At 73.0% G+C, this 83,889-nt stretch carries 69 protein-coding genes and 2 pseudogenes (1 of these 71 cut by a window edge); 28 read left to right on the forward strand and 43 right to left on the reverse strand.

Features of this window, described 5'->3' with window-relative positions; all coding sequences use genetic code 11:
• Positions 1 to 777 carry the 3' portion of an alkaline phosphatase gene (locus I3F54_RS07485; protein WP_240117824.1) on the forward strand. 891 nt of this gene lie to the left of the window's left edge, so only the last 777 of its 1,668 coding nucleotides appear in the window; its start codon lies off the left edge, out of view; it ends in the stop codon at positions 775 to 777.
• Between the two features lie 240 nt (positions 778 to 1,017).
• On the opposite strand, the gene I3F54_RS07490 is transcribed toward I3F54_RS07485, so the two are convergent.
• Both I3F54_RS07490 and I3F54_RS07495 read right to left on the reverse strand, forming a co-directional pair.
• Entirely contained in the window at positions 1,018 to 1,737 is a 720-nt protein-coding gene (locus tag I3F54_RS07490) for a DUF6445 family protein (protein ID WP_240117825.1), read from the reverse strand.
• Positions 1,738 to 1,973: 236 nt separating this feature from the next.
• A complete protein-coding gene (locus tag I3F54_RS07495; RefSeq protein WP_240117826.1) occupies positions 1,974 to 2,948 on the reverse strand; it encodes a nucleoside hydrolase in 975 nt (324 codons plus the stop codon).
• 298 nt (positions 2,949 to 3,246) lie between these two features.
• Between I3F54_RS07495 and I3F54_RS07500 the strand changes: the two genes are divergently transcribed.
• On the forward strand, positions 3,247 to 4,041 hold the full coding sequence (locus tag I3F54_RS07500; protein ID WP_240117827.1) for a hypothetical protein: 795 nt from the start codon (positions 3,247 to 3,249) through the stop codon (positions 4,039 to 4,041).
• A gap of 60 nt (positions 4,042 to 4,101) precedes the next feature.
• On the opposite strand, the gene I3F54_RS07505 is transcribed toward I3F54_RS07500, so the two are convergent.
• The 6 genes from I3F54_RS07505 to I3F54_RS07530 all read right to left on the reverse strand — a co-directional run bounded on the left by I3F54_RS07505 (position 4,102) and on the right by I3F54_RS07530 (position 12,956).
• Complete coding sequence (locus I3F54_RS07505; RefSeq protein WP_240117828.1) at positions 4,102 to 5,445, reverse strand: helix-turn-helix domain-containing protein; 1,344 nt, start codon at positions 5,443 to 5,445, stop codon at positions 4,102 to 4,104.
• Between the two features lie 467 nt (positions 5,446 to 5,912).
• Positions 5,913 to 7,331 (reverse strand): extracellular solute-binding protein, encoded by a 1,419-nt coding sequence (locus I3F54_RS07510; RefSeq protein ID WP_240117829.1) that lies wholly within the window; start codon positions 7,329 to 7,331, stop codon positions 5,913 to 5,915.
• Between the two features lie 62 nt (positions 7,332 to 7,393).
• Complete coding sequence (locus tag I3F54_RS07515; protein WP_240117830.1) at positions 7,394 to 9,976, reverse strand: substrate-binding domain-containing protein; 2,583 nt, start codon at positions 9,974 to 9,976, stop codon at positions 7,394 to 7,396.
• A gap of 4 nt (positions 9,977 to 9,980) precedes the next feature.
• Positions 9,981 to 10,346: a hypothetical protein gene (locus I3F54_RS07520; RefSeq protein ID WP_240117831.1), complete on the reverse strand. Its 366-nt coding sequence runs from the start codon at positions 10,344 to 10,346 to the stop codon at positions 9,981 to 9,983.
• Positions 10,347 to 10,459: 113 nt separating this feature from the next.
• Positions 10,460 to 11,653, reverse strand: a complete 1,194-nt coding sequence (locus tag I3F54_RS07525; protein WP_240117832.1) for a hypothetical protein — start codon at positions 11,651 to 11,653, stop codon at positions 10,460 to 10,462.
• A 163-nt stretch (positions 11,654 to 11,816) separates the two neighbouring features.
• Positions 11,817 to 12,956 (reverse strand): PP2C family protein-serine/threonine phosphatase, encoded by a 1,140-nt coding sequence (locus I3F54_RS07530; RefSeq protein WP_308373229.1) that lies wholly within the window; start codon positions 12,954 to 12,956, stop codon positions 11,817 to 11,819.
• Between the two features lie 180 nt (positions 12,957 to 13,136).
• On the opposite strand from I3F54_RS07530, the gene I3F54_RS07535 reads away from it, so the two are divergent.
• Positions 13,137 to 13,616 carry a hypothetical protein gene (locus tag I3F54_RS07535; protein WP_240117833.1) on the forward strand — a complete coding sequence of 160 codons (480 nt, stop codon included), beginning with the start codon at positions 13,137 to 13,139 and terminating at the stop codon, positions 13,614 to 13,616.
• Positions 13,617 to 13,800: 184 nt separating this feature from the next.
• Here I3F54_RS07535 and I3F54_RS07540 read toward each other — a convergent pair whose 3' ends face one another.
• Positions 13,801 to 13,944, reverse strand: coding sequence for a hypothetical protein (locus I3F54_RS07540; RefSeq protein ID WP_240117834.1), 144 nt, complete (start codon positions 13,942 to 13,944; stop codon positions 13,801 to 13,803).
• A gap of 284 nt (positions 13,945 to 14,228) precedes the next feature.
• Between I3F54_RS07540 and I3F54_RS07545 the strand changes: the two genes are divergently transcribed.
• The 4 genes from I3F54_RS07545 (at position 14,229) to metG (ending at position 21,463) form a co-directional block, all read left to right on the forward strand.
• Positions 14,229 to 15,134, forward strand: a complete 906-nt coding sequence (locus tag I3F54_RS07545) for a hypothetical protein (RefSeq protein WP_240117835.1) — start codon at positions 14,229 to 14,231, stop codon at positions 15,132 to 15,134.
• Positions 15,135 to 15,300: 166 nt separating this feature from the next.
• On the forward strand, positions 15,301 to 17,253 hold the full coding sequence (locus I3F54_RS07550; protein WP_240117836.1) for an FUSC family protein: 1,953 nt from the start codon (positions 15,301 to 15,303) through the stop codon (positions 17,251 to 17,253).
• A 177-nt stretch (positions 17,254 to 17,430) separates the two neighbouring features.
• Positions 17,431 to 19,584: a VWA domain-containing protein gene (locus tag I3F54_RS07555; protein ID WP_240117837.1), complete on the forward strand. Its 2,154-nt coding sequence runs from the start codon at positions 17,431 to 17,433 to the stop codon at positions 19,582 to 19,584.
• A 145-nt stretch (positions 19,585 to 19,729) separates the two neighbouring features.
• Positions 19,730 to 21,463 (forward strand): methionine--tRNA ligase, encoded by a 1,734-nt coding sequence (gene metG, locus I3F54_RS07560; RefSeq protein WP_240117838.1) that lies wholly within the window; start codon positions 19,730 to 19,732, stop codon positions 21,461 to 21,463.
• Positions 21,464 to 21,582: 119 nt separating this feature from the next.
• On the opposite strand, the gene I3F54_RS07565 is transcribed toward metG, so the two are convergent.
• Entirely contained in the window at positions 21,583 to 21,885 is a 303-nt protein-coding gene (locus tag I3F54_RS07565; protein ID WP_240117839.1) for a hypothetical protein, read from the reverse strand.
• 130 nt (positions 21,886 to 22,015) lie between these two features.
• Here I3F54_RS07565 and I3F54_RS07570 point away from each other — a divergent pair, with 130 nt between their 5' ends.
• Together I3F54_RS07570 and I3F54_RS07575 are read left to right on the forward strand one after the other, a co-directional pair.
• Positions 22,016 to 22,381: a PH domain-containing protein gene (locus tag I3F54_RS07570; protein ID WP_240117840.1), complete on the forward strand. Its 366-nt coding sequence runs from the start codon at positions 22,016 to 22,018 to the stop codon at positions 22,379 to 22,381.
• Positions 22,382 to 22,526: 145 nt separating this feature from the next.
• Positions 22,527 to 23,222: a hypothetical protein gene (locus I3F54_RS07575; protein WP_240117841.1), complete on the forward strand. Its 696-nt coding sequence runs from the start codon at positions 22,527 to 22,529 to the stop codon at positions 23,220 to 23,222.
• 30 nt (positions 23,223 to 23,252) lie between these two features.
• Here I3F54_RS07575 and I3F54_RS07580 read toward each other — a convergent pair whose 3' ends face one another.
• Positions 23,253 to 23,465, reverse strand: coding sequence for a DUF397 domain-containing protein (locus I3F54_RS07580; protein WP_240117842.1), 213 nt, complete (start codon positions 23,463 to 23,465; stop codon positions 23,253 to 23,255).
• Positions 23,462 to 24,337, reverse strand: coding sequence for a helix-turn-helix transcriptional regulator (locus I3F54_RS07585; protein ID WP_240117843.1), 876 nt, complete (start codon positions 24,335 to 24,337; stop codon positions 23,462 to 23,464). The genes I3F54_RS07580 and I3F54_RS07585 overlap by 4 nt, the downstream gene beginning before the upstream one ends.
• A 162-nt stretch (positions 24,338 to 24,499) precedes the next feature.
• On the opposite strand from I3F54_RS07585, the gene I3F54_RS07590 reads away from it, so the two are divergent.
• The gene (locus tag I3F54_RS07590; protein WP_240117844.1) at positions 24,500 to 25,066 is read left to right on the forward strand and encodes an ATP-binding protein; all 567 of its coding nucleotides are present in this window, start codon (positions 24,500 to 24,502) and stop codon (positions 25,064 to 25,066) included.
• Positions 25,067 to 25,205: 139 nt separating this feature from the next.
• Positions 25,206 to 26,057: a helix-turn-helix domain-containing protein gene (locus I3F54_RS07595; protein WP_240117845.1), complete on the forward strand. Its 852-nt coding sequence runs from the start codon at positions 25,206 to 25,208 to the stop codon at positions 26,055 to 26,057.
• 257 nt (positions 26,058 to 26,314) lie between these two features.
• Here I3F54_RS07595 and I3F54_RS07600 read toward each other — a convergent pair whose 3' ends face one another.
• Both I3F54_RS07600 and aspS read right to left on the reverse strand, forming a co-directional pair.
• Entirely contained in the window at positions 26,315 to 27,685 is a 1,371-nt protein-coding gene (locus I3F54_RS07600; protein ID WP_240117846.1) for a thioester domain-containing protein, read from the reverse strand.
• Between the two features lie 393 nt (positions 27,686 to 28,078).
• Positions 28,079 to 29,842 carry an aspartate--tRNA ligase gene (gene aspS, locus I3F54_RS07605; protein WP_240117847.1) on the reverse strand — a complete coding sequence of 588 codons (1,764 nt, stop codon included), beginning with the start codon at positions 29,840 to 29,842 and terminating at the stop codon, positions 28,079 to 28,081.
• 163 nt (positions 29,843 to 30,005) lie between these two features.
• Between aspS and I3F54_RS07610 the strand changes: the two genes are divergently transcribed.
• Positions 30,006 to 32,132 carry a SpoIIE family protein phosphatase gene (locus I3F54_RS07610; protein WP_240117848.1) on the forward strand — a complete coding sequence of 709 codons (2,127 nt, stop codon included), beginning with the start codon at positions 30,006 to 30,008 and terminating at the stop codon, positions 32,130 to 32,132.
• A gap of 131 nt (positions 32,133 to 32,263) precedes the next feature.
• Here I3F54_RS07610 and I3F54_RS07615 read toward each other — a convergent pair whose 3' ends face one another.
• The 3 genes from I3F54_RS07615 to I3F54_RS07625 form a co-directional block, all read right to left on the reverse strand.
• Positions 32,264 to 33,310, reverse strand: coding sequence for an AI-2E family transporter (locus tag I3F54_RS07615; protein WP_240117849.1), 1,047 nt, complete (start codon positions 33,308 to 33,310; stop codon positions 32,264 to 32,266).
• A gap of 100 nt (positions 33,311 to 33,410) precedes the next feature.
• Complete coding sequence (locus I3F54_RS07620) at positions 33,411 to 34,382, reverse strand: pirin family protein (protein WP_240117850.1); 972 nt, start codon at positions 34,380 to 34,382, stop codon at positions 33,411 to 33,413.
• Between the two features lie 228 nt (positions 34,383 to 34,610).
• The gene (locus tag I3F54_RS07625) at positions 34,611 to 35,084 is read right to left on the reverse strand and encodes an SseB family protein (protein ID WP_240117851.1); all 474 of its coding nucleotides are present in this window, start codon (positions 35,082 to 35,084) and stop codon (positions 34,611 to 34,613) included.
• 151 nt (positions 35,085 to 35,235) lie between these two features.
• Here I3F54_RS07625 and I3F54_RS07630 point away from each other — a divergent pair, with 151 nt between their 5' ends.
• Together I3F54_RS07630 and I3F54_RS07635 are read left to right on the forward strand one after the other, a co-directional pair.
• Complete coding sequence (locus tag I3F54_RS07630; RefSeq protein WP_240117852.1) at positions 35,236 to 37,062, forward strand: acyl-CoA dehydrogenase; 1,827 nt, start codon at positions 35,236 to 35,238, stop codon at positions 37,060 to 37,062.
• A gap of 149 nt (positions 37,063 to 37,211) precedes the next feature.
• On the forward strand, positions 37,212 to 38,504 hold the full coding sequence (locus I3F54_RS07635) for a M18 family aminopeptidase (RefSeq protein ID WP_240117853.1): 1,293 nt from the start codon (positions 37,212 to 37,214) through the stop codon (positions 38,502 to 38,504).
• Between the two features lie 287 nt (positions 38,505 to 38,791).
• On the opposite strand, the gene I3F54_RS07640 is transcribed toward I3F54_RS07635, so the two are convergent.
• Positions 38,792 to 39,214, reverse strand: coding sequence for a cupin domain-containing protein (locus I3F54_RS07640; RefSeq protein ID WP_240117854.1), 423 nt, complete (start codon positions 39,212 to 39,214; stop codon positions 38,792 to 38,794).
• 51 nt (positions 39,215 to 39,265) lie between these two features.
• Here I3F54_RS07640 and I3F54_RS07645 point away from each other — a divergent pair, with 51 nt between their 5' ends.
• Complete coding sequence (locus I3F54_RS07645; protein WP_240117855.1) at positions 39,266 to 40,249, forward strand: helix-turn-helix domain-containing protein; 984 nt, start codon at positions 39,266 to 39,268, stop codon at positions 40,247 to 40,249.
• Positions 40,246 to 40,740 (forward strand): LURP-one-related/scramblase family protein, encoded by a 495-nt coding sequence (locus I3F54_RS07650; protein WP_240117856.1) that lies wholly within the window; start codon positions 40,246 to 40,248, stop codon positions 40,738 to 40,740. The genes I3F54_RS07645 and I3F54_RS07650 overlap by 4 nt, the downstream gene beginning before the upstream one ends.
• Before the next feature lie 198 nt (positions 40,741 to 40,938).
• Here the strand turns inward: I3F54_RS07650 and I3F54_RS07655 are convergent, their stop codons facing one another.
• A complete protein-coding gene (locus I3F54_RS07655; protein WP_240117857.1) occupies positions 40,939 to 41,736 on the reverse strand; it encodes a carbon-nitrogen family hydrolase in 798 nt (265 codons plus the stop codon).
• A gap of 243 nt (positions 41,737 to 41,979) precedes the next feature.
• Between I3F54_RS07655 and I3F54_RS07660 the strand changes: the two genes are divergently transcribed.
• Complete coding sequence (locus I3F54_RS07660; protein WP_240117858.1) at positions 41,980 to 42,804, forward strand: maleylpyruvate isomerase family mycothiol-dependent enzyme; 825 nt, start codon at positions 41,980 to 41,982, stop codon at positions 42,802 to 42,804.
• A gap of 319 nt (positions 42,805 to 43,123) precedes the next feature.
• Here the strand turns inward: I3F54_RS07660 and I3F54_RS07665 are convergent, their stop codons facing one another.
• The 5 genes from I3F54_RS07665 to pdhA (I3F54_RS07685) form a co-directional block, all read right to left on the reverse strand.
• A complete protein-coding gene (locus I3F54_RS07665) occupies positions 43,124 to 44,446 on the reverse strand; it encodes a nitrate/nitrite transporter (protein WP_240117859.1) in 1,323 nt (440 codons plus the stop codon).
• Entirely contained in the window at positions 44,443 to 45,105 is a 663-nt protein-coding gene (locus I3F54_RS07670) for a GntR family transcriptional regulator (RefSeq protein WP_240117860.1), read from the reverse strand. Before I3F54_RS07670 ends, I3F54_RS07665 begins: the two co-directional genes overlap by 4 nt.
• Positions 45,106 to 45,512: 407 nt before the next feature.
• Positions 45,513 to 46,913, reverse strand: coding sequence for a dihydrolipoamide acetyltransferase family protein (locus I3F54_RS07675; RefSeq protein ID WP_240117861.1), 1,401 nt, complete (start codon positions 46,911 to 46,913; stop codon positions 45,513 to 45,515).
• Positions 46,914 to 46,923: 10 nt separating this feature from the next.
• Positions 46,924 to 47,904, reverse strand: a complete 981-nt coding sequence (locus tag I3F54_RS07680) for an alpha-ketoacid dehydrogenase subunit beta (RefSeq protein ID WP_240117862.1) — start codon at positions 47,902 to 47,904, stop codon at positions 46,924 to 46,926.
• A 2-nt stretch (positions 47,905 to 47,906) separates the two neighbouring features.
• A complete protein-coding gene (pdhA, locus tag I3F54_RS07685) occupies positions 47,907 to 49,085 on the reverse strand; it encodes a pyruvate dehydrogenase (acetyl-transferring) E1 component subunit alpha (protein WP_240117863.1) in 1,179 nt (392 codons plus the stop codon).
• 868 nt (positions 49,086 to 49,953) lie between these two features.
• Between pdhA (I3F54_RS07685) and I3F54_RS07690 the strand changes: the two genes are divergently transcribed.
• Together I3F54_RS07690 and I3F54_RS07695 are read left to right on the forward strand one after the other, a co-directional pair.
• Entirely contained in the window at positions 49,954 to 50,391 is a 438-nt protein-coding gene (locus tag I3F54_RS07690) for a pyridoxamine 5'-phosphate oxidase family protein (RefSeq protein ID WP_240117864.1), read from the forward strand.
• A gap of 65 nt (positions 50,392 to 50,456) precedes the next feature.
• The gene (locus tag I3F54_RS07695) at positions 50,457 to 51,500 is read left to right on the forward strand and encodes a phosphotransferase (protein ID WP_240117865.1); all 1,044 of its coding nucleotides are present in this window, start codon (positions 50,457 to 50,459) and stop codon (positions 51,498 to 51,500) included.
• 57 nt (positions 51,501 to 51,557) lie between these two features.
• Here I3F54_RS07695 and I3F54_RS07700 read toward each other — a convergent pair whose 3' ends face one another.
• Positions 51,558 to 53,132, reverse strand: coding sequence for a protein kinase (locus I3F54_RS07700; RefSeq protein WP_240117866.1), 1,575 nt, complete (start codon positions 53,130 to 53,132; stop codon positions 51,558 to 51,560).
• Positions 53,133 to 53,682: 550 nt separating this feature from the next.
• On the opposite strand from I3F54_RS07700, the gene I3F54_RS07705 reads away from it, so the two are divergent.
• Positions 53,683 to 55,389, forward strand: coding sequence for a Stk1 family PASTA domain-containing Ser/Thr kinase (locus tag I3F54_RS07705; RefSeq protein ID WP_240117867.1), 1,707 nt, complete (start codon positions 53,683 to 53,685; stop codon positions 55,387 to 55,389).
• 95 nt (positions 55,390 to 55,484) lie between these two features.
• Here I3F54_RS07705 and I3F54_RS07710 read toward each other — a convergent pair whose 3' ends face one another.
• Entirely contained in the window at positions 55,485 to 56,030 is a 546-nt protein-coding gene (locus tag I3F54_RS07710) for a bacterial proteasome activator family protein (protein ID WP_240117868.1), read from the reverse strand.
• Positions 56,031 to 56,202: 172 nt separating this feature from the next.
• On the opposite strand from I3F54_RS07710, the gene I3F54_RS07715 reads away from it, so the two are divergent.
• On the forward strand, positions 56,203 to 56,979 hold the full coding sequence (locus I3F54_RS07715) for a hypothetical protein (protein WP_240117869.1): 777 nt from the start codon (positions 56,203 to 56,205) through the stop codon (positions 56,977 to 56,979).
• A 335-nt stretch (positions 56,980 to 57,314) separates the two neighbouring features.
• On the opposite strand, the gene I3F54_RS07720 is transcribed toward I3F54_RS07715, so the two are convergent.
• Both I3F54_RS07720 and I3F54_RS07725 read right to left on the reverse strand, forming a co-directional pair.
• Positions 57,315 to 58,301 (reverse strand): NAD(P)H-quinone oxidoreductase, encoded by a 987-nt coding sequence (locus tag I3F54_RS07720; RefSeq protein ID WP_240117870.1) that lies wholly within the window; start codon positions 58,299 to 58,301, stop codon positions 57,315 to 57,317.
• 104 nt (positions 58,302 to 58,405) lie between these two features.
• Positions 58,406 to 59,098 (reverse strand): annotated as a pseudogene (locus I3F54_RS07725) (TrkA family potassium uptake protein); the annotation flags it as partial.
• 81 nt (positions 59,099 to 59,179) lie between these two features.
• Between I3F54_RS07725 and I3F54_RS07730 the strand changes: the two are divergent.
• Positions 59,180 to 60,295: a TrkA family potassium uptake protein gene (locus I3F54_RS07730; protein WP_240117871.1), complete on the forward strand. Its 1,116-nt coding sequence runs from the start codon at positions 59,180 to 59,182 to the stop codon at positions 60,293 to 60,295.
• Positions 60,296 to 60,417: 122 nt separating this feature from the next.
• Here I3F54_RS07730 and I3F54_RS07735 read toward each other — a convergent pair whose 3' ends face one another.
• The 5 genes from I3F54_RS07735 to pdhA (I3F54_RS07755) are packed head-to-tail and all read right to left on the reverse strand — an operon-like array spanning position 60,418 to position 66,399.
• The gene (locus tag I3F54_RS07735; protein ID WP_240117872.1) at positions 60,418 to 61,806 is read right to left on the reverse strand and encodes a molybdopterin molybdotransferase MoeA; all 1,389 of its coding nucleotides are present in this window, start codon (positions 61,804 to 61,806) and stop codon (positions 60,418 to 60,420) included.
• Positions 61,803 to 62,759 (reverse strand): NTP transferase domain-containing protein, encoded by a 957-nt coding sequence (locus I3F54_RS07740; RefSeq protein ID WP_240117873.1) that lies wholly within the window; start codon positions 62,757 to 62,759, stop codon positions 61,803 to 61,805. Before I3F54_RS07740 ends, I3F54_RS07735 begins: the two co-directional genes overlap by 4 nt.
• A gap of 51 nt (positions 62,760 to 62,810) precedes the next feature.
• Positions 62,811 to 64,262, reverse strand: a complete 1,452-nt coding sequence (locus I3F54_RS07745; RefSeq protein ID WP_240117874.1) for a dihydrolipoamide acetyltransferase family protein — start codon at positions 64,260 to 64,262, stop codon at positions 62,811 to 62,813.
• Positions 64,262 to 65,266 (reverse strand): alpha-ketoacid dehydrogenase subunit beta, encoded by a 1,005-nt coding sequence (locus I3F54_RS07750; protein WP_240117875.1) that lies wholly within the window; start codon positions 65,264 to 65,266, stop codon positions 64,262 to 64,264. The genes I3F54_RS07745 and I3F54_RS07750 overlap by 1 nt, the downstream gene beginning before the upstream one ends.
• Positions 65,263 to 66,399 carry a pyruvate dehydrogenase (acetyl-transferring) E1 component subunit alpha gene (gene pdhA, locus I3F54_RS07755; RefSeq protein WP_240117876.1) on the reverse strand — a complete coding sequence of 379 codons (1,137 nt, stop codon included), beginning with the start codon at positions 66,397 to 66,399 and terminating at the stop codon, positions 65,263 to 65,265. Before pdhA (I3F54_RS07755) ends, I3F54_RS07750 begins: the two co-directional genes overlap by 4 nt.
• Positions 66,400 to 66,587: 188 nt before the next feature.
• Here pdhA (I3F54_RS07755) and I3F54_RS07760 point away from each other — a divergent pair, with 188 nt between their 5' ends.
• Positions 66,588 to 67,073, forward strand: a complete 486-nt coding sequence (locus I3F54_RS07760; RefSeq protein ID WP_240117896.1) for an Lrp/AsnC family transcriptional regulator — start codon at positions 66,588 to 66,590, stop codon at positions 67,071 to 67,073.
• A 168-nt stretch (positions 67,074 to 67,241) separates the two neighbouring features.
• On the opposite strand, the gene I3F54_RS07765 is transcribed toward I3F54_RS07760, so the two are convergent.
• Positions 67,242 to 67,832: a TetR/AcrR family transcriptional regulator gene (locus I3F54_RS07765; protein WP_240117877.1), complete on the reverse strand. Its 591-nt coding sequence runs from the start codon at positions 67,830 to 67,832 to the stop codon at positions 67,242 to 67,244.
• Positions 67,829 to 69,346, reverse strand: a complete 1,518-nt coding sequence (locus I3F54_RS07770) for a 3-hydroxyacyl-CoA dehydrogenase (RefSeq protein ID WP_240117878.1) — start codon at positions 69,344 to 69,346, stop codon at positions 67,829 to 67,831. Before I3F54_RS07770 ends, I3F54_RS07765 begins: the two co-directional genes overlap by 4 nt.
• Before the next feature lie 159 nt (positions 69,347 to 69,505).
• On the opposite strand from I3F54_RS07770, the gene paaN reads away from it, so the two are divergent.
• Entirely contained in the window at positions 69,506 to 71,197 is a 1,692-nt protein-coding gene (gene paaN / locus I3F54_RS07775) for a phenylacetic acid degradation protein PaaN (protein ID WP_240117879.1), read from the forward strand.
• A gap of 158 nt (positions 71,198 to 71,355) precedes the next feature.
• Here paaN and I3F54_RS07780 read toward each other — a convergent pair.
• The 7 genes and pseudogenes from I3F54_RS07780 to I3F54_RS07810 form a co-directional block, all read right to left on the reverse strand.
• Positions 71,356 to 71,739, reverse strand: a pseudogene (locus I3F54_RS07780) (transposase); the annotation flags it as partial.
• Positions 71,739 to 72,500: an RNA methyltransferase gene (locus I3F54_RS07785; protein WP_240117880.1), complete on the reverse strand. Its 762-nt coding sequence runs from the start codon at positions 72,498 to 72,500 to the stop codon at positions 71,739 to 71,741. The pseudogene I3F54_RS07780 and the gene I3F54_RS07785, both read right to left, overlap by 1 nt.
• 10 nt (positions 72,501 to 72,510) lie before the next feature.
• Positions 72,511 to 73,767 carry an HTTM domain-containing protein gene (locus tag I3F54_RS07790; RefSeq protein WP_240117881.1) on the reverse strand — a complete coding sequence of 419 codons (1,257 nt, stop codon included), beginning with the start codon at positions 73,765 to 73,767 and terminating at the stop codon, positions 72,511 to 72,513.
• Positions 73,764 to 74,585 carry a DUF5819 family protein gene (locus I3F54_RS07795; RefSeq protein WP_240117882.1) on the reverse strand — a complete coding sequence of 274 codons (822 nt, stop codon included), beginning with the start codon at positions 74,583 to 74,585 and terminating at the stop codon, positions 73,764 to 73,766. Before I3F54_RS07795 ends, I3F54_RS07790 begins: the two co-directional genes overlap by 4 nt.
• 368 nt (positions 74,586 to 74,953) lie before the next feature.
• Positions 74,954 to 75,283, reverse strand: a complete 330-nt coding sequence (locus I3F54_RS07800; protein ID WP_240117897.1) for a rhodanese-like domain-containing protein — start codon at positions 75,281 to 75,283, stop codon at positions 74,954 to 74,956.
• A gap of 56 nt (positions 75,284 to 75,339) precedes the next feature.
• A complete protein-coding gene (locus I3F54_RS07805) occupies positions 75,340 to 76,143 on the reverse strand; it encodes a hypothetical protein (protein ID WP_240117883.1) in 804 nt (267 codons plus the stop codon).
• Positions 76,144 to 76,512: 369 nt separating this feature from the next.
• Complete coding sequence (locus I3F54_RS07810; protein WP_240117884.1) at positions 76,513 to 78,060, reverse strand: DUF2252 domain-containing protein; 1,548 nt, start codon at positions 78,058 to 78,060, stop codon at positions 76,513 to 76,515.
• A 567-nt stretch (positions 78,061 to 78,627) separates the two neighbouring features.
• Between I3F54_RS07810 and I3F54_RS32495 the strand changes: the two genes are divergently transcribed.
• The 3 genes from I3F54_RS32495 to I3F54_RS07825 are packed head-to-tail and all read left to right on the forward strand — an operon-like array spanning position 78,628 to position 82,135.
• Positions 78,628 to 79,467 carry a hypothetical protein gene (locus I3F54_RS32495; protein ID WP_374205870.1) on the forward strand — a complete coding sequence of 280 codons (840 nt, stop codon included), beginning with the start codon at positions 78,628 to 78,630 and terminating at the stop codon, positions 79,465 to 79,467.
• 59 nt (positions 79,468 to 79,526) lie between these two features.
• A complete protein-coding gene (locus I3F54_RS07820) occupies positions 79,527 to 80,714 on the forward strand; it encodes a DUF6545 domain-containing protein (RefSeq protein WP_240117885.1) in 1,188 nt (395 codons plus the stop codon).
• Complete coding sequence (locus I3F54_RS07825) at positions 80,711 to 82,135, forward strand: NAD(P)/FAD-dependent oxidoreductase (protein WP_275675808.1); 1,425 nt, start codon at positions 80,711 to 80,713, stop codon at positions 82,133 to 82,135. The genes I3F54_RS07820 and I3F54_RS07825 overlap by 4 nt, the downstream gene beginning before the upstream one ends.
• Before the next feature lie 23 nt (positions 82,136 to 82,158).
• Here I3F54_RS07825 and I3F54_RS07830 read toward each other — a convergent pair whose 3' ends face one another.
• A complete protein-coding gene (locus I3F54_RS07830) occupies positions 82,159 to 82,416 on the reverse strand; it encodes a hypothetical protein (protein WP_240117886.1) in 258 nt (85 codons plus the stop codon).
• A 398-nt stretch (positions 82,417 to 82,814) separates the two neighbouring features.
• Here I3F54_RS07830 and I3F54_RS07835 point away from each other — a divergent pair, with 398 nt between their 5' ends.
• Entirely contained in the window at positions 82,815 to 83,078 is a 264-nt protein-coding gene (locus I3F54_RS07835) for a GntR family transcriptional regulator (protein ID WP_240117887.1), read from the forward strand.
• Positions 83,079 to 83,889 lie beyond the last annotated feature (811 nt).

The following is an 83,889-nucleotide window of genomic DNA, read 5'->3' on the forward strand; positions in this document are numbered from 1 at the left end:
CAGTTCCTCGTGCGGCGCGCCGCTGCCTACCGCGCCTTCTGGGAGAACCAGCCCCTGCGCGCCGCCCAGTTGCCGAGCGGACCCGACGCCCAGCTCTACCGGCGCCTGACCTGGGGCTCCCTCGCCCAGTTCGACATCCTCGACACCCGTCAGTACCGCTCCGACCAGGCGTACGGGGACCGGCCCCACGTACCCGGCCCAGAGAGCACCGCACCCTCCCGCACCATGACCGGCGACGCCCAGGAGCGGTGGCTGATCGACGGCTGGCGGTCGTCCAGCGCCCTGTGGAACGTGATGCCGCAACAGGTCTGCTTCGCCCAGCGCCGGTTCAACCTCGACGCCGTCTCCACGGTCTCCATGGACGCGTGGGACGGCTACCCGGCCTCCCGGCGCAGGGTGATGGACGCGGCGCGGGCCGCCGGTCTCGACAACTGGCTCGTGCTGTCCGGGGACGTGCACGTCGGCTACGCCTTCGACCTCAAGGAGGACTTCGACGACCCCGGCTCGAGGACCGTCGGCACGGAGCTGACGTGCACGTCCATCGCCAGCGGCCGGGACGGCAGCGTCCGGCCCGACAACTGGGACACGCTCATGACCGCCAACCCCCACATGAGGTTCTACAACGGCAAGCGCGGCTACGTCCGCGTGGACCTGGGGCACGACGCGGCCCGGGCCGACTTCCGCACCGTCTCCGCCGTCACGCGGCCCGGCGCACCGGTCACCACGGCCGCGTCCTTCGTGACCGAGGTGGGCGAGCCGGGCCTGAAGCCCGCCTGACCCGTGGGCCGCGCCCCGTACCCGGCCGCGCCGGGTGCCGCCGATGCCGGGGGCGGCGGCACCGCCCGACCGGGTACGGGTGGCCCGGACCTCGAAGCGGACGTGTTCCCCGCTCCGCCCACACGGCGTGGCGGGCCCGGCCGATCGCGGTGCGCCGGGTCCGCTGCCGGGCGGTGCGGTGACGCCGGTCGCCGGTGCGGAACGGGGGCCCGCTCACCTCCTCCCGCGGCGGCCCCGGCGTCACGCCATCCAGAAGAAGACCGCCGTCATCCGCTTCTCCGCCAGCGTGCGGCCGGTGTAACCGGTCGCGCTGTGCACGAGGTTGGCGTGGTAGAGCAGCAGGCGGTTGTACCGGTGCGGGACGTTCACGTCCTCCTCGAAGGCGTCGGGCGCGACGAAGCGCGTGCCGAGCGCCTCGACGAGGTTGGTGTGCGGGGCCTGCACGACGTTGCCGCCGAGTCGGCCGCCCGGCAGTGACTGCCGGTAGAAGCCGGTGCCGCAGCCCTTCGGGACGTCGGGGTTGAGATAGAGCACGGCCGCGTACCGGCACAGGGCGCGCGAGTCGGTGTGCGGGCGGGGCTCGCTCTCGCCCTCGCCGACGACCTGGATGCAGTTGTGGTTGAGGGTGCCGCCGCCGGGCGCCTGCTGCACCCACAGTTCCTTCGCCCCGGTAGCCTTCTTCACCAGCCCTTCCACGCGGGCGAGTTCGCCGGGTTCCAGGCCCGGCATGGTGCGCAGCCCGGGCCAGGTCTCCGCGGTGTGGGGATACCCCTTGACCCAGTCGTCCTCGTCCTTGGCCAGGCAGCGCCGCCGTACGGCGTCGACGTCGGGCAGGACGTCGTCCAGCACCCAGTAGTCGCGGCCCTTGGTCGGCTTGCGGTACGGCAGGACGGGCAGGTCCGCGGCCGGGACACGCGCGGAGCGGGGGGACTGCCGGGACGGTCGGGGCTGCGGGAACATGCGGCCGAATGTAGGACGGGTTCCCGTATCGACTCTCCCGGGAAACGGTCCGGATTCGACCGGGGAACGGTCAATGTTTCGCCAACCCCACCGGGGTGGCACCGGCTTGCAGGCGTTCCGGCGGATGCGCCCCCTACGTCACCGTGATGCGGGTCTGCCCGCCCACCGCCCACTTGTGATCTTTCCTACCCGGCGGACGAGCAGCCCCCGGCGGGGCGGCGCCCGGGCGACAGGCCCTACGGCCCGACCGTCGACAGGTACAGCTTCACGAAACGCCGCACGTCCACGTCGAGCGCCACGTCCACCAGCGCCGTCTCGCGACCCTCGCCGTGGACCTCGGACTCGCCCGGGCGGGCGCGGCGGTCGACGATCGTCTGCCCCCTCGTGGGCCCCGGGGCCAGGGCGACCTCGACCGGGAGGAGGCGGGTGGTGAGGCCGGCCGGGTCGGCGACCGTGCAGACCGCGCCCGCGTCGCCGAGGCCGCCGGCCTCCGAGTCGCCGGGATCGTCGTCCGGGGCGGACGGCCGGTGGGCGAGGAGCTCGCCGGCCAGGCGGGTGCCCGCGTCGGGGTCGGCGCGCAGCCGCCGTACGAGCGGGCCCGGCACCACGACCCGGCGGAACACGTCCAGGCCGTACATGGTGAGGGGGACGCCGGCCGTCAGCAGGATCGCCGCGGCCTCCGGATCGTGCCAGACGTTGAACTCGGCGACCGGGGTGGCGTTCCCGGTCTCCACCGCGCCGCCCATGAAGACGATCCGCTCGATGTTGCGGGTGACCTCAGGGTGTGTGCGCAGCAGCAGGGCGATGTTGGTGAGCGGGGCCGTGGGGACCAGCGTCACCGGGCGCGGCGAGGCGAGGATCTCGCGGCGCAGCAGCGTCACCGCGTCGACGTCGGCGGGGGTGCGGGTGGGCGCGGGCAGACCGAGGTCGCCCATGCCGTCGCCGCCGTGCACGTGCCGGGCCGAGCGGGCCGGCTCGATCAGCGGGCGCTCGGCACCCCGGGCCACGGGGATGTCGGGCGCGCCCGCCTGCTCCAGCACGGTGAGGGTGTTGCGGACCACCCCGTCGACGTCCGTGTTCCCGGCCACGCAGGTGATCGCGCGCAGATCGATGCCGGGGTGGCGTACGGCGAACAGCAGGGCGAGGGCGTCGTCGACGCCCGTGTCGCAGTCGATGATCACGGGCAGGGGCGGCTGCGGACGACCGTTCACGGCGGACTCCTTCCGTCGTCCCGACCCTATGCGCCGGGCCACGGTCCGGTGCCGCGCGCCGCGGCCCGCACTCCGATCCGCCGTCCTCTTCTGCCGCGCCCCTCACCGCCGGACCGGCCCGGCGGCCCCCGCCCCGCACCCCGCACCCTCCCGCCCGGATCCCGCGCCCAGCGGCGCCGCACGGTCCGAGGGGAGGGGCCGCCCGGTGTTTCTCACCCGACAGGCCCACCCCACTGGCACCCCGGCGATCAAGCTGCTGACCTGGTGAAACGCACCCCTCATCCGGCAAGGAGCCCCGATGCACCGCCCCCGCGCCCATGCCCTCCTCGCCTCGGCCGTCCTCTGCACCGGCCTCCTCCTGGCCACCACCGCCTGCTCGGGCACCTACCTGAAGATGGGGCCGCCCGCGGCCGGGGCCACGACGTCCGGCGCGGCACCGGCCTCACCGGCGTCCACCGCACCGCCGTCCCCCGCCGTCTCCGCGCTGACCGCGGCCCAGGCGCAGTCCGCCCTCGTCACCGCCGCCGATCTCGGCGAGCCGTGGGGTCCCACGCAGGGCGCGGCGACCTGGCGGGACACGCTGCTGAAGGCGAGGACGACGAACACCGAGTGCCAGCACCTGCTCGACGTCCTGTACGCCGACGAACTCCTCGGTGCGGGGACCCGCGCGGTGATCGGCCTGGACGACTTCGACACCGGGGCCCAGCTGCGCTACCAGGTCGCCACCCGGCCCCGCGCGGACGTCGACCGCACCGTGGCCTGGCTGCGCACCCTGCCGCTGAAGTGCGCGCGGTTCACCGCCACCACGACCGGCGCCGGCGAGCAGTACGTCCAGGTCCTCGACCGCCCCCTGCCGGAGACCGGCGACGACCGCCAGGGCCTGCGGGTGACCCTGACCGGCCCGGTCACCGAGGACACCGGCGAGGCCACGGTCCTCACCCTGGACGTGGCCGTCGTCCGCGTCGGCGACGACGCCCTCGCCGTCACCGACGGCGCCCTGGGCGAGATCCCCGCCGGCGCCACCGCCGCGGCCGTGCAGTGGGGCGCGCAGCGCCTGGCGGAGGTCCGCAAGCAGGGTCGGGTGCTCGTCTAGGGGGTGGGCCCCCTGCCGGAACGCCCGGGTCGTGCGGCGCCGCGGTGCGGGCCCGGGACCTCACAGCGGCGGCTGGGCCGGGGCCGGGCCGAGGGTCGTGGTGCCGGGCGCGGTGCGGTGGCCGAGGCCGGTGCGGTAGGCGTCCAGAGCCGCCTCCACCCGGCCGGAGCGGCGCAGCAGGTCGCCCAGCAGGCGGCACAGGTCGGCGAGGTCACCGGCCGCACCTGCCCGCTCCAGCAGGCTGAGCGCGCGCACGTAGTGCTCCTCGGCCGCCTCCGAGTCGCGGGCGTCCTCGGCGATGATGCCGAGCAGGCGGTGCGCGGCGGCGGCGTGGACGGCGCCGCGTTCCGACGACAGGTCGCCGAGGACGCCGTGGAGCAGCGCGGACGCCTCCTCGGACCTGCCGCGCCGGTGCAGGACGTCGGCCAGTTCGACCGCGACCTGGCTGCTGTAGAGGCCGGCCCGCTTGGCGGTGAGCATGGCGAGGGCCTGCCGCAGCTCCTGCTCCGCCCGCTCCAGCCGGCCGCCCTGTGCGTACACGTAGCCGCGCATCCAGTGGCAGTTGGCCAGCTCGGTGCGGATCTGGAGCTGGCGGTACAGCTCGGCGGCCTTGGCGAGGGAGGCGTCGGCCTCGGCGAGGCGTCCCTCGGCGAGGAGGGTGCGGGCGACGGAGCGGTGCATGCGGGCGACGAGCGCGGGGTCGGCGACGCTCGGCGCGAGGGCGAGGGCGAACTCGGCGGCCTGCGCCGCACGGGCGTGGGCGCCCATGTCCATGTAGGGGCCGATGACGGAGGCGTAGAGCAGGAGAAGGGCGTCGGGGTCGTGCAGGCCGCCGCGGTTCAGTTCGTCGAGGGCGGACTCCATCAGGTAGACGGCGTACCGCAGCTCACCGGCGAGGTAGTGGGAGACGGCCCGGCCACGCAGCGCGGGGACCCGGGCGGGCAGGGGGAGTCCGTCGAGTGCTTCCTCGGCCCGCTCGAAGCAGCGACGGGCGTCGCTGATGTCGCCGGTGTCCAGGGCGCACTCGCCGAGCCCGAGCAGCGCGGTGGCCAGGACCTCGTCGAGCCCGTGCCCCTCCGCCTCGGCCAGGAGCCGCGCGTACTGCTCCCGCGCGTGCTCGGCGTCGCCGGTGGCGAGGGTGCGCTGCGCCTCGGTCAGCCGCAGCCGCAGATCGGTCACCAGCCGGGCCGGCCGCCCGGTCGCCAGTTCCTCGAAGGCGACGCCGAGCCGTTCGGCGATGTGGCGCAGCGCCACGTCGGAGGGCCGGACCCGGCCCGCCTCCAGCGTGGAGATGTAGGCAGGCGTGTACGTCGGTTCCGCCAGCTGACGCTGCGTCAGTCCGCGTGCGGTGCGCAGCCGCTGCACCCGCCGCCCGATGATCTCGGGCTCATCCCGCTCACCCACTGCGTCCTGCCCCCCAACTCCCCTGGGCCCTCTTGCCGTTGCCCGCTCTGAGCCCCTAGGTTAAACGGCGAATTAAGCCTGCTTAACAGCTTCGGCGAGGGGTGGTCGTACCGCTCCGGACCGTGGCTGTCCGTCGTAGCCCGTTCTTGCCCGTCGTTGACCGTCGTCACCCGTCGTCGCCATGCGAGGTTGCCGTGCTCGGACGTCCCTCCGCACGCCACGGACGCCCTTCCTATCTCAGGGCGCTCGCCGCCGCTGTGCTCGCCGTCGCGGCGCTGGTCGCAGCCGCCAACGCGGGGCCCGCGAGAGCGGCCGAGGGCCGTCCGGCGCCCCCGGTGGCGCAGGCCCGCTGAGCCCCGCGCCACCCGCCGCACCCCGCGGCTCCGGCGGGCCGCCCCGGCCGACGTGCCGGGCGGGCGACGCGCCAGGCGGGCGCCGGCCGGGCCCGTTCGCCGGGGCGTGCCCGCTCAGTGAGGCAGCGCCTGCCGCAGCGCCTGGTCCAGCTGGCCGGCCAGCTGGGCGTCGCTCTCCGATCCGCCGTCGAACAGGGGTTGCAGCGTCGCGGTGAGGATCTGGGTGAAGGTGCCGTACAGGGGGGTGCTGGGGCGTCGCACGGCCCCCTTGAGGGCGGGCAGCAGGACGTCCTGTGCGTACAGGGGGCGTCCGGCCGCGTCGCGCGGCGTGCGGTCGGTGCTCTCCCCGCTCGCGGAAGCCGACGGCGAGGCGGCGGACTGCGAGGCCGACGCGGAGGTGGCCGGCGGTTTGCCGTCCGGGCAGTTCGGGTCGTCGTTGGTGGTGTAGGCGGAGATGCGGGTCGCCGCGAAGCCGGCCTCCAGGAGGCAGCGTTCACTGTCTTGGCCGGTGAGGTACCTGATCAGGTCGGCCGCCTCGTCGGGGTGCGGCGAGGACAGGGTCACCGCCAGGTTCTGCCCGCCGAGCACCGCCGCGCCGGGCAGCGGGACCACACCCAGCTGAGCCTTGGAGAACCTCTGGTACAGCGGGACGTACGCGGACGGCCAGTGGCGCAGGAAAACGGTGCGGCCGTCCTGGAAGTCGCTGAGGGTGTCCTGCTCCGCGGAGCGGTACGCGCGGTCGAGGGTGTACGCCGGGTCCGTGCGCTGCCGCAGCTCACTCACCCCGGATTCCAGGTCCTGCTCGGAGCCGACGTAGCGGCCGTCGGGGTCGGTGAGCGCGAAGTCCTCGACGGCCGACGCGAACGCCTCGATCGCGTTGACGGTACGGCCCTCGTAGCTGTCGAGCTGGGTGGTCCAGCCCGACTCGTACCCCTGGGGCGGATGCCGGTCGAGGTGGTTGATCAGCTTCCGCAGTTGCACCCAGGTGACGTGTCCGGACAGGTCGGGGTCCTGCACCCCGGCGGCGGCGAGGTAGTCGCGCCGGTAGTACAGCAACCCGACATCGCTGTTGAACGGGACCGCGTAGCGCTTGTCCCGCCACTCCGCGGTGGCGGCCACCGACGGGATCAGGTCGCCGGGCTCCTCCACCGCGGTGTCGTCCAGCGGCTGGATCAGCCCGGCCTCGGCGAACTCCGGTATCCAGGTCACGTCCAGGTTCACCACGTCGTACCGGGAGCTGCCCGACTGGAGCGCTCCGAGCATCTGGCTGCGCTGCTCGTCGGCGGATCCGGGCAGTTCCACGAGGCGCGCCTTGGGCTCGGAGTGGCCCCGCCCGGCGTTCCACGCGTCGATGAGCCGCTGGCGGATGCCGTTCTTGCCGGTGACGTCCCTGCCGCTGGCCACCACGATCTCGTCGTCGGCCCCGGGCGCCGGTGACCCGGGCCCTCCGCCGGTACCGCCGGTACCTCCGGTGCAGGCGGCCAGGACCAGCAGCGCGATCGCCACCAGGACCGCCCCGGTCCGCCGGTGCACTCTCACTCGCCCCCCGCGCTGCATGTGTGTCCCCCTCCCGCCACAGGTACGCGTCCGCGTCCTCACTCGTCCCCCGTTCCGGTGCGGGCGACCTCGTCGTGCAGGGCGGGGCCGAGGTCGTCGCCCGTGTCCAGGCAACGCCCGCCGCTGGCCCCGGCTATCAGCGCGTCCACGCGGCCCCCGTCGCAGCCTCCGCCGTCCAGTGACACCACCGCCACCGGAACCCCCGAGGTACGCGCCAGGTCCAGGACGGCGGTGCGGTTCGCACCGGTCAACCGGTTGTTGTCCTCGTCGTCGGTGATCAGGACGATCAGCTGCGGCCGGTCGTCGCCGGTACCGCGGCCCGCCATGTCCTTGAGCGCGGCCAGGAGGGCGCGGTGCGGGTCGGCCTCCGCGTCGTACGCCCTCGTTCGGGAGCCGTCGAGCAGGATCCGCTCGGCGTCGGCTCTCTTGTGCCGTCCGAAGGGCAGCAGTGGGGCGTAGCCCTGGCCGGAGGTGCCGTACATCGCCCACACGCCGTACTCGTCCTGGGTGCCGAGTCCTCCGAGGGACTGCCGGATCAGACCGGGGCCGCCGCTCGCCCCCTTCCACCACGCGCGCATGGACCCGGAGCTGTCCAGCAGGAACAGGACCCGGCCCGGCCCGTTGGCGCTGCGGTACTGCTCCAGCGCCGCGGTCATCGCGAGCTGTTCCGCCGACGGCTGGGAGCGCCCCGGGTCGTCGAGCACGTCCGCGGCGGGCTGCTCGGAAGGCTGCCCGGAGGGCTTCCGGGCAGCCTTCGGAGAGGACTGCCCGGCGACGGGGAGCGGGGGGTGTCCGGCGTCCGCGGAGCGGAAGCCCGCAGCGCCGAGGACGCCCTGGCCTACCTCGCCGTACAGCCAGTCCCGGAACGCCCGCACCGCCGCGTTCCGCGGCTCCTCGTCGTGGTGGGCGTCGTTCCAGCGCACGTGGACGAACGCCGGCTGGAGGGCGGGGACGTCGCGCGGGTACACGGCGACCCGCGGCACCCGACTCACCGCGTTGCACGCGACGCCGCTCCTCAGCAGGAACTCAGGTACGAGGGCCGCCGTGCTCGCGTCCGCCGCGGAGTCCTCGAACAGGTCGCACAGCAGCTTCGCGGCCGTCGGCGCGGGCACCCCGGGCTGGGCGAGTTTCTGCTCGGCGGCCCGCGCCGTGCCGCCGTCGGCGTACAGGCCCATCGTGGCCAGCAGCGCGGCGTCGGTGTGCTCGGGGTCGGGGCGGCTCGTCCCGACCGGCAGCCGCGATTTCTTCAGGACGTCGACCAGTTCCGCCAGCGGGCGGCCGGTGCGTTGGACTCCGCCGGCTGCTGGGTTCTTCGAGGTGTTGGGGACGGCCAGCACGGTGGGCGAGTAGGCCAGCGGATTCTGCTCCTGCTCCAGATCGGCGAACGAGCGCACGGGCCGGTCGAAAGTGACACGGGTGACGTCGGCTCCGGTCGCGGGGATCCACACGTCCGGCTGCGGGCCGATGTCCCGCTGCGGATCGTCGTCCTCCTTCATGGGCTGCTGCCAGGCGTCCGTGCGCTCGCGCAGCGCGGTCACCGTGTCCGCGGCGTCCGCGCTGTAGACGGTGATGCCGGCGCGGCGACAGCCGTGCTCGGTGTTCTCGCCCGAGTTGAGGAAGGTGTCGGCGGCCCTGTCGAGCGTCGGCTCCAGTTCGGGGTCGGTGAGGACACGCAGCTCCAGCGGTGGCGCGCAGGGTCCGGGGTCCCCGGGCACAACGAAGTAAGCGCCGATACCCGCGCCGACGAGGGCCATCGCCAGCAGTAGGCGGAAGCGCAGCGGCAGGCCCCACATCCGGGCGGCGGCGGACCGGCAGGCCTTCATGAGGCGCTCCCACCGCGTGGGTGGGGGAAGGATACAGATAGGGGGAGTCCCACCGCCCCGGATGAGCACGTCCACCCCCGACTCCCACACCCCCTGCGGGTCCTGCGTGTCGCCGAGCGCGGTGCGGTAACGGGCGTCGGCCATGCGCTTCTTGAGCACCGTATACAGCCCGTCGACCGATAGCTCGCCCTTCATTGCGAGGACGTGCACCAGCTCCTTGGTGAACGGCGTCGCGCCGCTGCCGTCACCGGCGTCTATGAGCCGGTGGGACTGCACGCTCATCAGGAGCATCGCCTTGCTCCGTCGGCGGTGGTCGAACCGTTGCCAGTCCGCCGCCGCGTTGCCCGCGTAGCAGCAGTCGAGGACCACGACGACCCGCTCGGCGGGGCTGCCGACCAGCTGGGCCAGGACCTCGGTGAAGGGCACCGCGTTGGGGAAGGCGTCGTGCTCGCCCGCGACCACGCGCGCGTTGCTCGGCTGGAGGAACAGCTGGTCGCCCGACTTGGTGACGATGCCGTGCCCGGTGAAGTAGAAGAGGAGCAGCCCTTCTGTCTCCCGGGCGGCCCGGCGCAGCGCCTCGTTGAAGTCGTCGTGCGACGGCGAGGCGCAGACGGTGATCCGGCCCGTCTCGAACAGGTTGGTCTCGTGCAGCGCCTTGCGCAGCTGGAGGCGGTTGTGCTGGGCGCCGGGAATGTGGCCGGGCACGCCCTCCGGGTCGTCCGGCCGGACATGGTCGTACTCGGACACCCCGACCAGCAGCGCCCTGTTCGTCTTGCCCCGCGGGTCGTAGCGGTCCACGGGGCTAGCTCTCGTCGGAGTCCAGCTCGCTGATGGTGGGCCGGGGCGGCTCGCCCCTCTCCACCTGCCGGCGGTTGACCAGCCAGGCCTTCACCGCCCGTTCGACGTGCTGGATCAGGGACGTGACCGTCACCGTGGCCGTGGATCCGACGATCACCAGCAGAATCTCCGTGCCGAGGCCCATGTACCGGCCGTCGGGCTCGTCGGTGCGGTGCCGCTCCTCGACCGTCAGCCGGTGCGCACGTATCAGCTCCGCCAGCGGCTGCTCCTGCTCCAGCCACGTCTTCAGAGCACTGACGTCGCTGCCGCCGACGCCCCCGTCCAACCGGACCCGTACACCCGGGCCGGCCACTGCTTCCCCCTCAGCCATGGGCCACATCATGGCACCGCACGGGTGCCGCGCGGGAGGGCTTGTACGCGCTCCGTACCGGCGTGGACACCAACCGTCCCACGCCTCACCGCGCCCCCGTGCGCCTCTCAGTGCTACGTCTGCAACTCCCGCAGCTGGCGCCTCACATGGTCCAGCGCGCCGCGGTGCCGGCCGGGTACCCGGCCCCGCAGTTCGGCCAGTGCGAGGCCCAGTTCGCGGGCCCGGGCGGGATCCCTGACCGCGCTCCACTGGTGGTGGGCGCGGTCCACGGCCGCCTCGACCTGCGGCGCGTCCGTGGCCTGCCCGGCGGCCAGCCGCGCCGCGGCGACCGTGAGCCAGGACCGGCAACTGCGGGCGGCGTCCCCCGCGAGCATGGCGAGGTCGGCCCGCACCTCGGCCCAGTGCAGTGCCTGGCCGGAGCCGGGCCCCTGTGCCCGTACGGCCTCTTCCTCCAGGCGTGCCGCGAGGGCGTCGGCGTCGGCGTGCCGTCCCGCCTGCACGGCGGCGGTGAGGGAGGCGTGCGCCTCGGGCGCCGCGGGGGCGGGGCGTGGGCCGGGGACCTCGGGGAAGGCGCGCGGGCCGGAGCCGGTAGGGCCGGGCGGGCCGAAGGCGCCGGGTGCGTCCGGGGCCGCGGGCACACCGGCCGTGCCGGGTGCAGCGGGTGGGGCGGGCGGCCCGCCGGGGTCCGCCAGTACCAGGTCGCCGGCCGTCTCGCCGCCGAGCCGGTCGAGCACCTGCTGGTGCAGTTCGGCGGTCGGAGGCCGCCGCCCGCTCCGGAGCACGGTCGCGGCCGTCCGCATGTACGACGGCGTTCCCAGCGCCCGTCGGCCGGGCGGCGGTGCGATGCGGCCGTGGACGGCGTGGCCCGTGCCGCAGTCGAGCACGGCACCGCCCCGCAGCCACTGCCAGCTCTCCGCGTCGGAGTGCAGGTCGAGGAGCAGGCAGGTCGATCCCACCGGGCGCAGCCGGAGCTCGTCCCGGAACCAGTGCCAGGGGAAGCCGGTGTAGCGCACGGTCGCCGCGGTCGTCCGTGCCAGCGCGAGGTGGGGCAGGCGCTGGCGCCGGTCCAGGTGGAGTTGCCCGGTGACGTACACGGTGAGTGGTCCGGGGGCCGCTGCGGCGGCCCGCAGCCGGGTCAGCACGGCCTGTGGGTCGAGCGGGTCGGCGAGTTCGACGACGTTCGCGGTGTCGGTGCCGGCGAGTACCGCGGGCGGCACGGCGGCGAGCACGGGAAGCACGGACGCCGCGTCCACGAGCCGCCCCCTGCCCGCCGGCGCGGCGGCGAGCAGCAGCACGGTTCCGGTCATCGGCCGCTCCCCCTGGTGGTCCGCTCGACCCTGCGGTCCGCCCGGTCCTGCGGTCCGCCCGGTCCTGCGGCCCGCTCGATCACGTACGGCAGCACCGTAGCCGCTGCGCGTGTACAGCGGGGACGTGACACGGGCCCTCGGCTCCCCGTCCGCCGGGGACGGTTCAGTGCCGCCGCAGCGCGAACACCGTCGTGTCGTCCGCCAGGTGACCGCCGCTGTGCCGCAGTGTGCCGTCCCGTACGAAGGCCACCAGGCGGTGCGGGTCGGCAAGCCCGGGGTCGGCGCCGAGCCCGCGGGCGAGGTCGTCGTCGAGAGGGTAGAACGCGCCGGAGACGTCCCGGGACTCGGTCACGCCGTCGGTCACCAGCAACACCGTCTCGTCGGGCGCCAGCACCTCACGCCGCACCTCGGGTACCCCGTCGCCGAGGTCGGTCAGGCCGAGCGGGAGCCCTCCGCCCCGGGTGAGCGGCCGCAGGCCGGCCGCGCTCACCACCAGCGGGGGTTCGTGGCCGAAGAGGACCACCTCGACGACGTCCGGCTCGTCCGGCGGGAAGCCCAGCAGGACGGCGGTGGCGAACCGGTCGCCGCCCTCGCGGCCCAGGGCGACGAAGTGGCCGCGGTGGCGCACCATCCGTGTCTCCAGGCGTCCGGCGACGGTCGCCAGGTCGGACTCGTGGTAACCGGCCTCGCGGAACGTGCCGAGCAGTGCCGCCGCCGTCTCCACGGCGGCCAGTCCCTTTCCCTGCACGTCGCCCATGAGGACGCGGGTGCCGTGCGGGCCCGGCTGGATGTCGTAGAAGTCGCCGCCGACACGGGCGTCGGTGTCCGCGGCGAGGTACACCTCGGCGTGGTCGAGGCCGCCGAAGCCGGACGGCAGGGAGCGCAGCACGGTGCGGCGGGTCGTCTCCGCGATGTGCATCATGTGCAGCATCCGCTGCTCACCGCGCACCCGTACCGCGCAGGCCAGGGTCGCCAGGCCGCCACCGACGGTGACGAGGACGAAGTCGCTGAGTCCGGCCAGGTGCCGGTCGGGGCCGAAGTCGTCGACGACGACGTACGTGGCGAGCGCGAGCACCGCGAAGATCGCCGTGCCGCGCAGACCGCAGATCGCGGCGGCGATGCCGGGCACCAGCACGATCCAGGAGACGATCCGGAACGACGCCGGGGTGTTCACGTCGGCCACCGCGATGGCACCGAGCAGGAGCAGCGGCGGCAGCCAGGCCACGCTGCGTCCGCGGACGCGCAGCAGTGTGCTGCGCTGCACGACGTCGCGCTGCCCGGGCCCGGGATCCACGTCGAGCACGCGTGGGCGTCCGCCCCGCCCCGTCTCGCGTCCGGCACCGCTCACCGGCCCAGCGAAACACGGGGCCGCGCGGCCCGCATCAGCTGACGGTCCGGGGCGTGCGCCGACTTGCCCGGGGCCCCCGCCAGGTGTGCTCTGGAATCCGGGGGCAATCCGGGGGGAGGAGAGAGGAGTCCTCTCATGGCTCATGCGGCACCCCTTCCCGCCGCCACCGTCCACGGACCGCTCAGCACCCGGCCCAGGACCGGCAGGCGTCCGGCCAAGCGGCTGCCCGGCGTCTTCGGTCCGCGGGTCCACACGATGGCCCGGTTCGGCGTCCCGATCGCCCTCGGGCTCGTCTACGGCTACTGGGCCGCGGCCAACCGGCGCGACGGCGGGCCGATCACCGGCTGGAACGTGCTGTTCGGGTTCGTGACGACGATCGTGTTCATCGTCCTGTGCATCGCCGTGATCCTCTGGGCCCCGAAGCTGAAACGCGAGCTGCACTCGGCGGTGAAGGCCGCGTTCGCCGGTGTGGCCGTCGGCTTCCTCATCAGCCAGAGCGGGGTGTCCGTGCTCACGTGCGCGGGCATCGGCCTGGCATTGAGTGCGGGGATCTTCATCGTGTTCTTCTACCGCTACTACACGCACGAGGACGCCGCGGGACACCGGATCCGCTGAGCCGCCCGGCTCCGGCGCCCGGCTCCCGGCTCCGGCGCCCGCCGGAGGGCGGGGACGATGGAGCCCGGTCGGGCCGGAAGCACAAGCGGGGACGGACCGGGAGCACACACGTGGACCCCGGTGTTGTGCACCGGGGTCCACGTTTCCCTCATCCCTCCACTCACCGGACGACCGGGGGGACCAGTCAGCCCCGGCCGCCCGACGAGGTTCCGGTCGCGGTCCAGGTCCAGGAGCCGCTGACGGTGAAGGAGCCGGAGGCCGTGACGGCGAGGGTGCCATCGGTGCTGAGGGCTGCGCCCATGGCCGGCAGGGCCGGAGTGGTGCGCATTGATCGGCCTCCTTCTCCCCAGCACCAGGAAACACCCGTTCAGGTGAACCCTCCACCGGAGAGCGGAATCACCCCCCGTCCGGCATGGCACGCCTCATCCCCGCATATGCCTCTGGCACACGCCCCTTCACCCGCACGGGTCATCGCCCCGCACCCCGCCGCACCACACCCCCACGTCACCGCGTCCGCTGCCCCCACCCACCACTCACCGGCCACGCCCCCACCGCCACCCGTACGGCGTCCGCCCACTCGCGTGCCCGCCGATCGCCCCGTTGCCTGGAAGGGTGTCCCGACGTCTCAGGGCCGCCGCGTCGGCCGTCCTCATCGCCCTGGCGTGCCTGCTCGTGCCGTTCGGCACGCTGGCGGCCTGGGCGGCGTACGGCCTCGCGGACACCGGGCGGTACGTCACCACGATGGCGCCGCTCGCCGCCGACCCGGACGTGCAGGGGCAGATCGCGGACACCGTGGGCAGCGGAATCCTGCGCCGGGTCGACGGAGGTGCGGCACGCGGCGCGATGGGCCCCTTCGTGCACGACGCGGTGCGTTCCTTCACCCGCACCGAGGCCTTCCGCACCGCCTGGGACACCGCCAACCGGGCCGCCCACGACGCCGTCCTGAGCGCCCTGCGGGAGAAGGGCGACCGCCCGGTCACCGTCGACCTGGCCCCCGTCACCACCCAGGTGAAGCGCCGGCTGGCCGCCGACCACGTGCCGTTGGCCAACCGGATCCCGGTGCGGCACACCGAGGTGGCGCTCCTGCGCACCGGCGAACTGGGCCGCCTCCGGGAGGGATACGAGGTGCTCGAAGTCGCGGGATTCTGGCTGCCCGTGTCGACCGTGACCCTGGCCGTCGCCGGTATCGCGCTGGCCGCATGCCGTCGGCGTGCGGTCACCGCGACCGCCCTCGGCACGGCGCTCGGCGGAGGCCTGCTCGCCCTCGCGGTGGCCGTCGGCCGCCGTCTCACGCTGCGTGACCTACCCGACGAGGTCTCCCACCCGGCTGTCGGCGCCGTCTACGACGCCCTCACCGCCACCCTGCGCACGGCGGCCTGGCTGCTGCTCGCCGTCGGCCTCACCGTCGCCCTGGGCATCTGGCTCTCCGGATGCTGCACCCGCGCGCTGCGACGGCGACGGGCCCGCGCGGCACCCGCGGGCGAGCCCGCTCCGCAGCCGTGGAGGGCCGGGCTCTGACCGCGACCTCCCGCCCGGCCGTCCGTCCCCGGGGGAGTTCGGGGCGGGGCGCCACCGAGCGGGAGGCCGGGACGTGGGCCGGGACGCGAACCGGAACGTGGACACCGTGGCTGCGGGGACGCGGTGATCCGGTCGGGGCCCCAGGCCAGCCGCCCATAATGGGCGCATGTCCCGCGAGTTCCCCATCGGCCTGAACCCTCCCGACTGGCTGATGCGGAATCTCCGCCCCGAGCCGAGCCCCGTCAACCGGCCCGCCGCCGCCCGCGCCGCCGTCGCCATGACCCTCCCCCTGGCGATCGGCCTTGCCACCGGCCACACCGACTACGGCGCGCTCGCCTCCATGGGCGCCCTGTTCGGCGTCATCGGCGACACCGCCGACGCCTACCGCATGCGGCTGCTGAACATCGCCGTGCCGCAGGTCTTCGGCGCCGTCGGCATCACCCTCGGCTCGCTCGTCCACGGCCACGGCTGGACGGCGGTGGCGGTCGTCACCGCCGTGGCCCTGCTCTCCGGCATGATCTCCACCATCGGCGCCGTCGCCTCCGTATCCGGGCTGTTGCTGCTGCTCAACACCGTGCTCGGGGCGGGGCTGCCGATGCCCGACCCCTGGTGGCTGCCGGCGCTGCTGGTCTCCGGAGGCGGTCTGCTCGTCCTGGTGCTGGCACTGCTGGCCTGGCCGCTCAGAGCCGGGGTACCCGAGCGGACGGCCGTCGCGCAGACCTACGACACGGTCGCCGACCTGCTCGCCGCGTGCGGCGACGACACGGCGTACACCGCCGCCCGCTACACCGTCACACAGTCGCTGAACCAGTCCTACGACCTGGTCCTGGCCCGGCGCGCACGCCATCACGGCCGCAGCGGGGAACTGACCCGGCTGCTGGCCCAGTTGAACGCCCTCATCCCGGTCGTGGAGGCCGCCCCGGCCGTCCACCTCGCCGGACGGCCCCTGCCGCACCGGGTCCCCGCCGCCGTGCGCCGGCTCGCCACCGCCGTCGAGACCGGGGACACCGGCCCCCTGACGCTCGACCTGCCCGCCCCGGCCGACGAGACCACCCGCGCCACCGACCACGCCCTCCGGCACGCCGCCGAGGTCGTGACCGCTCCCGACGTGGAGGCCCACGGCATCGACGACCGCCTGGGCCGCCCGGCGGCCCTCCGCATCCGCACCGCCAGGGCGGCGCGGAACGTGATGCTGTCGGCCGCCTCCTGGCGCTACGGGCTGCGGCTGGCCCTGTGCATCGGAATCGCCCAGGTCCTGGTGTCGATCGTCCCGGTGGCGCGCTCGTACTGGGTCGCCCTGACCATCACCTTCGTCCTGAAGCCCGACTTCGGCTCGGTCTTCTCCCGCGCCCTGCTGCGCGCCCTCGGCACGGTGGCGGGCCTGGTCGTCGCCGCGGCGGTGCTGGCGGAGGTGCCGCGCGGCTGGTGGGACGTCGCGGTGATGCTCGTGCTGGCCCCGCTGATCCCGACGCTCACACCGCGCGGGTACGGCTACCAGACGGCCGCCATCACCCCGGTGATCCTGCTCCTGTCCGACGTCCTCAACCACGAGGGGACGGCTCTGCTGCTGCCCCGCCTGGTCGACTCCCTCCTCGGCTGCTGCATCGCCCTCGTCGCCGGCTACCTGCTGTGGCCGGAGAGCTGGCACACCCGGGTCGGCGACCGTCTCGCGGACGCGGTGGCGGACACGGCGCGCTACGTGGACCGCGCCTTCGGCGAGGGCGTGGACCCCGCGGCCCGGGCCCGCATGCGCCGCCGCCTCTACCGCGACCTGTCCGCCATCCGGACGGAGTTCCAGCGTGCCCTGACCGAACCACCGCCGACCGGGCGGCGGGCGGCGGCCTGGTGGCCGCTGGTCGTCGCGGTCGAGCGCATCGTCGACGCGACGACTGCGGCCCGGATCCGCGTGAAGCAGGGCGCCGCACCGCCCTCACGTGCGGAGATCGCCCGGCTGACGCTGCAACTGACGGAGCTGGCGGAGGGCCTGCGCACCACCAAGACCCTCTACCCGGTCCGCACCGACCTGGCCGGCCCGGCGGACAGTGTCCTGGAACCGGTACGGCAGGAGGTGGCCGCGGCGAGAGCCATCGCCTCGCCGCCGAGTCCGGAGGGGCCGTGACGGACCCCGGGGGGCCGTGAGCGACCCCGGGGGGCCGTGAGGGACCCTGGGGCATGGGCCGGGGGCGACTTTCCGCTGGCACATCCCTCCCCAAGATCGCCGGCGGGGACCGCTAACCTTACGTGTCCGTCCTGGCCAGTGATTGACGGGCTACAACTCACGCGAAGGGTTGCGCACATGGGCATTCTCACTCTCCTGCGGAACGCGTTCGGCCGGTCACGCAAGGAGCGGACCGCCGAGGCGGAGAGTGCCGCAGCCACTCACCCGCAGGACTCGCAAGCGACGGTCCCGCCCCAGAAGCCGGCCGGCGACGCGGCCTCGGTCCCGACTCCGCGCGACGAGGAACACGACCTGGTGTCGGCCGCCTTCGACAAGATCGCGGTGCCGAAGCAGACGTCCCCGGCGGAGGAGCCGACCGCGCCGGCGGCGGAGAAGCCGCAGCCCGAGGCGCCTGTTGCGGAGGCGGAGAAGCCCCTGGCAGAGCCCGCGGCCGCGCCGGACGCCGAAGCGGAGACCGAGCAGGAGCCGCAGGCCGAGCAGCCGTCGGCCGAAGCGGACCAGCCGTCGGAGAAGCCGCGGACGGAGCCCACCCGGGCCGCGGAGCCCGAGCCCGGGCCGGAGGCCACCGAGCCCCGGGCCGGGGCCACCGCGGAGCTCCACGCCGAGACCACGCCGGAGGCCGCAGCCGAACCGGAGCCCCAGGCCGAGACCGCCCCCGGACCGGAAGCGGAGACCGCAACGAAGGCCACGGCCGAACCCGAGCCGGAGGCCGCCGAGGCCGAGCCGGAGGCCACCGAGCCCCGGGCCGGGGCCACCGCGGAGCCCCAGGCCGAGACCGCCCCCGGACCGGAAACGGAAGCCACCTCCGAGCCGCAGACCGCAGCCGAGGCAGCTCCGGAGGCGGACGCCACCCCGGAGGCCGCAGCCGCGCCGGAGCCGGCGACCGAGCCGCAGGCCGAGGCCACCCCCGCAGCAGAGGCGGAGGCCCGCTCGGAACCGGAGACCGCAGCCGCGCCGGAGCCCGCGAACGAACCACGGGCCGAGGCCGCCCCCGCAGCGGAAGCGGAAGCCACCCCCGAGCCGCAGACCGCAGCCGCAGCCGCAGCTGCAGCCGCAGCCGCAGCCGAGGCCACCCCAGAACCGCAGACCGCGGCCGAGGCAGCTCCGGAGGCGGACGCCACCCCGGTGACCGAGGCCGAGGACGAGCCGGAGGCGCGGACACAGGCCGCCGCCGAGCCGGTGGAGGCCACGGCGCGGTCGGCGCCCCACGAGCAGGCCGACGAACAGGGCGCCGAGCAGACCGACGCGCCCGCCACCGTGCCGACAGCCGGCCCGGAGCCCGAACCGGCGACCGCTCCGGAGCCGGAACCGACACCGGCCGCGTCCGCCGGGGCCACCTCCGTGGCCGAGGCGGCTGACGAAGCCGCGGGGGCCACTGCCGCCCCCGAGAAGGCCACGGAGCCCGCCGCCGAGGCGACCCCCGAGTCCTCCACACCCGCCGGGGCCGCAGCCGAGCCCGAGCCGGTGGCCACCGGGGCCGAGCCGGAGCAGGCCCCCGGGTCCCGGGCGCCTGCCGCGTCCGACGACGGCGAGCCCGCCCCTGAGCCCGCCCTCGCCAAGGCGGCCGCTGAGTCGGGCACCGCGGCGGACGTCGCGGCGGACGCCGCCCCCGCCGTCTCCCTCGCGGAGCTGACCTCCCGCGCCCCCGGCCTGGTCACCGCCTACCGGGCGGCCGGCGCCGTCCTCGGCGAGCAGGACCTGACCGGCGCCCGCGCCAAGGTCTACCTCGTGCTCGACCGCTCCGCGTCGATGCGGCCGTACTACAAGGACGGCTCAGCACAGGCCCTCGCCGAGCAGACGCTCGCCCTCGCCGCCCAGCTCGACCCCGCGGCCGCGGTCCACGTCACGTTCTTCTCCACGGAGCTGGACGGGACCGGCGAGCTGACCCTCGCCGAGCACGAGAACCGGATCGACGAGCTGCACGCGGGCCTGGGCCGGATGGGCCGGACCAGCTACCACGCGGCCGTCGCCGAGGTGATCGCCCAGCACGAGAAGTCGGCCGACCCCGCGGCCCCGGCCCTGGTGGTCTTCCAGACGGACGGCGCTCCGGACGCGAAGACCCCCGCGACCCAGTCCCTCGCGGACGCGGCGAAGAACCACCCCGTGCTGCACTTCGCCTTCGTCGCCTTCGGCGAGCACGGCAACAAGGCCTTCGACTACCTCCGGAAGCTGAAGACGGGCAACACGTCCTTCTTCCACGCGGGCCCCGCCCCCCGTGAACTCACCGACAAGGAGTTCTACGAGGGCGCCTTGGCGACCTGGCGCCCGTAGGAAGCGTCCGCCCCGGCGCCGCCCGCTGCCCACCACACGAAATGGCCAGCGGGCGGCGCAGTCGTGTCGGCTACGATTTCAAGGTTCGAAGACGACCGAGAACCAGAGATCGTCACCCCGCGTAGCGACTTGGGAGCAGCCCCCGATGGCTCGACACCTCATCACCAGCGCCCTTCCGTACATCAACGGGATCAAGCACCTGGGCAACATGGTGGGGTCCATGCTCCCGGCGGACGTGTACTCCCGGTACCTCCGCCAGCGCGGCCACGACGTGCTGTACATCTGCGCGACCGACGAGCACGGCACCCCCGCCGAGCTGGCCGCGAAGGAGGCGGGGCTGTCCGTCACCGAGTTCTGCGCGCAGGCCCACGACGCCCAGAAGGCGGTCTACGACGGCTTCGCGCTCGCCTTCGACTACTTCGGCCGCAGCTCCAGCCCGCAGAACGTGGAGATCACGCAGCACTTCGCCCGCAGGCTGAACGAGAACGGCTTCATCGAGGAGCGCGCGATCCGGCAGGTGTACTCGCCCGCCGACGGCCGCTTCCTGCCCGACCGCTACGTGGAGGGCACCTGCCCGCACTGCGGTTACGACAAGGCCCGCGGCGACCAGTGCGAGAACTGCACCCGGGTCCTCGACCCGACCGACCTGATCAACCCGCGTTCGGCGATCTCCGGTTCCACGGACCTGGAGGTCCGCGAGACCAAGCACCTCTTCCTCCTGCAGTCCAAGCTGCAGCACGAGGTCGAGGAGTGGGTGGCCCGCCACGAGAACGACTGGCCGCACCTGGCCGCGTCGATCGCCCGCAAGTGGCTGACCGAGGGCCTGCACGACCGTGCGATCACCCGGGACCTGGACTGGGGCGTCCCGGTCCCGGCCGACACCTGGCCGGAGCTCGCGGCCGAGGGCAAGGTGTTCTACGTCTGGTTCGACGCACCGATCGAGTACATCGGTGCGACGAAGGAATGGGCGGACGCGGCGCCCGACGGCGAGACCCGGGACTGGAGGTCCTGGTGGTACGAGGCGGACCTGGGCGACGACCCGGTGCGCTACACCGAGTTCATGGCGAAGGACAACGTCCCCTTCCACACGGTGATGTTCCCGGCCACCGAGCTGGGTGTGCGCGAGCCGTGGAAGAAGGTCGACTACGTCAAGGCGTTCAACTGGCTGACGTACTACGGCGGCAAGTTCTCCACCTCGCAGAAGCGCGGCGTCTTCACCGACCACGCGCTGGAGATCCTCCCGGCGGACTACTGGCGCTACTTCCTCATCGCCAACGCGCCGGAGTCCGACGACTCCTCCTTCACCTGGGAGCACTTCACGGCGACGGTCAACAAGGACCTCGCCGACACCCTCGGCAACTTCGTCAACCGCGTCCTGTCCTTCTCCCGCAAGCGCTTCGGCGACGAGGTCCCGGCGGGCGGCGAGCCGGGCGAGGCGGAGGCGCGGCTGGGGGAGGAGATCGCGGGTCTCCTGTCCGACTACGAGTCGCACATGGAGTCCCTGCAGTTCCGCAAGGCGGCTACCGCCCTGCGTGCCCTGTGGTCCGCGGGCAACTCCTACCTGGAGGAGAAGGCCCCCTGGCTGGAGATCAAGACCGACAAGGACGGCGCGGCGCTGACGCTGCGCACGGCGATGAACCTGATCCACCTGTACGCGGTGGTGTCCGAGCCGTTCATCCCGGCGTCGGCGCGGACGATGCGCGAGGCGTTCGCGCTGCCGGAGGACACGGCGGTCTGGGTGACGCCGGACGAGGCCCGCGCCCTCACGTCCGTGCCCGCCGGCACGCCCTTCACCGTCCCGCCGGTGCTGTTCGCCAAGCTCACGGACGATGACCTGGAGAACTACAAGGAGCGCTTCGGCGGCGAGCCGACGGAGTAGCCGGAGGGGTGAGCGGGACGGAACGCGGGCCGGGTGCCGGTCCCTGCGGCCCCTCCACCCGGCCCGCGGTGGCGGGGCGGGTGCGGCCGGCCGGTCGCACCCGCCCGCTCCGGTTGGTCCTACTCGCCGCGCACGAACCGGCCGACGGCATGCAGGATCCGGTCCAGCAGTTCCCTCAGGAGGACCAGGCCGGCCCCCGCCAGGCACACGCGGGCCGCCCCCCAGCTCCCCGCCGCCGCGGCGCGCGTGTAGGAGGCGACCCACGGGCCGCTGTGCCCCAGGTCCCAGGTCGGCCGGTCCGGCCAGTCGGCGCCGACGGCGCTGCTCACCGTCCAGCAGACCGCCGCGACCACGGTGAGCCAGAACGCCGCGATGACCAGACTCCGCAGCAGCACGTACCGCCGCTCGCCCCCGTATGACATGTCGTCCCCCTCCTCGGACGAACTACTGTACGCATCAACCTCCACCCGTTATACATGTCGCTGTTCGATCTCAGTGATCCACTGGAACGTGAGCGCGCGTCTGCGCCCGTCAAGCGGGGGGTTTCATCTCATGGCACTGTTCGGCAACGCGCATCCCATCGACCCGGCGGAGGCCCAGAAGGACTACGCCCGTCTGCTGGGTCAGGGCGAACAGGTGCAGGCGGCGTTCCTGCTGGTGCGCGACACCATCATCTTCACCGACCGGCGCCTGCTGCTGGTCGACAAGCAGGGCATCACCGGCAAGAAGGTGGAGTACCACTCCATCCCGTACCGCAGCATCACCCACTTCGCGGTGGAGACCGCCGGCACCTTCGACCTCGACGCCGAGCTGAAGATCTGGGTGTCGGGCAACTCGGTCCCGATCGAGAAGACCTTCACCAAGGGCGTCGACATCTACGAGGTGCAGGCGATCCTCACCCAGTTCGTGGCGAAGTAGGCCCGGGACGGGCCCAGGACGGCCCCGGTGCCGCGGCACCGGGGCCCTCGGCCGGGTCGGCATGCGGGACCGCGCGCCTGGCCCGGGCGGCGGCCCGCGTCTGGCAGAGTGCTGCCCGAACCCACCCTTCTCCCCCCTGGGCCCCGTGAACCTCCCCGACCCGCACCGCCGACTCCTCTCGGACGTCGTCACCGCAGACCTCCCCCACACGCTCGTCCTCGCCGGCGGCTACGCCCTCCAGGCGCACGGCCTCGTGGACCGGCCGCACGCCAACGTGGACATGGCGACGGAGAGCCAGGAACCGACGGACCGGCTCGCCGAGGCGGTGGCGACCGCGCTCCGCAGCCGCGCCCGCGACGTCGCACCGGGGTCCGTCACCCCGCTCACGGCACACCTCTCGGTCACGGACCCGCCCACGGGCGAACGGTGCGACCTGATCCTCCACAAGGAGACGCTCTGGCACCCGCCGGTCCTCACGGACCTCGGCCCGACCCTGAGCCTGGAGGACGCGGTCGGTACGAAGATCAGGGCCCTGTACGACCGGGGCGCCGCCGTCGACCTCATCGACGCCCGCGCAGCCGCGGCCCGTTTCACCCTGCCCGACCTGGAGGACCTGGGCCGTCGCCACGCGCACGACCCCTTCGACCTGCCGACTTACCGGTCCCGGCTGGAGGGCAGCGACTGGTACCCGGACGCCGCGTTCACCGCGTACGGCCTGACGGAGGCGGACATCGCCGCCCTCCGCGCCTGGGCCCAGCACTGGTCCGACGACATCGCGGAACGCCTGCTGGAGGACGGCGCCAACCCGGACACGGAGGACGGCTCCGAACCCGACGCGTGAAGCCCGCCCGGCCCACGGGCCGGCGAGAGGTCAGCTCCCGGACGCGTACCCCACGAACTCCGCCCAGGCCTCCGGCGACAGCGCCAGCCGGGGACCGGCGTCACGGTGCTTGGAGTCCCGGACGTGGACGGTGCCGGGGGTGGTGGCGATCTCGACGCAGGACTCGCCGTCGTTGCCGCTGCTGTAGCTGCTCTTGAACCACGCCGGTTCGGCAGTGTCCCCGGCGGAGACCTTGCGGATCATGTTTCTCCCAGCAGTTGCTCGATGAAGGCCAGCGACTCCCACGGCGGGAAGGCCTGCGCCCGGATGGTGCCATAGCGCAGCTCAAGGATGCGGAGCTGCCTCAGGTCGGTCACGGGACGACCGCTGAAGGCTCCGTCGGAACGCCCGACCGCCGAACCGTCCGCGAACTTCAGCAACTCGATCCTGCCGTCCAAGCCGGAATGGACTTCGACGCGTGTCGGCATCACCTGGAGGGTGACGTTGCGCAACCGGCCCACCTCCAACAGGCGTTCGAGCTGCTGACGCCACACCATTGTGCCTCCGAGCGGGCGTCGCAGCGGTGCCTCTTCCAGGACGAAGTGAATCGACGGGGCCGGTTCGCGCGCGAAGACCGACTGCCGCGCCAGGCGAGCGGCCACCATGCGTTCCACGTCGTCCGGTGAGTACGGCGGCTGCGCCGCCTCGATCAGGGCGCGGGCATGCTCCGGAGTCTGCAACAACCCGTGCACACTGTGGCATTCGTACAGGCCGATCTCGACGGCCTTGGCCTCCATCTGCGCCAGATCCCGCACCTTCTTCGGGTACCGGACCTTGTTGACGTCCTCCTTCATCGCCGAGAGCAGGCCGCCCGCGCCCAGCGCCTCGTCCGCCCTGTCCAGATACTCGGGTCGGGGAATCCGCTTCCCGGCCTCGATCTTGTAGACGAGGTCCTCGCCGTATCCGACCGCCCGGCCGAAGTCGGCGGCCCGCATGCCCACGGCCTCCCGCCGCAGCTTCAACTGCCGTCCCACGGTGGCGACGACGGCGACGCCCCACTCGTCGTCCGGATCCACCTCCCATCCCGGCTCGTCCGCCTCGGTCCTGAGCCGCCCTACCTCACCGTCCACCGACATGCGCGCCCCTCCGACGTACCGCCACCGCCTCGTACCGCGACGCCCCTACCCGCGCGCACCGCCCCGACAAGCCCGGACACCACCGGACAAGCGCCGGACAGTCACCGTACGCATCGGCGCCGTCACTCCTCACGGTAGGCGGCTCCGGCCACGCTGAGTGACGTGAATCAGGAAATGACCGCCGCCGCAGAGCGGCTCGCTCAACCCGCCCGTCCCGTCCGCAACTTCAGCGTCCTGCTGTCCCCGACCCCACGCGGCGCCCGGCTTGCGCGGCTCCTCGCCGTCGAGCAACTGCGCACTTGGGAGCTGCCGTTGGATCCCGCGCGGCACGTCGTCGCCGAACTGGCGAACAACGCGTCCACGCACGGCCACGTCCCCGGCCGGAACTTCCGCCTTCTGCTGTACGTCGTCGGCGCGGTCCTGCGCATCGAGGTCACCGACACGCGCGGTGACCGGCTCCCGCCGCACCGGGACGCGGTGCGCGACGGCGCGGGCGGTCACGGGCTGGCGCTCGTGGACGCGTTCGCCGACCGCTGGGGCGTGGCTGCGGGGCTGCCTCCGCGCAAGACGGTCTGGGCCGAACTCGACGTCCCGCCTGCGGAGTCACCGGAACCCGACGGCCCGCGCCCCGGTGCCGCGGGCGGTCTTCTCCAAGGACCACCAGGGGGAAAGAACTCCCGCCAAGCCCCACCCCTCCCTCCCGCCGGGCGCACTCACTCCCGCGAGTGAATATGCCCAACTGGACTGGATCCGGGACCGGTTGCGTGCCCTACGCTCAGCGCGACACCACCGCAGACATGCGACGGCCCCCGCCGGGACTGCCATCCCAGTGCGAGGGCCTGACCACCAAGGAAGCAGGACCTTCCCGATGGATACCGAGAACCCTAACGCGCGCTCGCGTCCGCAGTCCCGGCTCCCGGGGAAAAACCACCCGCAGGCGCGGCCGGATTCGGGCGTGGTCCACGACAGCGCCCGCCACACCGAGAACTTCACGGTGATCGGCAACCATCTCGCCCAGCACGAGGAGCTGTCCCTGCTCGCCATCGGGCTGGGCTGCCACATCCAGTCGCCGCCCAAGGGCAGTCCGGTCGGCATCAAGTCCCTTGCCGACCGCTTCCCCGAGGGACCCACCCGGATCGCCGCCGCGCTGCGGGAGCTCGAAGCCCACGGCTATCTGCGCCGCACCCGCGAGCGCAGGCCCGGCGGGCAGGTCGTCACCCGCACGGTGTTCTGCAACAAGCCCGGGCACCGGGGTGCCCCGGCCGGGAGTCCCCGCAGGCCCGCCCGCCGTCCGGCACCGGAGAAGCCGCCGCCGCGCAGGCACCTGCCCGCCGTGCCGCAGCCCGCGGCACCCTCGCCCGGCATCCTCCGGGCGGCTGTCGACGTCCTGGCCGGACTCCGCCGCCTCGACCCCCGGCTGCTGCTGTCCGCGACGGACACCGAACACCTCGCTCCGGGCGTCGCCGCCTGGCTGGAACGCGACCTGCCCCCATCCGCCGTGCGCCGCGCCCTGACGGACCGCCTGCCGGCGGAACCGCTGGCCCGGCCGGCCGCGCTGCTGGCCCACCGCCTGACCGCTCAGCTGCCGCCACCACCGCCGTTCCGGCCCCCCGTCCCACCGGCCCCGGAGCCCAGACACCCCTGGCAGACCTGCGACACCTGCGACCGCGCCTTCCGGGCCCCCGCCCCCGGCCAATGCCGCGACTGCCGAACGGGTTGACGCGACGGACGGGGGCGCCCCGGGCACCGTCCGCGGCAGAGTCCTCCGGGCGACCGCGGTAGGAGTTCGTCAGGCGCTTGCGCCCAGGAGCGCCCGCGCCCGGGAACCCGCGTGTCCTGTGCGCCTCGGGCCCGGCCCGGGGTGGTCCGGGCCGGGCCCGACAGAAGAGCACGGTCCGCCGGCGGACGTCGGGGGCGTCCGGCGGCGAACCGTGCTCACCTGTTCGGCGCCGGGTCGTCACGACCCGGCTGCCACCGTCAGGCGGACGGCGTGGAGCGGCGCTTGCGCAGGAAGAAGACCAGTCCGCCACCGGCCAGCACCAGGGCACCGGCCACGCCCGCGATCACCGGGGTGGCGCTGCTGCCGCCGGTCTGGGCCAGGCCGCCACCGGTGGTGGTGGTACCGGGCGTGTTGGCACCGGGCGTGGAGGTGCTGGGCGCCGGGGTGCTCGCCGAGGGGCTGGGCGAGGGGCCGGCGGTGGTGCAGTCCAGGACGCCGTGGGTCTCCCACGGGCCGTAGCCGGCCGCACTGTCGATCTTGATGTCGTACGGCTGGTCCTCGTCGACCTTCACCAGGACGGTCTCGGACTTGCCCGGCTGGACCGTGTGGGTCTCGCCGTTCAGGGTGAAGGTGAACTCCTGGTCACCGCTGTTCGCGGCGGTCACCTGGATGCCGCCCGCGGCGCAGTCCTTCTCGAAGGTCACGGCCGGGATCGGGCCCTTGTGCTCCTTCGGCGCCCAGGCGCCGGACGCGGTCGCGGTCACCGGCACGTCGGTGCTGCCGGCCAGGATCAGCGTCTGGCTCTTCTTGTCGACGGGGGCGAAGACCCGGCCGACCTCGATCCGGGTGGTGGTGGAGGCGGTGAGGGTGCCCTCGCCCTTGGGCGCGTCCGCCGGCACCTTGAAGAACAGCTTGTCGCCGTTGGTGGCGGTGGTGGCGGCCTGGCCGTCCGCGTCGACCACGGTCACCCCGGCGGCCTCGGACTTCTGGTCGAGGCTCACCGAGACCTTGTCGGCACTGGTGCTGACGGTGACCGGTCCGACGCTGTCGCCGCTGTTGCCCGAGACGCTGTCCGGGGTGAGCTGCAGCGAGGGCAGCGGCTCGTCGGCGGAGCCGTGCTGCTCGGCCTGCTCCTCCAGCCACTTCGTGACCTTGTCGGCGCCCTTGTTGCGCGGGTGCGCGTTCACGCCGTCGGAGAAGTGCCAGATGGCCGCCTGGGTCGCGGCGGCGGCGGTGTCCGCGTTCAGCTTGGCACCGACCTTGGAGCCGAGTGCGTGCGGCTGGACCACGGGGTAGGCGTGCTGGAGGATCCAGCGGATCTTGCCCAGCCGTTCCTTCTTGGCCGACAGGACGGAGTGGTCCCAGTCGGTCTCGGTGTACTTGGTGCCGTCGTACGTGGGGTTGTGGATGTCGATGCAGTAGGTCTCGAGCTCGGCGCCCTTCATGGTCAGGCGCATGGTGCCGCCGGTGAGGTGTTCCTGGGCGTGACCCGACCCGTCGAGGATGTCGATGCGGCCGCCGTGGATGATGTCGCCCAGAACGGCGACGTCGGTATCGGTCCCCTCGTCGGCCGACGCCGCTCCGGCGAAGGCGACACTTCCGGCACAGAGCATGCCCGTCGCGAGCATGACACCAGCAACGGACGGTATGGACCGCCCGCGAACTCGGAACATAGCTACGTCTCCTCCCGACGGCCGCACGGCATGGCGGACCGCCGACATGCCGCGCCCCCAGAACGCGGCTCGTGTTGGTCGCCGCACATCCTAGGGATTCCGGAGCCCCGGCGTACCACCGGGTCGGAAGTGAATCGTCGGGCACGTGGTGAGGGTGGAGCCCGGAATGGCAGGGAAGTTGACGGTACGTCAGGTATGACCCGGGGGCCGGGCGAGCCCCTGTCCGGGTCCGCCCCACCCGTCAGGCCGACCCGGCGACCCCGGCCCGCGCGGGCCCGCACACGGCGAGGCGCCCGGCCCCGGGGGCTCGTCCGCCCCGGGTCCGGGCGCCTCGGCGCCGGCCGGTGTCTACTTCGGCTGCGGCTTGCGCACCGACAGGTGCAGCTCCTTCAGCCGGGCCTCCTCCAGCTCCGTCGGCGCGCCCATCATCAGGTCCTGGGCGTTGCCGTTGAGCGGGAAGGAGATGGTCTCTCGGATGTTGGGCTCGTCGGCCAGCAGCATGACGATGCGGTCGACGCCGGGGGCGATGCCGCCGTGCGGCGGGGCGCCGAAGCGGAAGGCGCGGAGCATGCCGGCGAACTTCTCCTCGACCGTCTCGCGGTCGTAGCCCGCGATCTCGAACGCCTTGAGCATGATCTCCGGCTCGTGGTTCCGGATGGCGCCGGAGGACAGCTCGACGCCGTTGCAGACGATGTCGTACTGCCAGCCCAGGATGTCCAGCGGGTCCTGGGTCTCCAGGGCCTCCAGACCGCCCTGGGGCATCGAGAACGGGTTGTGCGAGAAGTCGACCGCGCCGGTGTCCTCGTCCTTCTCGTACATCGGGAAGTCGACGATCCAGCAGAAGCGGAAGACGTCGTCCTCGAAGTGCCCGGCGCGCTTGGCGGCCTCGACCCGCACCGCGCCCATGATCTTCGAGACCTCGTCGAAGTCGCCCGCGCCGAAGAACACGGCGTGACCGGGCTCCAGGCCGAGGCGCTCGGTGAGGACCTTGACGTTCTCCTCGGTGAGGAACTTCGCGATCGGGCCGGTCAGGCCGCCCTCCTGGGCCACCCGCACCCAGGCCAGGCCCTTCGCGCCCAGCGAGATGGCGTACTCGCCGAGCTGGTCGAAGAACTTGCGCGGCTGGTCCTGGACCGCCGGGACCGGCAGCGCCCGCACGTGCTTGCCGGCGAAGGCCTTGAACTCCGAGCCCTCGAAGACGTCGGTGATGTCGACGAGCTCCAGCTGGGCCCGCAGATCGGGCTTGTCGGATCCGTACTTCAGCATCGCCTCGCGGAACGGGATCCGCGGGAAGGGCGACGTCACGTGGCGGCCGTTGCCGAACTCCTCGAACAGCTCGGTCATGAGCTGCTCGATGGGCCGGAAGACGTCCTCCTGCTCGACGAAGCTCATCTCGACGTCGAGCTGGTAGAACTCGCCCGGCGAGCGGTCGGCGCGGGCGTCCTCGTCGCGGAAGCAGGGCGCGATCTGGAAGTAGCGGTCGAAGCCGGAGATCATCAGCAGCTGCTTGAACTGCTGCGGGGCCTGCGGCAGGGCGTAGAACTTGCCCGGGTTCAGGCGGGAGGGGACGACGAAGTCGCGCGCGCCCTCGGGGGAGGTCGCCGACAGGATCGGCGTCGCCATCTCGTTGAAGCCCAGCGCCGTCATCTTGTGGCGGATCGCCGAGATGATCGCCGACCGGAGCATGATGTTGCGGTGCATGCGCTCGCGGCGCAGGTCCAGGAAGCGGTACTCCAGGCGCCGCTCCTCGTTGACCCCGTCCTCGGCGTTGATGGTGAAGGGCAGCGGAGCCGCCGCACCCAGCACCTCCACGACGCCGACCTCGACCTCGACCTCGCCGGTGGGCAGGTCCGGGTTCACGTTCTCGGTGCCGCGAGAGACGACCTGGCCGTCGACGCGGACCACGGTCTCCTTGGACAGCTTGTCCAGGGCCTCGTACGCCTCCGTACCGGGGCGGGCGACCAGCTGGGTGATGCCGTAGTGGTCGCGCAGATCGATGAAGAGGATGCCGCCCAGGTCGCGCCGATTGTGCAGCCAGCCACTCAGCCGGACGTCGGTGCCGACGTCAGAGGCGCGGAGCTGTCCGCAGGTGTGGGACCTGTACCGATGCATCGTCGTTTCATCCAGTCTTCGCGGATCGGGAATCTCCGGGGCCCGGTGCCCGGACTTTTCAAGGGTACCGGGCACGTCGTCGTCGCCTCCCCACCCTTTTCCCGGCATGGCATGCCCAGATCAGCGGTGGCATCGTCCGATCGTCTCTTCATAAAGTGGGGCAATGCGCACCGGTGAACCCCTGCCCTCCGTGGGGGAGGTCCTCTCCGCCCTCGCGACCGGTCTGTGGAACTGGGACACCGCCACCGGGCAGGTCGCCGTCGACGCCGAGGCGGCACGCCTGCTCGGGCTGCCGGCCGAGCAGGCCACGCTCACCGAGGCGCAGGTGCGCTCCAGGCTCCACCCGGTCGACTGGAACGAGATCACCGGTGTCGTCCAGCTCGCCGTAGCCGAGGGCACTCTGGCCGAGGTCCGGATCCGGATCATGGACGAGCGCGGGCACGTCGTCCGGGTCGTCCGCAGCCGCTCGAGACCGTCCTTCGATCCGGTCAGGCGGGCCTTCGAGCTGACGGGCACCCTCCAGGAGGTGGCCGAACCCGCCCCGGGCACCCCGGCGGGACGCAGCGCCGTCACCGGTGACTGGCGGCGCTCCCGGGAGGCCTTCCTGCTGGACGCCGGCCGCGCGCTGGCGGAGGCACGCTCCACGGCCGAGGTGCTGCGGGTCGCGGCCGGGCTGTCGATGCCCGGCTTCTCACCGGACGGGCTCGCCGTCTTCGGCGTGGAGGGCGACCGGCTGACGATCATCGGCCACCACGGGCAGCAGCCCGGCGACGAGGGGCCCTTCGCCCAGATGGCGCTGGAGACCGACTACCCGGCCGCCGAGGTGGTGCGCACCGGGCGGGCGGTGTACCTGTCGTCCCCGGCGCAGTACCGGGAGCGCTATCCGCTGACCTGGCCGCTGGCCCAGCGGTTCCACCGGCAGTCCTGGGCGTTCCTGCCGCTGACCGTGGCGGGCGGCACCATGGGCGCCTGGATGGCCGCCTTCACCAATCCGGTCGCCTTCACCCCGGACGAGCGGTCCGTCCTCACCACCGTCGCGCGCATGCTGGCGCAGGCCCTGTCGAGAGCCGGGGCCGCCGAGACCGAGCGGGAGCTGACCGAGGGACTCCAGCGCTCGATGCTGCCCTCCCTGGGCGAGGGCATCCCCGGCATGAGCATCGCCGCCCGCTACGTCCCCACCGGAGGCGGGCTCCAGGTCGGCGGCGACTGGTACGACATGATCCCCCTGCCCAGTGGCCGGTTCGCCCTCGTCATCGGCGACGTCCAGGGGCACGACGTGCGCGCGGCCGGCCTGATGGGCCAGCTGCGCATAGCCCTGCGCGCCTACGCCGCCGAGGGCCACCGGCCCGACGCGGTGCTCTCGCGCGCCTCCCGCTTCTTCTACGGCCTCACGCAGACCGACGACGACCTGGCCGGCCTGCGCTTCGCCACCTGCCTGTACATCGAGGTCGACCCCGTCACCGGCATCGTCGAGACCGCGCGCGCCGGGCACCTGAACCCGGCGATCCGGATGCCGGACGGCACGGTGATGCTGCGGACCACCGCCGGCGGGCTGCCGCTCGGCATCGACCCGGACAGCGACTACCCCACCACCCTGCTCACCCTGGATCCCGGCGAGACGCTGCTGATGTGCACCGACGGCCTCGTCGAGACCGGCGGCCACGACCTGGACTCCGGCTGGCAGCGCCTGCGGACGGTCCTGGAGAAGCACGACGGGGACGCCGGGGACGCCGGGGATCTGGAGGAACTCGCCGACGCCCTCGTCCAGGCCGTGCACGGGCCCTCCTCGCACCACACCACCGGCCCGCTCGCCGACCGCCGCGAGGACGACATCGCCCTGCTCCTGCTGTGCCGGCAGGGCGACGGCCGGGGCCCGAGCGGAACGACCGTACGGCCGCCGGTGCGCCGCATGATGCTGACGGTCGCGCAGGCCGATCCCGAGCGCGTCGCCACCGGCCGGCAGCATCTGCGCCAGCTGCTGCACGACTGGACCTCGCCCGACCAGGTGGACTCGGCGGTGCTGCTGGTCTCCGAGCTGCTGACCAACGTCCTGGTGCACACGGACGCCGACGCGCTGCTCGTGGCCGAGGTCACCGGCGAGACGGGTGCCCGCCGGCTCCGGGTCGAGGTCACCGACGCCGGGGACGACCTGCCGCACGTGCGCCGGCCGGGCGAGCTGGCGTCCTCGGGACGCGGTCTGCTGCTGATCGATCTGCTCGCGGACGCGTGGGGGGTGGCCCCGCGGGGCCAGGGCAAGAGCATCTGGATCGACCTGGCGGAGGAGGCCTGACCCGGCACGCGTGGGCGGACCGGCCCCAGGGCACGGCAGGGGACGCGGACCGCACCGCGGCGGCGGGCCGCGGCACGCGGGCGGGGACCGCTCTGCACCGAGGGTGCGGGGACGCGGCGCGGCGCCGGGGACTACGGCGCGGTGGCGCGGGCCCGCAGTTCCTCCACGACCCCGAAGGCGGCGGCCGTCACCGGCACGGCCAGCAGCATGCCCAGGATCCCCGCGACGGACGCGCCCGCGGTGATCGCCAGCATCACCACCGCCGGGTGCATCTGCACCGTCCGGCTCTGGATCGCCGGCTGGAGCACATGCCCCTCCAGCACCTGCACGGCGAGGACGACGCCGAGCGCCCAGAGCCCGATGACGAACCCGCGCTCGGCGAGCGCGACGAGGACGGCCAGGGTCCCGGAGATGAACGCGCCGAGGTAGGGGATGTAGGCCCCGACGAAGACCAGCGCCCCGAGTCCCACCGCCCCGGGCACGTCCAGCGCGAGCAGCCCGATCGTGATGAAGGTGGCGTCGATGAGCGCGATCAGGGTGGTACCCCGCATGAACCCCTCGACGGCGCGGTAGGCCCGCCGGGCGACGGCCTCCAGGAGGTCGGCGCTGCCGCCGGGCGCGAGGGAGCGCAGCGTGTCGACGGCCTTGTCGCCGTCGCGCAGGAAGAAGAAGACGAGCAGCAGTGCCAGGACCGCCATGGCGATGCTCTGGGCGACGACGCTCACCCCGCTGAGGAAGCCCGAGGCGGCCGTCCCGCCGAACCGGCTCAGCAGGTCGCGGGCGTTCGTGGCGAGGTCGTCGAGCGAGGTGCCGGCCGCGCCGAAGTGGTCGGCGACGCTCCGTGCCGCGTCCTTCAGCGAGGAGACGATCTGGTCGCCGCTGTCGACCAGCGCGGCGACGACGATGTACACGGCGCCACCGACCACGGCGACGACGGCCACGCACGTCACGGCGGCGGCGACGGACCGGTTGACCCGGGCCCGCACCATGCGCCGGTGGAGCGGCCCGAGCAGCGCCGTGCCGAGCAGGGCGAGCAGCACGGGCGTGACGGCCGTGCGGAACTCCGCGCACAGCAGGATCCCGACCCAGCCGACTCCCGCGACGAGCAGGATGACGGCGCACCAGGCGGCGAGCCGCCGGACGGCGGCGGGCAGCGGCGAGAGGGAGGGCTCCTGCACCCTCACCACCCGACCACACCCCCCGCACCCTGTCCCGCCGGGGACACCCGGGGGAGTGAGCCGCCGCCCCGGGCGCGCCCCGGTGCCGTTCCGGCGGGTCCTACAGCCCGCCCTCCTCCATCCCGTGCACGGCCGGGACCGTTCCCAGGCGGCCCTTCTGGAAGTCCTCGAAGGCCTGCATCAGCTCGTCCCTGGTGTTCATCACGAACGGCCCGTAGTGGGCCATCGGCTCACGGATGGGCTGTCCGCCGAGGAGGACGACCTCCAGGTCCGGCGTGTGGGAGTCCTGCTTGTCGTCGGCGCGGACGGTCAGCGTGCCGCCGTCGCCGAAGACCGCGGTCTGGCCCAGGTGGACCGGGCGCCGCTCGGCGCCCACCGATCCGCGCCCGGCCAGCACGTAGGCGAGGCCGTTGAAGTCCTCGCGCCACGGCAGGGTGATCTCCGCGCCCGGCGCCAGCGTCGCGTGGACCATGGTGATCGGCGTGTGGGTGATGCCGGGACCGGCGTGGCCGTCCAGCTCACCGGCGATGACGCGCAGCAGCGCGCCGCCGTCCGGGGAGGTCAGCAGCTGGACGCTGCCGCCGCGGATGTCCTGGTAGCGCGGGGGCATCATCTTGTCCTCGGCAGGGAGGTTCACCCACAGCTGGAGGCCGTGGAAGAGCCCTCCGGACATGACGAGGTGCTCCGGCGGGGCCTCGATGTGCAGCAGGCCGGAGCCGGCCGTCATCCACTGGGTGTCGCCGTTGGTGATGGTGCCGCCCCCGCCGTTGCTGTCCTGGTGGTCGAAGATCCCGTCGATGATGTAGGTGACGGTCTCGAAGCCGCGGTGCGGGTGCCAGGGGGTGCCCTTCGGCTCCCCGGGCTGGTAATCCACCTCACCCATCTGGTCCATCATGATGAACGGGTCGAGGTGGCGGTAGTTGATTCCCGCGAACGCCCGGCGTACCGGGAAGCCCTCACCCTCGAACCCGCTCGGCGCGGTCGTGACCGCGAGCACGGGGCGGGCCGTGGCGCCGGCGGGAGCGGTCACGCGGGGCAGCGTCAACGGGTTCTCGACGGTCACTGCAGGCATGTGGGTACCTCCTCGGTCTAACGCCAACTTTAGTTGAGCGTTGAACTTCTTGCCACCCATGAACGAAGAAAGCCCGGAGGGCATTCCCTCCGGGCTCGCGCCACGGCAAAGCCGTGGGACAAAGGCCTCAGCAGCACGTCCGGCACATCGGGGCGACGGCGCCTGCCGCACGGGCGGCGCATCGCCAAGACGACCCGGCCGGCCATCCGGCACATCGGGACGACGGCGTCAGCCGTACATCCGGCGCATCGCGAAGTCGACCATCTGCTCGACCGCCTTCGCATCGAAGACCATGCGGTGCTCACCCTCCATGTCGACGACGAAGCCGTAGCCGGTCGGCAGCAGGTCGATCACCTCCGCGCCGGTGATCACGAAGTACTTGGACTCCTTGCCCGCGTACCGGCGCAGCTCCTTCAGCGAGGTGAACATGGGGATCACCGGCTGCTGGGTGCTGTGCAGGGCGAGGAAACCCGGGGTGTCGCCGCGCGGGCAGTACACCTTGGACGTGGCGAAGACCTGCTGGAAGTCCTCGGCGGAGATCTGGCCGGTGGTGAAGGCACGCACCGCGTCCGCGAGGGAGGGCGGGGACGGCTCCGGGTACAGCGGCTGCTGCTGCCCGTATCCGCCGGACATCGGCTGCTGGGGCGCGGCGTACTGCTGCTGCGCGGTGCCCCCGTCCATGGTCTGGCCGTATCCGTACATGCACCAAAGAGTAACGAGTCACAGATGTGCGGATCGGGGTTGCTTCTTATTACTGACGGGTAGCATCATCGGAGCTACTTGTTGGTACGTGAACTAGTGCGAGGATCCACAACCAGTGCCTCGCCGATCCCTCTCTAACGGAGCCGTCGCCATGGGGCACTACAAGTCGAATCTCCGAGACATCGAGTTCAACCTCTTCGAAGTACTGGGACGCGACAAGCTGTACGGCACCGGCCCGTTCGAGGAGATGGACACCGAGACCGCCAAGAGCGTCCTGGAGGAGCTGACCCGCCTCGCCGAGAACGAGCTCGCGGAGTCCTTCGCCGACGCCGACCGCAACCCGCCGGTCTTCGACCCGGAGACCAACACCGCGCCGGTCCCGGCCTCCTTCAAGAAGAGCTACAAGGCCTTCATGGACTCCGAGTACTGGCGCCTGGGCCTGTCGGAGGAGATCGGCGGGACCACCGCCCCGCCGTCCCTGATCTGGGCGTACGCGGAGCTCGTCCTCGGCTCGAACCCGGCCGTGTGGATGTACTCCTCCGGCCCGGCCTTCGCCAACATCCTCTTCGAGGAGGGCAACGAGGTCCAGAAGAAGATCGCCCGGATCGCCGTCGAGAAGACCTGGGGCTCCACCATGGTCCTCACCGAGCCCGACGCGGGCTCCGACGTCGGCGCCGGCCGCACCAGGGCGGTCCGGCAGGAGGACGGTTCCTGGCACATCGAGGGCGTGAAGCGCTTCATCACCTCCGGTGAGCACGACATGGAGGAGAACATCCTCCACTACGTCCTCGCCCGCCCCGAGGGTGCCGGCCCCGGCACCAAGGGCCTGTCCCTCTTCCTCGTCCCGAAGTACCTCTTCGACTTCGAGACCGGCGAGCTGGGCGAGCGCAACGGCGTCTACGCCACCAACGTCGAGCACAAGATGGGCCTGAAGGCCTCCAACACCTGCGAGATGACGTTCGGCGACCAGCACCCCGCCAAGGGCTGGCTGATCGGGGACAGGCACGACGGCATCCGCCAGATGTTCCGCATCATCGAGTTCGCCCGCATGATGGTCGGCACGAAGGCGATCTCCACCCTGTCGACCGGCTACCTCAACGCGCTGGAGTACGCCAAGGAGCGGGTCCAGGGTCCCGACCTGGCGAACTTCATGGACAAGAGCGCCCCCAAGGTCACCATCACCCACCACCCCGACGTGCGCCGCTCGCTGATGACGCAGAAGGCGTACGCGGAGGGCATGCGCGCGCTCGTCCTCTACACCGCCTCCGTCCAGGACGCCATCGCCGTCAAGGAGGCGAACGGCGAGGACGCCAAGACCGAGCACGCCCTCAACGACCTGCTCCTGCCGATCGTCAAGGGCTACGGCTCCGAGAAGGGCTACGAGCAGCTCGCCCAGTCGCTCCAGACCTTCGGCGGCTCCGGCTTCCTGCAGGAGTACCCGATCGAGCAGTACATCCGCGACGCCAAGATCGACACCCTGTACGAGGGCACCACCGCCATCCAGGGCCAGGACTTCTTCTTCCGGAAGATCGTCCGCAACCAGGGCGCCGCCCTCAACTCCCTCGCCGAGGACATCAAGAAGTTCCTCGCCCTCGGCACCGGCGGCGAGGAGCTGGCCGGCGCCCGCGAGCACCTCGCCAAGGCCGCCGTCGAGCTGGAGGCCATCGTCGGCCTGATGCTGACCGACCTCGCGGCCACCGAGCAGGACGTCAAGAACATCTACAAGGTCGGTCTCAACACCACCCGCCTGCTCCTGGCCTCCGGTGACGTGATCGTCGGCTACCTGCTCCTCAAGGGCGCCGCGATCGCCGCCGAGAAGCTGGAGACCGCCGCGGCGAAGGACAGGGCCTTCTACACCGGCAAGATCGCGGCGGCGAAGTTCTTCGCGGCCAACGTCCTGCCCGGCGTCACCCTGGCGCGCAAGATCGCCGCGGACGTCGAGCTGGACCTGATGGAGCTGGACGAGGCCGCGTTCTAGGACCGGACACACGGAACGAGGCCGCGTTCCCGGACGCATGGGACAGCAAAGGACAGCTCTGGACAGCTGAACCTCCTTCCACACCCTCCTCACGAGGGCCCGCTCCCTTCGACCGGGAGCGGGCCCTCGTCCGTCGTTAAGGTGAACCCATGAGCGAACCCTCACGCTTCGACCGCGGCCACACCGACGACCTGATGTCCTTCCTCGCGGCGAGCCCGTCGCCGTACCACGCCGTGGCGAACACCGCCGCGCGTCTGGAGAAGGCCGGCTTCCGGCAGGTCGCCGAGACGGACGCCTGGGACGGGACCAGCGGCGGCAAGTACGTGCTGCGCGGCGGCGCCGTCGTGGCCTGGTACGTCCCCGAGGGCGCCGCGGCACACACGCCGTTCCGGATCGTCGGCGCACACACCGACTCCCCCAACCTGCGCGTCAAGCCACTGCCGGACACCGGGGCGCACGGCTGGCGCCAGGTGGCCGTCGAGATCTACGGCGGCCCCCTGCTGAACTCCTGGCTCGACCGCGACCTCGGCCTCGCCGGCCGGCTCACCCTGCGGGACGGCTCCACCCGCCTGGTGAACGTGGACCGCCCGCTGCTGCGCGTCCCGCAGCTCGCCATCCACCTGGACCGCGCGGTCAACGCCGACGGCCTCAAGCTCGACAAGCAGCGCCACCTGCAGCCCGTGTGGGGCCTCGCCGACACCGTGCGCGACGGCGACCTCATCACCTTCCTGGAAGAGGAGACCGGCCTCGCCGAGGGCGAGATCACCGGCTGGGACCTCATGGTCCACTCCGTGGAGCCCCCCGCCCACCTCGGCCGCGACCGCGAACTCGTCGCGGGCCCGCGCATGGACAACCTGCTGTCCGTGCACGCCGGGGTGGCCGCCCTGACCGCGGTCACCGGCCGCGACCTGTCCTGCATCCCCGTCCTGGCCGCCTTCGACCACGAGGAGAACGGCTCCCAGAGCGACACCGGTGCCGACGGCCCGCTGCTCGGCAGCGTCCTGGAGCGCTCGGTCTTCGCGCGCGGCGGCACCTTCGAGGACCGGGCCAGAGCCTTCGCCGGCACCGTCTGCCTGTCCTCCGACACCGGCCACGCCGTGCACCCCAACTACGCCGAGCGGCACGACCCGACGCACCACCCCCGGGTCAACGGCGGCCCCATCCTCAAGGTCAACGTCAACAACCGCTACGCCACGGACGGTTCGGGCCGCGCGATCTGGGCCGCGGCCTGCGAGAAGGCGGACGTCCCCTTCCAGTCCTTCGTCTCCAACAACTCCATGCCCTGCGGCACCACCATCGGTCCCATCACCGCGGCCCGCCACGGCATCCGGACCGTCGACATCGGCGTGGCGATCCTGTCCATGCACAGCGCCCGCGAACTGTGCGGCGTGGACGACCCGCACCTGCTGGCGAACGCGCTGGTGGCGTTCCTCGACGGCTAGGAGACTGCTGAAAATCCTGCTTGGGGTGCCCGAGTCGCCGCGGTTCGCTGATAGATGTCGATCGGGGCAATCTGGTGCAAGGTGGGCGCGTTTTCAAGATCTTCAAGACGCTCCTAGCAGTGCCGTGACCGGAAAGGTCTGCCGGACGGCTCGCGGCGTCCGGTGCGGTGCGCCGCAACGCGGAGCATCGCCCGCGTACTGCATGTGCCGGGGGCGGCAGCGCGGCAGGATGCCGCACCGGGCGTCGCGAGCCGGTGACGCCTTCCGGTCACAGCGCCGGGGCTCTGTCAAGGGTGCCGCCCCTCCACCGGCGGTCGGGCCAGCGCGTGACCGGTCGTGGCGTCCACATGCTCCGGGACGTCGTCATGACGGTCGCCGACGGTCAGGGTCCCGGTCGGTTCGAGGAGCAGGATCTCGGTGGGCACGGGCGCGTACGGCTTGTGCCCGGTGCCGCGGGGGACCGTGAAGACGGAGCCCCGGGGGAGGACCACGGTGCGCTCGCCGCCGGCCTCGCGCAGAGCGATGCGCAGCTCACCGGCCAGAACCAGGAAGAACTCGTCGGTGTCGTCGTGGACGTGCCAGAGGTGCTCGCCCTCGACCTTCGCGACGCGCACGTCGTAGTCGTTGACGGCGGTGACGATGCGGGGGCTCCACTGCTCGGTGAAGGAGGCGAGCGCGTCGGGCAGGGAGACGGGTTCACTGGATGCCATGGCGCCATCGTCGCCGTGGCGGGCCCGGCGCACGAGTGCTAGAAATCGCATATGCCGCAAGGATCCTCGCACCGCGTCGTGCTGATGGTCGACGAGAACTCCAACCCGTTCGAGATGAGCTGCGCCATCGAGGTCTTCGGGCTGCCGCGCCCCGAGCTGGGCCGGGACCTGTACGACTTCCGGCTGTGCGCCGCCGCGCCCGAGACGCGGATGCGGGACGGGTTCTTCACCCTCACCGGCGTCGCGGACCTCCGGGCGGCCGATGAGGCGGACACGCTCATCGTGCCGAACCGGCCCGACACCGACGCCCCGCGAGCCCCGCACGTCCTGGACACCGTGCGCCGCGCCCACGCGCGCGGTGCCCGCCTCGTCGGCTTCTGCTCCGGCGCGTTCACCCTCGCGGAGGCCGGCCTGCTGCACGGCCGCCCGGCGGCCTGCCACTGGATGTGGGCGGACTCCTTCCGCGCCCGCTTCCCCGGCGTACACCTCGACCAGGACGTGCTGTTCGTCGACGACGGCGACATCCTCACCGCGTCGGGCAGCGCGTCCGCGCTCGACCTCAGCCTCCACGTGGTGCGCCGCGACCACGGCGCCGAGATCGCCAACCACGTCTCCCGGCGCCTGGTGTTCGCGGCACACCGCGACGGCGGGCAGCAGCAGTTCGTGGAACGCCCGGTCCCGCACATCAGGGACGAATCCCTCGCCCCGGTACTGACCTGGGCGCAGGAACGGCTCGGTGAACCGCTGACGGTGGCCGACCTCGCGGCCCGAGCGCGGGTCAGCCAGGCCACCCTCCACCGGCGTTTCCGCGCGCAGCTCGGGACGACACCGCTCGCGTGGCTGACCGGCGAGCGCGTGAACCTCGCCCGCCGGTTCATCGAGCGCGGCGAGGAACGGCTGGACGTGGTCGCGGCGCGCAGCGGCCTGGGCACGGCCGCCAATCTGCGGGCCCGGCTCCGGCGCGAGACGGGTCTCAGCCCGTCGGCCTACCGGCGGCGTTTCGGACCGTCCGGTGGGGAACCGGTCACCTCATGAGATACCTCGTACGGGAACGGCTCCTCGGCTTCGGCGACGACTACTGGATCGAGGACGACCGGGGCGACAAGGTGTTCCTCGTGGACGGCAAGGCGATGCGGCTGCGGGACACCTTCGAGCTGAAGGACGCGCGCGGGCGGGTGCTCGTCGACATCCGGCAGAAACTGTTCGCCCTGCGCGACACGATGATCATCGAGCGGGACGACGAACCGCTGGCGAGGATCCGCCGCAAACGGCTGTCGCTGCTGCGCAACCACTACCGGGTGTCCCTCGCCGACGGCACCGCCCTCGACGTCAGCGGCAAGATCCTCGACCGCGAGTTCGCCGTCGAGTACGACGGGGAACTCCTCGCCGTCGTCTCCCGCCGCTGGCTCACCGTCCGGGACACCTACGGCGTGGACGTGGTCCGCGAGGACGCGGACCCGGCGCTGCTGATCGCGGTGGCGGTGTGCGTGATCCAGCTGGCGGAGAAGGAGCGGGAGGAGGACTGAACGCTCCGCGGGGAGCGCCGGGGCATGACGCCGGTCGGCCGCGGCGCCGTCGTGGCCGGTCGCGCAGTTCCCCGAGCCCCTTCGAGGCGCTCCCGAACCGCGGCGGACCCGGCCCGGCCTGCTCGGCCGGGCGCCCGGCCGGGAAGCAGATCCGAAGCAGATCCGGGGACGGGGACGCCCTTCGCGGGGCCCCGCGGGTCACCGGTGCGGTGCCTCCAGCCCCAGCACGCGGTCCTTCAGGGCGGGGAACTGGTCCCGCGTCGCGGCCACCTTCGCCGGGTCGAACGAGACGCGGAGGACCTCCTCGCCGGGACCCGCCTCCGCCAGCACCTCACCCCACGGATCGACCACGATCGAGTGACCGGCCTGCGGAACTCCGGCGTGCGTCCCGGCCGTTCCACAGGCGAGCACGAACGCCTGGTTCTCCACCGCCCGCGCCTGAGCCAGCAGCGTCCAGTGCGCCCGGCGGCGTTCCGGCCAGCCCGCCGGGATCACCAGGGTCTCGGCGCCGGCATCGACGAGGCCACGGAAGAGTTCGGGGAAACGGAGGTCGTAACAGGTCGCCACACCCAGGGTCGTCCCGGGCAGACGGACTGTCACCAGCTCCCGCCCCGCACCCATCAGCACGGCCTCGCCCTCGTCGAAGCCGAAGCGGTGGATCTTGCGGTAGGCGGCGACGAGGTCACCGGAGGGAGAGAAGACGACGGACGTGTTGTACAGCGGTCCTTCCGGGTCCCGCTCGGGGATGGATCCGGCGTGCAGCCACACCCCCGCGTCGCTCGCGGCCTTGGCCATCGCCTCGCAGGTCGGCCCCTCCAGCGTCTCGGCCTCGGTGCCGTACTGCTCGTAGGCGAAGGCCCCGGTGGTCCACAGCTCGGGAAGGACGACGAGGTCGGCGGCTCCGGCTTGTTCTCGCACCAGCGCAGCGACGCGCTCCCGGCGCGACACGACCGATTCGTCCTCGCTTACGGCGATCTGGATGAGAGAAGCGCGCACACTACCACCGTCCTGGCGTCGAGCCGTCCACCGGGGCGTCCCCACGGACGTCCTCACGGGCCTACGATCGTCACACGAAAGCACTGCCGGGGTGCCTCAGAGCAGCGTAACTTGGGGGTCCTCCCAGCTTGAGCGAAGACGAGAGCCGGGGAGATTTTCAAGACACCCGACGAGTGCAGCCGCCTCCCACTGGCAACGCCGCCACCACCTGCCCGTGTACCAACCGCCGAGGGGTCCCGTTCCGTGAGTCTGCATCCCACTCTCCAGCCCTATGCCGATGCCTGGACCCACTCCATCGAAGCGATAACCGAGCTGGTGCAGCCACTGGCGGAGGCTGACTGGAACCGCCGTACCCCGTGCCCGGCCTGGTCGGTGCGCGACGTCGTGTCGCACGTGATCGGCCTGGACTGCGAGATGCTCGGCGACCCGCGGCCCATCCACACCCTGCCGCGCGACCTGTTCCACGTCACCAACGACCACCAGCGCTACACGGAGATGCAGGTCGACGTGCGTCGGCACCACACGTCGCCGGAGATGACGTCCGAGCTGGAGTACACGATCATCCGCCGCAACCGCCAGCTGCGGAACGAGTCCCGGAACCCGGGCACCAAGGTCCGCGGCCCCCTCGGCACGGAACTCACCCTCGCGGAGGCCATGCGCAACCACGCCTTCGACGTGTGGGTGCACGAGCAGGACCTGCGCACCGCCCTCGGCCGGCCCGGCGATCTCGACTCCCCCGGCGCGCTCGTCGCCCGCGACGTCCTGCTCGACGCGCTTCCGGTCGTCGTCGCCGAGCGTGCGCAGGCGCCCCGCAGTTCGGCCGTCGTCTTCGACGTGCACGGTCCGGTGGAGTTCCTGCGCACCATCCGCATCGACATCCAGGGCCGCGGCACCCTGGAGACGGCTCCGGCTCTCGGCCCCGCCGCCGCCCTCACCCTGGACTGGGAGACCTACGTCCGCCTGGCCTGCGGCCGGGTGACGGTGGAGGCGGTGTCGGACCGGCTGAAGCTGGAGGGCGACCAGAACCTGACGTCGGCGATCCTGCGCAACTTCACGGTGACGCCGTAGCGCTCACGCCACGTCCGCACGGCTGTGGGCGGCACCGAGCCGCCGAGCCGTGAACGGTCCGGCACAGGCACGGGTGGGCGGGCGCAACGGGGGGCGCCCGGTGGCACCCTACGCGCGCCCCCGCCCCCGGCCGACGGCGGCACCCGGCACGGCGACCGCACCCCGGCCGGCCTCACGTCCCGGCTCCCCGGACGGAACCGTGCGCATCTGCACCGCAGAACCGCACCCCCTGCGCCCCGGGCGCACACCCGAGACGCGCACCGGCCACCACGCCAACCGGTCACCGCCACCGGCCATCGGCCCCCGCGACCGGCCACCTTCACGCAGGAACGTGCACCGTTTCCACGCGGCTGGCGACCAGCCGTTCCCGCTCCCGCAGGGCGGCCCGCCGCCGCAGCCGCAGGATCTGGGTGACGCCGACGGCCTGGAGCACGAAGACCGCGCAGAAGGCGACGGTGTAGTTGCCGCCCGTCGCGTCGAGCAGCACCCCGACCGCGAACAGCGTGGACATGGAGGCGACGAAACCGCCCATGTTCGTGATGCCGGAGGCCGTGCCCTGCCGCTCCGGCGGGTTCGCCGGGCGCGCGAAGTCGAAACCGATCATCGACGCCGGGCCGCAGGCGCCGAGCACCGCGCACAGCACGACCAGCAGCCACATCGGCGCCCGGCCGGTGGAGGTCAGCGCGGGGCAGGACAGCGTCACCGCCCACACCAGCGCCGTCGCCCCGACCGTGGCGAGCGCCAGCGGCAGCCGCGCCCCGTGGTGACGGGCGACGATCTGGCCGTAGACGAGACCGACGGCCATGTTGGACAGCACGATCAGGGTGAGCAGCTCACCGGCCGTGCCACGGGTCAGGCCCTGCGCCTCGACGAGGAAGGGCAGACCCCACAGCAGCAGGAACACCATCGCGGGGAACTGGGTCGTGAAGTGCACCCACAGCCCCAGTCGCGTGCCCGGCTCCCGCCAGGAGGCGGCGATCTGGCGGCGCACGAAGGAGGCACCCCGGTGCGCCGGCGGCTCCGGCTCGAAGCCCTCGGGGTGGTCCTTCAGGAAGAGACTCACGAGGAGCAGCACCACGGCACCGGCCAGCGCGCTCCCGCCGAACGCCGCGGTCCATCCCAGGCCGTGCAGCAGCCGGGCGAGGACGAGGGTGGAGACGAGATTGCCCGCCATGCCGACGAGGCCGGCGAGCTGGGCGACGAGCGGTCCGCGCCGGGCCGGGAACCAGCGGGTGCCCAGCCGCAGCACACTGATGAAGGTGAGCGCATCACCGCAGCCGAGCAGGGCGCGGGAGGCGAGGGCGGTGCCGTACGAGGGGGAGAACGCGAAGCCGAGCTGCCCGGCCGTGAAGAGCACCGCCCCCATGGTGAGCACCTTTCTGGTGCCGAGCCGGTCGACCAGGAGGCCCACGGGTATCTGCATGCCGGCATAGACCAGCAACTGGAGGATGGAGAAGGTGGACAGCGCCGAGGCGCCGACGTGGAAGCGTTCGACGGCGTCGAGTCCGGCCACACCGAGGGACGTGCGGAAGATGACGGCGACGAAGTAGACGGAGACGCCGACGGCCCAGACGGCCATCGCGCGCCGCCCGCCGGGCGGATCACCCTCAAGCCCGGCCGGGGAAGCCGGGGAGGGCCTCATCGCACCTCTCCCCGGGCCAGGTGGGAGAACCAGCCGACGTGCCGGTGGACGACGGCCACGGCTGCCTCCGCGTCGCCGGAGCGCAGCGCGTCGAGGATCTCCGCGTGCTCGGCGAGGGTCTTGGCGATGCGGTCGGGGTGGGAGTGCATGACGGCGACGCCCATGCGCAGTTGCCGGTCGCGGAGCTGGTCGTACAGGCGGGAGAGGATCGCGTTCCCGCCGCTTCGGACGATCGCGGCGTGGAAGCACCGGTCGGTGACGGCGGCGGCGGCGAAGTCACCCGCGGCGGCCTGGGCCCGCTGCTCGGCCAGGAGTCCCTCCAGCCGCTCGATGAGCGCGGCGGAGGCGGGCACCGCTTTGCGGGCGGCGTGTTCCTCGACAAGCAGTCTGGTCTCGACGACGTCCGCGATCTCCTGCGCGGAGACGGGCAGGACCAGCGCGCCCTTCTTCGGATAGAGCTTGATCAGCCCTTCCACCTCCAGCCGCAGCAGCGCCTCGCGCACGGGGGTCCGGGAGACCCCGACGGCCTCGGCGAGCTCACCCTCGGTCAGCAGGGTGCCGCCCTCGTAACGGCGGTCGAGGACGCCCTGCTTGACGTGGCTGTAGACGCGGTCGGCGGCGGGGGGCTGCTTGACGGGTGCGGGTGGGGCTGGCGACATGCCCACAGGATAGATACAACACGTACGCGTGGAGGATCCCTTTCATCATGCGGACGGTGCGGTACCCGCCGCGGCGACGTGCGGGACGGGCGGCGAGGCGGTGTTCGCCTCCGTCCCCGCCGTCCGGCGCGCGAAGGACGCGCGTCCAGGCTCCTCGGCCACGGCTGCGCCCGACCGGGCCGATGCCCGGGGCACAGCGGTGGAGGGCCTGCTGCCGTCGAAGCGCGGCAGCGGGGCCCGTGCCGTCGCACGCCGAGGGGGGCGGGCGCCGTCGGGGGCGTTCCGGACGGCACGGCCCGGGTAACCGCGCATCCCGTGATGAGCCCCGAAGACGTACACCCCGGACCAAGGGCCCGGGAGCCGCGCCCCTCGGCCCGGGGGGAGGGCGCGCGGCTCGCCTCGGCCGGTTACGACCAGGTCATCAGCCGCTTGGGCTGCTCCAGGATCGCCGCCACGTCCGCGAGGACCTTCGAGCCGAGTTCGCCGTCGACCAGGCGGTGGTCGAAGGACAGCGCGAGCGTGGTGACCTGACGGGGCTTGATCTTGCCCTTGTGGACCCACGGCTGGAGCTTGATCGCGCCGACTGCCAGGATCGCCGACTCGCCCGGGTTGAGGATCGGCGTGCCGGTGTCGACGCCGAAGACGCCGACGTTGGTGATGGTGACGGTGCCGCCCTGCATGGCGGCGGGGGTCGTCTTGCCCTCCTTCGCCGTGGACACCAGGTCCGCCAGGGAGTCCGCCAGCTCGGGCAGGGTCCTGGCGTGGGCGTCCTTGATGTTCGGGACGATCAGTCCGCGGGGGGTGGCCGCTGCGATGCCCAGGTTGACGTAGTGCTTGAGCACGATCTCCTGCGCCGCCTCGTCCCAGGACGCGTTGATGTCCGGGTGGCGGCGGATCGCCAGCAGCAGGGCCTTGGCGATCAGCAGGAGCGGGTTGACCCGCCGGCCCGCGAACTCCTTGTCCTGCTTCAGCTCCTCGACCAGCTTCATCGTGCGCGTGACGTCCACCGTCACGAACTCCGTGACGTGCGGGGCCGTGAACGCGGAGCCGACCATGGCCTGCGCGGTCACCTTGCGGACGCCCTTGACCGGGATGCGGGTCTCCCGGACCCCGTCGAACGACACGGGCGCGGGGGCGGCCTGCGGTGCTGCCGCGGCACGCGGCTCCGCCACAGGTGCCGGCGCCGGCTGCGGGGCCGCCGCGGCATGGACGTCGTCGCGGGTGATGATGCCGTCCGGGCCGGTCGGGACGACCATCGCCAGGTCGACGCCCAGGTCCTTGGCCAGCTTGCGGACCGGCGGCTTGGCCAGCGGGCGGGGCTTCTCCGCCGCCGGGGCCGCGGGAGCCGCGGGGGCGTGGCCGTTCAGCTCCGCCTGGACGGCCGCGGCAGCGGGCGGCACCGCCTTGCGCGGACGGCGCTTGGTGGAGGACGCGGCCACGCCGTAGCCGACGAGAACCGGCTGGCGGGCCTGCGGCTGGGGCTCCTCCGCCCGGGGCTGCTCCGGCACCGCCGGGGCGGCCGGCTCCTCCGCCACGGGGGCGGCGCCGCCCGCCACGTCGACCGCGATGATCGCCGTGCCCACGTCGACCGTGGTGCCCTCGGGGAAGTGCAGCTCGCGGACCACACCGTCGTAGGGGATGGGCAGCTCGACCGCGGCCTTGGCCGTCTCGACCTCGCACACCACCTGACCGTCGGTGACCGCGTCACCGGGCTGGACGTACCACTTGAGGATCTCCGCCTCGGTGAGCCCCTCGCCCACGTCCGGCATCTTGAACTCGCGTACGGACGCTTCCGTCATCGTCGTCACGACCCTCTCCTCAGTACGCCAGGGCGCGGTCGACGGCATCGAGCACCCGGTCCAGACTCGGCAGGTACTCCTCCTCCAGACGCGCCGGCGGGTAGGGGGCGTGGTAGCCGCCGACCCGGAGCACCGGGGCCTCCAGGTGGTAGAAGCAGCGCTCCGTGATACGCGCCGCGATCTCCGCGCCCGAGCCGAAGAACACCGGGGCCTCGTGCACCACGACCAGGCGACGGGTCTTCTCCACCGATGCCTGGACGGCGTCGAAGTCCAGGGGGCTGACCGAGCGCAGGTCCAGGACCTCCAGGTTCTTGCCCTCCTCGGCCGCCGCGTCGGCGGCCTCCTGGCAGAGCTTGACCATCGGGCCGTAGGCGGCCAGCGTCAGGTCGGTGCCCTCACGGACGACCCGGGCCCTGTGCAGCGGATCGGGGATCGCCTCCGTGTTGACCTCGGCCTTGTCCCAGTAGCGCCGCTTCGGCTCGAAGAAGATCACCGGGTCGTCGCTCTGGATCGCCTGCTGCATCATCCAGTAGGCGTCGGAGGCGTTCGACGGCGAGACGACCTTCAGACCGGCCACGTGCGCGAAGAGCGCCTCGGGGGACTCCGAGTGGTGCTCGACCGCGCCGATGCCGCCGCCGTAGGGGATCCGGACGACGACCGGGAGCTTGACCTTGCCCAGGGACCGGGCGTGCATCTTCGCCAGCTGCGTGACGATCTGGTCGTACGCCGGGAACACGAAGCCGTCGAACTGGATCTCCACCACCGGGCGGTAGCCGCGCAGGGCCAGACCGATCGCGGTGCCGACGATGCCCGACTCGGCGAGCGGCGTGTCGATCACCCGGTCCTCACCGAAGTCCTTCTGCAGGCCGTCGGTGACGCGGAAGACACCGCCGAGCTTGCCGACGTCCTCGCCCATGATGACGACCTTGGGGTCGGTCTCCAGGGCGCGGCGCATCGACTCGTTGATCGCCTTGGCCAGAGCCATCTTCTCCGCTGCCATGATCAGACCCCCTCAGCGTCCGCGAACGACGCCTGGTAGGCGGCGAACTGCGCGCGCTCCTCGTCGACGAGCGCATGCCCGTCCGCGTACACGTTCTCGAAGATGGCGAACCGGTCCGGGTCCTGCATGGCGCGGACCGCCTCGCGCACTCGTTTACCCAACGCCTCGCTCTCGGTCTCCAGTTCCGCGAAGAATCCCTCGTCCGCGTGGTTTGAGTCCTCCAGGAACCGGCGAAGGCGCAGGATCGGGTCCTTGGCCTCCCAGGCCTGCCGCTCGTCGTCGTGGCGGTAGCGGGTGGGGTCGTCGGAGGTGGTGTGGGCGCCCATGCGGTACGTCCACGCCTCGATCAGCGCCGGGCCCTCACCTCGCCGGGCGCGTTCCAGGGCCCAGCGGGTGACGGCGAGGGAGGCCAGCACGTCGTTGCCGTCGACGCGGACGCCGGGGAAGCCGAAGCCCTGGGCGCGCTGGTAGAGGGGGACGCGGGTCTGCTTCTCGTTGGACTCCGAGATCGCCCACTGGTTGTTCTGGCAGAAGAACACGACGGGTGCGTTGTAGACCGCGGCGAAGTTGAAGGCCTCGCTCACGTCGCCCTGGCTGGAGGCGCCGTCGCCGAAGTAGGCGATGACCGCGCTGTCCGCGCCGTCCTTGGTGATGCCCATGGCGTAGCCGGTGGCGTGCAGCGCCTGGGAGCCGATGACGATCGTGTAGAGGTGGAAGTTGTTGCCGTTGGGGTCCCAGCCCCCGTTGTTCACGCCGCGGAACATGCCGAGCAGGTTGGTCGGGTCGACACCCCGGCACCAGGCGACACCGTGCTCGCGGTAGGTCGGGAAGACGTAGTCGTCCTCGCGGGTGGCCCGGCCGGAGCCGATCTGGGCGGCCTCCTGGCCGAGCAACGACGCCCACAGGCCCAGCTCGCCCTGGCGCTGCAGGGAGGTGGCCTCGGCGTCGAAGCGGCGGGTGAGCACCATGTCGCGGTACAGACCGCGGAGCTCTTCGGGGGTGATGCCGGCGACGTACTTGTCGTACTCGGCGTTCTTGACGCGCTTTCCTTCGGGCGTCAGCAGTTGTACGAGCTCCGGCTCGGTGCTCGGCGGCTTCTTCGCAGTCGTGCGCTTGCCGGCCGTGCTCTTGGTACCGGCGCTGCGTCGCGGCTGGCGCGCGGCAGTGCTCTCCACGGTCACGTGTGCTCCTCCGTCGGTCCGGCTACCCGGGTTCGCCGGGTGCCAGTGCGGCTCACCTGCTGCCCGGGACGCACGGGGTGGGTGCTGCCCGGTCGGGAACAGGCGTGGCAGGTGCCCCGGCGAGCACCCTGCAACAGGCACGTTACCCAGTGGCCCACATTTCTGTGAAACCCCTCCTGACCTGCGATTTTGCTTGGATTTCCAAGTAAATCGCGTTCAGCGGGAACACTTCCTGGTCACAGCCTTGCAGGGGGCCGGAACAACGGCACGTTATCCCGGTGAGCCAGGACACGGGAAGAGTCCGCCGAAAGGGAGATCCGAAACGGAGATCCACTGGGGGCGAACGCGGGACCAACCCGCCCGCGTGACACTGATCCCGCGCGCGATGAAGGAGAAATCACAGCATTTCCCCTGGACGATCACGAGGTGGTCCGGCGCGGTGCCCGCGAGACGCTCCCGGCCGGGGACGGCGTCGAGGCGGTCGGTGAGGCCGGTACGGCGACAGAGGCCGGGTGCGCATTCCCGCGGCCCGGGTCGGGCGTGTCGTTGCTCGGCGTCCGTCTCCCCCGGCGGCAGCGGCGTCGAGGTGTGCCGGGAGATCCACCTTCCGCGGAACGAATCCGTGCGGTGCCCGGTGCCGGCCCCTTTCGCTGAGCTGCGCCTCGCCGAGAAAGACGATCAAGAATGAGTGTCGTGTCCGCCGCCGGGACCGGGCACAAGCAGCAGCGTTCCCGGGCCGCCGCCCACGCGGCCCGCCTCCACCGCACGGACTGTCGGATTCCGCCACACTCCCGCCGGGACCTTCGTCCCTTCGTCCCGGGGCCGCCGACTCTGGTGCCGGCCCTCCGCGCGCACGCACCGTGGTGTCATGCCCACCCAACAACAGCGCGCCCTGGACCTGCTCGCCCGGGTCACCCACGGCCGGGTCGCCACCAGCATGCACGCCCTGCCGGTCCTGGCCTGCGCCCGGCACATCGTGGCCGACGGCGCCGTGCTGCTGCGCATGCACCGCGGCCACGGCTACCAGCACGCGTGCGCGGGCCACGTCGTCGCCTACGGCGCCGACAACCTCGGCTCCGGGGAACCGGGGCGGCCGGGGACCTGCGAGGGCGAGTGGTCGGTGCAGGTCGTCGGCGGGTGCACGGCCACGGAGCCCACCGAGGCCCAGCTCGCCCGCTTCGGCCCGGCGCCGCGGACGATGGACGGGGAGCCGTTCGACCCGGTCTACCTGCGCATCACCCCGGAGATCGCGACGGTCCACTCCGCGGACGACAGCCTGAGACGGCACTTCGAGCACGTCCTGTGACCGGTTACGACTGCCTGTGACAAGCCCCAGCTCAACGCCCCGCCCCGTGCCCTAGCATCGGGCGCGTGCCGCGACCGTGTGTACCACCCCCCGCGCCTCACGCGCCCCCATTACGCGCTCTTCTCAGCCGGTACGCCGCCGGTTCCGCGCTCACCTGCGAACCGGTCGACCAAGGGCTGCTGAACCGCGGCTACCGCCTGTCCACGACCCGCGGCCGCTACTTCCTCAAGCACCACTTCGACCCCGACACCGCCGATCCGGACGCGATCGAGCGCCGGCACCGCGCCACCTGGCGCCTGGCCGAGCTGGGCGTGCCCGTCGCCCCGCCCCTGGTGAGCCGGGACGGCCGCACCGTCGCCGTCGTCGGCGGCCACGCCTACGCCCTGCACCCGTGGATCGACGGCCGCCACCGCGACGGCGGGCAGCTCACCCGCGCCGAGAGCGCACGCCTGGGGGCCCTTCTGGGCGCCGTGCACGCCTGCCTGGAGCGGGTGATGCCGCCGAAGGGACGCACCCGCCCCGCCACGAGCCCCCACCCCGTGGAGAGCGCCGACCCCGCCGACACCTTCGCCCTGATCGACGACCTCCTCACCCGCGTGCGCCGCCACCACCCCGCCGACGCCTTCGACGACCTCGCCCGGCACCGGCTGCTGGAGCGCCGCTCCCTGCTGGAGCTGCACGCGGACCGGCGTCCACCGCGCGGCGGACCCGTGGGCTGGGTGCACGGTGACTTCCATCCGTTCAACCTCCTGTACCGGGACGACGCGCCCGCGGCGATCGTCGACTGGGACCGCCTGGGCGTGCAGCCCCGCGCCGAGGAGGCCGTACGCGCCGCCGCGATCTTCTTCGTCCGGCCCTGCGGAACCCTCGACCTGCCCAAGGTGCGCTCCTACGCGCGCACGTACCGCCGCGCCGCCGGGGCGACGCCGTCGGAACTCGCCGCAGCCGTGCACCGCGTGTGGTGGGAGCGCCTGAACGACTTCTGGATGCTGCGCTGGCACTACGAGCGCGGCGACGACCGCGCGGACTGCCAGTTCCCCGCCGCCTCCGCGCTCGCGGTGTGGTGGACGCGGGAGTACGACGCCGTGTGCGACGCGTTCACGGGTTGACACAGGGCCGTCGGGAGCCACGTCGGCTCCCGACGCCCCAGGGGCTCCCGGCCTCGGTCAGGGACCGGCTGCACCGCCGTCGGCACCGCCGCCGGCCGTCGCCCCGCCGCCGGCCGTCGTCCCGCCGTCGCCGGTGCCGCCGTTGCCGCCGCCGTTGCCGCCGCCGTCCGCCGTTCCCGTCGGCTGCGTCGACGGCCCGCTCGGCTCGCCCGTCGGCTGGTCGGTCGCCGTGGGCTCCCCCGTCGGCTCGCCCGTCGGCTGCTCACTGGCGGTCTGCGTCGGCGTCCAGGACGGCGTCGGGGACGGCGTGTAGTACGAGCCGGAGCCGCCGCCGGAGTTGTTGTTCGTCGCGTGGTCGGTGGCCTGGTCGGTCGCCTCGTCGCTCGGCGTCGGGCTCGCGCTGTCCCCGGTGCTGGACTGCGTGACCGACGGCGGCGGAGTGGTCGGCGAACCTCCGCCCGGCGTGTCGGAGTTCCGCAGCGCCAGTGCCACGCCCGCGGCGACCGCGATCACCGCGAGGAAGGCGAGGATCCACAACTTGCCCCGGCCACTGCCCTTGTTGCCGTGCCCTTCGAAACCGCCGTCGTCGCCGCTGCCGTAGCCGGCGGGCAGGATCGGCTGCGGGATCTGGGCGGTGCCGTAGCCGTAGCCGTCGGCGGGATGCGGCAGCACCTGGGTGCCGGCGAAGCCGCCCACCGGGGTGTGCCGGCCGTCGTGCATCCCGACAGGGCCGGTGTTCCAGGTGCCGGTGTGGCCGCCCGCCTCGTACAGCATCTGCAGCGCGTACTGGACCAGCCCGCGCATCTCCTCCGCCGTCTGGAAACGGTCGTCGGGCTCCTTGGCGAGGGAGCGCATGACGAGGCCGTCCAGTTCCGGCGGAGCACCGTCGGAGGCCTCCGACGGCGGCGTCGGGATGTCCTGGACGTGCTGGTAGACCACCGACAGCGGGGTCTCGCCGGTGAAGGGAGGCCGCAGCGCGAGCAGTTCGTACAGCAGGCAGCCCGTCGCGTACAGGTCGGAACGGTGGTCGACGGCCTTGCCGAGCGCCTGCTCGGGGGAGAGGTACTGGGGGGTGCCCATGACCATGCCGGTCTGCGTCATCGTCGTGGACGCGCCGTGCAGGGCGCGGGCGATGCCGAAGTCCATCACCTTCACGGCACCGTTGTTGGTGATGATGACGTTCGCCGGCTTGATGTCGCGGTGCACGATGCCGTGCTGGTGCGAGTAGGCCAGCGCCTCCAGCACACCGGACACGATGATCAGCGCCTGCTCCGGCCCGGGCGCCTCGGCGTTCATCAGCAGGTCGCGGATGGTGCGTCCCTCGACCAGTTCCATGACGATGTACGGCACGCTCTGGCCGCCCACGACGTCCTCGCCGGAGTCGTACACGGCGACGATCGCATGGTGGTTGAGGCCGGCCACGGACTGGGCCTCACGGGTGAAGCGGGCCTTGGAGACCGGGTCCTCCGCGAGGTCGGCCCGCAGCAGCTTCACCGCCACGGTACGGCCGAGACGCACGTCCTCGGCCGCGAACACCTCGGCCATACCGCCCCGGCCGAGTCTGCGGCTGAGCCGGTACCGGCCGTCCCCGACAAGCCCGCCGTTGCCCCACAGCTCCGGCCCGTCTGACATCCCGCCGCCAGTCGCCTCGGGGTCGGACGGGCCCTGAGCGCGCTGCTGTGCCATCAGTCCTCGCCGTCGTTTCTGCCCGCGGTGCGCGCGGTGTTGTTACGGTCTCCGTCGGCCACGCTACAGCCTCCTCGCAAGGCTCCGGTCCGAGCGGGCCGCCGGGACCGCCCGTGAGCGGACCGGTCATGAAACCGCGAGCCCGCATCAGGGCGCAAATCCCGTGTACGGGCCGTAGGGCCGCCGTAACACTTCCGCGACGCTTCTTTCGCGTACGGTCACGGAACGGGCACCGAGCTTGACGTGTCGGTGCCCTGGGGCAGACTTGGCCGGGAATGACACTTTCGATCACCGCCAACCGGTGCCGTGACCGGAAAGGTCTGCCGGGAACCTCGCGGCATCCGGCGCGGTGCATCGCAAGGCGCAGCACGACCCGCGTACCGGACGTACCCGAGTCGCACGGCAGCGCGGCGACGTGCCGTGCCGGGGCACCGCGAGCGGGTGGACCTCTCCGGCCGCGGCATCGGCGCGTGACGGCCGATGGGGGACGCTGAACATGAGCCAGGACGGCGCACGGGGCCGGTACGCGGGGCGGGCACTGGCCGGCGGCCGCTACCAGCTGCGCGACTTGCTCGGCGAGGGCGGCATGGCCTCGGTCCACCTCGCCTACGACTCGGTGCTCGACCGGCAGGTCGCCATCAAGACGCTGCACACCGAACTCGGCCGTGAGCAGGCCTTCCGCGAGCGCTTCCGTCGTGAGGCGCAGGCCGTGGCCAAGCTCACGCACACCAACATCGTCTCCGTCTTCGACACCGGCGAGGAGGACGTCGACGGCTCGACGATGCCGTACATCGTCATGGAGTACGTCGAGGGCCGGCCGCTGGGCTCGATGCTGCAGGAGGACGTCCAGCACCACGGCGCGGTACCCGCGGACAGGGCCCTCAAGATCACCGCGGACGTGCTGGCGGCACTGGAGATCAGCCACGAGATGGGGCTGGTCCACCGCGACATCAAGCCCGGCAACGTGATGGTGACCAGGCGCGGGGTCGTCAAGGTGATGGACTTCGGCATCGCGCGCGCCATGCAGTCCGGCGTCACCTCGATGACGCAGACCGGCATGGTCGTCGGCACCCCTCAGTACCTGTCGCCCGAGCAGGCACTCGGTCGCGGCGTGGACGCCCGGTCCGACTTGTACTCGGTCGGCATCATGCTGTTCCAACTGGTCACCGGACGCCTGCCGTTCGACGCGGACTCGCCGCTCGCCATCGCCTACGCGCATGTGCAGGAGGAACCGCCGCTCGCCTCCTCGGTGAACCGCTCCCTGCCCCCGGCCGTGGACGCGCTCATCGCCCGCGCGCTGAAGAAGAACCCGAACGAGCGGTTCCCGACGGCCGAGTCGATGCGCGACGAGTGCCTGCGCGTGGCGGCTTCCTTCCAGGCGTCCCCGCCGAGCATCGTGCCGGGCGCGCAGACGCAGAGCGGCGGGGGCGTCGGCTCCGCGGTCTTCCCGCCGGTCGGCAACACCGCCCAGGCCCCGCAGCGGAACGTCCACACCCCGTACCAGCCGACTCCCCCGGCCCCCGTCCAGAACCCGTACGGCACCCCGCCCCCGGCCCCAAGCCCGGCACCGACCCCGCGCCCGGCACCGGCACCGGCACCGGCACCGGCACCGGCACCCACCTACGGCTACCCGCAGCAGGGCGGCTACCGGACGCCTGCGCCGTACGGGGCACAGCACGGCGGCGTGGGCACCCCGCCGCCTTACCACCAGGTCCCCCACACCGCGGCCTCCCCCGGCCCGCGCGGCGGCAAGGGCGGGGTCCGGCGGGTGGTCCTCGGCTCGATCGTGGTCGCGGGGGTCGCCGTCGTCGGCCTGCTCGCCGCGATGGCGATAAGCGGCGGCAACGGTGGCGGTGGTGGCGACACCACCGGCGACCGAGCCGCCTCGGCCTCCACGGGGCGGCAGGAGGGCTACCGCGGGCCGGACACCACCCGCACGATCGACGAGACCGAGTGCACCGAGCCGCTGGAGGGGTACAACGACCCCGACAAGATCGCGGTGCCGAGCTTCACGTTCCGGTACATCGACTCGGTCAAGGCGTGCGCGGCAGCCGCGGGCTGGACGCTCAAGGTCACGCACATCGACGAGAACACCTACGGCGAGGGCTCGGTCATCACCCAGTACCCGACCGCCGGCACCGAGGTCGACCCCAAGAACGTGGAGATCAAGGTCGGCGTGTCGACCGGGAACCCGCCGTCCTGACCGTCCTGACCCGCGCTCGGCGAAGGTTCGACGTGAAGGAAGGGGCCCGGCGCCGTCGCGCCGGGCCCCTTCACGTTCCGGAGGCTGCCGGATGCCTACAGGTACGGACCGCCCGAGCGGCCGCCGGGGTGCGGGTCCTCCTGACCCTCATGGCCCACACCGGGCGGGAGGGCGCGCCTCATCTGCTCCAGCTGGGCTCGCGCGGCCATCTGCTGGGCGAACAGGGTGGTCTGGATCCCGTGGAACAGGCCCTCCAGCCAGCCCACCAACTGGGCCTGCGCGATGCGCAGTTCCGCGTCGGAAGGGGTCACGTCGTCCGTGAAGGGCAGGGAGAGCCGCTCCAGCTCCTCGACCAGCTGCGGAGCCAGGCCGTCCTCCAGTTCCTTCACCGAGCTGGTGTGGATCTCCTTGAGCCGGACCCGGCTCGCCTCGTCGAGGGGTGCCGCACGGACCTCTTCGAGCAGCTGCTTGATCATGCTGCCGATCCGCATGACCTTCGCCGGCTGTTCGACCTGCTCCGTCACCGGGGTCTCGTGGGAGTCCTCGTCCCCTTCGACGCCACCGAGTGCCATGCCGTCCTGGCCCACGACCAGGATCTTCTGGGCGTTCTCCGGCGACCTTTCGTTCCTCGGCATCTCCATGCCGCCATTCTCTCGCACCCCTGTACCTCACCACCGGGGTGCCCCCTCCGAGGACCGATCCGCCGTTTTGCCTCCGCGCCGCCTCGCCGCGGGGCCCTCGTGCCGACCGGGGGGTCGACCCGTCGGCGGAACCCGGAATGCCCGGAACGCCGCCGGATGTGAGCCTGGTGAGGTGATTCCTACTCCATGGCTGAGGGGGACGGCACTGCCGGCGGCGGTGCTGGGAGCAGCACTGCTCGTACAGACGGGGGCGATACCGGCGGCCTACGCGGCCGTCCCGACGGACACGGCCGCCGTGCCGTACCGGGCGGGGGCCCGGCCCCCGGGCATCCCGCCCGACAGGGCCCGGGCTCCGCACCGGGTCGACCCGTCCGGCCCGGCAGACGCTCCCCACGGTGCCGACCTGCCCCACCGGGCGGACCCGCCACCCCCCGCAGACCCGCCCGACGCGGCGCAAGCGTCCCATCGGGCCGACCCGCCCCGCCCGGCAGACGCGCCGCACTGGACGGTGCCGTTCCACCGGATCGAGGCCTCGCACTGGCCGCCCGGGGCGACCGGCAGCGCCGCTGCCTCCCACGTCCCGCGCCCGGGGCCTGCCGAGCCCTCGCGGGCCGGGTCGCGGGCCGGCGAGGGACGGGAGCACCCCGGACGGCAGGAAGAGGCGGTGGCGCCGGCGAGGAAGGCACCGGACCCGGCGGACGAGGCCGGCGAGAACGGCGACGGGGAGACCGGCGGGGCGGACGTCCTGGACGAGCAGCCGCAGGACGCCGGCCTCGCTTCCGCGGCGCCCTCGGCCTCCAGCGCGTCGCGTCCCCTGCCGCAGGCCGGTGCGGCTGCCGAGGCCTCAACCGAGCCCGTTCTGCGGATCCTGCCGCTGGGCAGCGGCCTGGTGCTGATCGGACTCGGGCTGGGCTGCGCGTTCGCGGGGCTGCGCCTCAGGCGCGACTAGGGGGTGTTTCGAAAGTCCGGTGCGGTGCCCGCAGTGTCCGGTGCGTGCTCTCGGCGTGCCGGACGAAAGACCTCGTAGGCAATGTTCGCTGGTTGAGGTGCGGCGTCCGGTGCGTGCTACGGGGGTGCCCCCCTGCTCGAAGAGCTTGGGGGAGCACCGGCCGGAAGTCCTCGTACCGGGTGTACCCGGGCTTTCGGCCGGTGCGGCGGGTGGGGGTACCTCCCACGCCCCTTGGGGCAGCGGGGAGCGTGCCGGACGTCGCGACGGGGCGAACGTTGCCTGCCGCGGTACCAGGGCCGGCGACCGGGCCGAGGCCCACGACGGCCCGCGTACGCTCAGGATCCCGGCGTGACCAGCAGCACCTTGCCGATGTGCGTGCTGTCCTCGACGACGCGGTGGGCGGCAGCGGCATCGGCCACCGGCAGCTCGCGGTGGACGACGGGACGGACGTGTCCGGCGGCGAGCAGCGGCCACACGTGCTCGCGGACAGCGGCGACGATGGCCGCCTTCTCGTCGAGCGGGCGGGCCCGCAGCGAGGTGGCGCTGATCGCGCCGCGCTTCTTCAGCAGGGCGCCGATGTTCAGTTCCCCCTTCGTCCCGCCCTGCATACCGATGATCGCCAGGCGGCCGTTGACGGCGAGGGTCTGGACATTGCGTTCCAGGTACTTGGCGCCCATGTTGTCGAGGATGACGTCGGCGCCCGCGCCGTCGGTGGCCTTCATGACCTCGGCGACGAAGTCCTGCTCCCGGTAGTTGATCAGGATGTCCGCGCCCAGCTCGGCGCAGCGCTCCAGCTTCTCCTGCGTGCCCGCGGTGACCGCGACCCTGGCGCCGACGGCCTTGGCGAGCTGGATCGCCATCGTGCCGATGCCGCTGGAGCCGCCGTGGACGAGCAGCGTCTCACCGGGGCGCAGGTGGGCGATCATGAACACGTTGGACCAGACCGTGCAGACCACCTCGGGCAGCGCGGCGGCCTGGACCAGGCCGACGCCCTTGGGCAGGGGCAGCACCTGCCCGGCCGGGACGACGACCTTCTCGGCGTAACCGCCACCGGAGAGCAGCGCGCAGACCTCGTCGCCGACGCTCCAGCCGGAGACGCCGGTGCCGAGCGCGGCAATGCGGCCGGAGCACTCCAGGCCCGGGTAGGGCGAAGCGCCCGCAGGGGGGTTGTAGAAACCCTGCCGCTGGAGGATGTCCGCGCGGTTGACGGCGCTGGCGGCCACCTCGACGAGGACCTCTCCCTCGCCGGGCACCGGGTCGGGGACCTCGTCCCACACCAGCGCCTCGGGTCCACCAGGTTCGGGAATCGTGATCGCATGCATGGGTCGGACGGTACTCCTGCCGCCCGCCTCCGCGTCCCGCGACGCCCCCCGGTCGGCGACACCCCCTCGGTGGCAGCCGGGCGGCCTCGGTCCGCAGTCGTCCGTCAGGCCGGGGTGATGCCGGGCCGGGGCGATCCGGGCCCCGGCTCCGGCTCCGGCACTCGCACGATCGTGATCACCCGGTCCGTCAGTTCCAGGACCCCGGTGGCCGGATCGTCGTAGCCGAGCACCCGGTGCCCGCGTACGACGCTCACCACCAGGTCGGCCGTGTCCCGCGGGCGCCGGCCCACCTCGGCCTTGGTGACGGGGCGTTCCACCAGGTCGAGCCCGCGGCCCGACTGGATGAGGTCCTCCATGACCAGGCCCGCCGACGGGCTGAGGACCGACAGGCCGAGCAGGCGGCCGGCAGCGCCGGAGCTGGTGATGACATCGTCGGCGCCGGACTGCTTCAGCAGCGGCGCGTTCTCCCCCTCGCGCACCGCGGCCACGATCGTCGCCGTGGGATTGAGCTGGCGTGCCGTCAGCGTCACCAGCACGGCCGTGTCGTCGCGCTGGGTCGCGATGATGATGCGCCCCGCCCGGTGCACCTCCGCCCGCCGCAGGATGTCGCTGCGCGTTCCGTCACCGACCACGCCCGTGTACCCTTCGGCGGTCGCGGCGTCGATCGTCTTGGAACCGGGGTCGATCACGACGATCCGGTCCTTGCGCAGGCCTGCCGCACAGACGGCACGGGTCGCGGACCGGCCCTTGGTACCGAATCCGACGACGACGGTGTGGTCGCGCACAGGGAGCCTCCAGACGTGTTGTGTGCCGGCGGGTGCGGCTTCATCGGCAACCATGGTGCCGTTCGAACGGATCACAGGGCAGGGGGCACGGCGATGAAGGACGAGGGGCATCCGGCACACCAGGCGGGGAGGTTCTCCCCACTGCGGTCCGTCTGGTACCGCTCACCCAGCGAGGCACGGGACGACGCCGAGGCGGGCCGTGCCATCGCCATGCCGACACAGACCACCACACCGCCGCTGCTCCAGGTTCTGCGGCGGCTGGCTCTGGCGCTGCTCGTGCTGGCCGCCACGACGGTGATCGTCTGGATCGACCGCTCGGGCTACCGGGACGGCACGGACGGCTCGGTGGACCTGCTCGACGCGGCCTACTACGCCACCGTCACACTCTCCACCACGGGATACGGGGACATCACCCCGGTCAGCGACGCCGCCCGGCTCACCAACATCCTCGTCATCACACCGCTGCGTGTGCTGTTCCTGATCATCCTGGTCGGCACCACCCTGGAGGTGCTGACCGAACGTACCCGCCGGCAGGTCCGCATCCACCGCTGGCGGTCCCGTATCCGCGACCATGTCGTGGTGATCGGCTACGGCACCAAGGGGCGCCATGCCATCCAGACACTGGTCGGACAGGGCATCACGAGGGACCGGATCGTCGTCGTGGACTCCCAGCGCAAGGCGGCGACGGCCGCCGCCGACGAGGGCCTGGTCTCGGTGACCGGCGACGCCACCCGCTCCGACACGCTGGTGAAGGCCGAACTTCCGCGCGCGGCCCGGGTCATCGTCGCCGCACAGCGCGACGACACCGCGACCCTGGTGACGCTCACCGCCCGTCAGCTCAACCGCCGCGCCACGATCGTCGCCGCCGTCAGGGAGGACGAGAACGCACCGCTGCTGAAGCAGTCCGGCGCCGACACGGTCATCACCACCTCCAGCTCGGCCGGCCGCCTGCTCGGGCTGTCCATGGCGAGCCCCCCGGTGGCCCGGACCCTGGAGAACCTGATGACCCTCGGATCCGGCCTCGACCTTGCCGAGCGCCCCGTGACCGCGGAGGAGGTCGGGCGGGCACCGCGCACCCTCGGCGACCTGGTGGTGGCCGTCGTGCGCGACAAGCAACTGCTGGATTACACCGACCCCCGGTTGACGGAGCTTCGAGCCGGGGACCGGGTCATCACGGTGAGCCGGGCGATGCCACCCGAAGAGGGGTGATGTTTCACGTGGAACAGCCGGGTTGATGAGACTTCCACCGGAATGACCCGGGAGCATGGTGTTTCACGTGAAACAGACCCGAACGGCGGCGTTTCCCCTGAAGAGAGCCGCACCTCGACGTTTCACGTGAAACAGGCACCGACGCCCCCGGCCACCCATGGCAGCCCGAGCAGTTCCGTCTCCTGGCCGGGCCGTGCGCCGCCCGGCGGGACGACCGCGAGGGCATCGGCCGCCGCGATGCCGCGCAGCATGGCAGGGCCGTTGTAGTGCAGCGGCACGGCGTGGTCACCGCGCAGGGCGACGGGGACCAGCCGGGTGTCGTCCGGGTGCCCGTGCACCCCGTCCTTCAGGGGCCGCACGGGGCACGGGGCACCGGGGCGGGCCGCGAGGGAGCGCAGCAGGGGCTCGGCGAGCGTGAGCAGGCCGGAGACGGCGGCAAGGGGGTTGCCGGGGAGACCGACGAGATGCTGGCCGTCGCCGATCCGTGCCAGCAGCATCGGGTGACCGGGGCGTACCTTCACACCGTCGACGAGGAGTTCGGCGCCGATGCGCCGCAGGGTCGGGTGGACGTGGTCGACCGGGCCAGAGGCGGTACCTCCGGTGGTGACGACCAGGTCGGCGTCGGAGCCGGTGACGGCCCGGTGCAGTGCCTCGGCGTCGTCGCCCACCCGGCGGACGGCTCCGACCGCGGCGCCCAGGGAGCGCAGCCACGGTGGCAGCAGAGGGCCGAGCGCATCACGGATGAGACCGTCGTGCGGCCGCCCCTCGGTGAGCAGCTCGTCCCCGAGGACCAGGACATCTACCCGCGGGCGCGGTACGGCCGTGAGCGTGTCGTACCCGGCGGCGGCGGCCAGACCGAGAACGGCCGGGGTCACCAGTGTCCCCACGGGCAGCAGATGTTCGCCGCTGCGGCACTCCTGGCCACGGGGGCGGATGTCCTGGCCGTGCGTGACGTCCCGGGTGGCGTGCAGGCGGCCCGCGCCGTCGACGCGTCCGTGCTCGCTGCGCAGGACGGCGGTGGTGTCGGCGGGGATGCGGGCGCCGGTGGCGATCCGGAGGGCCTCGCCGTCGGCGAGGGCTTCGGGCGCCGCCTGCCCGGCGAGCACCCCGGTGCCGCGGACGTCCCAGGGACCGGGACCGGCGACGGCCCAGCCGTCCATCGCGGAGGTGTCGAAGGACGGCAAGTCGGTGAGGGCGGCGAGCGGGGCGGCGAGGACCAGGCCCAGGGCGGCGTCGAGCGGCACGGAGACGGGGCTGCGCCGGACGGCGTCGGCATGCTGCCGTCCGGCGCGTGCGGCGGTCGAGCGCGCCTCGGACCAGGGGGTGGCCCGGCGGCGGTGCCCGGAGTCCCGCGGGCCGTGGGCGTCGCCGTGGTCCGGGCCGGGCGCGGTGCCGGGACCGGCGGGGGTACGACGACCGCCGGTGGCGCGACTGTCCTTCACGAGGGCGAGCACCTCCTCGACGTCGAAATCGTCGGCGTCGTGACCGTCCCGGACGTCGGGGGCGGTCATCCGGCGTCCGGGCGGGTGTCGGGCGCGCCGTCGGCCCCGGCGTCACCGGACTCCTCGGCCCAGCGACGGGCCAGGGCGGCGACCGTGCGCGCGGACTCCGCGACGGCCTCGGGACCGCCCCGGGCCTGCGCGGCGGCGTAGCCGACGAGGAACGTGGTCAGCGGGGCGGCCGGCCGGGCCACGCCGTGCGCGGCGTCGCGGGCGAGGTCGAGCAGGAGTTTGGTGTCGACGGCGAGGTCGATGCCCAGCTCGTCCTTGACTGCGGAGATCCATTCATCCAACACGTGCCCATGCTCCCTGATGCGTGCCCTGGCGGCGGCGATGTCGTCCCAGGTGTCGCAGTCGAAGGAGGCGACGGGGTCCGGGACGCGGGTGAGGTCGAGTCCGGCGGTCAGCCTGCGCAGCGGCAGACCGGCCAGACCGGCGTGGGCGTCGGCGAGCGCGGCCAGCCCGTGACGCAGGGCAGCGGACCGGTAGGCGGCGACAAGGGGCTGGTCCCGCCCGCCGCCGTCGGTGAGCAGGGCACCGTCGGCGCCCGTGGTCCGCAGAGCGGACAGCAGCCGCCGTACCGTCCGCGCGGCGAGGAACGGCAGGTCGGCGGAGAGGACGACGACGTGATCCGCCGTGATGTGCCGCAGTCCGGTGTCGAGCGCGGCCAGCGGGCCGCCGCCGGGGGGCTCCTCGCGGGCCCAGCGCACCGGCCGGACGGTGGGGCGGGGGTCGGCGACGACGACCGTCGTGCCGGCGTCGGCGCAGGCCATGAGGACACGGTCCAGCAGCGCGCGCCCGCCCACGTGCACGCCTGGTTTGTCGGCACCCCCGAGACGCCGTGCGGCGCCGCCGGCGAGGACGACGGCGTCGAAGGAGTCTCGGGCCTCACCGAAGGCGGCGACCGGTCCCGGCGCGGGGCCGGGACCGGTGCCACGGGGGCCGGGCGGCTCGTCGACGGTCACCCCCCGAGTATGCGGGCCCGGGCCCTCGGGGAAAACGCGGGGGGCGTGCCGTCACAGCGTGCGCAGGAGCACCGCCGGCTGTTCGACGCAGTCGGCGACGTACCGCAGGAAGCCGCCCGCGGTGCCGCCGTCGCACACCCGGTGATCGAAGGTGAGCGACAGCTCGACGACCTGCCGGACCGCCAGCTCGCCCTCGTGCACCCACGGCTTGGGGATGATGCGGCCGACACCGAGCATGGCGGCCTCGGGGTGGTTGATGATCGGTGTGGACCCGTCGACGCCGAACACCCCGTAGTTGTTCAGCGTGAAGGTCCCGCCGGTCAGGTCGGCCGGTGTGAGGGCGCCGGCCCGGCCCGCCTCGGTCAGCCGCGCGAACTCCGCGGTCAGCGACTCGGCGTCGCGCGCCTGGGCGTCCCGCACAACGGGCACGACGAGGCCCCGGTCGGTCTGTGCGGCGAAGCCGAGGTGCACGTGGTCAAGCTGCACGACCTCCCTGGCATCGGTGTCGACGTAGGAGTTGAGTTCGGGGAAGCGGGCGAGTCCTGCGGTGCAGATGCGGGCCAGCAGGGCCAGGAGGGAGATCTTCGGCCCTCCGGCGGCGTTCATCGCGGCCCGCGCACGCAGCAGTTCCGTCGCGTCGGCGTCCACCCAGCAGGTGGCGTCCGGGATCTCGCGGCGGCTGCGGGACAGCTTGTCGGCGACGGCGCCGCGCACGCCCTTGAGGGGGACGCGGAGGCCGCCCACGGGCGCGGAAGAGGGACGCGTCGGCGCCGGCAGCTGGGGGGCCGTCGGCGCGGTGGGCCGGGCCTGTGCGGCGCCCGGTTCCGCCTGGACTGCCTGTACTGCTTGCTCCACGTCTGCCCGCAGGATCAGGCCGTCGGGGCCCGAGCCGTGCAGCCGGCGCAGGTCCAGGCCGTTCTCGCGGGCGAGCCGCCGTACGAGGGGCGAGATCACCGGGACGGGGCCCTCGCCGGGAACGGCGACGGGCGCGGCGTCCGTCGGCGCCGGTGGGGCCGCGGCGGCGGGGACGGCCGCGGGCGCGGCCCTCCGCGTGCCGTCGGACGCACGGGACGGGGCCGTCGCCGCGGTGGTGGCCGACCGGACGCGGCGACGCCGCGCCGGGGGTGCGCCGGTGCCGTAGCCCACCAGGACATTGCCCGAGGTCTCGGCCGCGCCGGAACCGCTTGCCGCGGACCGTCCGGAGCCCGCGTCCGCCACGGTGGCGGCACCCGGCTCATCGGGGCCGTCCGTGGAGGGGGCGCCCACGGCGACCGTCAGCAGCGGCGCGCCGACGGGCAGTTCCTGGCCCTCCTCGCCGAAGCGGGCGGTGACCACACCACCGTAGGGGCAGGGCACCTCGACCATCGCCTTGGCCGTCTCGACCTCGACGACCGGCTGGTCGATGGCGACGACGTCCCCGACCTGGACCAGCCAGCGCACGATCTCCGCCTCGGTGAGCCCCTCGCCGAGATCGGGGAGCTTGAACTCCAGCACCTGTGCCATCAGCCTTCGGCCTCCCATTGCAGACGCGCCACGGCGTCCAGGATCCGGTCGACGCCGGGGAGGTGGTGCCTCTCCAGCATCGGCGGGGGATAGGGGATGTCGAACCCGGCCACGCGCAGCACCGGCGCCTCCAGGTGGTGGAAGCAGCGCTCGGTCACCCGCGCCGCGATCTCGCCGCCCGGACCGCCGAACCCGCCCGACTCGTGCACGACGACCGCACGCCCGGTGCGCCTGACCGACGCGCAGACCGTTTCGTCGTCGAAGGGCACCAGGGAACGGAGATCGACGACTTCGAGGTCCCAGCCCTCGGCGTGCGCGGCCTCGGCCGCTTCGAGGCAGACGGGCACCGAAGGGCCGTAGGTGATCAGCGTGGCGCTCCGTCCCGGGCGCCGGACCACCGCACGGCCGATCGGCTCGACCAGCGACGGCTCCTCCGGGTTCCAGGAGTCCTTCGACCAGTACAGGCGCTTGGGTTCGAGGAAGACGACCGGATCGTCGGAGGCGATGGCCGCGCGCAGCATGCCGTAGGCGTCGGCGACGGTCGCGGGCGTGACGACATGGAGCCCCGGAGTCGCCATGTAGTACGCCTCGGAGGAGTCGCTGTGGTGCTCGACGCCGCCGATGCCGCCGCCGTAGGGGACGCGGACCGTGATGGGCAGGGGCATCTTGCCGCGGGTGCGGTTGCGCATCCGCGACACATGGCTGATCAGCTGCTCGAACGCCGGGTAGGCGAACGCGTCGAACTGCATCTCGACGACGGGGCGCAGCCCGTACATCGCCATGCCGACGGCGGTGCCGAGGATGCCGGCCTCGGCGAGCGGGGTGTCGGTGCAGCGGTCCTCGCCGAACTCCTTGGCGAGACCGTCGGTGACCCGGAACACACCGCCGAGCGTGCCGACGTCCTCACCGAGTACGTGCACGGTGGGGTCGGCGGCCATCGCGTCGCGCAGCGCGCGCGTGAGGGCCTGCGCCATGGTGGCAGGCTTGACGGCAACGGTGGTCATCCGTGCGCCCCTTCCTGCTCGGCTTCGAGCTCGGCGCGCAGCTGGGCCCGCTGTTCGCGCAGTTGCGGGGTGGGGTCGGCGTAGACGTCGGTGAAGAGGTCCATCGGGTCGAGCACCGGGTCCTGGTTCATGCGCTCGCGCAGGGCGGCGGCGAAGGTCTCGGCGTCCTGGCGGGCGGCCTCGACCGCGGCCTCGTCGATCAGGCCGCGCTCGGTCAGCTCCCGCTCCAGCAGCAGGATCGGGTCGTGGTCGCGCCAGGCGTCGACCTCGTCGGCACCGCGGTAGCGGGTGGCGTCGTCGGCGTTGGTGTGGGCTTCGAGGCGGTAGGTGATCGCCTCCACGAGCGTCGGGCCACCACCCTCGCGGGCACGGCGGACGGCGTCGCGGAGGACCTCGTGCACGGCGGCGGCGTCGTTGCCGTCGACGAGGCGGCCCGGCATGCCGTACCCGACGGCCTTGTGGGCCAGGGAGGGCGCGGCGGTCTGCTTGGCGAGCGGCACGGAGATGGCGAAGCCGTTGTTCTGGACGAGGAAGACGACCGGAGCCTGCCAGACCGCCGCGAAGTTCAGGGCCTCGTGGAAGTCGCCCTCGCTGGTGCCGCCGTCCCCGACCATGGCGAGCGCGACCACGTCGTCGCCCTTGAGGCGGGCGGCGTGGGCGAGACCGACGGCGTGCGGGAGCTGGGTGGCGAGGGGGGTGCTGAGGGGGGCGACGCGGTGCTCGTAGGGGTCGTAGCCGGTGTGCCAGTCACCGCGCAGGAGGGTGAGCGTCTCGACGGGGTCGACGCCGCGGGCCACCGCGGCGAGGGTGTCGCGGTAGCTGGGGAAGAGCCAGTCCCGTTCCTCCAGCGCGAGCGCGGCGGCGACCTCGCAGGCCTCCTGGCCGGTGCTGGAGGGGTAGACGGCGAGGCGTCCCTGCTTGGTCAGCGCGGTCGCCTGCGCGTTGTAGCGACGGCCGCGCACCAGCTGCGTGTACAGGGTGCGCAGCAGCGCGGGGTCGGCCTTCGCCGCCGCCTCGGTGCCGAGGACGCGGTGGGGCTCGGAATCGGGCAGCAACGGCGCGGGGTCCGTGCGGGGCTGCCAGGCGGGCGGCGGCGACGGCTTGTACGCGCCGCGCTGCTCCATGACCGTCATGACGGCACCTCCTCGTGGGAGCGGCTGAGAGGCGCAGCATCTGTGATGCGCCTCACCTACCGATTGTTCGGTCGCCGGCACATTTTGGCTACAGGCGCCCCCAGGCTGTGGACAAACGGTCCTGCACAGCCTGAGATGGATGCAGTACGTCCATGGTAGAGAGGCGGGGGGACGTGGCATCTGAACAAATGGCCGAGGGCCCGGACGCCGGAGCCCCCGTGTCCCCGCCGCGTCCGCTGGACTCGATCGACGAGGACATCCTGCGGATGCTGCAGACCGACGGGCGCGCCTCGATACGGTCGGTGGCGGAGCGGGTGCACGTGTCGCGCGCCAACGCCTACGCGCGGATCAACCGGCTCATCGAGGACGGCGTCATCCGCGGGTTCGGGGCCCGCGTCGACCACGAGCGGGCCGGCCAGGGCACCTCGGCCTACATCACGCTGACGATCGTGCAGAACTCCTGGCGCACGGTCCGCGAGCAGCTCCGCCGCCTGCCCGGCGCCTCCCACATCGCCCTGGTGGGCGGGGACTTCGACGTCCTGCTGCTGGTCCACACCCCCGACAACCGCGCCCTGCGCGAGGTGGTCCTCACCCGCCTCCAGGCCATCCCGGAGGTCCTCAGCACGCGCACCCTGCTGGTCTTCGAGGAGGAGGACCTGGAACCACAGGGGTGATCCCCGGCCCTGCCGGGCCGTACCGGCAGGAACGCGCCCCGCGGACGCGTGGACGGGCGTCGCGGCCAGGGCGTGGGATCCGGACCGACGGCACCGGCGGGAGCGGGATCCGGCCCGATCCGCCGTCCGGGGGGTGAGCCCGCGACCGGACGGCGTCCGCAGGCCCCGTCACTCCGCCTTCCGCAGCCCCCCGAACACCAGTTGCACCACCGCGTCCCCCACCTCGCGCTCCCCCGCGCCGCGGCCGTCCGGGCGGTACCACTCCACGATGGAGTTGATCATGCCGAAGACCAGACGGGTCGCGAGGCGGACCTCGACGTCGGGGCGGACGTCACCGTCGGCGGCGGCCGCCCTGAGCAGGTCGGCGACACGGTGGTCGAAGTCACGGCGGCGGTCCAGCGCCCAGCGCTCGGTGGAGGTGTTGCCGCGCACCCGCAGGAGCAGCGTCACGTACGGCAGCTCGGTGATGAGCACCTCGACCATGCGCCGGACCACGTACTCCAGCCGGTCCACGGAACGCCCCTCACGCGCGGGCTCCTCGTCGAGGATGCCGAACAGCCCGTCCAGCGCACGGCTGACGGCGCGGCGCAGCAGTTCCTCCTTGCCGGCGACGTGGTGGTAGATCGAGGACTTGGAGATGCCGGCCGCCCGGGAGAGGTGCTCCATGGAGGTGCCGTCGTAGCCGCGCTCGTTGAAGACCTGCACGGCGACGGAGAGCAGCGTCTCGGGCGTGTACGTGTCGCGCCTGGCGGTGGTCATGAGCCGTTGCCCTCCCGCTTGTCGGAGGCGTAGGCATGGCGGTACAGCGCCAGGGACGGGGCGCAGCGGCCGGAGGGTTCGCGCAGGTGCAGGTCGTCGAGGAGGGCGTACGCCCAGTTGCGTCCCAGCCTGCGGCTCCACTCGAAGGGACCGAGCGGGTAGTTGACGCCCAGGCGCATCGCCGTGTCGATGTCCTCCTCGGTGGCCACGCCCTTGGCCACCGCGTCGTGTGCGAGGTCGACGATCCGCGCGACCGTGCGCGCGACGATCATGCCGGGGACGTCGCCGATGACGCTGACGTCCTTGCCGAGCGCCTGGAAGAGACCGGTGGCCTCGGCGAGGGTCTGCGGGGAGGTGTCCTGCGAGGCGGACAGGGCGATGCGGGCGGCCCGGCGGTAGTCGAGCGCGAGGTCGAAGTAGACGACGTCGCGGAACTCCACGGAGGTCTGGCCGTCGGCGAGGGCCAGCTGGCCGCCGCCGGGCAGCACCAGGCGGCTGCCGTTGTCCTCGTCCTCCTCGCGGACCTGGATGCCGGCCTCGCGGATCACCGCGAGCAGTTCGGAGGCGGGACCGAGGTCGCCCTCGGCGACGACGTAGGCGGGCGGCTGCTGCCGCTCGGCGGTGTGCGGCTCGGGGCGGTCGGCGCCCTCGCGGTGGTCGTACCAGCCGTGGCCGTTCTTGCGGCCGAGCCGGCCGGACTCGACCAGACGCCGCTGGGCGAGCGAGGGGGTGAAGCGCACGTCCTGGAAGAAGGACTGCCACACCGAGCGGGTGACGGACTCGTTGACGTCCTGGCCGATCAGGTCGGTCAGTTCGAACGCGCCCATGCGGAAGCCGCCGGACTCGCGCAGCACCGCGTCGATGGTGGCGGGGTCGGCGCCCTGGGCCTCGTAGACGGCGAAGGCCTCGGCGTAGAAGGGCCGCGCGATGCGGTTGACGATGAACCCCGGGGTGTCGGCGCAGGCGACCGGCGTCTTGCCCCACGCGCGGGCGGTCTCGTACGCGCGCGTGGCGGAGGTGACGTCGGTGGCGAAGCCGGAGACGACCTCGACCAGCGGCAGCAGCGGGGCCGGGTTGAAGAAGTGCAGGCCGACGAGGCGGCCCGGGTTGCGCAGGGCGCCGCCGATGGCGGTGACCGACAGGGAGGAGGTGTTGGTGGCGAGCAGGCAGTCGTCGGAGACGACCTCCTCCAGCTCGCGGAACAGCTCCTGCTTGATGTCCAGCCGCTCCAGGACGGCCTCGACGACGAGCGCGCAGTCGGCCAGGTCGGCGGGGCTCCCGGCGGGTGTCAGGCGGGCGCGGGCCGCGTCGCGGTCGGCGCCGGTGAGCCGGTCCTTGGCGACGAGCCGGTCCAGACGGGCACCGATCGCGTCGGCCGCTTCCCGGGCCCGCCCGGGAGCGGCGTCGTACAGCCGCACGGGGTGGCCGGCGACGAGAGCGACCTGGGCGATGCCCTGGCCCATGGTGCCGGTGCCGACGACGGCCACGGGGCTGCTGAGGTCGAGTGCTGTCATGAGCGCGATCCTCCCGCACGGGGTTTTCCACAGATGCGGCAGGCCCCCTTGTCCCGACCGATCGTTCGGTTACTCTAACTCCGACTGGCTGTTCCTGCCCATGTTCTGCCCAGGTCATGAACTCGACGGCGAGTTCTTCACACGAGGAGTTGGTCCCGCATGGCCGCCGCACTGACCGCCCACGAGCTGATCGCCAAGCACCGGCCGACCCTCGACCAGGCGCTGGAGACGATCCGCACGCGCGCGTACTGGTCACCGCACCCCGAGCACCCCAAGGCCTACGGGGAGAACGGCAGCCTGGACGCCGCGGCGGGCAAGGCCGCCTTCGACGCCCTGCCGGGCACCCGGCTCGACCTCGGCCAGCCCGGCACGGACGACTGGGTCGGCGGCGAGGTGTCGCCGTACGGCATCGAGCTGGGCGTGGAGTACCCGCACGCCGACCTCGACGTGCTGCTGCCGGCCATGAAGGCGGGCAGCCGGGCGTGGCGGGACGCGGGGGCGGAGATCCGCGCCGTGGTCTGCCTGGAGATCCTCAAGCGGATCAGCGACCGCACGCACGAGTTCGCGCACGCCGTCATGCACACCTCCGGCCAGGCGTTCATGATGGCGTTCCAGGCCGGCGGGCCGCACGCCCAGGACCGCGGCCTGGAGGCGGTGGCCTACGCGTACGCGGAGCAGGTCCGCACCCCCGAGACGGCGGAGTGGACCAAGCCGCAGGGCAAGCGCGACCCGCTCGCGCTCACCAAGCAGTTCACGCCCGTCCCGCGCGGCATCGGCCTGGTCATCGGCTGCAACACCTTCCCGACCTGGAACGGCTACCCGGGCCTGTTCGCCTCCCTGGCCACCGGCAACGCCGTCGTGGTCAAGCCGCACCCGCGCGCCGTGCTGCCACTCGCGCTCACCGTGCAGGTCGCCCGCCAGGTCCTCACCGAGGCCGGCTTCGACCCCAACCTGGTCGCGCTGACCGCCGAGCGCCCCGGCGAGGGCATCGCCAAGACCCTCGCCACCCGCCCCGAGATCCGCATCATCGACTACACCGGGTCCACCGCCTTCGGCGACTGGCTGGAGGCCAACGCCCCCCAGGCGCAGGTCTACACGGAGAAGGCCGGCGTCAACACGGTGATCGTCGAGTCGACGGGCGACTACAAGGGGATGCTGTCCAACCTGGCGTTCTCCCTGTCGCTGTACAGCGGCCAGATGTGCACCACCCCGCAGAACCTGCTGATCCCCCGGGACGGCATCCGCACCGACGAGGGCCCGAAGACCTTCGACGAGGTCACCGCCGACCTCGCCCGCGCGGTCGGCGGCCTGCTCGGCGACGACGCGCGGGCGAACGCCCTGCTCGGCGCCATCGTCAACCCGGACGTCAAGGCCCGTCTGGAGGCCGCCGCCGGTCTCGGCGAGGTCGCCCTCGCCTCCCGCGAGGTCGCCAACCCGGACTTCCCCGGCGCGGTCGTGCGCACCCCGGTCGTCGTCAGGCTGGACGGCGCCAAGCCGGACGCCGAGGCGGCCTACATGAACGAGTGCTTCGGCCCGGTCTCCTTCGCCGTCGCCGTCGACTCGGTCACCGACGCGGTCGAGCTGCTGCGGCGCACGATCCGTGAGAAGGGCGCGATGACGGTCGGCGCGTACACCACCGACCCCGAGGTCGAGGAGGCCGTGCAGGAGGTCTGCCTGGAGGAGGCCGCCCAGCTGTCCTTCAACCTCACCGGCGGGGTGTACGTCAACCAGACCGCCGCCTTCTCCGACTTCCACGGCTCCGGCGGCAACCCGGCGGCCAACGCGGCCCTGTGCGACGGCGCGTTCGTCGCCAACCGCTTCCGCGTCGTGGAGGTCCGCCGCCAGGCCTGACGCCGTACCCCGGCAGAGCCGGCAAACCTGCCGGCTCTGCCGGGAAGCCGTGCCGGGAAGCCCGTGGCGTCCGGCGCGGCGCGCCGGCGGGTCAGCGATGCGCCCAGCCCACGGTGGGCGGTACGGCTAGTGTCCTGAGTCTCGTAAGAGGCGCATATCTAGGGTTTGGGGTTCGGCAGGCGGTTCAGGTAGCCGGCGAGGCGTTCGAAGATCTCGTCGGCGGACTTGGTCCAGGTGAACGGCTTGGGGTCCTCGTTCCAGTGGGCGATCCAGTCGCGGATGTCCTTCTCGAGTGCCTGGACGTTCTTGTGGACGCCACGCCGTATCTGCTTGTCCGTCAGCAGGCCGAACCAGCGCTCGACCTGATTGAGCCAGGACGAGCTGGTCGGCGTGAAGTGCATGTGGAAGCGCGGGTGCGCGAGCAGCCACTTCTGGATGGCAGGAGTCTTGTGGGTGGCGTAGTTGTCGCAGATCAGGTGGACGTCGAACTCGGCGGGGACTTCCTTGTCCAGCTTCGCGAGGAACTTCTTGAGTCTCCTAGCTAGAGCCCCGGCTGCGCCGGGGCGTGCCCGCCGAGGCTCCAGTGGTACAGCGTCATCGCCACGCTGGTCGCGAGGTTGTAGCTGGACACCTGGGGGCGCATCGGCAGGGACAGCAGACGGTCGGCCCGCGCGCGCAGGTCGGCCGACAGGCCACTGCGTTCGGAGCCGAAGGCGAGGAGAGCATCGTCCGGGAGCTCCACACCCCGGAGGTCCTCGCCCTCCGGGTCCAGCGCGAACAGCGGCCCTGGAGGCAGCCCGGCGGCGTCCAGCCGCTCCACCGCGGTCGCGAAGTGCAGCCCGGCGCCGCCACGCACCACGGTGGGATGCCAGGGGTCGAGCGTGCCGGTGGTGACCACCCCGGCCGCCCCGAAACCGGCCGCCAGCCGGATGACCGCGCCCGCGTTGCCGAGGTTGCGCGGCTGGTCCAGGACGACGACGGGCGCACCGCGCGGCACCTGCCGCAACCGCTCCAGGTTGCCCTCACGGGAGGGCCGTACGGCGAGGGCGGCCACCCCGGTGGGATGCGGACGCGGTACGAGGGAGGCGTATACGGACTGCGGCACCTCGGTCAGCAGCGCCTCCAGCGGCTGCCGCACGTCCGGCGCCAGCTCGTCGGCGAGGGCGAGGGCCGCGGCCCGGTCGACGGCGACCGCCACCGGCACCTCGGCGCCGAAGCGCACGGCGTGCTTGAGGGCGTGGAAACCGTCGAGCAGCACACAGGTGCCGGCGCGCCGTCTCCAGTCGCGTACGGGATCGGTCATGCCGTGCAGCCTACGTAGGCGACGCGGAGGTGGGCGACGCCGCCGGCGGAACGGCAGCGGGCGGGACCGGCTGCGGGTGCCCGGCGTCCTCCGGGGCGCGCTGTACGGGCAGCCCGGCGGTGCCGCCGCGCCGTGACAGGCGTCCCCGGGCACGTGCCGCCCACCCTCCCACGCGGTGCAGGAAGGACGTCGGCAGGAAGACGGCGTCCGCCGCGATCATCGCCAGGGAGAAGAACGGCAGGCCCAGGACGACGGCGATCACGGCGTGCTCGGTCATCATCAGCGCCAGCAGAACGTTCTTCACCCGCCGGTTGAACAGGGTGAACGGGAACGCGACCTGCACGATGACCGTGCCGTACGTCACCAGCAGCACCATGGTGCCGCTCGCCGCCAGCAGCCCGCCGAGCGCCGGCCACGGCGAGAAGTAGTCCAGGTGCAGCGGGTAGTACGCGGCCGTGCCGTCCTGCCAGCGCGAACCCTGGATCTTGTACCAGCCCGCCGTCGCGTAGATCAGGCAGGCCTCCGCCATGATCACCACCAGTGCGGCGTTGTGCAGGATGTTGCCGATCACGTCGAGCAGGACCCGCGGCTCGGCGGTGCGGCCGGACCGGCCGGTGAGCCACCACAGCGCCTGCGCCGCCCACACGCCCCACAGAAGAGCGGGAACCAGCGGTTCCTCCCAGTCGAACCTTCCCAGCGCCGTGGCCGCGACCAGCACCGCCCCGAACGCGGCCCACAGAACGGGCCCGGCCCGGTCCACGACGTGCTCGCCGTGCGCACGGGCCCGCTGCGCGCGCCGCGCCCGGCGGGCGTCCAGCGACCACACCTGGCCGCAGCGCGTGAAGACGAGGTACAGCGACATCAGATGCAGCACGTTGTCGCCACCGTCGCCCATGAAGACACTGCGGTTCTGCAGCGACAGCACGCCCACCATGAACAGCACCGAAGCCGTACGGGTGCGCCAGCCCAGCGCCAGTGACGCGGCGGAGACCACCGCGAGCGCGTAGACCACCTCGAACCAGAGCCGGCTGTCCGACCACATGAGCGTGGTGAAGGCGTGGTTCATGCCGAGCAGTTGCCGGGCGAGGTCCCAGCCCCACGGGCTGTCGGGACCGTACAGCTCCTCCCGGTGCGGGTACTCGCGCAGCAGGAACAGCAGCCACGTCGCCGCGAAACCGACGCGGACGGCGGCCGACTGGTAGGGGGCACGGGCTGCCTCGGTGACCCGGGCGACGGCCTTGGAGAGCTGCAAGGAGAACCGGTTCATCGCACGCCTCCGCCGGTCTCGTCCGCGGGAACGACCCACCAGGGCATCACCCGGTACACCGGCTTCAGCGACACCTGCTCGCGGCTCCAGGAGGGCGGGCGGACGTTGGTGGTGCGGGAGCGGACCTGGACCCGTTCCACGGCGCCGCCCTCACCGGGCGCGCCCTCGCGCCGCAACCGCATCACCGCCACGCGCCGCAGGTACGACTCGGAGAGCGTGCCGCGCGGGCTCACCGCCCGGTTGTCGGAGTTGTGCGTGGCGGTGAAGTAGTCGAAGGCACGGCGCAGTTCGTTCTGCTGGGTGTGGCTGGGCAGCAGGTTGCCCTCGATGGCGCGGCCGTCCTGGGCGGACAGGTCGTACCAGCCCGTGGTGCGGACGTCACCGCCGGACGTGCGCACCTGGGCGCGCACCTCCACGGCGATGTTCTGCTGGAGCGGATTGGGCGCGAACAGCTTCCAGTTCTGCTCGAACTCCGGGTAGATCCAGTCGTCTATCGCGTCGCCGTGCCGCTTGGTGACCGTGTTCGACGGGGCGACGTGCAGGAACACCACGCCCAGGTGCAGGCACACCGCGATCGCCACCACCGCGATCGCGGCGGCGGCACCGATCCGGTAGGGCAACGAGAGCGCCGCGACGCCGGTCCGCGGCGCAGCCGGGGACGTCCCCGGCTCCGGTGCCCCGGGTGGAGCGGGGGCAGCGGGTCCGGCGGTCACGTCGGTCACGTCGGTGGCCGCCCGCGTCGGTACGGCGTCGTCCGGTCCCGGGTGCGGGACGTCCGTTCCGCCGTCCTGCGTGTGGTGTCCGCCGTACGCGTCCATTCCGCCCCGTTCCCCGATTCCGGTCTCGTCCCGCGCCCACCGTCCGGCCGCCCGCCGAGCCGCCGCCCGGCGCTCGCGCACGGAACGGTACTCAGCCTCGCGTGTCCGGCACAGCCCCGGTCGGACCGGAGCCACCTTACGACGGCGTTCCGCGCGGGCCCCGCCCCGAGTCGAACGGGCCGGTCACCGGTGGGGCGGGCCCCGTCACCGCCGGGCCGGCAGCCGCTCGCCACCCGCCGGCGGCGGACGACGCGGAGAGGAAGGCGGTGAGGAGGGGCGGGGGACACAGAGGGGCGGGACCGGAGCCGCCCTCGTGAGGGAGGAGGGAGCCCGGACCCCATCCGGGGCGTGAGCCCCGAGCCGGCTCCCTACAGGACGTGACCGGGCTGCCCCTCGTCGGTCACCACCGGCCGGCCCGCCGCCTGCCAGACCTGCATGCCGCCGTCCACGTTCACCGCATCGACGCCCTGCTGCACCAGGTACATCGTGACCTGCGCGGACCGGCCGCCGGAACGGCAGATCACATGGACCCGCCCGTCCTGCGGAGCCGCCTCGGTCAGCTCGCCGTACCGTGCCACGAACTCGCTGACGGGGATGTGCAGCGCCCCCCTGGCGTGGCCTGCCTGCCACTCGTCCTGCTCACGGACGTCGAGCAGGAAGTCGTCGTCCTTGAGGTCGTCGATACCGACCGTGGGCACACCAGCTCCGAAAACCATGCCGCCGACGCTACCGGACGCGCCCGCGGCGACGACGCCTACGGCTGCCCGGCCAGCGTGCTCAGCTCGTCCTCCCGCGCGGAGACGTCGCCCAGCAGTTTCTCGGCGATCTCCTCCAGCAGGCGGTCGGGGTCGTCCGGGGCGAGCCGCAGCAGGGACCCGATCGCGCTGCCCTCCAGTTCACGCTGGAGGGCGGTGAGCATCTCCTTGCGCCCGGCCAGCCACTCCAGGCGGGCGTACAGCTCCTCGGCGCGGCTCGGGCCGGCCTCCTTCGGTGCCGGTCCGGCGGCCCACTCCTCGGCCAGCTCCCGCAGCTCGGTCTCGTCACCGCGGGCGTAGGCGGCGTTCACGCGGGTGATGAACTCCTCGCGCCGCCTGCGCTCCTCCTCCTGCTGGGCCAGGTCGGGGTGGGCCTTGCGGGCCAGTTCCCGGTAGAGCCGACGGGCCTCCTCGCTGGGACGGACCCGCTGCGGGGGCTGTACCGGCTGCTCGGTGAGCATCGCCGCCGCCTCCGGGAAGAGCCCGTGGCCGTCCATCCAGCCGTGGAACAGTTCCTCGGCCTCCGGCATCGGCAGCAGCCGGGCGCGCAGTTCCTCGGCCTGGCGCCGGTCCTCGGGGTCCCCGGTGCGAGCGGCCCTGGCCTCGGCGATCTGGGCGTCCAGCTCCTCCAGGCGGGCGTACATCGGGCCGAGCCGCTGGTGGTGCAACCGGGAGAAGTTCTCCACCTCCACGCGGAAGGTCTCCACCGCGATCTCGTACTCGATGAGCGCCTGCTCGGCGGCGCGCACGGCCCGCTCCAGCCGCTCTTCGGGCCGCGGCTGCTCACTGTCCGGGGTCGTCATCCGAACAGCCTAGCGCTGCACCCCGGCCACGGCCGGGGCACGACGGCCCGGCGCCCAAACGGCACCCGCCCCGGCACCCGGCGAGCACCCGGCGCGGCACCCACTCCGATGCCCGGCAGGCACCCGGCGGGCGACCCGACCCGGCGAACGGTGTCCCCGCTTCCCGAACCGGTCGCCGCCGAGTCCCTGCCGCCGGCTGATCGGTACCGCCCCCCGGACCACCCCGAGCGCCGCGGCCCGAAGAGCGGCACCGCGCCGCCCGCCGCACGGGCGGGCGGCGCGGCCGGAATCCGCCGATCCACACCGGCGGACGGGGCCGCTGCACCGTGGCGGGCAGCAGCGTGACCGCAGCGCCCGGGGATGCATGACCTACACGCCCGTCTCTGCGGCGACCCGCCCCGACCGGACCGCGGCCAGCAGGTCCGCGTGGTCGGCCTCGGTGCGGTCGGCATAGGCGACGGCGAAGGCGGACACCGCCTCGTCCAGCTCGTCGTTCTTGCCGCAGTAGCCGGCGAGGAGGCGTGGGTCGGCGCTGTGGGCGTGGGCGCGGGCCAGCAGCGCACCGGTCATCCGGGCGTAGTCGTCGACCTGGTCGGCGGCGAGCGCGGCCGGGTCGACGCTGCCCTTGCGGTTGCGGAACTGCCGGACCTGGAAGGGGCGGCCGTCGACGGTGGTCCAGCCCAGCAGGACGTCACTCACGACCTGGATGTGCTTCTGGCCCAGCACCACCCGGCGCCCCTCGTGGCCGGCGGCCGGAACGTCGAAACCGGCGGCGGCGAGGTGCGGCACCAGCACCGAGGGCCGCGCCTCCTTCACCTGGAGCACCAGCGGCTCGCCCCGGTGGTCCAGGAGCAGCACGACGTAGGAGCGGGTTCCCACACTGCCCGTGCCGACGACGCGGAAGGCCACGTCGTGCACCGCGTGCCGGGCCAGCAACGGCAGCCGGTCCTCCGGGAGCGTTCCGACGTAGGCCTCCAGGGATGCCGCCACGGCCGCGGCCTCCCGGTCCGGCACCCGGCGCAGCACCGGCGGCGCGTCGACGAAACGGCGCCCGCCGTCCTCGGCCCGCTCGGTGGACTTCGCCGCGAACCGGCCGCTGGTGTTGGCCCGCGCCTTCTCCGAGACCCGCTGCAGCGTGCCCATCAGGTCGTGGGCGTCGGCGTGGGAGACGAGTTCCTCGTCGGCGATGGCGTTCCACGCGTCCAGGACCGGCAGCCTGGCCAGCAGCCGCAGGGTGTGCCGGTAGGCGCCGACCGCGTCGTAGGCCGCCGCACGGCAGGTGTCCTCGTCGGCGCCGGCCTCCCGGCCCGCGAGCACCAGCGAGGCGGCGAGCCGCTTCAGGTCCCACTCCCAGGGGCCGTACACCGTCTCGTCGAAGTCGTTGAGGTCGATGACCAGACCGCCGCGTGCATCGCCGTACAGGCCGAAGTTGGCCGCGTGGGCGTCGCCGCAGAGCTGGGCGCGGATCCGGGTCATCGGCGTGCGGGCCAGGTCGTACGCCATGAGGCCCGCGGAGCCGCGCAGGAACGCGAACGGCGTGGCCGCCATCCGGCCCACCCGTATCGGCGTCAGCTCGGGAAGGCGGCCCCGGTTGGACTCCTCGACCGCGCTCACCGCGTCGGGGCGCCCGGTGTCGAGGTCGAGCTCCGCGTGCGCCGCACGGGGCACCCGAAGGCGCAGCGCCTTGCCCTGCGCCTTCGGCGAGCCGGCCGGCCCGGCACCCGTGCCGGGCCACTCGGCGAACCCGCGCACCCGCGGCAGCCGCCGCACCACGGCCCCCGTCGAGCCCGGTGTCCCCGGCAGCCCCGCGGGGCCCAGGGCCCCCGACAACCCTGCCGCGCCCGATGGCTCCGACGACTCCGGTGGCTCGGCCGGGGGCGCGTCGCACCCGTCCACCGTCACACCTGTATCGGTCATTCCGACCGCCTCCCCCGCACTCACCCGCGCACCAGGACGAACATCAACTGGCGCCGACCGTACCGCCGGCGGCGGAAACGCGTCAGACCCTGTGGACAACTCGCCCTCGCGGACCGGCTCCCGCCCGGCCACCGGGTTTGCGCGCACGCGCCGAGAGCACCGGCAAAGCGGCAAGGCCGTCACTGCAGGTACGACGGTCCGGAATGCGCGCGGTTCCTTCCCTCCGGCGAAGGCAGGTGATGCCGACCGGCGCGATTCGGCCGATGTGAAGCGCCCATTCCTGTTCGGTGCCGGCCCGCACCCGGCAGACATTCGCCAACACCCCTTGATTCACGTTGAGTTGACAAAGTCCCGGAGCGTAGGGTGTCGGCTCCGTGCCTGCGTCGGATCCCTCGTGGAATCCCCTGTGGCCGGCACGGGCTAGCGCGTGCACCGGAGTGCGAGGCCCGATGCCTTCCGCCGAGGAACCGTGAGTGAACGGCGCTCGATTCGAGTCGTCGGGATACTCGACAGGCTCGACGCGACGCCGAACGCACCACGGGACCGCGACGACGGGGAGGCAGACCAGTGACCGCAGAGGCGAGGGCGATGCGGCGCCTCAGCGCCCGGCTCGTCGAGAACCTGACGTTGCCCCCGGGCGGCGGGGACCTCGTCCCCGCGCTCGGTGAGGCCCTCAGCCGGGTGCGGGGCAGACCGGTCCGGCTGCGCGGAGCGGCCTTCCCTCCCCTGACCGCGAGCGGGCTCTGGGTGGACCGCGTCGACCACGACCTCATCGTCTACGAGGAGAACACCGAGCCGGAGCACCAACTCGTGATCATCGGCCACGAGGCGTGGCACATGTTCCAGGGCCACTGCGGCGACGTCACGCACCACGGTCCCGTCGCGTCCCGCGCGGCGGGCGACGGGACGGCGGCCGTTCTGGCGGACGTCGTGGCCTCGGTCACCACGCCGGAGGCGGGTCCACCGCCGACCGGGGCACGCGGGCCCGCGGAAGACGGACGAGAAGAGCACGCCCGGCCCGCTGATCCCGGGCCCCGGGCCCCGGGGCCCGCCGGATCCCGGACCCCGACGTCACCGGCCGACCGGCCGAGTTCCGCCCCTTTGAGGTCCGCACCGCCGGGTGCCCCGAAGACCGGGCCGGCCGAAGCGAAGGCGGCGAAGACAGCCGGGTCGGCACGGGCGAGGACCACGAAGCCGAGGCACGCCACATCCGTGTTCGCCGCCTTCCCGTTCACCGCGCGCGGCGCCACCCGCGAGGCGGACGAGGAACGCGACGCGGAACGGTTCGGCTTCCGGTTCGCGACCGACGTGCAGAGGGCGCTGCACGAAACCCGCCCCCTGACCGAGGCGCACGACCTGGCCGGCCGCATCCAGGCCTCCATGGTCCACCGCATCCGCCGGATCTGATCCGCCGGTCCCGGCCCCCGCAGCGCGCCCGTGCCCGCCCCGAGGAGGAGAACAGCAAGGTGACGTCCGGGCCGGGCAGTCTCATGTACTTCAGCAGCGGGGCGGCTCTGCTGCTGGTCTGCGCGGTGAAGGTGCCCGCGCTGATCCAGCGACCGCACGACGCACTGCTGCGCGCGGCCTGCAGACTCCTCTTCGCGGGCGGATGCATCATGTTCCTCGCCGCCCCGGACACCATCGTCGCGCTCAACCGGCTGACCGGGATCACCAACTTCTCCGCCCCCGTGGTGTACGCGACGCTGACCGCGTACTCCGGTTCGAGCCTCGTGCTGATCATCCACTGGCGGCCGGCGCCCGCGGAGCAGACCCGGCGCCTGGCACGCTGGTGCACGGCCTTCTACGGTCTGGCGGTCCTCGCCGTCTTCCTGCTGTTCGCGGCAGGCAGCACGCCCGTGGAACAGATCACGCTGTTCGACACCTACTACGCCAACACGCCCTTCATCCGGGAGATGATCGTCACCTGTCTCGTCGCCCACGGTGTCGCGGCGACGGCCAACATCTGGCTGTGCCTGCGCTGGTCACGGCAGATCGGCGGATGGCTCCGCGCGGGTCTGCGGCTGCTCGTCTCGGCCTACCTGATGCACGTGTCGTACGACATCGCCCGGCTCGTCGCGGTGGCCGCCCGATGGTCCGGCCACGACCTGGACGTCCTGGTCGACCAGGTCTCTCCCCGGTTCGCCGCCCTGTCCGCCTTCCTCGGAGCCATCGGCTTCGCGCTACCGCTCGCCGGCCCGCGGGTGGCGGAGACCGTGCGGGCCGTGCGCCGGCTGCGGCAACTGGCTCCACTGTGCGGCCTCCTGCAGCACGTGCCCGCCCCCGGTGCCGTCCGCACGCTGTTGTCGTGGTGGCGCACCCCGCCGACCGTGCTCCTGACGAGCCGGAAGACGGCCCTGTACGACGCTCTCCTGGCGCTGACGCCCTACTGCGACCCCGCGGTGCGCGACGCGGCCCACCGGGCGGCCCTGCGCTCCGGCGACGACGAGACCCGAGCCGCGGCCGTCGCGGACGCCACCATGATCGTCACCGCGGTGGAGCGGCAGCGTGCCGCACCGGGCCGGCTGCCGGACCGCACCCGCCCCTCGCCGTGGCGCTCACCGGACCTGATCCCGGTCTCCCGGGCGCTCGCCTCACCCGTTGTCCAAGGCATCCACCGGCACGACCGTGCCCCCGCAGGAAGCAGCAGGCCATGAAGGAAACCCCGGGCCGGAGCGCTGCACGTGCCGTCGTCGTCGGAGGCAGCATCGCCGGGATGCTCGCCGCCGCCGCCGTCAAGGACCACGTCGGCGGCGTCGAGATCATCGAGGCCCACGACCTGCCCGAAGGCCCTGGACCGCGGGTGGGCGTACCCCAGGCGGCGCACCTGCACCTGCTGCAGTCCGGCGGCGCCGAGGCGATCGACGGCCTCCTGCCCGGCGCCCTCGACCAGTTGCTGGCCGAGGGCGCGCACCGCATCCCGATGACCACGAACACGGTCATCCACTCCCCCGAGGGCTGGTACCGCCGCTGGCGGCGGTCCACCCACTACCTGATCGCCGCCAGCAGGGACCTGACCGACCACGTGGTCCGGGAGCTGGTGCTCAAGGACCCGCGCGTGCGCGTGCGCCCCCGCACCAGGGCCGTCGGGCTGCTCGGTGACCGCCGGCAGGTCACCGGCGTGCGCCTGCACGGCGACGGGCCGGGGGAGACCGAGCTGACGGCCGACCTCGTCATCGACGCCTCCGGCCGGGCGTCCCACGCCCCGCGGTGGCTCGCCCGGCTGGGCATCGGCGGCCTGCGGCAGGACCGCATCGACTCCGGGCTCGTCTACGCCAGCCGGATCTACCGCGCCCCGGTCCCCACCCGGGACTGGCCCATGGTCGCCGTGAACGCCGACCCCCGGCTGCCCCGTCCCGGCAACGCCGGGGGCATCCTGCCGATCGAGGACGACCGCTGGCACGTCAGCCTGATGGGTGCCCCCGGCGGCCGGCCCACCCGCGACGCCGACGCCTTCGAGCCGTTCGCCCGCACCCTGCGCCACCCCGTGGTGGCCGACCTCCTCGCCCACGCCGAGCCGCTCACCGGGGTGAGCGTCACCCACAGCACGGCCAACAGCCGTTCCTACTACGAGCGCCTCGCCTCCTGGCCGGAGGGCCTGGTGGTGCTGGGCGATTCCGTCGCGGCCTTCAACCCGATCCACGGGCAGGGCATGTCGGTGGCCGCGCAGGGCGCCGCCGCGCTGCGCGACCTGCTCCGCAACGGCCCGGCCGGCGGACCGTCCGCGGGACTGGCACGCCGCGCCCAGCGGGCCATCGCCCGCCCCGTCGAGGTCGCGTGGGCCCTGGCCGTGGGCCAGGACATCCGTTTCTCCACCACCACGGGCAGGAGCCCGGGTCCCGCCGACCGTCTCCTGCACCGGTACGTCAGCCGCCTCTCCCGCACCGCGACGGGATCGTTCCGCGCCGCGACGGCCCTGACCGACGTCCTCACCCTCCAGGCTCCGCCCTCCACCCTCGTCAGGCCCGGCGTCCTCCTCGCCGCTGCCGTCGGCCCACTGCGCCCCCAACTGCACGGCCCGCCGCTCACCGCGGCCGAACGCCACCTCCTGGACACCGCGCGGAAACGCCCCCGGTGACCCGGCCGGACCTCCCCGCACCGTCACTCCCCGTCCGCCGCCATGATGCCCACGCACTCTTCGAGTGCCGAGTGCAGCGGTGCCACGAGAGCGGCGAGTTCGGCGTCCGACGCCTTCCCCGCCTCCAGTACGGCGCCGACGACCACCGCCAGCGCGGCGGCGGACCTCAGGGCGTGCGCGTCGGCGAGCGCCTCCAGGAAACCGCCGGACCGCGCCACCACGAACGCCTCTTTGCCGGTGGCCGGGTCGACGCCGACGCTTCGAGGGGGCCACGCGCTCATACGGCGGCCTCCCACGGGACGTGGTTCCGGGCCGGGGTGGCCGGAACCGCCGCCCGGTGCCGCTGGCGCCGGAGGCGCCGCCGGTCGCGTTCGTCACGCTCGCGTTCCCACAGGACGACGTAGGGCCGGACCAGGCGCTGCCCGTCGTCGACGACGACGTCCGCCGGACGAGGACGCGGCGGTGTCGGCCGCTGCGCGGGGGCGGACGGCCGGGAGAAGGTGAGGGGCGGTGGTGGCGTGACGGCCCGATGCGTACCTCGGGCGGGCAGGAAGAGGCTCCCGGCGAGGAAGTAGCCGCTTCCCGTCGGGGCCGTTCTGTGTCCGAAGCTCAGCTTAAACGCGGATAACCGCAGATAACCACGAATGCGCAGAATGCCACGGTCACCCACGCTGAAACCATGGACCTTGATCGCACGCGCCCACTGTGGCGGCAGATCGCAGCGGAGATCATCCGCCGCATCGAGGACGGCGTGTACCCACCGGGAAGCCGCGTGCCGTCCACGCTGGAGATCGCCCAGGAGTTCGGCGTCGTGAACGCGACGGCGGCGAAGGCCATGCGGTACGTACGGGAACAGGGCTGGACACGGGGTGAGGTCGGTCTGGGGACCTTCGTGGCCGATCCCCTGCCGCCAGTTGCCGGAACCCCGGGACCCCCTGCCTAGCCGAAAACCGCCCCGGGGGCCGCCTCTTGGCCCCTCTGGGTCGCGTCACCCGCCCTTGAGAGCTTCCTCACAAGCCACCCGCGGCCCGCGAGAGCGACACCGGAGATCCACGCCCGAAACCCGGACCGTCGGCGCCCCTACCGGCAGTCGGGCGCGTGGTTCCGCTCACACTTCTGAACACGCGAAAGCCCCCAGGTCCGAGACCTGGGGGCTTTCGGCTGGTGGGGCACCGACGAAACGTACTGTTTAGCGGTAACGCAGGAGCCTACGGAGATCGTTTCCCACACTGATGGAGACCGTTTCCCGCCGCCCTGGTCAGCAACACACCGAGACCACTGCGATGAATGCCGTCGCGTTGGTCTTGGTCGGGCACCACAGCCCGTCGGCCGCGACACCGACTGCTGGCGACCTCCTCGCCACACTAGAGTCTTTCGCAGCCACGCCGTCGCCCAGCCAGCCTTGTCGACGTCACACTGGCTGACGCGAGAGCCAGGACGAGCCTCGGCGTCACTCGCTCGCCATGGCCGCCATCGGTCGGAAGCGGAGAGGTCGACACACCTTGGCCGTCGCTCACTCCCCTGGTCACTCGAGCGACAAGATCGCGGACGTCTCATCGGTCACGAGCACCCCTTACCCGCAAGGTCGGCGCCACCCCGCCCAGCGACTGTCAGATCGCCGCTGACGTGCACGAGCTCCTCCGAGGGCATCAGGAAGGCTGCGGAGCGCCGTCCCGTCACCTCAACCCCAGGGGCCCGGCAAAGTCGTTGGTCATCCGGTCAGGAGAAGGTTGATGGGGCGGTCGGTGTCGCGG

Origin of the sequence: Streptomyces sp. MUM 2J (assembly GCF_022414535.1) — a bacterium.
GTDB lineage: Bacteria > Actinomycetota > Actinomycetes > Streptomycetales > Streptomycetaceae > Streptomyces.

Bases quoted from the DNA above. Each gene is read 5' to 3' on its own strand.
- I3F54_RS07595 (WP_240117845.1), top strand. From the start codon at position 25,206: ATGGATACCGAGAACCCTAACGCGCGCTCGCGTCCGCAGTCCCGGCTC.
- I3F54_RS07785 (WP_240117880.1), bottom strand. From the start codon at position 72,500: ATGACCGATCCCGTACGCGACTGGAGACGGCGCGCCGGCACCTGTGTG.
- I3F54_RS07550 (WP_240117836.1), top strand. From the start codon at position 15,301: ATGTCCCGCGAGTTCCCCATCGGCCTGAACCCTCCCGACTGGCTGATG.
- I3F54_RS07805 (WP_240117883.1), bottom strand. From the start codon at position 76,143: ATGACGACCCCGGACAGTGAGCAGCCGCGGCCCGAAGAGCGGCTGGAG.
- I3F54_RS07525 (WP_240117832.1), bottom strand. From the start codon at position 11,653: ATGACCGGAACCGTGCTGCTGCTCGCCGCCGCGCCGGCGGGCAGGGGG.
- pdhA (WP_240117876.1), bottom strand. From the start codon at position 66,399: ATGACGGTCATGGAGCAGCGCGGCGCGTACAAGCCGTCGCCGCCGCCC.
- I3F54_RS07555 (WP_240117837.1), top strand. From the start codon at position 17,431: ATGGGCATTCTCACTCTCCTGCGGAACGCGTTCGGCCGGTCACGCAAG.
- I3F54_RS07680 (WP_240117862.1), bottom strand. From the start codon at position 47,904: ATGGCAGCGGAGAAGATGGCTCTGGCCAAGGCGATCAACGAGTCGATG.
- I3F54_RS07730 (WP_240117871.1), top strand. From the start codon at position 59,180: ATGAAGGACGAGGGGCATCCGGCACACCAGGCGGGGAGGTTCTCCCCA.
- I3F54_RS07760 (WP_240117896.1), top strand. From the start codon at position 66,588: ATGGCCGAGGGCCCGGACGCCGGAGCCCCCGTGTCCCCGCCGCGTCCG.
- I3F54_RS07585 (WP_240117843.1), bottom strand. From the start codon at position 24,337: ATGTCGGTGGACGGTGAGGTAGGGCGGCTCAGGACCGAGGCGGACGAG.
- I3F54_RS07690 (WP_240117864.1), top strand. From the start codon at position 49,954: ATGCCCACCCAACAACAGCGCGCCCTGGACCTGCTCGCCCGGGTCACC.
- I3F54_RS07670 (WP_240117860.1), bottom strand. From the start codon at position 45,105: ATGTCGCCAGCCCCACCCGCACCCGTCAAGCAGCCCCCCGCCGCCGAC.
- I3F54_RS07735 (WP_240117872.1), bottom strand. From the start codon at position 61,806: ATGACCGCCCCCGACGTCCGGGACGGTCACGACGCCGACGATTTCGAC.
- I3F54_RS07535 (WP_240117833.1), top strand. From the start codon at position 13,137: ATGGCTCATGCGGCACCCCTTCCCGCCGCCACCGTCCACGGACCGCTC.
- I3F54_RS07830 (WP_240117886.1), bottom strand. From the start codon at position 82,416: ATGAGCGCGTGGCCCCCTCGAAGCGTCGGCGTCGACCCGGCCACCGGC.
- I3F54_RS07570 (WP_240117840.1), top strand. From the start codon at position 22,016: ATGGCACTGTTCGGCAACGCGCATCCCATCGACCCGGCGGAGGCCCAG.
- I3F54_RS07540 (WP_240117834.1), bottom strand. From the start codon at position 13,944: ATGCGCACCACTCCGGCCCTGCCGGCCATGGGCGCAGCCCTCAGCACC.
- I3F54_RS07770 (WP_240117878.1), bottom strand. From the start codon at position 69,346: ATGACAGCACTCGACCTCAGCAGCCCCGTGGCCGTCGTCGGCACCGGC.
- aspS (WP_240117847.1), bottom strand. From the start codon at position 29,842: ATGCATCGGTACAGGTCCCACACCTGCGGACAGCTCCGCGCCTCTGAC.
- I3F54_RS07810 (WP_240117884.1), bottom strand. From the start codon at position 78,060: ATGACCGATACAGGTGTGACGGTGGACGGGTGCGACGCGCCCCCGGCC.
- I3F54_RS07620 (WP_240117850.1), bottom strand. From the start codon at position 34,382: ATGCCTGCAGTGACCGTCGAGAACCCGTTGACGCTGCCCCGCGTGACC.
- I3F54_RS07825 (WP_275675808.1), top strand. From the start codon at position 80,711: ATGAAGGAAACCCCGGGCCGGAGCGCTGCACGTGCCGTCGTCGTCGGA.
- I3F54_RS07490 (WP_240117825.1), bottom strand. From the start codon at position 1,737: ATGTTCCCGCAGCCCCGACCGTCCCGGCAGTCCCCCCGCTCCGCGCGT.
- I3F54_RS07580 (WP_240117842.1), bottom strand. From the start codon at position 23,465: ATGATCCGCAAGGTCTCCGCCGGGGACACTGCCGAACCGGCGTGGTTC.
- I3F54_RS07705 (WP_240117867.1), top strand. From the start codon at position 53,683: ATGAGCCAGGACGGCGCACGGGGCCGGTACGCGGGGCGGGCACTGGCC.
- I3F54_RS07795 (WP_240117882.1), bottom strand. From the start codon at position 74,585: ATGGACGCGTACGGCGGACACCACACGCAGGACGGCGGAACGGACGTC.
- I3F54_RS07835 (WP_240117887.1), top strand. From the start codon at position 82,815: ATGGACCTTGATCGCACGCGCCCACTGTGGCGGCAGATCGCAGCGGAG.
- I3F54_RS07625 (WP_240117851.1), bottom strand. From the start codon at position 35,084: ATGTACGGATACGGCCAGACCATGGACGGGGGCACCGCGCAGCAGCAG.
- paaN (WP_240117879.1), top strand. From the start codon at position 69,506: ATGGCCGCCGCACTGACCGCCCACGAGCTGATCGCCAAGCACCGGCCG.
- I3F54_RS07500 (WP_240117827.1), top strand. From the start codon at position 3,247: ATGCACCGCCCCCGCGCCCATGCCCTCCTCGCCTCGGCCGTCCTCTGC.
- I3F54_RS07710 (WP_240117868.1), bottom strand. From the start codon at position 56,030: ATGGAGATGCCGAGGAACGAAAGGTCGCCGGAGAACGCCCAGAAGATC.
- I3F54_RS07645 (WP_240117855.1), top strand. From the start codon at position 39,266: ATGCCGCAAGGATCCTCGCACCGCGTCGTGCTGATGGTCGACGAGAAC.
- I3F54_RS07565 (WP_240117839.1), bottom strand. From the start codon at position 21,885: ATGTCATACGGGGGCGAGCGGCGGTACGTGCTGCTGCGGAGTCTGGTC.
- I3F54_RS07600 (WP_240117846.1), bottom strand. From the start codon at position 27,685: ATGCTCGCGACGGGCATGCTCTGTGCCGGAAGTGTCGCCTTCGCCGGA.
- I3F54_RS07745 (WP_240117874.1), bottom strand. From the start codon at position 64,262: ATGGCACAGGTGCTGGAGTTCAAGCTCCCCGATCTCGGCGAGGGGCTC.
- I3F54_RS07630 (WP_240117852.1), top strand. From the start codon at position 35,236: ATGGGGCACTACAAGTCGAATCTCCGAGACATCGAGTTCAACCTCTTC.
- I3F54_RS07750 (WP_240117875.1), bottom strand. From the start codon at position 65,266: ATGACCACCGTTGCCGTCAAGCCTGCCACCATGGCGCAGGCCCTCACG.
- I3F54_RS07700 (WP_240117866.1), bottom strand. From the start codon at position 53,132: ATGTCAGACGGGCCGGAGCTGTGGGGCAACGGCGGGCTTGTCGGGGAC.
- I3F54_RS07640 (WP_240117854.1), bottom strand. From the start codon at position 39,214: ATGGCATCCAGTGAACCCGTCTCCCTGCCCGACGCGCTCGCCTCCTTC.
- I3F54_RS07765 (WP_240117877.1), bottom strand. From the start codon at position 67,832: ATGACCACCGCCAGGCGCGACACGTACACGCCCGAGACGCTGCTCTCC.
- I3F54_RS07610 (WP_240117848.1), top strand. From the start codon at position 30,006: ATGCGCACCGGTGAACCCCTGCCCTCCGTGGGGGAGGTCCTCTCCGCC.
- I3F54_RS07790 (WP_240117881.1), bottom strand. From the start codon at position 73,767: ATGAACCGGTTCTCCTTGCAGCTCTCCAAGGCCGTCGCCCGGGTCACC.
- I3F54_RS07665 (WP_240117859.1), bottom strand. From the start codon at position 44,446: ATGAGGCCCTCCCCGGCTTCCCCGGCCGGGCTTGAGGGTGATCCGCCC.
- metG (WP_240117838.1), top strand. From the start codon at position 19,730: ATGGCTCGACACCTCATCACCAGCGCCCTTCCGTACATCAACGGGATC.
- I3F54_RS07635 (WP_240117853.1), top strand. From the start codon at position 37,212: ATGAGCGAACCCTCACGCTTCGACCGCGGCCACACCGACGACCTGATG.
- I3F54_RS07720 (WP_240117870.1), bottom strand. From the start codon at position 58,301: ATGCATGCGATCACGATTCCCGAACCTGGTGGACCCGAGGCGCTGGTG.
- I3F54_RS07650 (WP_240117856.1), top strand. From the start codon at position 40,246: ATGAGATACCTCGTACGGGAACGGCTCCTCGGCTTCGGCGACGACTAC.
- I3F54_RS07520 (WP_240117831.1), bottom strand. From the start codon at position 10,346: ATGGCTGAGGGGGAAGCAGTGGCCGGCCCGGGTGTACGGGTCCGGTTG.